This window comes from Okeania sp. KiyG1 (assembly GCF_014132355.1).
Classification (GTDB): Bacteria; Cyanobacteriota; Cyanobacteriia; order Cyanobacteriales; family Microcoleaceae; genus Okeania.
Map to the genome: position 1 here is coordinate 1 of NZ_BLZO01000087.1, position 92,526 is coordinate 92,526.

Sequence of the window (92,526 nt, forward strand, 5' to 3'; positions counted from 1 at the left end):
TACTGCCGACGCAATAATTCGAGCCACATTTCTATTCACACTCCTCTTAAAAATTATGGTGTGAGGCTCAAGGGCGGTCTAGCTAAAATGGTATGATTATTTTTACCGGAAAATTGGGGTAGGTGCCTCCCCCTTTGAGGGGAACTTTTTAATGTATATATTAGTTGCAGATATACTGAACTGTGTGCTATATTTTTATCGTAGCATTAAAAGATAAAACATTTCTATGCTCATCTATGAAATGAAGTTGCAAGGCACACAAGGCCAGTACGATCAGCTAGACTCAGCCATTAGGACTGGTCGATTTGTGCGCAATAGCATTATCCGAGCATGGATAGACAGAGAAGTTAAAAGTCGTAACGATGCCTACAAATACTGCACAAAACTAGCACACAATCCTAAATTTCCCTGGGCCAAGCAACTTAACTCCATGGCAAGACAAGCTCATGCTGAGAGAGCATGGGCAGCAATAGAAAGATTCTATCAAAACTGTAAAGCTAATGTTGCTGGTAAGAAGGGTTTTCCCAAGTTTAAAAAATACCAAATTAGAGACTCAGTAGAATACAAAACTAGCGGATGGAAACTATCAGAAGATAGACGCTATTTAACTTTTACTGATGGCTTCAAAGCAGGTACTTTTAAGCTTTGGGGTAGTCGAAACCTTCATTTCTATCAAATCAATCAAATCAAACGAGTCAGAGTTGTCAGAAGGTATGATGGCTACTATGCTCAATTCTCAATCGACCATACTAGAGAGGAGAAGAAAAATCTTACAGGAACTCAGTTAGGAATAGACTTAGGTTTAAATCATTTCTACACTGACTCAGCTGGTGAAAAAGTAGATAATCCGAGATTTTTGAGACAAGGTGAACGTAAAATCAAGAAACTACAACGTCGCCTTTCTCGTACTCAAAAGGGTAGTCAAAATAGGAGTAAAGCTAGGAATAGGTTAGGTAGAGCGCATCTAAAGGTTTCACGCAGACGTAACGACTGGGCAGTTAAATTAGCGCAGCGCGTCATACAATCTAACGATTTGGTAGCGATAGAAAACCTGAAAGTGCGTAACATGATGAAAAACCATAAGTTAGCGAAGTCCATAGCAGATGCAGCATGGTACAGGTTTAGAGAATGGTTGGAGTATTTTGGCAGAGTCTATGGTGTGCCTGTAGTAACAGTAGAACCTGCATATACTTCTGTAAATTGTTCAAGTTGCGGTGAGAAAGTTGTGAAGACCCTCAGCACTAGGACTCATCAATGTCCACACTGTGGTTATGTTGCCGACAGGGACGAGAATGCAGCTATCAATATACTCCAATCAGCATTAAGAGAATTAGCAACTACCCTGGGGCACAGGGAAAGTCACGCCTCTGGAGAGAACGACCTCTGCTGGCTTGAGGAAACTCAGGCAAGTAAGTTGACTCGACGAAAGAGGAAGGTCTCACAGTGATGTGGGAATCCCCTCGCCTTTAGGCAGGGGAGGATGTCAATGTATATTGGTCATATTTATACCTCAATTATTTAGTCAAATCATGGTTAGTTACACCTTGCCTCAAAATCCAGATACGATTATAACTGTTAGGGGGAAAGAGTCACCCAGGGCCCGTCAGAAAGCTATGGATAAGCTTGTGGAAATGATGGACTCTGGTGAAATACTAACAGAATTAGAAAATGGATTTAGTCCGGAGCAATTTATTGAGGTCAAAGAATCAAAAGAATCAAAGGAAATTGCCTCTGAGGAAGAAGAAGCTGTGGCCCAAGCGGTACAAATACTTAGCGATTTGGCAGCGCTGAAGATTAAAGTTGTAGAATCGAGAGAGGAAGCGCTAAAGATTCGTTCTGCAATTGAGGTACTATTCACAGATGAAGCTGTCACTGTTGAAGAAATTGCTAATCTTAAAGATGGTTTTAAGGTATTGAAAACTTTTGCTGTGGCTAATTTGCGTTATAGGGAAGCAAGAGAGAAAGCACAAGAAGCTCGTATTATCTTAGACCAAGCGCTAAAATCTCCCGAATCAGAAATCAAGCGGTCTCCTAAACCTGGTAAATAAGTTTTCTCGTATCTTAATGGACTTTAATGGGTAAAATGGGCAATTAACTATTGCAAAGAAGTGGTTGGTTAGGGCATATATTGATAATTAGTCTTAGATAAGAAAGGTTTTTCTCGCTATTCTTCATAGACTTCTTGCAAAATTCAGGCAATTGGCAATAGTGAATTAACGAAGTCAGAAGTCAGAAGTCAGAAGCGAGTGTGTAATACCAATTCCCAAAAATAATGCTATACTTCCGATGAACTTCAGTTATTAAGTAATAATAATTATTCAGTAATGTTTGCATGGGATTATCTGCATTAAATCCAAATATCTTATGTCTTTTAACCCTACTCCCTACTCCCTACTCCCTACTCCCTACTCTCAAGGAGGTGTAGCAAGAATGCGTGAGAAATGGTATAATTATCAGGGGACCTCAGAATGTAAGACACACATCTGACAGTCAGAAGTTATTTTTGTAACGGGGATTTGAGCTTCTCTTCAAAAATATTTTGCCTTAAAAGGCGGGGTTGCGCGACCCAATTATTTTGAGAAAATTATTAATTTCATAGTCTTGAATTGATTTAATTAGGGCTTGCTGATTAAATCTAAAAAGCATTGACATATAAAGGCTAAAGCCTTTTTGGGGCCTTTAAAAAGTGCATGGTTTTTAGCTCTTTATGCTCAAAAAGGAGCGTATTTTAGGCGCATAGTTGGGCAGAACAATCTTGGGACACTTCTTACTCCTACCTCCTCGCTCATTCCCATTTATTCTGTCTCCTGTCTCCTGTCTCCTGTCTCCTACCCCAGCAAAAAGACTTTCCATACGCAAACCCTAATTAAGACTTTTGCCAGAGGTCTTATCGATGCATATCTACTACAGTTTCTAGATATAAGTAATTAAAGCTGTTATTGCCTAGATCAGCAATTTTACTGAGGGCGATGTAATTATAGCTTCCTGTAATAAATTTATAAAACCCCCATATAATCCCATAAGTCAGGCAGTATTTTGAAACTTTCAATCAGAGAATATTGCATAGTGAGTATATGCTTATCTTATTAAATATTGACTTTATATATGCTACTTATAAAAAAGCATATTTTTCATCTATGATTGATCGACTGTTAAATTAATAACTATTTATATGCGTTAAAACGTATCAATGTTTCATCAAAAATGCTCAAGGGGAGCTAACTTTTCAAACTAGAGTTTAGTGTTCTAGACAACAAAATTGTGATCTGCATCATGAAAAAAATTGAGAAACGTCACATTATTAAAAGATGTGAGTCATTGAGACTCACCTAATAATAATTGATACTAGGTATCGTGAAGATAAGATAAAGCCAATTAAAAATTTTTTAATATACTACTGGAGAAAACTTTTAATCATGTCTACAAAACAAGCTCAGTTAATCAAATTCTTGAAGTGGGAGTTGTCCATCTCTGATTCAGCGATCGCCATTGCTTTACGACACCAGGAAGAAGACTCAAATCAATTACCGATGATACTTTGGCAGTACGGTCTTGTTACATTGAAGCAGTTAGATCAAATATTTGACTGGTTACAGATGGCCCATATTTAATATACTAAATTTCCTGAATTATCTGGGGCATAGATATATTACCCTGGTAATGCAAGAGAAGCGATATTTAAGGAGGTATGAATTGGGTTTTAAACCAAGGAAAATCATAAAAACCAAATTGAATAAAAAATTTGAATTAAACAAGGGAGTATATCAGTTAGCTTTTTCAGCATGATTACTCCCTTTTTTTTATGGAAGAAGGAAGAAGGAAGAAGGAAGAAGGAAGAAGGAAGAAGGAAGAAGGAAGAAGAAAAATCTGGCGTTGTCTGAGTTTTAAGCTTTTGAGATGTCCGCACCTTTTGCTTCAACTTCTATAAATCTTTTTGATTAAAGGAAGCAGAACTAATGGTTTCAAACTTTTTATCTATTTTGAAACTTTTCACAAATCAATCAAATAGACTAGCTATAAGTGACATCCTCCCGACGCTCACCAATGGCGGGTAGAGCGCGGGCTTCCCTTCCTTGCGGTTGGTTTTTCCTGCTTCATCGGGGTACGCACGCAACCTTCCTCCACAGGCAGTATCACCGACTGTCCATCGGCTACAAGTACAAGACCTCGCTGCATGACTACTTGAGCAGCAGCAACATCTCGGTCAGTAACATATCCGCATTCCTCGCAATGATGCACTCGTTCACTGAGTTCTTTCTTTCCGGTATGCGCTCCACAGTGAGGACAGGTCTGACTTGTCCCATTGGGAGCAACCTTAGCGAAGTAGACTCCACGCTTCCAGCACACCTATTTGAGGATTTCCAAGAAACTACTCCAAGCAGCATCCAAGCAATGCTTTGCCAACATCCTGCGACTGGTCATTTTGAGGTTCAAGTCCTCAGCAAAGATCATCCCAACATTGTCACAAAGTTTGTGAGCTGTCAGGAAATGGAACTCACGCCGAATGTTGTGAATGTGTTCATGCAGTTTACGAACCTTGGCTTGAGTCTTCCGGTAGTTGGCAGAGCCTTTTTTCTTGTTTCTCAATTTGCGTTGCAGCAATCGTTGCTGGCTTTGCAAATCCACGAAAAAGCGAGGGCGCTCTACCAGTCCACCTGTCGATATAGCCAAGAACTTCTCCAATCCCAAATCAATACCAATGGTTGACATCTCCAGGGGTTGAAACACCCTGGATTCCGTGGTTTACCCACCGCAAATGGGATAAATCCACATTTGCTTACAGCCTGTCAACAGACTTCTAAACTCCTCGGCATAGACCAAAATCTAGCTGTGAGCTTACTTTTTTTAGCTTTCACGAGTGGTTTTACTCAAGATGTTGGAGCAATAAATCGCTGCTTTAGCTGCCTGCTTGCTTTTCCTAGGTCATGCTACGCAAACAGCCGTCGTAGGAAATTAATTCCCCGTCTCCTGTCCACCGGAATTTCACCGCACTAGCTAAAGGTCATGGCGACAAACCTTGTTCTTACTTGCTATATCTAGTATAGCATGTATAGCAGATTTTTACTACGGGTTAAAACCCGCGTGTCGTTATTCAACCAGCCGTTAAAACAGGCGCTGCGTACTTCCTCCCGTTATTTTTTTAGGTTTACCGTGCGGCATGGTTTCAGGAACGGATACATCCGTTTGCAGAATCAGTTGGGCATACCATCCCGACGCTTTGAACACCACCCGAACTTGTTTGACCTCAAACCATTCTGGGATGGGTCGATGCAGGTTGATAGACACGGCTCCAATTTTCGGCAGCTTGATTTCAAATCCGTTGACCGAAAAATTGGTTTCAAGCCTCGCCCTTCTAGGGCGACTTTTGGTTGATTTTTGTCTATAAAAATATGTTATCATATTGTTAATTTCTTTCGGTTGGTTATGAAATCTAGATTTAAGTACCGTATATATCCAACATCAGGACAAAAATACCGATTGGCCAAGCTATTTGGTTGTGTTTGCTGTCGCAACACTTCGTGAACGTGTTGTTTGGAATGATAGTCTAGCTTGCTGCCAAGAAAAGTATAGATTAGGAGAAAAGAAACCAACTAACTCCGAGCTACAAAAACTGTTTATTACTCAAGCCAAAAATACTGAAGATAGAGAGTGGTTATCAGAAGTTTCTAATATACCACTACAGCAATCTTTGAATGATTTAAACCGTAGGGCGAACGGCCGTTCGCCCCTACAAAATTTTTTAAATCAACCAAAGGTCAACAGAAAGGCAGACTTATCAAGCCTCCTAAGTTCAAAACTAGAAAGTCAAGGCAAACTGCTAGGTTTAGAAAAGGTGGTTTTCAAGTTGGTCAAAATAAAGTCTATTTAGCTAAAATTGGGAAACTAAAAATAGTTTGGTCAAGAGATTTAACTGCTGCTCCATCATCAGTAACAGTAATCAAAGATTCAGCCAATAGATATTTTCTGAGTTTTGTAGTAGAAAGCATACCTGAAATCTTACCTCAAACAGAGAATTCAGTAGGTATAGATTTAGGCATTTCTACTTTTGCTACATTGAGCGATGGTACAAAGGTCGATGCTCCTAAACCGCTCAAAAACGAATTAAGAAGTATAGAAAGTTAAGTAAGTCATTGTCGAATAAAACTAGAGGGTCAAACCGTTATGAAAAAGCGAGGCTAAGAATAGCTAAATTTCATGCCAAGCTAAAAGATACAAGAAGAGATTTTCTCCATAAATTGTCTACTAAAATAATTTGTGAAAACCAAACAATTGTTTTAGAAGACTTGAATATTTCAGGAATGGTTAAAAACCGTAAATTATCCAGAGCAATATCAGATTTAGGCTGGAGACAATTTAGAACACTCTTAGAGGGAAAAGCAGAAAAATACGGTCGTGATTTTAGAGTAATAAGTCGTTGGGAGCCAACATCTCAAACTTGTTCATGTTGTGGATTTAAAGGTGGAAAGTTAGACCTTTCAGTTAGGGAGTGGGAATGTTTGAATTGTGGTGCAAAGCACGACCGTGATGAAAATGCAGCAATAAATATATTAGTCGCGGGCGGGCAGTCCGAGACAAAAAACGGACGTGGAGACAAGCGTAAGACTAGCGCCAAGGTAGCAGCAGTCAATGAGACGTCAACTCGCCGAGGAGCTACGGCTCGGTAGGAATCCCCGTGCCTTTAGGCCGGGGAGGATGTCAATGGATTCGATTTGAACTGCGGAAATACAAACGAGCGATACTGGCCAAACTTTTTGAACCGGGGGAATCCAAACCCTCTCTCTTGCATAAACTTGAAGGACTTATCGAGTCGTTTCAAAGCCTCTTGCAAGACTTGAGAGTGAACTGCTTTGAGCTTTGGAATCTCCTTTTTGGCTTTGGTCAGTGCGTTCTGTTGTTTGTAGTAGTCGGGATAGGGCCTGTCGGCAGGGATAATGTATTCGGAGCTGATACTGCAAGCATTGACTGGACATTTACGCGAGTTGATCCAGTCTTTGCGCTCTGCCAATGCGTAGTTATAGACGCGACGGCATTGCTCCAACCAGTCCAGCATTTGTGCCTCTTGGTCAAGACTTGGATAGATTCGGTAGCTGTAGGTCAAGTTCAACATAGCTACATTCTAACAGATTTGCATCTCCTTTTAGAACCGATAGATAGTGTGTGGATTTTCGGGGCATCGAAGGCGAGCGCCTGCCGTAGGCATACCCCTCAATCGACGCGGGGAGTCCATGTATCCCGACGCTGACATGCACAGGTACAGCGCGGGACTTATAGCTCCCCGAACCCCTCAAAAGTTAAATTATTAAATATCATAAATTAGACAAAATCCGGTTATTAAAGATATTTTATAGAATGTAAGATTCAACCTTCACCTCATTTCCCCTAAATCCAGTCTCCCCTTTTACATAAAAGGATGCTCTATAAATCGGATTTAGGATTATATTCTTAATTTGTTTATCTGGCCATGAAAAAAAATTTGATTGTAGCGAATTATCTCAACTTGGTATCATAAATATGATTTAGATGACAAAAACCGATTAAAAGAAAACTCGAAAATGACAAAAGAAACTATCGAAACAGTAGTCAATTCTTATTTTACAAATATGGCAGCGATGAATGCCGAAGCATGGGCAGAAAACTTTGCTGAAGACGGTTTTACCTATGACCCTGTAGGTAAACCACCCAGTAATGTGCAGTCAGATTATCAGAAATTCTTTGAGCTATTATCAATGATTTTTGCCCAACTAGAATTGACACCAAATAATATATTTATTGTAGATAATGGAGCAGCAGTTAAATGGACGATGCAGGGAGTGGGAAAAAATGGTAATCAGGGAGTTGCAGAGGGAATTAGTATTTTTGAAATTAATGAAAATGGTAAAATTAAACAAGTATCTTCTTATTGGGATGATGCTGCAATGATGGCTCAAATCAAAGGTGATTCAACAATTAATAATTAATAATTAATAATTAACAATTACTTCTCCTTGAAAATAACGTCAACTTCTGCGAGCTAAAGTCACGCAGCTTGGACGGCCCAAGGTCTGAATAATAGTTGACTAGACCACTGAGTCAAAAGCGATAACACTTCCGGGTATTTCCCTAGCCCGGATTATCTGTTGGCCTTTTTGGGTAAAGGCATCGCATAATTGCGAGACACAACGTTTTTGGTTGGTCTTAGGGACACACAACTTGTTCTACAAGGATTATCTCCATGATTAGAATACCAGTCCAAAATCCTGATGGTTCTCCTGTAATGCCTACAAAAGCATCGCGGGCGCGTCGTTGGGTTAAACAAGGAAAAGCAACTGAGCATTGGAATGATGCGGGCTTGTATTATGTCCGGCTAGTAGCTGAACCGTCGGGTAGTGAAACTCAAAAAATAACAATTGGTTGCGACCCTGGCAAAAACTATACAGGGATTGCAGTCCAGTCGGCCAAATTCACTCTTTATACCGCTCATTTAGTTTTGCCGTTTGAGCGAGTCAAAGAACGACTTGGCTCTACTGTGATTAAGCAAGGAAAAGTTATCAAAAATGTCAGAGGTAGAGCATTGCAACGCCGAATACGACGTGGCAGGAGGATTAATAGAAAAGTACCTTTTAACCAGGGTGCGCATAGACAAAAACGATTCGATAATCGCCGTAAAAAGGGTAAATTGGCTCCATCTATTCGAGCATCTAGGGAAATGGAAATTAGGATAATAATAGAGTTGTCCAAAGTTTTCCCCATTACCACGATTGTTTACGAACTGGTTAAAGCCGATGTAGATTTAACTAGCGGCAGGAAAAAAGCGCGTTCGGGTAAAGGGTTTTCTCCAGTTATGATTGGGCAAAGTTGCTGTGTAGAAAAACTCAAATCTATTGCCTCAGTGAAGACCGTTTATGGCAGGCAGAAAAATAACAATGGAACCAGTCAAATGCCTCTTGCAGAGGAGCTTCGCTTTCGTAAACATTTAGGATTGGAGAAAATCAAAGATAAAAAAGCCCAAGTGCCCGAATCTCATGCAGTTGATGGTATAGCTTTGGCGGCCAGTGAATTTGTCCGACATGGGGTCAGAAACCCCATTCAATTGTTCATTCTGCTTTAGTGGACGGACTAAATATCCTAACTTCAAGAAAAAGCGTATGGGGTGGTAGTCCTGAGTTTACGAAGTCGGCATTCAAGTGGAAAGATCATCAAGTCTATTTAGCCAAATGTGCAGATTAACAAGCTATCAGCTATCAGCTAAAATCGGCGGGTTTAAGTCCCCCACACTTATTTGAAAAATTAGTGGTGTGAGTTGATGGGGGATTCAAACCCCCATTATACACCTTGAGAAGCTGATAGCTGACCCCTGACCGCTGACTGCTATTTCAATAATTAGCCGTATTTGCAGCAGTAGAAGAATTTGTCGATCAAGCATTACGAGGAGAAGAAATAAAAAATGAATGGCCAGTATTTTTAGATGAAGTGCGATCGCAAGTTTGGCCGACTTTTGGATTCAGAAAAATTAGTCGCGATGCTGAATATAATCCTGTGGATAATGACCAACCTTTACGTTACTTATTACGGTTTTTGTTGAAAATGCAGCATGAAGGGCGTACCCCTAAATTTTTACAAGCTGTTGTTACTTGGATTGGCTTAAATGTTCATATTAAAAATGCTCTGACTCAGTTTTCTAAGGGTTCTAAAAAGACCGGAGGTTTTGCTGTACTTCAGGGCAGATATTTCTTGTAATTTCTGACTATTGGTATTTATAAACAGTAAAATTTTTCACAGCAATTCTAAGAATGAATGAAGCAAGCATTCGTTTAATTTCACGCTTTTTGGGAATTGTTATATTGACTATATTAATTTGTTTGCTGTAAAGTTGAAGCCTACTTAAACCTAGTTTAGAAAAAATCCCAGATAGAAATTGGCGATCGCCTGGTAATCTATAAATTGTGGAGCTTATGGATTTAATCATAGTTTGACCAATTTTGCCCTACACAATTATCCAGCAGAAGTAGCTTATAGTGATGGAAAAATGGAACTTATTCGCGAACCGGGAAATATAGAAGATTTTTTCTTGAATCAAAAATTACCTTTTGCGACAAATCTAGAAAAAGAATTACTTACTTCTATTAAACATCTCTAACAATAAAAAATAAAATCAATGACTGTATAAAAATCATCAATTATTTCTCCCCTATTCCCTATTCCCTATTTTTTTTGAAGATGAAACAAGTTAAGTTTACGGCCATGGAAAATGGCGATCGACAAGATTACGATTTATTATGCGAAAGCTTTGAAGAATATACCTCAAACTTGCCAAAACGGATTTTAGATGGCCTCATAGAATTGAAAACAGCTTATGAAGGTTATCAAATTTCTCGTTACGAGCATTCTTTACAAACAGCTACTAGAGCAGATCGCAATAAAGAAAATGAAGAAATGATTGTAGCAGCATTAGTTCATGATATAGGTGGAACTTTATATTAGCGATCGCCCAGAACATCCCCTACCTTTATCAGTAGAATTAAACGAGGAAACTCTAACTATTGACTGGGATGAAACTCCTGCTCATCGCAGTATATTTTCTGTAGAGTGGTTGCTCAAAAATAGTTATGATCCTCAACCAGAATTAGAGTCTGACAGCTACATTTTCTGGGATAAAGCAAAACTAGAATTACGATCGCCCCAAACATACAACGGTCAGACTATTAATAGTGATTCTTGGATGGAGCAATTATTTAGTCTGGGATTTGTTATCCTAGAAAACATCCCACCTGAAAAATTAGAATCTTTTCTTTCATCTGTTGCTCCAATTTATAACGTTGATTACGGGAAAATCTTTGCTCTAGAAACTAAAGCCAAAACTAAAGAATCTATACCTCCCGGTGATGGTTGTCCCTTGCCTCCTAATAACGATCTGAGTTACTGGGGAGGACATCGCCTCGCTCAGTTTCTTTATTAGACTTGTCGCTTTATAACTTCAAAAATCCCCAAAAACCTTGTTCTATAAGGATTGTAGCTATTGGCAACTAAAAAGCCTTGGAATTATTGCTCTGTCTAGGTTGGAGCGATTTTTTCCCTTTATTTAGCGACAACTCTATTGTGTAGAAAATCACAACCGTACGAAAAAAACTGTAGAAAATTGTAACAGCTTTTATCTTGATATTGGATTAACAATACTGGCGCTCTCGGCGCAGCTCACTATTCCCATCCTTCGGAATGCTGCGCAAACGGCAGTAAATGCCTCTGGGAATTTCTTATCTTATATTTGAAGACTGCCATTAACGTCGGCATTAATGACTATACCAGTTCCACTCTTGAATAAACCACGTTTGACTCGTTTACCCCCATAAGTTTCATGTTTAATTGGTTCCTCCAGGTCAAGGGCAGATGTTTTGCTTGTATAGCTTTCCTCTGTTTCAATCACCTTGATTCGGTGCTAGCTGACATTTATAAGTAATTTGCTTGGGCTTTCTTATCATGTGGTATTTGGGTAAAATTTTGATTGTTTTTTTTGCCGATATTTGTACTTTGTTTCCAGTTATCATTTTTTCCTATGACTACAGTACCAATATTATTTGTGGTTAAATACAAGGGCCACTAAGAAACTGGTGTTATGTAGATAATTCTCGACAAAACGATTTCTATGATAACTTAATACTTCAATATATCCGACTGGTTTTTCTGTTGCCTTTGAGGTTACTTTGGTACTTAGCTTTACGCTTGTTATATAGTTGATTGACGCTTTTTAGTGGCTTCCCGTTAATCAACAGTGGTTTGACACCAGGCTGGCTTTGTAGATAGAGCTACCTTACGGTCAATCCCTAAGTCTATTCCGGCTACAGATGTTGAATGTATTTGTGACTGATTCGTTTTTTCATACACTACTTCAATTATATAGCAGCTAGTAGCAGGTACTATTGGGACTTACACAACTTAACTGGCCAAATTAGACTATAATGCTTGGTCTACAATAATTTTACGTCTCCCGCGATCGCTTTTCTATGAAAGAAACGACCCCTACTGCAATGCCCCCTTGTTTTGAAAGGTGGTGTAAACAATTTGATAATTGTTGGAAAAACCCACCACAACAAACAGGATTCCGCCACTATTTGAGTGGATTACTAGGGGAAAGCGAAAGGAAAAACATATCTCACGCTCGCCAATAACTCTATTGGAGTAGTATATAATCGCCTACATCATTTCATTGCAGATTCTCATAATCGAGCCTAATAAAATAAACGAACGTCGTCTAGAAATAATTAATAAACGTTCTCAAACTAAATTCAAGAAAGGATTTAGTTTGATTTTAGATGATTCGGGACACCGAAAAAGCGCACCGCCTGCGCTGAGGTTTCCTCAGCGTAAAGACGGAGCAAGAAGCGGTAATTTTACATCTGGAGTAGGACGACAATACATAGGAGAAATTGGTAAAACAGACAATGGAATAGTAACTGTAACAACTCATCCGATACGATGGTAAAAAAAGTTTCCCTTTAGATATTGAATTATATCAACATTCCAGCTCTTTACCAGAAGGAAAAGATGACAAACTATTTCAGAAAAAGCCAGATATAGGAATAGAGCTAATAGACCGCAGTCTTAGCCGAGGCCATCGTCCAGGAATAGTTTTAATGGATGGTGGTTATGGCAACAATACAACATTTCTGAAAAAACTCGGGAGTTAGGGAATTAAAATACTTAGGAAAAATCGCCAAAAATCGAAAAGTAATAGTTAAACAAAAATCTCAATCAGAAATAGAAATCAGAATAGATGAATGGGCAAAAAGCATCCCAACAGAGGAATTTGAGACAGTTATATTAAGTGTAGAAAAACCAAAAAAACTTTGGGTGACGATATTTAGAGCATCAACTTCACGCCTGAAAGAAGAAAGAACATTTGCTATCGTTATGAATGCTAGTTCTATAGAAGAGGCGACAGAAATTGATTATTTTATTACCAATGTCGAGCCATCAAAAGTAACATCTGAGTGGATAGTAAATAGCTACTCAAACAGAAATTGGATAGAAGTTTTTTACAGAGAAGCTAAAGAATGGTTAGGATTAAAAGAGTATCAAGTCAGAGATAAATGGAGTTTAGAACGTCATTTTATCCTGGTCCGATCGTGCTTACACTTTTATCATTTGTCATAAGTTAACTGGGGGACATGCATTGGCAATGGGGAAATAAACCTTTGAAGACATTTACTGATGCTGATAAAGCTTTTCGTACAGCGATGTATGCACCGTTTTTTAACTGGTTAACTAACAACATTGACGTCTTTGCCTTGCATAAAAAGAGCTTGGGCTATATTTGGGCTTAAAAGCGGATACGTGTAAATTTCGCCAAAAGTCTTATATAATCTCGCTTTTAGCAATTGAAGATTTACTTGATAAATCAGCTCTAAAATGTTGTATAAGTCCCGTAGCGATCGCGGGAGACGTAAAATTGTTGTAGACCAAGCATTATAGTCTAATTTTACCAGTTAAGTTGTGTAAGTCCCACTATCCTAACTTCGATTACAGTATCCACAACTACAGGTATTTTGATATCACTCATGGATAAGTGGCAAATACCATCTTTCAGAGGGGCTTTATAGACTGATTATGCATGAATATATGACTACATTCCTACCTTGAGTTTTATTTTTATACTTTGGTATTTTTGGTTTACCTAAAAACTTCCCTGGATGTGCGCGACCATTCTTTATAGCTTGAAAATAACCACGCCAAGTTGCAACTAGGCATTTTATTATTTGTTTTGATACTTTCGTTGGTAATGCTCTCTCCGACATCGCTATTTTTGGTGGCGTGGTATAGCTTGGTTAAATCTAGACTTTTTCCACACTTGAAAAAATGCTGACGACAATAATAACTAGCCAAGTTGTACAAGTTTTTCGACTTAAAGGCTAAATTATCGCACACCGTTCTTAGAAACCTACGATTATCTATATAAATCTATGATTTTCTCTAAACAATCTGTTCTATTCCTGCTTCAACCTGGCAACGTCGGCGTTATCCAGTCCACAGGCTGTCACAGACGTTCGCGCTAGCGTTGCGGAGCAAACTGCCCGCCATAGCTAAATTTAACGCTCTTATCAAGTCTCGTTCGCGCTAGCGTTGCGGAGCAATCACAGCTAAAATTGCAGTGTTCACAATTGAAAACGCGCTCTGATAACAACAGAGACTCTTTAACAGATCCACACCTACTGCAAGTCTTAGAGCTAGGAAACCATCTATCAATAATGATTAGCTCAGAACCGTATAACTCACATTTGTACTCTAACTGTCTTCTGAACTCGTAAAAACCCATAGACCCAACTGCTGCCGCCAACTTATGATTTGCCATCATTCCTGATACATTGAGGTCTTCTATTACTATTTGGCTGTGGTTTTTAGCCAAATAAGTAGTTAGTTTGTGCAATGTATCTTTTCTAATATTAGCTCTGCATGCTATGTAGTTTAGCTATCTTAAGTTGAGCTTTTTTCCAGTTGGCGCGAGAACTTAGTTTTATGCCTGTTTAGGTATTGCAGTCGAGATAGTTTAGCTTCTAACTTTTTTTTCGGTTTAGCACCATCAAACACTTCCCCTGTTGACAATGTTGCTAAAGTTTTTACTCCTAAATCTACACCAACTACATCTACTGATTTCTCAGTAATTTGGGGTATGGTTTCTACTCTGAAACTAATAAACCATCTATCAGATGCCCTGCTAATAGTTACAGATTTAGGAGTTACATTATCTGGCAAGATTTCAAAGGTTTTAACCCAACCAATCCGAGGTAACTTTATACGATTAAAACCGACTGTAATTGAGCCATCCAAAGTAAAACTATCATCTCTACCTTTTTTCTTGAATTTAGGTTGTCCTGAGACTTTATTAAAGCAACGCTTCCAAGCTTCTGACAAATATCTCAAAGCATATTGAGGCGCTGTTTTAGAAACTTCATAGTACCAGCAGTTTTTCGGTTTTACCATTGCCACTAACAGTTTATGCAGGTCAATTGCGGTAGGAAACTTAAGTTTACTGTCTGGATTATTGAAATTGTGGTTAAGAATGTTCCTAGTCAACCATAGTCCCCAATTATAAGCATGACGGGCTACACCAACGTGTTTAGCCAGTAACGTTTTTTGACGATTATTAGGATGTAACTCAGTTTTGAATCCAAGTAGCATAAACAGATAATCTCAGATTTTTATAGATCATACCAGATTTTAGCCAACAGTTACAAGCCCCCCAATACTGATGTGTTCGGTTAATAATATGTCTGTCAACAAGTCGCATTCACCTGCTATAATTCATCTTAAGTCCTGTACCTGTTTAATATTACAACACTTTTCTTATAATAGCAACTACGCTTTTACAATTTTCATTCAACAGTTAATCACCCCATCATTTTACGGCTGTCGATATTGCTGATGAAATGCAAGTCAAAAACTGGAGTCAAATAATAACTTCAAAATACAATGCTCCAGACTTAATTATTAATAATGCTGGTATTGTCCATGAACTTGCCCCTCTTTGGGAAATAGAAGGACAAATCTTCGACCGCGTAATTGATATTAATATCAAAGGAGTGGCTAATATTCTTCTGAATTTTATACCACAAATGGTCGCTAAAAGTCAAGGAATAATTGTTAATTTTAGTGCAGGGTGGGGACGTTACACCACTGCCAACGCTGCACCTTACTGTGCGAGCAAATGGGCGATCGAAGGATTGACCAAAGCTTTAGCTCAAGAGTTACCTCCTGGTATGGCAGCAGTTTCTTTGTGGCCGGGAACCATCCATACTGATACTCTAGAAACAATTTATGGGGACGAAAAAGCTGCTAAGTATATTCAACCTCCAGATTGGGTGAAAATTGCCGTTCCTTTTCTGTTGCAAATAGGAGCGAGCGATAATGGTAAAGCTTTAACTATTCCGACAGGTTAACGAAGTCAGAAGTTAGAAGTTAGAAGTTGTTTTTGTAACAGATTTTGAGCAACCCTACAGGCGTTGGTAATTGGTGAGATGATTTTCTACTAGGAGTGATACCCATCACTTATTATTTTGATAAATAGAGTTATTATTACTAAACAAAATGTCAACTAACTTTCAAATTCACTTGCCCGATAATATTGAGAATTTACCAATTAATGAAGAATATTTTTCATTACAGAAAATGGGCGATAGCGTCGGTTAAAACTCCATGATTATGCAGAAGTTTATCGGATCCCTGGACTCTATAACTATTTGGCTTTAGAGAAACTCCACTATCGATCGCCTGAAGTTATGGCTACTCTACTAACTGAAAATTTACAAAATAGCGATGAATCTGTCAAAGATTTGAAACTATTAGAGTTAGGATCGGGGAGCGGGTTATTTGGTAAAGCTATTACTAAATTAGGAGTAACATCTATTATTGGTATTGATATTGTTCCGGAAGCTGCTGAAGCTACTCTAAGAGATTCTCTAGGAGTGTATGAAAATTACTTTGTGGAAGACCTTACTCAATTATCGACATCAACTCACAATTTTTTCAGGGAGGAAAAATTTAATGGTTTTGTTTGTTGTTCTGCTTTGAGTGAAGGTCATATTCCTGTAAAAGCTTTTGCAACAGGGGTTAATTTCATTAAAAATCAAGGTTGGGTGTTATTCAATAATTGCGAAAAATAGCTATGAATGTGAGGATAATTGTCCGGAGTTTATTAATTTTTACCGTCAGGCAGTGGAAAAAAATTACTTGAAAATACATTGCACAAAATCCTATCTCCATCGTAGTTTTTTTAATGGTCAACCTCTAGAATATGTGGCAATTTTAGCCAAAAAGCAAACAGATATTCCCGTAATTTAAAACATAAAATCAATGGATGTAGAACTTTTAAAATCAATTTTCTATAATAGATTTGCCATTCCCGATAATTATCAGGTTGCGGAATTAACCCCCTAATATTATTTCTGTTTAATACTGACAGCAGTTTCCAATTTTATGCACTGCATAAAATTATTATTCTCAGGAACAGGGAGTAGCTCTTGAAGAATTTGACTTTTAGTGACATACTTCGTTTTTCTAATTTCTCTATACTTAATTTATTTTGACGCAAGTTTATTATTGTTAACTAGAAGAAACAAGCCCTATTATAGCTATTTTAAAAATAATTTTATACCAAACAAATAAACTGGCTAGTAAATAATTAGGGTTTGCTGAAAAAGTCTTATGAGTGAGGGTAGGAGTCAGTCCTCAGGAGTCAGTCCTCAGGATAAATGGGAATTATAGAGGAGGTAGGAGGAAGAATTTTCCCTTGATTTTTCTGCCATAGTTAGCCCAAAATACTAGCTTTTTGAGCTTTTTAGTGCAAAAAGCTAGAACTTTTTTCAATCAAAAAATGCTTGAGCCAATATCAGTCAATACTTTGAGAATTAATCAGCAAGCCCTAATTAATAATTAATAACTAACAATTAATAATTTACCTAACACCTACCATCTACTACCTAACACATAGAAAGTTATTTATAGTAAATATTTATCAATTTTGTATTACAAATAATTGGGTTAACTAAAATACCGTTAAGTCATATATCTATAGGAGATAATGAAATTGTTTCAAGCTAAAAAATAATAAGAAGCTATTTATATTAACTACTGAAAAGTAGAAAAATGCGTATTTCTAGCAAACATTAATTTATTTTGTCTTATTGAAAATTTTTGTGCCTAAAATTTTCAAATTTCAAACAGGAGATTTCTATAGAAATATATATTGAAAGTAGAGGTTTTTCTCAGGATGATGATTACCGTTGGTTAAAAGTTACTGAAGAGAGTCAAACTAGAATAGATAAACAAGATTTACCTACTATTATTAAATAAGCTACTCAATTAATTGATAGTGAATCTGTTTCAGTAGTTTTGAGCCGAAAAAATCATAGTTTACTGTGTTTATTAACAGGTATCGAACCTACAGAACGAGTTGATTTTGCCGACCGTCAAATTCGGATTTCTATAGCTTGGGTAGCCTCATATTCTCCAGATAATGAAATAATTTTACCGAAAAATTGTGGTATAAAGCCTCCCCTTTTAAGGGGATAAAAAGCGGTCGAGGGATGGCGAGGTCTCCTCGCCATATCCAATCGACTAAGAGAAGAAAAAATTTCATGATTAGTCAATCCTATCCGTTTTAAAGGAGAGGTAATTCTAAATTCGCGCATTCTAAATTCTAAATTATTGAAGAATGTTGGCTGCTGCGGCTTTAAATACAGAATAAAGACAACATTTGAGAGTAGAAATTAGTCAAGCTGTAAGTATCGGAGGTGAACTTTGGTTTCAAGTTAATTTTCAGTATATACAGCAATTAGCTAATACTGAACAAGCTAAAAAATTACTCCAAGATAAGTTGCCAAATACAACTAAAAAAATTGCCGAAACTTCACCCCAACGTCAACAGGAATTAGCTCTGGAATTGAAAGAATATCCCTTGCCAACTCAACAGGATTTAATTATAGTTGTAACAGGAATAAAAAAAGAGCAAACTTTAAATTGATGCTGATATTTGGCGTGGTTTATCTAGTTTAGTCTTATCTTCAGATTGGCAGATTGTTCATCGTACCTTGCTAGACAAAAATCTTACCAATAAATTATCAAAATACTTCAATAACTTGATGATTATTATTGGAGTTATTAGTGCTGTCTCTTTATTAGCGAAGACTTGAAAATTTTTATAATTTAACTATTGGCATCTCCTCCAAAAGAGGAGGTAGGGGGAAAGAATTGATGAATAAGACTGCAATAATTGATTTGATTTTTGATTATTGGAAAAGTCTATTAAAAATACTTCTATACACCCCATCTTCCCATCCCTCATCTCCCCATCTCACCATCTCCCCATCTCCCCCTCTACTTTTAAATAAATCCCAAATGGGATCTATAAATGAGAGTGTCAAATCATATCTGGTGTTCCGTCTTAATGCTAGAAACAGGAGATAAATTACGATCGCTTTGTGATTCACTATCTAATCTATCTAAAATATCCAATATTTCCCGTTCAAAGGCCACACTAGCACGATTAGTTTTACCCCCAATATAAACCCGCTGGCTTTCTTGCCAAGCCCAAATTTGCGAGTGAGAAACATAACTCATCAACACACTCAACATCAATAAACCAAAACCTAAATAAACAATAGGAATTCCAGGGTCAGCCTTTATTTGTAAACCCGTACTACCTATAATCTTGTCAACAAATAGCCTTACCCCATTAACTTCTGTAGACATTCCTTCACGCACACTACCAACTAATTTACCAGTGGCATCATAAATTAATACAGTTCCTTGTAAATCTCTTGCTAGTAAAGATACACCCTCACTCAAATCTGGTTTAGTCGGAATCCAAGTTCCCCAAATTCTGCCCCCGACCGTTGTATCTAATTTAGCCATTGGCAACTCAAAAACAGGGCTTCTATTAATTCTGACTTGAACTGCAGCGATCGCCCAATCTGCCTGATACATTGTCACCCCATGATATCTCATAGGTTGATTGACAAATATAGTTTTCCGATCTACTTCTGAGCCATTTTTATCTAAAATTGATAGGTCTGAATAAAACTGGTCAATTGCCCCTTCTGGAGTATAGTCAATCCAAAAACGATTTACCCGGACTAACCAATCTTGAGGAATTTGTGATTCGGCAAAAATACCAGCATCCACAATATTTTTAATTTGAAAAGTTTCTCCACTAGGCACTATTTCTTGACCGATAAATCCGGTCATTGAACCAACTATTGACCCTGCTAAAATAATCAACATACTAGCGTGAACTATTATAGGGCCAATTTTACCAATAATTCCTTTTCGCCCATAAAGTTTATCTCCTTCTTGAAATACCTGATAACCACGTTGCTGTAATATTTTTTCTAGAGAATCTAGGGAAGCTTTTTCTATTTCTGTGCTTAATGCTAAATTCTCAAATTGTTGTTTCTTATTATAGAATTTCCAGCGATTAGCAGACTTTAGAGCTGGCATTTGTCGCGTAAAAGTACAAGCTGTTAAACTTGCTCCAAACAAAATTAATATTGATAAAAACCACCAAGTACGATAGACATGGTCTAACTCTAATAACAAAATTACTTTCCAAGTCAAAAATCCAAATAATGCTGGTTTTTCAGGATAATTTTCCTGATAAAAATTTATTGATTCACCTTGTTCTATCACTGTGCCAGAAATGCTACTTATAGCAATTACTAATAGTAGAGCGATCGCTAACCGTAAATCAGCCAATAATGGCAATATTTCTCTTCTAAATATTTTGAGAGGATTGAACGTCCAACCTAATTCTGAATCTTTAGCATCCATTAATTTAATTCCTATCAGCTTTAATATTTTTTAATCGCGGTGTACAAGTAGTATAGCGCTAGGCTTCAATAATTGATAATTGATAATGGATAATTGATAATTACTTCTCCCTAAAAGGAAGAGGATTGAATAAAAGGAAAATATTTTCTCTCTTGGTCGATTGGATATGGCGAGGTCTCCTCGCCATCCCTCGACCGCTTGTTTCTACTTTAAAGGAGAGGCTTTAAACCTTAATTATTCGGTAAGTCAGAGTTCAGAAGTCACAACTCAGAAGTCAGAAGTTATATCAAGTCTCATTAATTAGCTATAATAAAAATGTTTTCCCCGATCTATTTCTCCCTATTCCCTGTTCCCAGCTCCGGTGTTCCCTAAAATTTTGATTATGGATGTTTAAAGATAATGGCTTTAAATCCAGTATTAGCAAGGTAAATACCTGAAAAAGCTAAAAATAGCTGTTTGCGTAGCATGACCTAGGAAAACCCAGATATATCTAAAAAGTAGTTTATTCAAACTAAAACCATTTCTGTATAAATTTTTAGAATATTTTTAACCTATTTTGACTACTTTTTGTTTGCCGCTTCAACCATAGATTACTACCATCTATCAAACTACCTTTTTTTCAAGTAACTGGTACTATTCTAAATAACAAAGAAAATACACCAAAACCAACTAATAAAATACCACTAGCAGGTGTAATCCAACTAGACCATTTTCGCAGTTCTAAAAAATTTTTAATATTAGCTATAAAAGCACCTGCTAATATCAAAGGCGTTACATAACCAAAAGCATAAAATAGCAATAAAACCCCTCCTAAAACCAAGTCTCCAGTCGTAGAAACCCAAGCTAATAATGTTGCTAATACGGGAGTGCTACAGGGAGATGCAACTAAACCAAATGTTAAACCTAATAAATATGAACGTATTCCTTTAGGTAAATCTTGAGATATCCATCCCATACTGTCAAAAGAAGGCATAGGTAATGGCAATGCTTCTAGTAAATTAAGACCCATTAAAATAGCAACGATACTAACAAGAATTGGCAATCCTATACCTACTTGACCATATACTTTTCCCAGTAATGATGCTAAAATTCCTAAACCCGCAAGAGTTGTGGCTAATCCTAAAGAAAACCAAGTAGATTGAACAGCAGCTTGGAGACGACTCTTAGCTTCATATCCGCCAATATAACCAATAGTTATTGGTAACATCGAAAGCATACAGGGTGTCAAACTGGTGAGTAAACCAGCTACAAATATAATTATCAAACTGACCCAGGTTAGATGTGTGAGCTGAGTCTTCACTATAGTATTTGCATATTGAGTAGTTTCGTAAAGTAAAGTCAGAAAGGTTTCCATAGTTATGATTGATTACTCTATTTATCTAAGTAAAACTAAAATATTTGCTTCAGTAGCAGAAGCTATAGGGTAGATTTACTATGACTTTGACTGAGACAGCTATACAGTGGTTGGAGAAAAAACAAATGGAACTAGGTGCAAATAGCTTATACCATTTCTCAAAAACTTTTCTACATTTTGTTGAGCAGGGGAGTAGGGGAGAATTCATTAATTGATAATTGATAATGGATAATTGATAATTACCTCGGGTTTTAACCGCTACGGAATTGAATATAAGGAGATATTATTTCTTTTCTCTTGGTCGATTGGAGGACAGCGAGGAGACCTTGCCATCCCTCGACCGCTTTTTCCCCTTCAAAGGGGAGGCTTCAAGGCGCGAATTATTTAATAATTAATAATTAATAATTAATAATTCGGTAAAAAGTAAGAATAATTAACATTAACTGGGCTATTTTTAACAAAAAGGTGATTATAGCTGTTTTGATTAATTAATAACTGAAGTATTACCCAAGTATAGCGTTACTTTTAGGAATTGGTATTAAGCGATGTAATTGAGCGTATGGCCAGAAAAAAACTAGACCAAAGGTGAGATATGTCTAGTTAGGGTTTGCTGATTAATTATAAAAGTATTGATATATAAAGGTTTGAACACTTTGAGGGTCGAAAAAAGTGCCAGATTTTTAGTTGAAAACGCTCAAAAAGCTAGTATTTTGGCCTGACTATGGCAGAAAAATCAAGGGAAAATTCTTACTCCTACCTCCTCGCTCATTCCTATTTCTCCTGACTCCTGACTCCTACCCTCGTTCATAGGACTTTTTCAGCAAACCCTATGTTATGGGTGGATTTTAATTGACTGTTTCTGACCCAAGGAATTTTTCCTTCTGCCCCTGTTCTCTTCAAATTTAGATTTTAGATTTTTCCTGAATTTAAGATTTTCTCTGGAATTATTTGAAACAAATTGACTCCAAATTAAATCTAGAATGTAGAATGATTTTGTCTCTCAGTATAAAGGAGGAGGTAAATGTCTCAATAAATTCCAGAGGTAAGACCTTTGAGAATAAGTATTGACAGCAATATAACCTGTGATTATACTAACATAAAAGTTAAATTATAATTATATGGCCACTGTCAAAACTGCAATTTCATTACAAGAGTATCTGTTTGAACAAGCTGAAACGCTAGCAGCAGAAATGAAAATATCTAGAAGTCGTTTAATAGCGATCGCTCTTGAAGAGTTTATTCGTCGGCATCAAAATCGACTATTGCTAGAAAAAATAAATGCTGCTTATGAGGATGTTTCTGAGACAGAAGCATTGACATCAATAAGTAGTATTAGTGGACATCATAGGAGTATAATAGAGGACGAGTGCTAATTAATCAAGGTGATATATTCTGGATTGAATTAGATGAACCATCGGGTTCTAAAGGTACTTACAGACATCCTCATGTTGTAATTCAGAACAATGTTTTTAATTTTAGTTTGATTAAGACTGTAGTTGTTTGTAGTTTAAGTTCTAATCTCAAGCTTGCTGCTGTTCCTGGTAATATTGTTTTGGCAGTAGGTGAGGCAAATTTACCAGATCAAACAGTTGTGAATATATCCCAGATTTTCACAGTAGAAAAAACAAAATTGACAGATAAAATAGGTACTCTTTCGCCGGAGAGAGTAGAAAAAATATTAGAGGGAGTAGAGTTACTACTTAAACCAACAGAAATGGAATAACGATCAGATTTTTACCTCTTTTGCTCCTCACCTTAAGTTTTGTATAGGCAATTTTTTTGTATCAAAAATTTTAATTTTTACCTAAATAACATGGGAGCATGAAAGCCATTGTCTTTTAAGCGATGGATGAAAGGCTACTCGTCGGATTTTAATCCGATGTATTTTATTTGACCGAAAAGCCACGTTGAAGGTCTCCGTGTTTTAACCGGGAGATGAAAACAACCAAGTCGTTTAGACTAGACAACTAAAGTAGTCCTGTGCTATTATTACTCACAATAAATATTCCCACCCTCGTTTCAAATGTACTCTTGTCAGCAAGTTTTAGTAGGTAAAAATCCCGAATTAATTGCTATCTTAAAATTCTTATGTGAACAGTCTCACAAGCTAACTAACATGGGAATATATTATGGTAGGCAATTATTTTTTAAGTCTCACAAAACTCTCGGCAAGTATGACTTGGAAAAGCTCTACAAAAAGAACTATCATTACAAAGTTTTATATTCACAAGCAGCACAACAAATACTGAGAACTGTAGCGGAATCATTTCGCTCTTATTATAGTCTTATTATTGCCTATAATGAAGGTAAAATCTCAGACAGACCAAGGATTCCTAACTATAGAAAAAAAGGGGGAATGGCTACAGTAAGTTACCCCAAGCAAGCATTAAAACTTAAAGATAATCAAATTAGAGTGCCGCTAGGGAATACCTGTAAACGCTGGTTTGGTCTAGATTGCTTTTTAATTCCCATGCCTAGTAATCTAGAATTTTCATCTCTCAAAGAACTAAGGCTATTACCAAGAAATAGATGTTTTTACTATGAATTTGTCTATGAAAAAGAAGTAGTAGTTAAACCTCAATTAAATCAAGAAAATGTATTAGGAATAGACCATGGTTTACATAATTGGTTGACCTGTGTATCGAATGTAGGTACTAGCGCGGGTTGTAGATGGGAAAAATCTCAAATCAATGAATCGTTGGTACAACAAACAAGTATCAACTATTAAAGAAAATAAACCGACTGGATTTTGGTCAAATAAACTAGCTGCAATTACAGAGAAGCGTAACCGCCAAATTCGTGACGGTATTAATAAAGCAGCCAGAATAGTAATTAATCATTGTTTAAAAAATCAGATCGGTACAATTGTTTTTGGTTGGAATAAAGGTCAGAAAAATCAAATAGAATTAGGAAAAAAAAGTAATTCAGAATTTGTACCAATTCCCACAGCTAGACTCAAAGAAAGAATAGCTCAGTTGTGCGATGAATATGGAATTATATTTATAGAAACCGAAGAAAGTTATACTTGTAGGGGCGAATGGCATTCGCCCCTTCGTTTTTAGATGGTGACTATCTACCTAATTATGGTGAGAAACCCAATGATTGGAAACCATCAGGAAAAAGAATAAAGCGTGGTTTGTATAGAAGTGGTAATAATTGGTTAATTAATGCAGACTGTAATGGAGCTGCAAATATAATCACAAAAGTAAGCCGCAAAGCTAAGTTTAGACTTAAGCCGACTGTGTAGGGGCACTTTGACTTGTCCCCAGAGAGTGTATCTTTGGTCAGCTAAGAAAAAACAAAGCAACATGGATTTATCCTGTTGCGTAGTATCAACTTAGAATCTCCGTGACTTAAGTCTGGGGAGTAGTCAATGTATCTACTATATTTTTTGACCCAATCTCTTGATAAAAAGATTTCAATAATTCTGTATTTTTCTGCCAATTTAGATGAGTTTTAGCAAAATTAATTGCACCTTGACCTAACTTTTCAAATAGAGAGTTATCCTCAAACAACTTACCCACCGATTCAACAATATTAACTCCATCAACCACAGGCAAAACCAAAGCATCTTTCTCATTTTCCATCACCAAACCAATATTAGTCGCAGGCAAAATTACAGGTTTACCCATTGCCAAAAATTCTGGTAATTTACAGGGGAAACGATAATCATTAAATTTATCTGGTCTACCTGGTTGAATTAACACATTTGCCAAAGCCAAAATTTCTGGCATTAAACTCCGGTCTACATATCCTAATTCAATGGCATATTTCCGCGCCCAATTATCATCATCCCCCAAAAAATTACAGAAATCTCTACCTGTTCTAACTAACACTGCAGGTTTACCTTCTCGGTTCAACATTGCTACAGCTAAATACAAACTTCTCACTTCATGAGTATTAGCAGCATGAACATTTCCGGTGTAGGAGAAAACTAAAGTATTTTCAGGAATATTAAACCTTTTTACTATTTCTGGATTGGGATTTCTGGGATAAAAATACTCGGTTTCTACACCAGGCCATAAAACTAAACTCGGTACATTATTCGGCACAAATTCTTTTAACTTTTCAATAATTACTGTTACTCCATCTGCACTTGCTAGAAACTCGCGATATTTCTGGGGATGAGAAACATTATCTGGAATTGCGAGAGACCCATTAGCATTAGCTATTTCTTTAAAAGGTTTGTTTAAATATTTTTCCAGGACATATTCTTCATTATCTTCCAAGTGAATTACTAATTTAAAATCATAAGCTTTCCGGAGTTTATGACAATAATTTCGCGTAACTTCTCTAGGAGTCCAAACATGAACCACATCCGGACCTTGCTGATTTTCAAATAATTTATTCAGCCGATAAAATTCACCATATTCTGTCACATTATATAAATGTGTTAAATCTTCTCCCACTTGAGAAACAGTCTGTTTATTTCTAGGAACAGCCACCACACAATCAAAGCCCAATTTAACTAAATTATTAGCAAAATGATGCACATGAAGGGCACTATTAGAATGAAAATCTTCGTACAGAACAAATAAAATATTTTTCATCAAAACTATATCTTTGAATATCTAATTTTTTAATAATTGTAAGTCAATATAGCAATTAGCTATGAGCCGTCAGCTTTTGTTGTTTGCCCTACTGAAGTAGACATAATATACTACTTATCCTTAAAAAAAAGGAGGGTCATTTCAGTTATCAGTACCGACCACTAAAGCCGGATGTTTGAAAATACTGGATTGAATATTTTTTCATCCCCTTAAAAGGGGAGGGTTTGGACCTCATTTTTTGGTAAGGAGAGAGATCCTTATAAAAAGATCTTAGATGAACGAGAGGCGATCGCTAAACTTGCTTGACTCATCATACTGACAAATTTATTCCATTAGTTGTTGTACTTCATTTAATGGTAAATCTACCGCTTCAGCAACTTGCTCTGCTGTTAAACCGAGTTTGATTAATTTAGAAACAGTATTTAATTTAGTTGCGTATAAAACGTTTTCAACGATGGGTTGGCAAGAGGTTGTCTTTTTATAATTTGATTGAGTATTTGCAGCATTACTATTTTCTAATTCTGCTGTTTCGGAATTAGGACAAAGATTGAGATTACCAATTTGTACCGGATTAAATAACCGAGAGTGATAATTTGCAAATCCTAAACGTTCGACTGTAGCGATAAAATTTGACTTATTTAACTTCTCCCCAAAAATCTCTGATAAAACTTGCCAGAGTTCGTATCCTTCATCCTTAACATGACCATTAGAACATTTATATTTTTCTGCAATTTCTCTATATTTTTCGTTATTCAGAACACCTTTTAAAATTCCCATTTGTAGATTATTGAGGTGTTTTCCCGTTTGCTGAAAGACTAACTCATCAATTGAATTTAAAACTGTTTGCCAGTCCATTGTTTTAGAATTAATTCTTCTGAATAGCTTATCCGCTATTATCCTTCTTTATCCGTCCTTTTTATATTTTCTTAATAAAATCTCCGTTTTTATCCGTCTTTTTCCGGCTTGTAGATATGAAAATGAGGGAATTAGAATTGCATTAGGTGCCTAATTATAGGGTAAAAAGATTCAATAAATAAGGTAATAAAATGTCAAAAGTAGTTACAGAATTTATCAATTCAACAAAAAACAGCTTAGTTCGTTCTCTAACTTTAACTGTTGCTGCTACATCTGCTGTAACTTTCTTATCAGCAATTTCTGCTTATGCTGGAGGTCCTTTGAAAGCAAGAGTAATTTCTATCGATATTTGTACAGAAAACTATGGTGTTTTGAAAGGTCATGACTTAGCGGTTGCTAGAATATTTGATGATAAAACTGGTAAAGCGCCAAGCACTTTTGTTGTTTACTCTACTTATCCTGGTCATGGTCTTAACCGACCAGAATTTTTACAAATGGCTAGAGAGAGCAAAGATACTGGAAGATATCTAGACTTTTACTGGAGTGATAATAAAGGTAGTAATATTTGTGGAGTTACATCACCTTCTCGTTATCATTTCTTGCAAGATATGCGCTATATCCGCTAAAGCATTTGTAGTCCAGTAGGGTGCGTTAATGAAATGTAACGCACCATATTAAAACTCATATTTCTTGGGCCACAGATTTTAAGCTGCGAGTATCTATAACCTATCTGGAAAATCATTTTCTCATTTTTCACACTCCCATATCTCCAGTAAATTTTTTCCCTTGGTTTCCCTGATTTATGTCCATTTTTGTCTGCTTTCAACCATCTATCAAAGGCAAGTTTTACTCGTTTTATGCAATCCTGTAAAACTTGAGAATGAATTAGCTTGTACTCAGGAAACTGGTGTTTGGTATTGACCAAATCTTTTTTTTGAGAGTAATAATCTGGATCATCTAAGAGTTGAGGAATGGGCATCACCAAGGGACAAGCATTAACCGGACAGCGATTTTCTTCCCACCACGAGAACCGCTCGCCTAACCGATAGTTGTACTGCCGACGCAACAATTCCAACCACATTTCTATTGTGGCTAACTGTTCTTTGTTTGGCCTTAATTTATATTGGTAGGCAGTGCGCATGGTGGAAAATTTCCGGGGTTATTGCAAGATAATCATACAAGTTTTTCAACTAGGGCGAAAGCTTCTGGTAGGAGATTTGCAAATTTAATGGGCATCGAACTCATTCAATTTGCTGCCGATTCATCTCACACCAAATCAAATATTATGGCGTGAGGCTTCTCGGCAATTCAGCTAAAAAAGTAATTTTTGGGCGTAGTCCTAACCCTTAAGCCTTTAGGAATCCTAGCTCCGGCTGCTTTACCCTCCTCATCAAACAACGCGCGATACGCGCTCCGCGATCGCCGGATTTAGTAGCTGGATTTAATATCAGAGGAATTTTGAATTTCTTTTCAAACTACTCTCTTTCTATCATCTGTCTTGGGCCACAAATTTTAAGCTGCGAGTATCTATATCTATTTCTAAAATATTTTTTTAATTTTTAAAACTTTCCTATACCTCCAATAAATTTCTTCATCCCACTAATTACAATTTCAGCTATCTAATGTACTATTGCTATAGTCGCAATAGAAGAAATGATGTTTGTAAGCACCACAGAAGCAGCAAGTCTTTTAAGTATATCTACTCAAAGAGTTAGAATATTGCTTAAGGAAGGCCGCATACAAGGAGCCAGAAAAATCAATAATCGAGTTTGGGTAATTCCGTTACATCAAGGAATGCCTAGAATACATCGCAGAAGAAAAGGTCCTAAACCACGTTGGAGTTCTCATAAGCGTTGTGGCAAGAACACTGTTCACTTTAATCGCAACCATATAGATAGAAATAAAAACAAGCAAAATAGCGATTTGACGATTCTTTCTGTTAAAGAAGGCAGCAGCAATTTAGCAACTGGCCATGAAGCTGAAATTCACGGCCCCTGTAGGATTGTCTACCAACCAGAGAAACCTCATAGTTGTGGTGCCACTGTGTGGATTGAAACTCTGGCAGCAGTTACCATGGTTGATTATCAAGAGGGAGTTTTAAAAATAGATAACAAATGGGCTTTAACTGATGAGTAAAAAGTAGGTTTATCAGCTACAAAGCAACAGTATAATCGCTAAGTTGAATATCAAAATTCAGATTATAGTATGGGTCTCCCAAATCCATATAAATTTGCCGTTGGTCTAATAGCAACATATAGTCAACCACATCATAATTTCTTTGTCTGTGTTTTTCTGATTGATGATTAATTAAAACACTACGGGGGGTAAAGACTATTCGCTTGCCATTTTTCCTCAACTTCAAACACAAATCAACATCTTGATAATCGGAGAAAAAGTGTTCATTAAAACCTCCAACTATTTCAAAATTTTGCCTACTCACCATCAAACAATCTCTACTTACAGCAGATACTTCTCTTGCACAAACTAAAGAACCTGCATAACCATCATGGTTAGAGGGAAAACCTCGCATTAGATAATCAACTTTTCCAGACTTTCCTAATACAATGCCTGCGTGTTCAACAATTCCATCTGGGAAAATTAATAATCCTCCCACAGCCCCAATATCAGATTGTTCGGCGTAATATAAAATATGTCGTTGCCAATCTTCAGTAACAACTTCCAAATTAGTATTGAGGAAAATAAAATATTCTCCTTGGGCTGTTTTGGCAGCCAGATTATAAGCACGAGAATAATTAAATTGCCCTGATAGATTTAAAACTTTCACCGCAGAATTTTTGATAATATTTTCTGTTTTTTCCCCACCCACTAAAATCAATTCATTTTTGGGATAAGTTGAAACAGACAAAAGATTTTTCGACCATTTATCAATATTTTCTGAAAGATTAGGAGCAGCAATAATTAGACTAATCAAAGGATGATTATTTTTAGGTAAAGGATTAATATTTATCCGATGTTTACCTACCCCTGGTTCTGCTTTTGCTGCTAAACCAATCCTTTGTAAATGAGAATTAACAGCAGCTTGTTGTACTACTTCTATACCTGCTTTAGCATCGGCATCTCCCGAAATACTTCCTTTAACTTGTCGCCAATGATAAAGGTGTCGAGAAAGATGAGCAATTTTATTAGTTTGCTCGGAAACTCGTAACATAAACTCATAGTCTTGTACCCCATCAAATTCGCTATTAAAACCACCAGCAGTTAAAGCTAATTCTCGGCGGACACATAATAAATGACCGACATACATAACACCACGAAAATATTCAGGAGACCAGTCAGGTTTAAAGAATGGAACGATATAATTTAACCCAGAAAAATCAATTTTATCTTCATCGGAATAAACCACATCGAATCCTTCTGCCAGTTTATTGAGACTATCTTCTAATGCTGTGGGAGCCAGAGTATCATCATGGTCTAATAAACAAATATATTCTCCTGTAGCCATATTTAGAGCTTTATTTGTAGCAGCACTAATTCCACCATTATCTTCTGAAAAGAGAACTTTAATTCTGGGTTCTTTTTCTGCTAAACCTGCAAGAACATTTCTAATTTCTGCTTGTTTCGAGCCATCATCAACAATACACCATTCCCAGTTAGGGATAGATTGGTTAAGAACACTTAAAACTGTTTCCACAAACCAATCTAAAGATGAGTTCCAGGTTGGAGTAAGAATACTAATAGAAGGTTTAGAGTAATCTCCTCTTCCTTCTATCAAAGATTCAGAAAAATCTCCTCTTCCTTCTTCCTCCTTCCTTCTTCCTTCTATAGAAGATTCAGAAAAATCCCTTCTTCCTTCTTCCTTCTTCCTCCTTCCTTCTACTAAAATAATTTCCCAGAATTTATCAACTGTTACTCCGGATAAACCCAATAATTCTTGTTTTTGTTTGGGCGGGGGAGTAGGAAATTTTGACTTTTGAGTAAATTTTTCTAAAGGTTTAGTCAGAAGTTTTTTTTTAGCCGTAGTTGAAATATCTCGTTCTACAGGAAATAGACTCTTGGCAGGAATATTTTCTTTTTGAGATTTAAATCTTTCTAAATCAGCTTTAATTTCTTGAATTTCTGTTTGCGAAAGTTCTAAATCTGCCTGAATTGTTTCCAGCACAGAAGAAGATAATTTTACTTGTTCTACTTTTTGATGTGTTGATGATTCTGGAGATAGTAACTCTGGCGATGTAGCAGTAATTGTTTTAGGTTCTAACTCCTGTTTTAGTGATTCTGGAGAAGTTGGTAATTGAACAGTAGAATTAGGTGGTTGTATTGTTTGAATTTGTTTGTCTGAGTGGGATTCATTTTTTTGTTTTGGTAAAGACAAAACTAACTGTTTTAAAATCACAGTACCTTCACCTTTTTGGAAAAAGGGAGTCAAACTAACATCAGAATCTTGGCACTGCTCTAACTGTTGTGAATTTAAAGGTATCGAAAGTTCAAACCTAGCATTTTCCGCATCCAAATCAGAATTAGACTTTTTCACATCCGGACTAGGAATCCCTTTTTTAAGTTGAAAATTCTCTATTTCCACCCCACCGAGAATCACCTTCATATTTTCTAGAAAACCTGAGTTAACTCCAGCCACCCAACCTTTAATAGAAAGTTGATTTTCCTGAGAAATTTCCACCTGTTCCACATATCCAGTTGTAGGTAGTAAAGGTATAGTTTTTGATATTTGCTCTGGTTCTATTTCCTGTTGAATTTGTGGTTTTGGTAAAGACAAAACTAACTGTTTTAAAATCACAGTACCTTCACCTTTTTGGAAAAAGGGAGTCAAACTAACATCAGAATCTTGGCACTGCTCTAACTGTTGTGAATTTAAAGGTATCGAAAGTTCAAACCTAGCATTTTCCGCATCCAAATCAGAATTAGACTTTTTCACATCCGGACTAGGAATCCCTTTTTAAGTTGAAAATTCTGTATTTCCACCCCACCGAGAATCACCTTCATATTTTCTAGAAAACCTGAATTAACCGCAGCCACCCAACCTTTAATAGAAAGTTGATTTTCCTGAGAAATTTTCACCTGTTCCACATATCCAGTTGTAGGTAGTAAAGGTATAGTTTTTGATATTTGCTCTGGTTCTATTTCCTGTTGAATTTGTGGTTTTGGTAAAGACAAAACTAACTGTTTTAAAATCACAGTACCTTCACCTTTTTGGAAAAAGGGAGTCAAACTAACATCAGAATCTTGGCACTGCTCTAACTGTTGTGAATTTAAAGGTATCGAAAGTTCAAACCTAGCATTTTCCGCATCCAAATCAGAATTAGACTTTTTCACATCCGGACTAGGAATCCCTTTTTTAAGTTGAAAATTCTGTATTTCCACCCCACCGAGAATCACCTTCATATTTTCTAGAAAACCTGAGTTAACTCCAGCCACCCAACCTTTAATAGAAAGTTGATTTTCCTGAGAAATTTCCACCTGTTCCACATATCCAGTTGTAGGTAGTAAAGGTATAGTTTTTGATATTTGCTCTGGTTCTATTTCCTGTTGAATTTGTGGTTTTGGTAAAGACAAAACTAACTGTTTTAAAATCACAGTACCTTCACCTTTTTGGAAAAAGGGAGTCAAACTAACATCAGAATCTTGGCACTGCTCTAACTGTTGTGAATTTAAAGGTATCGAAAGTTCAAACCTAGCATTTTCCGCATCCAAATCAGAATTAGACTTTTTCACATCCGGACTAGGAATCCCTTTTTTAAGTTGAAAATTCTGTATTTCCACCCCACCCAGAATCACCTTCATATTTTCTAGAAAACCTGAGTTAACTCCAGCCACCCAACCTTTAATAGAAAGTTGATTTTCCTGAGAAATTTCCACCTGTTCCACATATCCAGTTGTAGGTAGTAAAGGTATAGTTTTTGATATTTGCTCTGGTTCTATTTCCTGTTGAATTTGTGGTTTTGGTAAAGACAAAACTAACTGTTTTAAAATCACAGTACCTTCACCTTTTTGGAAAAAGGGAGTCAAACTAACATCAGAATCTTGGCACTGCTCTAACTGTTGTAAATTTAAAGGTATCGAAAGTTCAAACCTAGCATTTTCCGCATCCAAATCAGAATTAGACTTTTTCACATCCGGACTAGGAATCCCTTTTTAAGTTGAAAATTCTGTATTTCCACCCCACCCAGAATCACCTTCATATTTTCTAGAAAACCTGAATTAACCGCAGCCACCCAACCTTTAATAGAAAGTTGATTTTCCTGAGAAATTTCCACCTGTTCCACATATCCAGTTGTAGGTAGTAAAGGTATAGTTTTTGATATTTGCTCTGGTTCTATTTCCTGTTGAATTTGTGGTTTTGGTAAAGACAAAACTAACTGTTTTAAAATCACAGTACCTTCACCTTTTTGGAAAAAGGGAGTCAAACTAACATCAGAATCTTGGCACTGCTCTAACTGTTGTAAATTTAAAGGTATCGAAAGTTCAAACCTAGCATTTTCCGCATCCAAATCAGAATTAGACTTTTTCACATCCGGACTAGGAATCCCTTTTTTAAGTTGAAAATTCTGTATTTCCACCCCACCCAGAATCACCTTCATATTTTCTAGAAAACCTGAATTAACCGCAGCCACCCAACCTTTAATAGAAAGTTGATTTTCCTGAGAAATTTTCACCTGTTCCACATATCCAGTTGTAGGTAGTAAAGGTGTAGTTTCTGATATTTGCTCTTCCCCTATTCCTTCTTCCCTGTTCTGATTATTTCGCAGAATAACTATATCTTGATTACCGCGAATCCCACCAGGAAGATAATCAATTATTTCAAATTCCGATGCCCACCTATTTCTGACATAATCTTCGGTTTGATAAGTAGTTTTGTACCAGTCAGGAAAAATCTTCTTTTCTGCAACAGAGGGCACAAATACTAATCCATCTGTTTCCAACTTAGTTGCCAATTCATAAGCTTCTTTTGGAGTATTGGGGCGACGAGTGGTAATCAAAACAATGCCTTCCGGCTTAGTAATTCTGCGTAACTCTTGCAGCCATTGCAACTGCATTTCTTCATTAATATGAGTGAATACTGAGATGAGATAAACCAAGTCAAATTGATTATCTTCGTATTCTATAGGTGGTAAAGCTTGGTTGACTCTAAACTTGGCAAATTTTAGATTTTCCTGACACCAAGATATTGCCTCTGCATCAATATCTGTACCGTATAAGGAAGTAGAGTTACTTAACAGAGAATTCCAGATAATTACCCGCCCACAACCGCAGCCAAAATCTAAGACTGAATCAAATTCACTAAACTCTTTGCCAATTTTCTTCAGAACTGCTTTTAAGTCTCTACTTATTTCCCAACCTGCTTGTAAAAATCCACTAATTTTTGAATCTCCATGCACTCTAACTACCAGAGGTGTTGGTGGCACAGGTATCGATTTTCCATCAGACAGAATTACATGGGAATCAACAATTTTGTGGTTAACAGGTTTATTCCCCCCACCCACAACAGAAATTACTTTAACCATAACAACACCTTTACCATCATTAAATAAAGGAGTTAAGGCAACAACAGAATCATCAAACTGTTCGATTTGAGGTTGAGAAATAGGAATTATTACCTGGAAACGAGCAACTTCAGCATTATCAAGTTTGGGAAAAGCCTTCTTGACATCTGGACTCGGAAGACCAAGAGAATATTCAAATTCTGTGATGGCTTGACCTGCGATAGAAATTTCAAACCCTTCTACAGGGCCAGAGTTGAGAGAAGCTACCCAACCAGAAAGGCGTAACTGTTGATTTTGAATAATTGCTTGGTCAAAATTGCCAACACTCCGTAAAGTATTAGTTGTTTGAGAAATTTTATCTGGCAATAGACTTAGCGATCGCTGTTGTTGACTTTCATCAGATTGGGATTTGTTTGCTGGAGTTGTTGTGCCTAGATGATGAAGTATAACTTTCCCCTTACCCTCAGAGAAAATAGGAGTAAGGGCAATTCCCGACTTTTGATATTGCTCAATTTGTTGGGAGTTGAGAGGGATAACCAGACGAAAGCGAGCTTTAGCACTATTACCCAGGTGAGGATGAATTTGATTAACATCTGGACTAGGGATACCCAAGGTCTGTTCAAAATCCTCTATTTGTTGGGTATCGATAGTTACATTAAAATTTTGCACTGGATTAGGATTAACTGAGGCTATCCAACCATATACCTCTAGTTTTTGATTTTCTAGCCTTACTAATTCGAGATTTCCCTTAGTTTCTATTGGTTTATTCATAGTTTGTTGTTATATCAAGAGCGATAAATGTTTGTTATAAATGAGCGCCTGCAAGTCTCTCTCTGAAAGCGTTGGTCCTTGGTCCTTGCAGGAATTCTTCAAAATGGTATTAATCAATAGACTCGTCGTTAAATAAACTGAAAAATTATACCAATCTTTGTCTATGCTAGGAATATAGACAAGAGACTCGTCAAGGTAACTGCTTCGGCTAATTGTTTTGAAACAGTCGAAAAAATTCCCAATATCATTTTTCTATCCTTAAATATACCTCTGGTAGAAATTAAGATTTAATCTTAAAGTCTTTTGAATTATTTTAATCATAAATACAAACCCAAGAAAAGCTCCCTTGTCTCTCTTTTCATCAAAAAAAATGGGTCTGATGTCAAAAGAGCTTAAACTGAATTATCACCAGATGTCTAATAGACATCTCCAAAAATCAAATATCAAATAAGTTCTTATCCATAAATTATCAATTATTTCCCCCAGATGAGCTGTTGCCTTCCGGAGCTGTTGCCTCTTTTGGAGGAGATGTCTAATATTCAACAACACTAGATTTCCCATAACCAAATTCCTGTAAAGCTTCAGCAAAAACCTGCTGACATAATTCTTGAAGTTCAGGGTTTAGGTCAGATTTCCATCTACCGATGGAAGCTTCAGCACTGGTAGTAGTTCGATGTTTTTCCATTTTATTGGTATCTCCCGATGCAGTTTCGAGCATAGTACCAATAGTTGTCTGGGAATTTTCCAAACCCAAATATTCCAAAAGCTGACTCAGAGTCTCTACTGGGGATAAAATCAAATCTTCGTAGCGCAGTAAGAAAGCTGTTTGCGAACATTCTTTCCATCTTTGTACCAACATTCTTGCTTGAAAATTTCCGGTTTTGCGAATAATCTCTTCATCAGTTTTAATCTGTTGTTGACCTGCCATATCGTATCCGCGTTTAGCATTAAAAGCAATGACCGAGCAGACTACATCTCGGAAATCTCGCACTAAAATTATTTCTCGTCCTTCGGGATAAAGTTCTAGGAAGAGTGTTTTAATCGGGTTGAGCATATACTTCTCTGCAAAATATATAGGTTGCCCATCATTGGAAAAATTTTTACCTTGGCTACTTCCGAGAGCTTGGTAAAGTCCATCAATACTTTGCTGGCAAAAGGCTGCTAGTTTTTCTGGGTAATCATTTCCATACCAATCAAGGGTTTCGGGTGAATTGACGTTTTTATGATAAAAAGGATTATGCCCAATCAAATTTAGATTGTTCTCGAAACCAACTATAGGAGTAGAATGTTGAGGATTTGCTGGTTGTGAAAGCACTTGCAACATTTGCATCCAATACTGTGCAGCTCTAACTTCATAGGGGTAATGTTGAGACACAATCAACCGTGGATGTTGGGATAGGAGTTGCATTAACCAAGTTGTGCCTGTGCGTCCGACACAAGTTACTATTAATGGCTGTAATTTTGGTTGGTAGCCAGAACGCAAAGGCTGATGTCTAAATCGTATTTTTGCGATGGGAATATGAGTTTGGTCTTTGAGAACTGCTTGTAAATTTAATTCATCTTCTGTTGATAATCCAATGATGCTAATAGAGGTGGCAAAACCACAGTTTTTCGCTTTTGGATTTTGTGGATAAATTGTAGCTAATTCTGGTCGCTGATTTCCAATCGGAATTTTCCGTAACATTCTCTTGTTGTTAATTATTTTGATAGCTACGGCTGGATATTTCTTGCCTAATACCCAACCTGAAATATCAATTGTGTATGTATTTTTGTGTTCTCCTGTTTCAGGAATGTCTATTGCACAGCCTAATAATTCTGCCAAATTAGAATATTTTTCTACTTCTAATATTTCTACTTTTGCTATTGCGACCATTACGAATAATTTTTTAATTTACTTGTGGTTTATCTTTTCCCTTATGGGTTTAATACCCCACCGTCAACGGGGGTGTTTAAAATTGTTTGGGGTGAGAATCCCCATACAATTTTCCCTTCTGCCTTCTGTCTTCTGCCTTTTGCCTTCTTCAATTTCTGAGTCTTAAGGCTTGTTGATATAATTCTATATCTAACCTATTCAGAGATGCTAACTTATCCAGTATTTTTTGGTCAGACAATATTTCTGGCAATTTTTCTTGATAACCAGGATACTTATTTGTTTGTTTACTACTTATCTGAAAGTCTTGCCAATTCAATTTTTCTTTAAGTTTTTTCAAATCCTCAGAAAAATATTCTTTGATGCCAATAAAATAAAAATTTGTGATTGGTTTTTCACTGGTAGCTTTATACATTAAATTCCGCATTTCTGGCATTTCGGCAAATTCGACAATACTTAAATTTTGTTCGATTACTAATTTATGATGGGGGTCATTAAATGGATTATTTCCCAAGGGTAAACCTTTCCAATAGAAGTATTGAGAAATTAAACGTTCTACAGGATTTCTCAGCCAAATTATCCTTTTAGCACCAGGATATTTTCCTTCATATTTAATAGTCCGAAAATGACCGTGAATTACCCTCACTTTGGCTCCGACTTCTGGATATCCTGGTTGATTATCAACACAAACTCCCTCGGGACCATACACTTGTAATAATATATCTTTAAAAGTTGTACCTGCTGTTTTAGGTACATGAATTGAAATAATATCTACCATGAATTTATAATAATCCCATCTTGAATTTAGATGTTGAATCAACTTTATATTGCCTATTTTTGGCAAGTTGATCTTGTTTTCTTGAATGCAGTCTTGCTTGATTTGAGGATAAGTAAAACTACGATAACGACCTTTTCCCTTAAACCTTGGTTTCCCTAATTTCTGTCCATTTTTGTCTGCTTTCAACCATCTATCAAAGGCAAGTTTTACCCGTTTTATGCAGTCGTGGCATACCTGAGAATGAATTAGCTTATATTCTGGAAATTTGTCTTTGGTATTGACTAAATCTTTTTTTTGAGAGTAATAATCTGGATGATCTCTTAGTTGAGGAATTGGCATCTACCTTGGGGCAAGCATTAACCGGACAGCGATTTTCTGACCACCATGAGAATCTTTCACCTAACCGATAGTTGTACTGCCGACGCAACAATTCCAACCACATTTCTATTGTGGCTAACTGTTTTTTATTGGGCCTTAATTTATATTGGTAGGCAGTCCGCATGGTGGAAAATTTCCGGGGTTATTGCAATATAATCATACAAGTTTTTCAACTAGGGCGAAAGCTTCTGCTGGGATAGCGTGCAAATTGAATGGGCATCGAACCTATTCAATTGGTCGCCGATTCATCTGACACTCCTCTTTCAAATTATGGTGTGAGGCTCAAGGGCGGTTTAGCTAAATGCCATTTGACATCCTCCCCGGCTGTTAGGCACGGGGATTCCTACCGAGCCGTAACTCCTCGGTGGGTTGACGTCTTACAGGCTGCTGCACCCACCCCTCTTGCTCTCCTCCCGGGAGGGGATGGGGGTGGGTTACCCTTGCCTCCACGTCCGTTTTTTGTCTCCGTTAGCGTAGCTCCTCCGGAGGAGGCATGCCCAAGGAGCGACTAATATATTTATCGCTGCGTTTTCGTCTAAGAACGTGTTTGCTGCCACAGTTTAGACACTCCCATTCTCGCACCTTAAGGTCTAACTTGCCACCTTTGAATCCACAGCTAGAGCAAGTTTGAGATGTTGGTTCCCAACGATTAATTACTCTGAAATAGCGACCATATTTTTCAGCAATTCCATCTAGGAATGTTCTGAAAGTTCTCCAACCTAAATCTGATACCCACCCCTCTTGCTCCTCCCGGGAGGGGATGGGGGTGGGTTACGGTTTTTTACCATACCAGAAACGTTGTTATACTTCTAAAACAACTGTTTGGTTTTCACGAATTATTTTAGTAGATAATTTATGCAGAAAATCTGTTAAGCGTATCTTTCAGTTTGCCATGGAACTTAGCAATTCTAACCCGTGCTTTTTCATATCTTTTAGACCCCTTAGTTTTATGAGATAATGATTTACTTAACTTTCTTAACTTCTTAATTCGTTTTTTGAGTGGTTTTGGTGCATCAATCTTTGTACCGTCGCTAAATGTAGCAAAGGTTTTGAACCCTAAATCTATACCTACTGAATTATCAGTTTGAGGTAAGATTTATGGTTGTATTTCTACTACAAAACTTAAGAAATATCTATGTAGGGGCGTTAACGATAGTTATGCGCAAGCTTTCGGCCGTTCGCCCCTACGTCTTTGATTACTGTTACTGATGATGGAGCAGCAGGTAACTGTCTTGACCAAACTATTTTCAGCTTTCCAATTTTGGCGCTTCTAAACTTTATGTTGACCAACTTTAAATCCTCACGAGTGTAAACCTAGCAGTTTGTTTTGATTTCCTGCTTTTGAATTTAGGAGGTTTAATGGGTCTACCTTTTCTCTCACCTTTTGTCGATTTAAAAAAGTTAGAGCAACGCCTGGTTTAAATCATTTAAAGATTGCTGCAATGGTATAGCAGAAACTTCTGATAACCACTCTCTGTCTTCAGTTTTTTTAGCTTGAGTAATAAAAAGCTTTTGTAGTTCAGAATTAATTGTTTTTTTTCTCCTGAAGTATACTTTTCTTGGCAGCAAGCTAGACTATCATTCCAAACCACACGGACCGAACCAAATAGCTTTGCTAATCGGTCTTTTTGTCCCGGTGTTGGATAAATACGATACTTAAATCTAGCTTTCATAATTTGACTCTTAAACTAACAATATGATAACATATTTATTCACATAATATATACTAAAAAGTCGCCCTTGTAGGGCGACTTTTTATTTTATTTGCAAGTGAATTGAATATATGCTACACTATTATTAGTTGCCGAGGGGCACTCGGAAACTCTAAACGGACGTGGAGGGAAGCGTCAGACTACCGCCAAGGAAGCAGCACCCTGTGTTAGCGACAGCTATGCGAAGCAAAGCGTCAACCCGCCGAAGAGCTACGGCTCAGTAGGAATCCCCGTGCCTTTAGGCCGGGGAGGATGTCAAAAGATAATGAGTTAATAACTCATAGCTGATAAGGTAGTTCCGACCATAGGAGGATAGCTGACCGCTTACCGCTGAATGCTTACAATGCCATGATCTACCACCTCAAACCTCAGACCTAATTTTAGCCTAGTGCAAGATGGCGGAAATAACTGACCAGTTACAAAATCGCGGGAACAATTACAAATCAATACTTTAATCAATACTTTTGATTTTTAACTTTTGACTGTCTTGAGTGCGTCTTACATTCTGAGGGGACCTCAGAATTACGCACTCGCTTTTAACTTCCGCGTAGCGGCACTAGATATTCTACCTTAATTTAACTCATTTTTTTCTATAACTAAGAAATCTTCGCAGACAAAAGCTCGACGTCCACACCAAAAACCGAATGTTTTATTTACCACAATAAACCCTTGCTGCTCAATCCAATTTAACAATAAAGATTCTTGAAACCCTATAGCTTCTTCTGGCAGATCGGGATTTTTAGTAAAACTTTCCCCAAGTTGATAAATAATATTTTGGGAACTCTTACCTTTAGCAATTAAATGTTGTGATTCTGAATTGAGCAAAAAGCAAGTCAAAAAACATCTAGCACCCCTCCTTAAAACTCGATAAATTTCATCAAGATAATGTCTAACTTCAGCAGCTTGTAGATGAGTAAATAGAGAAATTACACAGACAAAATCAAAACTTTCATTCTGATATGGAAAACAGAAATCTGTAGCCAATATCTTGCCAGTAGGATTATAAATAGAGTTATAAATATCTAAATATTTAAAATTGAAGTTAGGTCTAGCAGGAGTAATATTTTTTGTAGCCCAAGAAACTAACTTATCTGAAACATCAAAACCTTCATAGCAAGTTGTTTGGTTAAGATAATAAGTCAAAGAATAAGCAATCCGACCTACTCCACATCCCACATCAAAAATTTGGTCTGTAGGTTTGAGACCTGCGGTTTGGATAAAAAAGCCCAGAAATTTCAAAGCTGTACGAATAAATACTCCTTTATCTCCACTACCAACCCACTGAATTAACTCTTGATCGGGAATTGGTAGACCAGGATTAAACAATTTGAATAAGATAGTCCCTTCACGACCTTTAAATATAGGAATTAAAACTATTAAACAATCCCGACATCTTTGGATTTGTTGTGGAAATAGAGGAATTTTTAGAGAAAATCTAGCAGCTTCAGCTTTGTCTAGATGAGAGCATATCTTCTTTATATCTGGGCTGGGTAAACCACAAATTATTTCAAAGTTATCTATTTTTATGCCTCCAACTATCACTTGAAAATTTTCAACAACACCAGAATAAAGGGATGCTACCCATCCTTGAATTTTTAATTCTTCACTATTAATTATGACTTTATCAATATTGCCTTTTGAGACTAACTGCCCAGAGTCATTCGCTATGTTTGTTATCTTTAAAGGCGAGCCCTCGGGGTTAAGTTTTAGTTGCTGTATTTTTTTTAATTCTAGTTGTTTTTGTTTTTGGTCATCACCATACAATAAACCAGATTTTTTAGTCTTTTTTCTCTTAAATTTAAGGCTTCTTGATATATTTCTATATCCTCCTGATTTAGCTTTGCTAACTGAGAAATTATTGGTTTATTTTTGAGTAATTCTTGCAGACTATCTTGATATTCTGCTGATATATTTTTATTTTTATAGCTAACAGCAATTTCCGGCCATTCTAACATTTCTTTTAATTCTTTGATATCGGTTTCAAAGAATTCTTGAATGCCGACAAAGTAAAAGTCTGTTAATTTAGTTTCTTTGAGATACTTACGTTTAATCTGATTCTGATTTTCTGGTATTTCTGCAAATTCAATCAAATCTATTTTTTTTTCTTGTTGCAAATACTCCTGCATCTTAGTGACATAATGTGTCTGACTAGCATTCTTTAAAAAATAGTACCGAGAAAATAATGCAATTATGGGATTTCTTAACCAGATAATTTGGCGAGCCTCTGGATAATATTCATCGTATTTATTTGCTGGAAAATGACCGTGAATTACTTTCGTTTGAGAATGAAGAGTTTTTAGGGCTTGATAACGTCTTTTATTAGGTATTGGATAATCTAGAATAACATTTTTATGACCATAAACTTGTAATAAAATCTTTTTAAATGTTGACCCTGCTGTTTTGGGTACATGAATAGAAATTATTTCTATTTTTGAATCTACCCCATTTATATGTGTCATTTCAGTTAGCCTCTAGAGAGAGGAGCTAGGCTATCAATTATCAATGACTACCCCTATCTTTCGGTAGCTTTACTTCAGGAATATTTTAATTTTCATCCCCTTGTAAGGAAACAGTCCGTGGGGCAGTCAAGGCGAGGCTTGTTACCTCTTTTTCTAGGTCATAATACCGTACAGTAATTAGGGCTTACCAATCTAATCTAAAAGTATTGATAGATAAAGGTAAGTGCCTTTTTGGGGCTTTTAAAAAGTGCCTAGTATAACGTCTAAAACGCTCAAAAAGTTAGTATTTTAGGCGCATAGTTGGGGAGAAAAATCTAGGAATAATTCTTACTCTTACCTCCTCGCTCATTCCCATTTATCCCCTCCTGGGAGGGGGAGGGGCGAGGTTTGGGTTGTCTCCTGTATCCTGTATCCTACCCTAACCCATAATACTCTTTCAGCAAACCCTAATTAATGGGAATTATTTGACTATATTTATACATATATACATATACTTTTTCTATTTTTTTCATCAGTTTTTCTGTGTCGCTTCGGTCACTTGCCTCTTAATTTTTTGCAGTTTGTTTTGATAATGGTTTAGTGATTTTTTCATTTGATCTAATTGATATTTATATTCTTCTATTGACTCCCGTTCTGGATTTTCTAGAGGGTCGGAAGTAGAGTTTTTTTGTAAGATTAGTAAATCAGGTTTTGTAAAGGAAATTCTACCACACCAAGAACCATAATATTTTGAGATGACATTCAAATCTTGCTCTATAATCAACTTCTGTAGATAAGATTCTTGATAACCAATAGTTACTTCTGGTTTCTTAGGATTACTGGTAAAACAATCTTTTAATTGATGTACAAATTTTTAGAACTTTTTCCTTCAGCAGTCAAATTTTCTGATTCCAAATTAAGCAAAAAACAACTAAATAAACATTTACCACCTGGTTTAAGCACCCGACTAATTTCTCTCAAATATTGCTTTACCCCATCAGCTTGCAGATTAGTAAAAATATTCCTCAGACAAACAACATCAAAACTTTCATTAGGATAGGGAAAAATAAATTCTGCTACTGGTACATTTCCTTTGGGATAATAAATAGGATGATATAGGTCAACGAAACGGAATTTAAAGTTAGGTTTGCCAGTAGAAATTTCTTGCTGAAGCCACTTTAGAGGTTTGTCTACCATGTCAAAACCTTCATAACGTCCAGGAGATTTGAGGTAGGAGGTCAAAGCATAAGCAATGTTACCTAATCCACAACCAATATCCAGGATATGGTCTGTGGGTTTGAGGTTTACTCTTTGAATTAAGTAACTTAGCCATTTAAACCCAGTGGCAATAAATTCCTGACTACTTATCCCACCAAAATTCTTGGTGTATTTTGTGCTAGGAATGGGTATTGAAGGGTTTTTAACTGCTAGTATTAAACCACCTTCACGATGATTGAACAAAGGAGTTAAAGCTATTAGTGAATCTTGATATTCTTGCTGTTTTTGCTCTATAGGTAATTTTAAGCGGAATTTAGCCAGGGAGGCATTGTCTAGGTCTGGATATGATTTTTTCACCCCAGGACTTGGTAAACCTAGGGTGAGGTCGAATTTGGTAATTTCTTGCCCGGCGATCGCGACTTTGAAGCCATCTACGGGGCCATAGTTAATTGAGGCCACCCAACCAACTAGAAGTAAGTTTTGGTTTTGAATTAGAGATTTATCTAGATTTCCTTGGGTTGGTATAACTTCTTTTGATGGGGGTGAAGTTGGAATTAGTGGGTTTAATAAATTTGCAGTTTGAGAAGTTTTTTGTAGCTGCGGTAGCGAAGCATTTACTTTTTCTATTGCTTTTTTCAGCTTGGGAATAAACCGTTGAATAGTTAAATCTTTTACTTCGTTAAAAATATGTTCTTTAGATTCAAAATTCGACCAATCTTTCTTGTTATTCTTGTTTGCTTTCCCACCCATCATTTTGGGTTTGCTTTCTTCTTTTGAGCGAGTATGGTAATGATTAATTCTTAATTTTTGTACTGAATGTTTTGGGGTAATTGCTCTATTTACTGGTTGTTTATTTTCTGTTACTGCTAAACCATTTAGGTAAATGAAGCGGTGAGGATTGACAGGTTTAACAGTTTGTTCTGGATGAACAATACATTTTACAGTTTTGTTGGGGCTATAATTATTTTTACTACGTTTAATAAAGTTTTCTATTTGCAAGCCTTCGGGTTTTGTTTCATGGTTGGAATTTCCAAAAATCAACCAGTTTACTGCTAATGCAGGAACGTCAATAAATTCATCTAATATTTCTTTTATATCGTCTGCTTTTGTGGGAAATAAAAATTCATCTAAGTCTATAAATGCTATCCATTCAGATTCTTGTTTGTGATTTTCTAGACAATGAGAATAAGCAGAAAGTTGTCCTGGTCTTTGAGGCCAATAACAATAAATTACTTCACCTGAATTAATATAAGAACTGATAATCTCTTTTGTATTATCTGTACTCTCATTATCGTATAAATAAAATCTTTCTACACCCACTAACTTGTGAAATTCTAACCATTCCACTAGATAAGGGCTTTCATTTTTGATTATTGCACAGATACTTAATTTACATTTTTCTGTAATCTGAGGATTATCTGAAGTTTTTGTTAGTGCTGATTTTAGCTGAGGAAGAAAGCGTTGAATAGTTAAATCTTCCACATCATTACGATCGTGCAGTAAAACAAATGATAATTTTCTCTTACTTTTTACAGTTGCTCTTCCACGTTGAACTTTCTTTTTGGTTTCTTCTTTTGAGCGAGTAAAATAATGATTAATCCTCAATTTACTAACTGAATGTTTCTCGGAAATTTTACCCAATAAAGGTTCTAGATTTTCTGTTACGGCTACCCCATTATTAATGTATGTAAAATGATGTGGACTAAGACAACTAATAGTTTGGTCACTGCGAACAATTGACTTGAAATTTAAATTAGCTTTAAAATCATTTTTGCCTCTATAAGTATAATTTTCCATTTGTAAACCTTCTGGTTTAGTTTCATGTCCGGAAGAACCAAAAATTAGCCAATTTACACCTACTGCTGGAGCATCAACAAATTCTTTTAATACCTCTTTTAAATCATTGTCTAGTGTGGGAAATAAAAACTCATCTAAATCGATAAAAGCAATCCATTCCGATTCATGTTTATAGTTTTCCAAAAAATCTGTATAAGCTGCCATTTGTTGTCCTACTTTTCCCGGCCAATGTTTGAGAATAACTTCTCCTGTATCTAGATAAGGACGAATAATATCTCTGGTATTGTCGGTACTATTATTGTCATATAAGTAAAACCTTTCTACTCCTACTAACTTGTGAAATTCCAACCATTCTCTGAGATATGAGCCCTCATTTTTCATAATTGCACAGATACTTAGGGTACATTTTTGCCTCATTTTTTTTAATAACTCCTCTTATTCTATGTTTGGTTACTTATTTTTTGAAAAATCGGGTGAAGATGGGTATAATTCATCTTTTATTTTTGCCAATTTGCAGGCAAAGTCCTGTAATTTTTTTTCAGCTTGATCGAGTTTAATTATATTTTCTTGTTGAACTTGGTTGTTAGACTTAGGCGTTTCTATTTCTTCTTTAATTGAGTAACCATACCGTTCAGCCATTTCAATAATTTGTTTAAGCAAATCTGGTTCTTCTATTTCTTCCATAAAATTAATTTCTCTACGATTTTCAGGATTTCTAGTATTAGTTTTAATGTCATTAAAAATTTCATACTTATGATAATCTAAGTTCAGTCTATCGAACAGTATTTCCAGAGAATCTTCCACTCTATAATGTATTAACTTTCTGCCACTTTGTTCAATTTTCTGATGCCAGTATAAATACCATTTACAACATTTAGTTAATTCTGAGTCTGATGATTTAATTTCAGGTGTATTTAAAAGAGCATAGTTAGTATAAAAACAGTGATTTCGTCGAAAAAAACCTATTGCTATTAGGGATTCAATTACTTTTTTGGGATGACGAGTTAGATGAATAATCGAAACATCTTTTGGTACGCATTCGGTATTTAAAAAAGGAACTGCTAACCAACTAGAATCAGCTTCTAGGTTTGAGTGATTCAACATTCTCTGCTTAACTACTTGCTTGGTTAGGTGTCGTTGTTTTCTTGAAGGTGCGCCAAAAAATGTTTCATGTCCGCATTTTATTCCCACACTTTTAAAAGCATGAGCCATAAATTTAGTTCCACTTCTAGCTGTTGCTACAACTAAGTATTTGAATTCTATTTCTCTTGAGGCTTTTTGATTTTTCTTTTGACTGGGGAAGACCTGACCTGGCTGAGTTTTAGTTACTGATAATTTATCTTGATTTTTATGTGTTCTTTGCTGAATTATAGAGGTGGCGTTTAAAGATTTCTTTTCCTGATTTTCTAATTTTTTAGTAGCAGTATTATCCCAATTAAATTTCTGACCTAAGTATTCCTCTAACTTTTGGTTATAGGGCTGAAAATATTCGGTTAGCATCATTCGTGTAGCTTCACTTATATCATTATTGTGCTTTCTATAATTGTATTTTTATAAATTTCTTGTGGTCTGTTAGGTACTCCTAAAAAATTCCATACTTGTTTCATTTTTTGTCTGGGATTTTCCCAAAGTTCTTCACTTTTTAAGATTAACAAATTTTTCCGAGGAAAAAATTTCAGCCATCGGAGCAATTGCTCGATATAAATACCTCTAGATAAGTAACTGTAGTATCGATGTGGCAAACTTTTATAATTTTCATCTGCCATAATTTTATCTATTTCTGGTTCAATTCGAGATGGCTCTTGTTGAATTGCTTGTTCAAAAGATAGAGGTTCGCGAGACTTGCCAAACTGACGATTATGATAGTAATGAGATACTGCTCTGTCTACAGGATTTCTTAGTAATAAAATCAGTTTTATATCTGGTAGAGATTGAGATATTCTCTGGGGAGCGTGGGGATGAAATATATAGTATGGACTAGCTTCTCCTGTAATGGTTTGATTTGGAATTTCTTTTTGAGGAAAATGAGAATAATACCAATTCATTCCTTTGTCAAAGTTTAAGTCGAAGAAATGTACTTCTTTTTTAGTGGCTGGTAAAATTTGAGGATGTTTAGTCAAATATCTATATAGAGAGGTAGTTCCACATTTCTGAGCGCCGATAATAATAAAGTTTGGTAAAGTCATTTTGATACTCTTGAACCTTTTAAAAATATTTATTATATATTATAGATAGTGTTTACTAACCTAGTGAGGTATAGCTTCTAAATTACTAACTTTGGTCTGACAAAATTTAATGTACCTCAGTAGACTGAGAAATGCTATAACTACTGTAAAATTATTATGTAATTTAGACTTTATTCTACAGTAAACAACCTCAACTATCTAGAAGATGTGGCAAAAAATCAGAGGAGTTATTTATGAGTTGCAAAAGGTATATAAATTAAATGAATAATAAAAATATGTGTTCCCAAGTGAATCAAGAAACAACAGCAGTGGAAAACCACCAACAGGCAGAGAATTATTTGGCCCAAGGGAAATTGGATAAAGCCCAGGCAGCTTGTCAAAAAGTCTTAGCTACAGTGCCAGATTTTGCCCCTGCGTACAAGACACTAGGAAACATTAGTCTGGATATGGGCCAAATCGCAGAAGCTATGGATTGGTACACAAAAGCCCTTGCTACTCAACCTGATTGGGCAGAAGTTTATGCTGATATTGGCAGTCTATATGGGATGCAAAAGCAGTGGCAGTCAGCTATAGACTATTATCAAAAAGCGATTGAACTAACACCAGATAAGTGGGAATATTACAAATTTTTAGGGAAATGTCTTGAGAAACTACAGAAATGGAATAGGGCGATCGCTTGTTATTCAAAGGCGATTGAATTAAATCCTCATCATCCTAATAATTACTATTTATTGGGGAAAATTTTAGAAAAACAAAAGAACTCCTCGGAGGCGATCGCTATTTATCAACAAGGATTAAAAACTACCAGAAAATAGTCAATTAGTTAGAAGAATAGAGCGGTTGTTAAATCAGCAAAAACAAAATTTGGTAGAAAATTATCGCACTTATGGAGAAACCCAAAAACAAATTGAAAACTTAGAATCTGCTATTAGTGTTTATCGTGAAATTATCAAGATAGAGCCACAAAGTTCTGACTATTATGAACTAGGGATGCTTTTGGTAAAACAAGAAGATTTTGAAGGAGCATTATTATGCTATGAAGAAATCTTAAAAATGCAGTCTTGGTCAGAGGATAAAGCTCAAAAAAATGTGACATTAGGAATAGCTTTAATTAAGGCAGGAAAACTTAGGGAAATTATCAATTGTTACCACAAAATTTTCGATAAAAATATTCAAAATTTAGAGTTTTATTATCAATTTAGTATCAGTATTTCCACAGCAGGATTAATCTCTGAAGCAGTTACTTTTTTTAAGGAGTTACCTAAAGCACAGTTTCCTAAACAAGTTAAGCAGTCAACAAATGTAAGTAGTAATTCAATATATGACTTGCTCTGGGATGCTTTGAATCAAACTAATTCAGATAATTTAGATCTGAATCAAGACCTAGAGGGTTTAGAATTAAAATCTCAAGAAATTCAAAAACATTTTTCTAGAAAAGAATTAAAAGTTTTTCAAATAGATAAATTACATCCAAAACATATAAAATATATTAAAAATAGTGGCATTGTTTTAGAATATGTCAAATTAATAATAATTGAAAATCCTCATTTAGAAAATATTTACATCAATTACTTTGAGAGTACTAATGGAGTTGTACAAACAAGAACAAATAATGTCAAAAAAAAGGAACTTAAAAAAGACACAGGAGAGTATAAATATCAAGCCATTGAGTTTACTCAAAGTCTAGTAGAATTTGGGTATATATATGCCGTTTGCCCTCTAAGTGGTCGAGTAGTTAGGTCTAATACTTCTTTTTATCTGGAAAGATTAACTCTTATATATAGATTTGAAGGAGAAGAAGTGTTTTACATTATACTCAATAATTTTATTGGTTCTAAAGCGGCTTTATATATTCCTAAACTTAACATCTGCATTGCTTTTAGCGGAACAAAAAAAACTGTTACAAACATACCTCAACATATTGCCAATAAAATTTCTAAATTTCAAAGCTATGCAGTTAGTAATTGGAGAGATGTCGAGAATTATCTGGGAAATGTTAATAAGTCATTAGTAGAAGTATATGGTACGATGAAAAACTTAGGGCATTTTTTCTGGCAAGATGTCACAGGTATATACTATTTGTACGAACAGAATTTATTAGAAAAAATAGATTATTTTTGTGGTGGTTGGAATCAATATCTAAACTTATTATCTATTTTTCCCGAAATTCCGGAAAATAAAATTTTAGATATGTCTGAAATGTCTGGTGAAGAGCAATTCAGATTTATGTTAAAAAATAACTTTTTCTGCGTGAGAATAACAGATGCTTTTATTAAACAAACTGTTGGGAATAGAATTGCTCAAGCTGCATATAATTTATGTTCTCAAGAGTTTATAGCAGAAGTAAGAAAAGCTAAAGAAAATAATAATTTACTGCTTTGGATAAATGTCAGAACTCATAATAAGGTTTGGGTCGATCAGGATGAAAATTATCCAAAAATTATTAATAGTTTGATAGATGATTTTTCTGATTTAAGGATAGGAATTGTTTTTGACGGAACTCCAGATGCTAGTGATAGTGTAAAAAAATTATCGAAAAAACCAAATCAAAGGTGAATTTTTACAATACGAATTTAAAGATAAAATTATACGAAAGTATAGTTTGGGCTAATAATATTGATGCTTATATTGCAGTAGTAGGTTCTGGATTAGTAATAACATCATGGTTAACAGATAAACCAGGTGTAGCTCATGGCGATCTGGCTCATTTGGCACAAAAAAGTTTTTGGTATGGAGTGAAAGAAGCTGGTATCCGGCCAACATTTTTGAAAGCTCAAGACATTCAACAACTAAACACAAAAGCTTATGGTAATTATAAAGTTAATTGGAAAATTATCTACAAAAAAATCTTGAATATTCTTAAAAAAGTGGAACAGCAAAAACGAATGTCTAAAGACTAAACTAAAAAGTAAATAGAATGTAAGCATTCAGCTATCAGCAGTCAGCTATTCCTTCGGAATGCGGAGCAAACAGCAATTAGTAATAAATAATTACTTCTGAGGTTTTGTCCAGGAACTTTGGTAGTAACTTTTTATTCTTTTTGAATTTCAAAGGTTGCTTTTACCTTCCCTAAAATTAATAGCTGATAGCTAATAGCTGACGGCTGTTTGCGCAGCATTCCGGAGGAAATGCTTACAATAGAATATATTGTGGCAGTTGATGGGGAATTTTAATTGAAGAAAGCAGAAGGGAAAATTGTATGGGGATAGTCAAGGACTTGCTGCTCCGCGTCTACTCACCCTAAACAATTTTAAGCACTCCAGTTGACGGTGGGGTATTAAACCCATAAGGGAAAAGATAAATGTAGTGAAATAATCCCCATTAATTACTGTTTAATCAAAGTTTTTAGGCGATAAAAAAATCATAAATTAATAAATTATAGATATATGGAATCTCAAACAATATTAGTTGTAACCACAATTTCAGCACCCAATAAAGTTTTACGAGAATTGGCAGCAGGGTGTCAGTTATCCCACTGGAATTTCATAATTATAGGTGATACAAAAACACCAAGTGACTTTCTCTTAGAAGGTTCTCAATATTATGATATAAAAGCTCAAATAGCTACAGGACTAAATTATGCTAAAGTCTGCCCAACTAAACATTATGCTAGAAAAAATATAGGGTATTTACTAGCAATGGAACAAGGAGCAGAAAATATAGTAGAGACTGATGATGATAACTTACCTTTAGATAGTTTTTGGCAGAAAAATATTTAGAAATTCAATGTAAAATTATCGACAAAGCAGGTTGGATAAATATTTATAAATATTTTTCAGAAGCACCAATATGGCCGAGAGGATTACCGTTAGACAAAATTAATCACCCAATACCACCTTATGAAGAATTATCAGAATATTTGGCAAAATGCCCTATTCAGCAAGGATTAGCTAACCAAAACCCTGATGTTGATGCAATTTATAGATTAGTTTTACCTTGACCTCAAAACTTTAGAGATAATATTAACTTAGCATTAGGTAAAGAGAGTTGGTGCCCTTTCAACAGTCAAAATACATATTGGTTTCCCAATGCTTATCCACTTATGTATTTGCCTGCATACTGTTCATTTAGAATGACAGATATATGGCGAATTTTTATCGCTCAAAGAATTTGTTGGGAAAATGGTTGGCGGATTTTATTTCATAGTCCAACTGTTTATCAAGAGCGTAATATTCATAATCTAATGCAAGATTTTGAACAAGAGATTCCCGGTTATCTCAATAATGAAAAAATTGCCAAATTATTATCCGAAGTTAAACTGAAGACCGGAAAAAATGCAATATCAGATAACCTAAGAAAATGCTACGAAACTCTAATTAAAAGTGATATATTCCCACCACAAGAAATTGATTTAGTAGAAGCTTGGCTAAAAGATATAGATACAGTATTGACATCCTCCTGACGTGGCCTTTGAGCCATATCTAGAGGATTCCCAAACTTCACGATGGGGAGTTTGTGTATCAAAAACAACTAAATCTATACATTTAGAATTGGTATTAAACCCACTTATACTGCTGTACAGAACCAAGCTAAATCTATTCATCTACAGAATTTTATTCTGACTCCTAAATTCTTTCTTAACCATCTTTACCAACGATAAAAATGAAATCCGTGCCTCAAGTAACTCCAGAAACTTCAGCCCAATACTTTCAAAAAGCCAACGACGCTATAGAAGCAGGCAAACTAGAAGAAGCCATCCCTCTCTATCGCCAAGCTATAAAACTAAACCCTAACTTCTCTTTGTATTACCAAAGTCTGGGAGATGTAGAAGCCCAACTAGGTCATTGGGAACAAGCGACTACTGCCTATAGTCAGGCCATAAAACTTAAACCAAACTCGGCTATCTCTCATCATCACCTGGGGGACATTCTGGCTCAACAAGGGAAATTAGAGAAAGCGATCGCCTCCTACTCCCAGGCCATTAATATCAATCCCAACTTTTCAGAATTTTATAACAGTCTCGGAAAAGCTGTATTCAACAAAGGTGAATTTGACAAAGCCATAACCTACTACCAAAAAGCTATATCCCTGGACTCAGAATCTGCTATTGCCCACCATAACTTGGGAGAAACTTTTGATAAACAAGGTCAAACTCAGGAAGCTACTAATTACTATCGGAAAGCTATAGAAATAGACCCCAGTTTCTGGGAATCATACCAAAAATTAGGAATAGCCCTGAGTAAACTAGGAGACCTACATCAAGCTGCCCAAGTTTATTTAAAAGCTAGTCAACTTGTCCCGAATTCCGCTAAAATCCATCATCATTGTGGAGAAACTTTATCCAAACTCCAAAGGTGGGATGAGGCCATTGTTGCCTATGGTAAAGCAACCGAACTAAAACCAAACTCTGCACCCATTTATCATCAGTTCGGATATGCTCTGGCTCAACTACAAAAATGGCCGGAAGCTATAGCTGCCTACCGCAAAGCGATCGAACTTCAGCCCAACTCCCCAGAAGTACATCACCATCTGGGATATGCTTTAGCTCAACAGAAAAATTGGTCTGACGCTGTAGTTGCTTACCGCAAAGTCACAGAACTTCAGCCTAACTCCCCAGAGGTTTATTATCATTTGGGATATGCTCTGGGTAAACTTCAAAAGTGGGAACAAGCGGTGGTCGCTTACCAGAAAGCTGCACAATTACAACCCAATTCCCCACAGGTACATTACCAGTTAGGTTGCGCCCTGATAGAATTCAAACAAAATCAAGAGGCAGTGGCCTCTCTCCGTAAAGCTTTAGAACTTAATCCTAACTTGGCCGAAGCTTATGGGGAATTGGGAATAGCTCTCGGTAATTTGAAGCAGTGGGATGAGGCGATCGCTACTTATCATCGGGCCTTGGAACTTAATCCAAATTTAGGGGAAGTTCATGGTTATTTGGGAAAGATATTGGCTTCACAAAAACAGTGGGATGATGCTATTGCTAGTTATCGCCGTGGTCTGGAAGTTAATCCTAAGTTGCCGGAGGTTTACCAAAATCTGGCTTTAGCTTTGGTGCAGCAACAAAAGTTTGATGATGCTATTACCAATTATCAGCAAGCTATTCAAATAGGTATCAATACTGCGGAAATTCACCATCAGTTGGGTCATACTCTCAGCAAACTCAAACGTTGGGATGAGGCTGTGGTTAGTTATGGTCGGGCAGTTGAGATTAATCCTAAGTCTGCAGCAGTGCATCATATGTTAGGAGAAGCTCTTGCCCAATTAAAACGGTGGGATGAGGCCCTCGCTTCTTTATCTCAAGCTGCTGAACTGAATCCTAAATCTGCGGATGTTATATACCACAAAGCCGAATTATTGTCAAAATTAGAAAGGTGGGATGAAGCTGTGGCGGCTTATTCAAAAGCTGTAGAGTTAAGGCCAAACTCGGCAAAGTTTCATTTGCGGTTGGGGGAAGCTTTGGCCCAGAAAACTCCTATGGATGAGGCGATCGCTTGTTACCGTCGTGCTTTGGAAATAGACCCTCATTTTTCTAAGGCTAAGAAAAAATTAGAAGCTGCTCAAGGAAGAAAAAATTTACTGGAAACGGGCAATTTTACGAACATTAATATATTAGGAGAAACTGATTTTGAGGGTTGTTTGGATTATGCGACTCTTGATTATGTTTCTGGTTGGGCGAGACATAAAAATGATTCTGATAAGGTTGTATTTGTTGATGTTTTTGTTGGTAATAATTTAGTTGGAACGTTAGTAGCGAATAAATATCGTCAAGATTTAGCGGAAGCTTTTGATACTCACGGATATCATGCTTTTGCTCAAAAAATTCCTCCTTCTTTACATAGTAATGGGTTAGTTGAAGTTAGTGTCAAGATAACAGAAACAGGTGAACAATTGAAAAATTCTCCTAAACCATTAGTAGTCGGACCGAAGGGGAAAAAGCATGAGGTTAATCTGAGTTTTGGTCAGGGAGAAATTAATAAACTTATCTATCATTTTCAAGAAGGAAGAAGGAAGAAGGAAGAAGGAAGTAGTGAAGAATTCAAAAGTCAAAAGTCAAAAGTCAAAAGTGAAGAAGTAAATTTGGAATTCAAAAGTCAAAAGTCAAAATTCCAAGAAGAATTCAAAAGTCAAAAGTCAAAAGTCAAAAGTGAAGAAGAAGTCAGAAGTAAAGAAGTAAAAAATGGAGAAGGAGTCGGAAGTAGAGAGTTAGAAGAATTCAGGAGTGAAGAGGAAGTTAGAAGTCAGATATCTCTGGCAAAAGTTCGGACGGAAAAACCAGCAGTAGCAGTAATTATTTTGAGTTTGAATGGAGCGAAATTATTAAGTGAGTTATTTGCTTCCTTTGAGCTTTATAACAGTTATGAAAATTTGGAATTAGTAGTGGTTGACCACGGATCGACAGATAATAGTATTGATGTCTGTATGGAGTGGTTTAAAAAGTTGCCCATAACGGTTATTGCCAGGGGAGAAAATTATTCTTTTTCCAACTCAAATAATGTGGGAGTGAATGAAACAAAAGCTCCTTTACTGTTATTTATGAATAATGATATTACCCTCTGCCAAGACATAATTCCTCAAATGGTTGAGTTAATTCAACAAGATGAAAATCTAGGAATGGTAGGAGTAAAATTATTAGATATTGTTAGTGACAAGTCTTTGGCTTTTCCTCCTACTCAACATTTAGGAGTGCAGATATATTTTCATAGTCAAAATGAACCTTTTTATCCTTTTGAAGTTCGTTATGCTCCGCAGTTATTAAAAGTACAATCTGCTCCTTGGAAAGTACCTGTTGTAACTGGAGCATTAATGATGTGTCGGCGGGAAGATTTTCAGAAAGTGGGAGGTTTTAATGAAGATTATTTCTACGGTTATGAGGATGTAGATTTATGTTTGAGTATCCGGCAAAAATTAGGCAAAGAAATTATTAGTGCTAATCATTTAACTGCTTTTCATAATCGTGGTTTTTCTCGGTTTAATAAAGGTAAAGAATTTATCCAGAAAATATTGAAAAATCGTCCGATAATAGAAGAAAGATTTGCTTATTATCTCCGTCGGAAACATTTACAAGATTATTTTGAAAAAGGAATTTATTGGACTGGTCATCCTTTAACTATTGGTTTTGCTGTAACCGAAGCAGATATGACAGCTGCGGCAGGTGATTATTTTACAGCAGTAGAATTAGGAGAACAATTAGTTAAACAATTTGGGTGGGATGTTTATTATCTTTCTGAAGGAGAAGATTGGTATGATATGACCCGTTTAGATGTAATTGTGGTGATGCGCCATGATTATGAATTAGAAAGAATAGAAAATGCTAAACCAAGTTTAGTAAAAGTTGCTTGGGCGAGAAATTGGTTTGAGGTTTGGGCGTCTCAAAAAACGGCAGGAGATTATGATTGTTTTTGGTGTTCTTCTCAAAAATCTGCCGATTATATTCAGCAAAAATTATCTAAGTCTACAACAGTAGTTAGGATAGCTACTAATGATGAAAGATTTAAAGAATTTAGAATTAAGAATTTAGAATTTAGAATTCATAATTCAGAATCTAGAAGTGGAGCAGAAGTCAATTTAGAAGTCAAAAGTCAAAAGTCAGAAGTCAACTTAGAATTCAAAAGTCAAAAGTCAAAAGTCAACTTAGAATTCAAAAGTCAAAAGTCAAAAGTCAAAAGTGAAGAAGAAATTAATTCTGAAGTTATAAGTCAAAAGTCAAAAGTCAAAAGTGAAGAAGAAGTTAATTCTGAAGTTATAAGTCAAAAGTCAGAAGTCACAAGTGAAGAAGAAGTCAGAAGTGAACTAGGTAATAAAATTCCAGAAACAGGCAAAAGTGAAGTAGGGAAAAATTTGGAAGTAGGAGTTTCAGAAGAGTCAGAAAAAATTCCTTCTGAACTAGGTAATAAAATTCCAGAAACAGGCAAAAGTGAAGTAGGGAATAATTCGGAAGTAGCAATTTTAGAACAACAGGAAAAAGTCAATTCAGAACTAGAGAATAAATATAAATCTGACTATTGCTTTACAGGAAGTTTCTGGAAATATCCACGAGATATTATGAGTTTTTTGGAACCAGATAATTTACCCTTTGAATTTGCTTTGTATGGCTATAACTGGGAAAAATTTGAGAAGTTTAAAAAATATAATCGTGGACTCTTGCCTTATACAGATATGCCCAAAGTTTATGCTTCGACAAAAATAGTAATTGATGATGCTAACTCAGTGACAAAACAATGGGGTTCTACAAATTCACGAGTATTTGATGCGATTATTTCTGGGGCGTTAGTTGTGACAAATGGAGAATTAGGAAATCAAGAATCTTTCGATGGTTTATTGCCTACTTATAATTGTCGCGAATCTCTAGAAAATTTATTACGGGAGTATCTAACAAATGAGGAACTAAGATTAGCAAAAGTGGCAGAATTACAGAAAATAGTTGAGGAACAACACACATACAAACATCGTGCCCAAACAGTATTTACTGCCTTACGGGAAAAAATGAGTAATAGTTTCCGCATCGGTATAAAAATTGGAGTTCCTGACTGGAAACAAGCGCAAGAATGGGGAGATTATCATTATGCTTTAGCTATGAAACGACAGTTTGAAATATTAGGTCATTCTGTCAGAATTGATATTTTGTCAGAGTGGGAAACGCCGAAAAGTTTTGGAGATGATGTAGCAATTGTGATTCGTGGTTTGAGTCGTTATCAACCTAAGTATTATCACATTAATTTGATGTGGAATATTAGTCATCCAGATAAAGTTGAGTTGGCAGAATATGAAGAATATGACCATATATTTGTAGCCTCCTATTCTTATGCTGAGGAGTTACAAAAACAGGTAAAAGTTCCAGTACAAACTTTACTGCAATGTACCGATAAAAATTTGTTTTATCCAGATAAAGAAGGTTATGAAGAAGTAGGAGAAATATTGTTTGTCGGTAACTCTCGCAAAGTTTATCGTCAGATAGTAAAAGATGCTGTCGAAGCAGGTTTAAAAATAGATGTTTATGGTACAAACTGGGAAAAATTATTGCCCAGTGGTTATTTAAAAGGAGAATATATTCCCAATGAAATTTTACGACGTTATTACAGTAAATGTGGCGTACTATTAAACGACCATTGGGATACCATGCGAGAAAAAGGATTTATTTCCAATCGTTTATTCGATGCTGCTGCTTGTGGAGCAACAATTATTTCTGACAAAATTTCTGGTTTAGAAAAAGTGTTTGGAGATAAAATTTTCACTTATAACTCTCAGGAAGATTTGCCAAAAGTAGTAGAAAATTGTTTACAGCAAAAAAGTCAGAATATTGGGGAAAAATTAGAATTAGCAAAATATATCCGAGAGAATCATAGCTTTGAGAAAAGAGTCAGAGAAATATTAGGAACTATTGAGAAGTTGAATGAGGAAAAAATGTTGGGGAAGTTCATAAAATAACAAACAGAAATCTAGAATTTCTGCTGATTAGTGAAACAGAAATAACAACAATTTAGAATTTAGAATTTAGAATTTAGAATTTAGAATTACCTCTCCTTTAAAAGAAGAGGATTGACTCAAAAGAAATTTTTTCCTTTTATCCCCTTAAAGGGGGAGGCTTTATACCACAATTTTTTGGTAATTATGCGAAAAAATTAGGCTCCGAAGCTATTTTACGAACACCTGAATCTGCCAGCTTATTTGTTATTTATAATGTTTTGATGGAATTATGTTTAGCCTATAAGTTGGTAGAAGATAAAGAAGCTGTTCCACAATTAATAATTAATAATTAATAATTAATAATTAATAATTAACAATTACCTCTCCTTGAAAAGAAGAGGATTGACGTGGTAGGGAAAATTTTTTCTTGTTTATCCTTTAAAGGAGAAGTTTTAAACCTTAATTATTCGGTAAATTAGCAAAAATATAGTCAACAAAATTAGCCAAAATTATTCTAGATATCCTAACTTGTTTAGTGAGGAAATTCACAGAGCATTTGTGCTAACTGCAATTATCTTATTTAGAGATATAGCTCCTGAATTATTTACCGTAGAAGAACATCTTTGTCTAGTAGAATTTATCGAGAAAAAAACCAGAGAAACTTGGCAAGAATCTCACAGTAAACTTTGGGGTAGAAAAGAAAAACAACTTAATAGCTGGAATCATCGAATAATCGCTTTTTCCGGTTTAGCGATCGCTACTATTAGTCTGCATAATTATCTCCCTGAAGCACAAGAATGGCTAAATGTGGCAATGAGTCGTGTGGAAGACTTTTTTATTGATGGTATAACCGACCAAGGAATGACGAGGGAAGGTCTTTGGTATTGTGGATTTGTTTCTAAAATATTAGGAATTTTACTTCGCATTTGTCGCCAGAAAAATATTAAAGTTAATGGAGAATTTTTAGATGATAAATATAGTTATAAATTAGACCGTTTAGTTGAATGGTATTTGTATGAATCATTCCCCCGTGGAAAATATCTAAATAACTGGAATGATTCATAGTGAAGTTCTCTCCCGTTAAATCGGAGATTATAACGGGAGCTTCTAAAACAAAGATAATTGAACCCAAGTTTCAGAAGTTTCTTGTCTCACAGGCTGACTAATGTCTAAGCCTCCACAAGCAGACAAGATGATACCCACCTCGTTTAACCCTTTATTTAATATGTTAATTGCTGCATTCTCATCTCTATCTAAAACTGTTCCACATTTAGGACAAGAATGAGTTCTAACTGATAAAGTTTTAGGTACTTTTTGACCACAATTACTACAATTTTGTGATGTATTATGAGGGTGTACGGGCGAATGGCCATTCGCCCCTACTTACATGAACACCGCGTTTTACCGCCACTGCACTCAATTTTTCAATAAAAGCACCCCAGGCTACATCATAGATTGATTTTGATAGTTTAGTATTTCTAGCTAAACCTTTAATATTAAGGTCTTCTACAGCAATTAAATCATACTCTTTAACTAACTTATGAGCAGTTTTATAATGAAAATCTTCTCTTTGTCTAGCAATATGTTGATGCAATCTAGCTATTTTATTCTGTGCTTTTTGCCAGTTATTAGACCCAATTTCTTTTCTAGCTGCTTTACTTTGCTTTCTAGCTAAATTAGATTGTGCTTTTCTATAGAAATTTGGAACAGAAACAGTCTCACTAGTATTAGTAGTTAAAAACTCTTTTAAACCTACATCAACACCTACAGCAGTTTTGATATTATCAGTAGGAATTACACTGGGAACTGACTTATCTTCTAAACTAAAACTGACATAATAGCCGTCAGCTTTTTTGGTTATGGTTGCAGTTTTAATTGTAAATCCATTTGGAATTGGTCTATGAACTATAACTGGGATAATACCCAACCTACTAATAATAATTTGTTTACCATCAAACTTAACTGCTGCTTTAGAATGATTTACTCTACTAAAACATAATGACCTTAGTTTCCCAGACTTTTTAAACCTTGGTCTACCAAATCTTTTACCTGTTTTGTCAGGAACTAACCAGCGTTTCCAAGCTTTATCTAGTTTTTGTAAATTAATTTGTTGAACTTCAGAGTAAATTTCTTTGTAATCAGGAAATAACTGTTTTGTTTCTTTAAGCGCTGATTGCTGAAAATAATAATCTGGTCTACAAGAAATCTCCCCAATAGGACATGAAATTATTGAGCATCGGTCTATTTGACACCTGGTTCTGTTTAACCAGTATAACCTTTGACCAAGGGCATAATTCCAATGTCTCCTCAAGAGTTCTAACCAATTATCTATCTTAGTTATTTGTTCTTGATTTGGTTTAATTTTGTAACAATGACTTAGGATCATTTTATTTCCTTTTCGACCAGAGCTTTATTATAATAGTTTGTGTAGAGTTTGTCTATACATAATGAAAAAAACAGGATTAAATATACGAATAAGTCATAACAGATTAAAGTAGGGGCGAACGGCCGTTCGCCCCTACGATTATATGCAGCAGAAAATGAAAAAACGATGACCCAAGTAATAAGTGATTTCATAGATTCACTAAGACTTAAAGACAAGAAATCAGAAGAAAAACATCAATCGACACCTATATAAGTAAGCTTGCAGCTCGGCAATTCCCCTCCCGTTAAATGGCTCGATTATAACGGGAGACCCCGAGACCGTATCTAGTTGGAATCCTCATCCTGGTTTATGGGGATATTTAACTATAGTGGGTAACAGAAATCCTAGTCTTGTTAATTATGTTTGGGAATTATTAGTAGGTAGCAAAGGATTAAAAACCTATGGCAGAGACCCTAATTTAAACTTCTCTTCCCTATTTGATGCCTACTTATTTTTACCTCAACCACCAGTAGCAGAATTTAAACTAGAAAATACTAACTTATCAATACGTCGTTTTTGCTCCGATATTGGTTATTTGAACGTTAGAAATTCTTGGTCATCAGCAGCAACAATTGTTAGTTTCAATTGTGGTAAATATATAGAAGGTATTCACGACCAATCAGATAATAATTCTTTTACATTAATATTTGAAGGTCAACCTCTAGTTATTGACTCTGGTGCTGCTAATGATACAAGGGAAAATTCTCCATCATCCTCCCTCGGTCATAACTTAGTTTTAATTGATGGTAAAGGTCAAAGATTTTCAGGAAGGGGGAATGGTGTATCAGGGAAAATAATAAAATATGATTATTCTGAGGTGTTTGATTATATTCTAGGAGATGCAACACCATCATATAATTTACAGAATTATAATCCTGTTAATTTTGCCATTAGACATTTATGTTTTGTGAGAGAACCTTTTCCTTATGTAGTCACATTTGATGATATTGAGCCATCTGATTTTTCAGATATAAAATTTCATCTATATGAGTATTTATTGCATATCCCTAACAGCTTCAGTGTAGAAAAAATTAATCACAATCAATTTAGACTAAAGCTCCTAGAAACAGGAAATACTTACTCATTTATTTTGCAATTTTTTAACCAAGAAAAACTAGAGATTAAAATCGAACAATTTCAATCAAAACATCACCATAGCTTTGCCAATCATAATTTATTGCGATTTAGCACCAGAGCAATAAATGCTCATTTTTTAGCTGTATTTATATCTGAAAAAAATTAGAAAATCTCAGTATGAAAAGTCATATAAATATTGATAATAGTAGAATTGTACTGGAAATTTTATCGTCAGAATGGTCAGATAATCTAGAATTAAAATTCTATAGAGGAAAAGACACTTCTTTAAAAGATAAATTGTTTAAATTTCAACGAACTGACTCCTCATTAATTGATAATGGATAGTTGACCCAGAAAGTTTTCAGGTGACAAATTTCACTCGTTCTGCTCATTCAATGCACTACTACGATAGTGTTCTGGTAATAGAAAAACGCCAAATGGAAAAGTCTATTGTCAGGGAGACGGGTAAAAAGTCGTTTGGGAAGTAAATATTAGTATTAGGGTGGGAAGGTATATGATAACGGCGGGAGTAATTCTCAAAAATACTTCCTTTCCGCTAGAGGATTACCTAGCAAAATTTGGCTATAAACTATATGCTCAAATGATCTACTAATTATAATCTTGCGCCGGGAAGGGAGTAATACAAGAATAAACCTGATTTCTCAATGAATAAAAAAATCCCAATAGACTTCTCCAATAATAAAAAATAGAATCAATTATGGCACAGAAATTATTAATTATTTCCCCCTACTCCCTACTCCCTCTTTTCCGGAGATGTCTAATAAATTATCTGAGCAAATTGATTCGAGTGTAAGAGCAGCGATACTGCTGAGGCAGCGCTACGCGAAGGCTTCTGCAATTGAAAGACATAGAAAATTGGGAGAATCAATTAGTATTCTCAAAGATGGTAAAATGGTGACATTAACTGCCGATCAAATCCCGCCGTTAGAGAGTAGTTGTTAATTAAAGTATTTTTGAATTAAGAATCAAGAAAAAATTATGAAGATATCTCATAACAACCCAAATAATCAAATAGTTTCTGGTTTTTCTCCAGGAAAAAGAACTGATAGTTTCAATTGTTTCATTTTCCCAAGTTACTAATCTATTTATTGATCTTTTTGATGTTAAAATATCCTAGATTTAATCAAAATTTAATCAAGAATGAAATTTTTAAAACCAACTGACCCTTTACCTACTTTGGGTAGATTAGAAAAAACAGCCATTACAAATGGAGTAGTACATTTAGAAGGCTGGGTAGTATCTTTTGATAAGAAGCCATTGGATAGAATCCAAGTTACTATTGGAGGCCAAGAATTTAGTAATTTGGAAATATCACACAGTCTGCCCTCTCCCGATATCAATAAGGGTTATCCCAACATTCCAGGAACAGACAAAGCAAGATACATAATTAAAATATCCCTGACTGGGCAGCAACAACAACTGAAAAATTCTTTAGTAGTATTAACTCCCATATACCAAGGGCGACCAGGTGGAATAATGCCCAATGTATTAGACCCCTCTATACCTCTTCCCAGTCAAGAATACATCAAATTTGTCGGGGATCATTTCACAGATGTAGCCTTCGACTTTCTCGGTTATTTTATTCAGAGGGTAGGTTTAGAACCTAACGACAAAGTATTGGACGTTGGTTGTGGTGTGGGCCGTCTTGCTTATTCTTTAGCCTATTATTTAACTCCCCAAGGTGGATATGCAGGTTTTGATATTGCTGAAAAGTTAATTAAATGGGCAAATTCAGAGATTACTTCCAGATTTCCCAACTTCAACTTTCAGGTAGTCAACATCTACAATCAAATGTACAACCCAGAGGGAAATGTCAAAACTTTGGATTTTATCTTTCCCCACGAGGATAAAAGTTTCGAGTTGGTGTTTTTGATTTCTGTTTTTACTCATTTGCGGGCTAAGGAAGTACGCCATTATCTAGATGAAATTTCCAGAGTATTAAAACCAGGAAGTCGATGTCTGTGTAGTTGTTTTTTATTGAATCCAGAGTCAGAGTCGGCGATCGCTAAAGGTAGAGGCGCTCATAAGATAGTACATCAACTCGAAGAGTGTTTTACCAGTAATCCTAAAATGCCAGAAGCAGTTATTGGTTACAAGGAACCCCTACTTTTAGGTTGGATGCGAGAGCGGGGGCTAACTGTGGTGGGTAAATATTACGGTCAGTGGTGTGGACGAAATAGATTTACCAGTTATCAGGATATATTAGTGTTGCAGAAAAATTAGGATACAAATATTTCTATAGATGTCAGTAAAACAGTTACGCTTAAGTCCTCAGAATCCTAACGGCATCAAAAAAGTCCAAGTAGGTTGTGGCCCCCATAATATCATGGCCGACTGGTGGAATGTAGATATTCGACCTTTTCCTGGTATTGACCAACCGATGGATGTAACTAAACCTTGGCCTTTTAATGGTTTGGAATATGTGTATGGGGAACATTTTCTCGAACATCTAAGTCTCGAAGGAGCGATCGCTTTCCTGGATAACACTTGGAAAAGTCTAAAACCTGGTGGAGTAATTCGACTTTCTACTCCTTCCTTAGAGTGGGTAGTTTCTACTCATTTTAATTTGTCAGAAACTAATCCACAAAAACGTATTGATTCTACATTTTCTATGAATCGTGCTTTTCATGGATGGGGTCATCAATTCATTTATTCAAAGGATTTTTTGCAATCTTTACTTGATAATTTAGGATGGCAAAAAGTAATATTTTGTGAATATGGAAAGAGCGAACATTCAAGTTTGATAGGTATCGAACGTCATGGTAAATATCGAGTTGATAATGGATATCCTAATGTTTGGATTGTGGAAGGTACCCGGGGCGATGGTCGTTCAGAGTCTAGTGTTTTGTCTTATCAAAAATTACTAGATAAATCTTACATAAGTTATGTAAGGTCTGGTCATTAAAGTAAGCAGTCAGCGGTCAGCTATTTTTAAGTTTTAGAAGGATCTTTTGACTCCTCAGTTTCTGTTAGATTGAAAAAATTTATGGAAAAAGCAGCAAATTATTTAATTAAAGGTAATCAACTAAAACGGGAGAAAAAATGGGAAGAGGCAATAGTATCTTATCGTCGAGCAATAGAAATTAATCCTAACTCAGCATGGTCTCATCATAATTTAGGGGAAGCTTTAGTAAAAATAGGTGTTTTGGATGAAGGAATAACCTCTTATCGTCGGGCAATAGAAATTAATCCTAACTCAGCATGGTCTTATTATGAATTAGCAGAAATTTTTGCCACTAAAGGAGAATTTGATGCTGCTATACCTAACTATCGTCGCGCTTGTGAATTAGAGTCAAATTTCCAGGTATTTTCTGATGGTTTAGAAAAAGCTATAGAGAAGTCAGGCGACAAAGGTAAAACTTTTTTTGAGCAAGCAAAAACTCATTTTGCCAACCGTTTATGGCAAGAAACTATAAAAAGTTGTCGTCAAGCAATAGAAATGGGAGTTGAAGATTACGAGTGTTATAGAATATTAGCTTGGTCTTTCAAAAAACGACGGCAGTGGAAAGAGGCGATCGCTGCTTATAATAAGTTAATAGAATTAAATCCTACCGACAGCGATGGTTATTATTGGTTGGGGGATATTTTGAGAATACAAGGTAAGTTAGAAGAGGCGATCGCTGTTTCTCAACAAGGATTAGAAAAACTCCCAGAAAATGAAGTTTTAGCAGCTAGGTTAAAGCAGTTTATTGAAGAACAAAAAACACATCCAAAAGAAACTGCGAAACATTGCTTTAACTTAGGAATGCAGCTAGTAGAAAACAAAAAATTTGAAGAAGCTATTTTGTATTATGAAAAGCTTTTGAGATGGCAGCCATTGATAGGTCCTCAGTTCAAACAATGTATGAGATTTGGAATAGCTCTAGTTCAGGCAGGAAAAGTTGCACGAGTTATAGAAACATATCACAAAGTTTTCCAGAAAAAATCGCAAATTTAGATATTTATTATCAGTTGATAATTAGACTTGCAAATAATGACTTAATTGTAGAAGCAGTTCGTTTTTTTCGGGAGCTACCAAAACCTCAAATTCCGACAATAGAACCAGTAATTGATAATAGTAATTTTTCAAAATACGATGCTATTTGGAATTTGTTTAATCAAACTAAACCCTCTGAGTTTAACTTAGAAATTGATTTAGATAAACTGGAATTTGAAGCAGAGGAAATTAAACAGCATTTTCAGAATCAAACTTTAAAAATATTAACTTTACCTCAGCTAACTCCAGAAGACAAAACCTGGTTAGAAAAATGGGGAATATCTTTAGAATATATAAGATTGATTAGACAGGAAAATAATGGCTTAGAAAATATTTATATTAACTGCTTTAATGATGATTTATCATTTCCCCAAAGGAGAACCCAATTACATCCTCACAAAAAATTTAATTGTTGGCACGTCATTAATAACCCAATAGAATTTCCTCAAACTATTGCTGAATTTAATTATATGTATGCCCTCGACCCAATGATCGGTGAAATCTTGAGGTCTAATCAATCATTTTTGATGGGGGGCTCTTTAATTTTTATAGATTTGTGGGTAAAGAAGTATTTTACATAGCAGTTGGTAGGTTTACAGGAGAAAAAGTTTCTCTTTACTTTCCCAAATTAAAATTAGTAATTTGCTATGATGAAGGTCATGCAAATCCTAAAATTTACCACAATCTAGCTACTTACATCGTGACTTATTTTGATGATGTAAGTGAATATCTGAACAAGAGCGATAAACGCAAATTAACATCTCTTATTGGTTTTGTGAAAAATCTAGGACATTATTTCTGGCAAGACCTGAATGGGATATATTACTTAAGCAAAAATAGTCTTTTAGAGAAGATCGATTACTTTACTGTCGGACCTTACGAATATCTAGAATTTGCTTCAGTATTTCCAGAAATTCCTGCTAACAAAATATTAAAACTAGAGGAAACATCAGAGGCAGAAATGTTTCGATTTTTTCTCAAAAAGAATAGCTTTTGCTTCAGAATAACAGACAATTTTATTACCAATAATTACACAGAAAATATCCGCCGAGTTGCTTGGGAGAAATGCTCGCCAGAATTGACCAAAAACTTAACTGATATTAAAGAGAATCAGAAAATATATCCTTTAATTTGGGTGAATCTGAGAAACCACAATAAAAGTTGGATATCCCAAGTTAAAGGATATGCAAATATCGTCAATAAATTGAGAGAAGATTATCCAAATATTTGCATAGTTTTCGATGGCTGGATAGATTGCCAAAATATTTTTAACAAAATTATTAATCAGTTAAATCCCGAAATTAAAGTTTATAATACCCTAGGATGTCCTTTGCATGAAAGTATTGTTTGGGGAAATTATATTGATACCTATATTGCCATTGTTGGTTCTGGATTAGTAATTACATCATGGCTTAACGATAAACCAGGTGTAGCTTATGCTAATCGCGGTCATCTCAAACAAAAAAACTTCTGGTCAAAAGTCAAAGAAAAAGCAATAGAACCAGATTTTTTGGATTTTGATGATGTTAGCAATGCTGGCGGTGGCGGTTGGTGTGATTTTCAATTAGATTGGCAAGTAATCTATCAAAAAATGTTTAATATTTTGGCTTCCAAAAAATAGTTTTAGGAATAAATAATGAAAAAAACTACCTTAGTTGTCACCACAATTTCATCTCCTAATAAAGTTTTACAAGAGTTGGCAACAGGTTGTCAGTCTCATAACTGGAATTTCATCATAGTTGGGGATACTAAAAGTCCTAAATATTTTAACCTAGCAGGTTGCGAATATTACGACGTTGATGCTCAAATAGCTACTGGTTTAGAATACGCGAAAAATTGTCCGACAAAACATTATGCTAGGAAAAATATTGGTTATTTACTAGCAATAAAAGAAGGAGCAGAAGCGATCGCTGAAACAGACGACGACAACTTTCCTTTAGATAGCTTTTGGCAAGAAAGTACCCTCAAAGTTGAGTCGAAAATTATTGATAAAGCAGGTTGGGTAAATGTTTATAAATACTTTTCAGATGCAATAATCTGGCCGAGAGGGTTGCCATTGGATAAAATTAACGACCCAATACCATCTTATGAAAGCTTAAATGAGTCTATTTCCGAATGCCCAATTCAGCAAGGGTTAGCAAATGATAACCCAGATGTCGATGCTATTTATCGACTGGTTTTGCCTTTACCTATAAAATTTCAAGAGGATATTAAACTGGCATTAGGTAGTCAAACTTGGTGTCCTTTTAACAGTCAAAATACAGTATGGTTTCCAGCAGCATATCCCCTACTTTATTTGCCTGCTTATTGTTCATTTAGGATGACAGATATCTGGCGAAGTTTTGTCGCTCAGAGAATATGTTGGGAAAATGGTTGGAAAGTTTTATTCTACAGTCCGACTGTTTATCAAGAAAGAAACGAACATAATCTAATGAAAGATTTTGAAGATGAAGTTTCAGGATATTTGAACAACGATAAAATTGCTCAGTCATTGTCTGAAGCTAATCTAAAATCTGGTGAAGTTTTTATTCTTGATAATTTAAAAAAATGTTATGATGTCTTGATAGATTTGGAAGTCATTAAATCGGAAGAAGCAAATTTAGTTGCAGCTTGGACTAGAGACATGAATAAAATTTTGAAAAATACCTAACCATCTTTTTACAGTTAAGAATCATAGTTTATCTAAGTATCACCCAGGAGATTCTAGACCAGGTAGTGACAGAGATGAAAACTTTGGCAATATTTATGTCGAGCTATTAAAAGATAATTGTTAAGCAATAGGTAACCATTCAGAAATCAGCCATCAGCTAGTGATCAAACAAAAATTGTTTGTAGTTTTGCTCTAGCAATATGAAATATGCATCTCATATGATGTCCACACTTTATCGTTTGTGTAAACCCAAGGGTGAATATCTACAGGAAATTTAGGTTTTTTCAAGCTTTTAAGCCTTCTTCCTTCTTCCTTACCTTCGCGCTTACAATACTGATGCTACCGGACATGATATAACCAAATAAATATCAAATATTCTATGAATCAAGAACCTATAGCAACTTTAATCAGAAAAGGTAAGAAACTTCAACGAGACGGCGATCGAGAAACAGCAATAGCAACCTACCGACGTTGTATAGAAATTAACCCTAATTCAGCCTGGTCTTATCATTGCTTGGGAGAAACATGGTTTGAATTAAGTAACTGGCAGGAAGCTGTTAGTGCATTCTCTAAAGCTGTTGAATTAAATCAATCTTCTGGTTGGTCTTATCATAAGTTAGGAGAAGCTTTATTTAAGTTAGGCGATTTGAATAGAGCAGAAACTAATTTACGTCAAGCTTGCGAACTCGAACCCGATAATTATCAATTTTACAAAGTATTGGCATGGTTGTATAAAAAAGGGAAGAAATGGAATGAGGCTATTAGCTGTTACTCAAAAGTTATTGAATTAAATCCTACGGACAATATTGCTTACTATTGGTTAGCAGATATTTGGAAAGTAAAACGAGAGTTAAATAAGGCGATCGCTGTTTGTAGGCAAGGTTTGGAAAAGTATCCTCAAGAACCTAAATTAACTTCACAATTAGAGAGTTTAACAGGAGAAAAAAGAGCCGATACTAAGAAAGATAAAATTATTATCTGTGCCATGTTCAAGAATGAAGCTCCCTATCTTCTGGAGTGGATAGCATACTACCAAGCAATTAAAGTAGATGGCTTTATAATATACGATAATATCAGTACAGATGGCACTACAGAAATATTAAAAGGTTTGGACAAAGCTGGTATTATTACACATATTAAATGGCCAGATATGCTTGATAAAAACCATCAAGTAGCTGCATACGAAGATGCCATTAGAAGGTTGAGAGATAAATGCGAGTGGGTTGGTTTTATAGATGGAGATGAATTTATTGTTTTAAACCAACATAATGACATTCACAGTTTTTTAGATGATTATCAAGATGTGGATGGAATAGCTATTAATTGGAAGTTATTTGGTTCTTCTGGACATAGTTTTGTTACGGATGGGCTAGTAATAGAAAGATTCACTAAATGTACGAAGTCGGATGCTTCAGGTAACGAGCATATCAAGACTATTGCCAAAATAAATTCTATCCGAGAAGTAGATGGAGTAGGAGTACATATCTGTAAGTTTAAAGGTGATAATCCTATTTATATCCATGCAGATCGGAATCCATTACCAGCTAATACAAATGGTAAAAGTACACATATAGATCATAGTATTGTACAAGTTAATCATTATGTGACTAAATCTAAGCATGAATGGAATTTAAAAGTAGCTAGAGGTAGGCCTAAACCTCCAGGAGCTCGCGATAAGAAACGACCAATGCATTCGTTTTATAAGAATGAGCAGAAGGCAAATTTAGAAGAAGATTTGAAAATTCAGCGTTGGCTAGAAAATACGAAAAAACAACTTAAAATTTTAAGAAGTTTTGTAGAGTTAGAAGACCTCAAAGCTCAAGTTCAATTTGCTAAGGCAATTTTGAGAGAATCTCAGTTAGAAATGGGTCCTGGTCAGGAAAAGCTACTCAAGCTCGAACAGGAACTTTATCAAACTAGAAGGGAATTAAATGCTAGTCAAGCTGCTCTTTCTCAATGTCAAGAGGAGTTGAAAAAGACTAAATAATGAAGATATAGGGAAATACAGATTTGACGATCAACCTAAATTAAATTTACCAATTAATAATTGATAAATTTAACAAAGAAATAGTAGAGTATTCTCATATTAACTAACCAAATAAATATCCAATATTCTATGAATCAAGAATCTTTAGCAATTTTCATTATAAAAGGTAACAAACTTAAACGACAAGGTAAGCAAGAAGCAGCAATAGAAACTTACAAACGCTGCATCGAACTTAACCCTAATTCAGCCTGGTCTTATCATTGCTTGGGAGAAACATGGTTTGAATTAAGTAACTGGCATGAAGCTGTTAGTGCATTCTCTAAAGCTGTTGAATTAAATCAATCTTCTGGTTGGTCTTATCATAAGTTAGGAGAAGCGTTATTTAAGTTAGGCGATTTGAATAGAGCAGAAACTAATTTACGTCAAGCTTGCGAACTCGAACCTGATAATTATCAATTTTATAAAGTATTGGCATGGTTGTATAAAAAAGGGAAGAAATGGAATGAGGCTATTAGCTGTTACTCAAAAGTTATTGAATTAAATCCACTCGATCAAACCTCTTACTTTTGGTTAGCAAATATATTCAAAATCAAAGGAGAATTAAAGGAAGCGATTACTATTTGTAGGCAAGGTCTAGAAAAGCATCCTCAAGAAACTCAATTAACTGCACAATTAGAGAGTTTAGTAGGAGAAAAAAAAACAGAACATAAGAAAGAAAAAATTATTATTTGCGCAATTGTTAAGAATGAAGCTCCCTATATTTTGGAGTGGATAGCATACCACCAAGTAATTAAAGTAGATAAATTTCTGATATACGATAATATGAGTACAGATGGAACTACAGAAATATTAAAAAAATTAGACGAAGCAGAAATTATTAAACATATTAAATGGCCTGATATACCAAATAAAAATCATCAAGTAGCAGCATATACAGATGCCATTGGCAGGTTGAAAGGTAAATGCGAATGGATTGGTTTTATAGATGCAGATGAATTTATTGTTTTGAACCAACATAATGACATTCATAGTTTTTTAGATGATTATCAAGATGTAGATGGAATAGCTATTAATTGGAAATTATTTGGTTCTTCTGGACACGCTTCTGTAACGGATGGGTTAGTAATAGAAAGGTTTACTAAATGTACAAAATCTGATGCTGTAGGTAACGATTACTTCAAGACAATCGCTAAAATAGATTCTATTAAAGCTTCTGACGGAGTGGGAGTACATTTCTGTAGATTTAAAGGGAATAATCCTATTTACCTTCATCCAGATCGAACTCCCCTACCTCATAGGTTGAAGGGAATAAGTTCTCATATAGATCATCAAATAGCCCAAATTAATCATTATTTTACAAAATCTAAGCATGAATGGAATTTAAAAATAGCTAGAGGTAGAGGAGATAGACCTGTAGGATCTCCTGATAAGAAACGACCAATGCATATATTTTATAAAAATGAGCAAAAGGCAAATACTGAAGAAGATTTAAAAATCCAGTGTTGTCTGGAAAACACGAAAAAACAAATCAAATTTTTAAGAAGTTTTGTGGAATTAGAAGACCTAAAAGCTCAAGTTCAATTTGCTAAGGCAATATTAAGAGAATCTCAGTTAGAAATGGGTCCAGGTCAAGAAAAACTACTCAAGACCGAACAGAAACTTCATCAAACTAGAAAAGAATTAAACGCTAGTCAAGCTGCTCTTTCCCAATGTCAAGAGGAATTGAAAAAGACTAAATAAAAAGTAAATTATCCTGGAAATAACCTCATGAATGTTAGTGAATACCAAAAAGCAAAAAAACTGAAAAAAGAAGGTAAAGTTTAGATGTCAGAATATTTGAATAACGATAAAATAGCTAATTCATTGACTGAAGCTATACTTGAATCAGGAGAAAATTACATATTTGAAAATTTACAGAAATTTAAGGCTAGTATAGCCACGTTACTCAAACAAGGAAATACTTTAAAAAGACAAGGCAAATTAGAGGAAGCCGCAGCAGTTTATCGTCGCTGTATTGAACTCAATCCTACCTCTGCTTGGTCTTATAATAATTTGGGGGAAGTTTTGGGGAAATTGGGACAATTAGATGAAGCAGTTGTAGCTTACCGTAAAGCAATAAATCTGAGTCCAAATTCAGCTTTGTTTTACAATAACTTAGGAGAGAGCTTATTTAAGCAAGGTAACTGGGATAAAGCAATCAAGTGTTACCAAAATGCTATTAATAGTAAGCCCGATTTTTATATTTTGTACAAAAATTTAGGAGATGCTTTTACAAAAAAGGACGGTTAGAAAAAGCATTGAGAAATTATAAAAAAGCTATAGAGTTAAACAAAAATTCCCACGATATCTTGGAGAAAATAGGTGACTTATTGGCTCTAAAAAATCAGTGGGATGAAGCAGTGGATTATTACAAAATTGCACGGCTTAATCCTGAATTTTCTCTTGAAGAACGGCTGATAGGTTTGGGAAAACTTAAGCAAGAACAGGGTCATTTGCTCCAAGCTGTAAAACTTTATAGTCGAGCTATTCAGTTAAAGGAAAGTGAAAGTGAACCAGAAAACTTGCCTATCTCTATTGTGAATAAAGGAGAATTATGCCAGATAGATTTAGAGTCAAATAAACAGATAATTTATACAGAAATTCATCCAGAAATAACCAGTTCTCTGGAACCACCGAAAACTGTTCATCCCCTCGTTCATCCCCTTTTATCAGAACAAGAAAAGAAATCAGGAAATTCATCTGTGGTTGTAATTCCTGGTGGTAGCGTCTGGATAAATAATCGTGTACCCATTGCGATCGCTTCTGAAGAAGGTAAAATCTTAATTAAAGATGTTGTACGAAGTCCAGATATTACAGCTTTGCCTGTCAACAATTTACCGCCAGTTTTAGAGCTAGATGAACCGACAGCTTTTTTATCAGTACGCAAAGAGTATAACTATTGCCATTGGGTACTAGATTTACTGCCAAAAATTGGTTTGCTACAAAAAAGTGGTTTAGACTTGAAAAATATCAGTAAGTTTGTAGTTAGTTCCCAAAGCGAACGACCGTTTCAAAGAGAAACTTTAGAAATTTTAGGTATTCCTTCAGAAAAGATTGTTGAAAGTATAAAACATCCTTACATTAAGGCAAAAACCTTAATAATTCCGTCATTGGTTCCTCAGCTTGGCCGCTTAGTAACTATGCAAGGATGGGCTTGTCAATTTATCAAAACAGAATTTACAAACTCAGAAGTACGGCAAAAGTTAGATGTTTCAGATAGGATATATATAAGCAGAAAAGATGCTCCTAGTCGCCAAGTTATTAATGAATCAGATGTAGCCGAATTTTTAAGTAAATTTGGCATTAAAAGTGTAACTCTAACATCTATGTCAGTAGCAGAACAAGCCCTATTACTGGCAAGTGCTCAAGTAGTAATAGCTCCTCATGGAGCAGGTTTAACTAATTTGTTGTTTTGTAATTCAGGAACTAAAGTAATCGAATTAATGTCGCCAGATGCAGTACGTCCTTGTTACTATCACTTGAGCAATCATTGTAGTTTAGATTATTATTATTTGTTGGGAGAATCTGTTGATGCAGCTAAACAAGATATGATAATTAACATAGATTTATTGTCAGACCTAATGAAACTTGCTGGTATATCTTAAAACAAAAAATATTTGAAAAACAATTAGTTAGGAAAAAATATGACTACAAGCAAATATAAAGAAGCAAAAAAACTGAAACAAGAAGGGAAATTAGAAGAAGCAATAACAGCTTACCAAAAAGCAATAGAAATTAATCCTAATTTTTATTCCTATCATCACGAACTGGGGGAAATATTAACAGAAAAAGGAGACTGGGAAGGAGCGATCACCTCCTACTCAAAAGCAATAGAACTTAACCCAAAATATGCTTGGTCTCACCATAATTTGGGAGCAGCATTCAGCAAAATAGGGAAATATGGTAAAGCTATAGAAAAATATCGTCAGGCTATCAAACTCAAGCCCAAATATGCTGGTTTTTGTCATAGTTTAGGAGAAGCATTCCGCCAACAAGAGAAACTAGGTAAAGCAGTTAATTGGTACTTAAAAACTGTTAAAATTAATCCTAATTTTAGTCAGGCTTATCTGAATTTAGCAGAAATTTTTATCAAGGAAGGAAAATTAGAAGAAGCGGCTACTAATTTAGAGAAAGCAATAGAAATAAATCCAAATTGTGCTGAATATTATCAAAAATTAGGGGATGTTTATTCTGCACAAGAAAATCTAGAACCTGCTTTAGCATCTTATCAAAAAATGATGGAAATTAATCCTGTAACAGCAGATGAAAGGCAACAATTTCAGGCTCAATTAGAGCAAACTCAATCTCAACTAGCTCAAACCCAAATAGAATTAGAACAAGCAAAATTTCAGCCTAGTCAAACTACAACTGAATTAGAAGCAGCTCAGTCTGAACAAACTGAAACAGAAAACCTATTAAATCAATCTCTTGAATTACTAGGTCAAAGTGACAAGGTATTGAGTGAATCTCTGGAGAAATATCGCCAGAGTCAAGAAGCTTTAAATAACTGTCAAACAGAATTAGAAAAAACTAGCGCTGATCGCGATCGCTATCAGCAAGAATTAACTCAAACCCAACAAGTTTTAAATCAGTCTTTAGCTCAACTAGAGGAAACGGAAGCAGTTTTACATCAAGCTGTGGAAAAACTCCAGGAAAAAGAAGCACTTATTTCTAGTGGGACTCAGTTACAACCCACCCAAACTGTTAAGGAACTAGAAAATACCAAAACCAAACTTGTAGAAACTGAGGCATCATTGGAGCGCTCCTTAAAATTGCAAAGTCAAACCCAACAAGCTTTAGATCGTTCCTTAGAACAACTTAGACAGTACGAACAAGTATTAAATCAATTAGATGGAACCGAAACAATACCAGAAACATCACCAATTTTAGTATCTTACAGTAGAGCTAATCCTAGTCCTCGTTATCGTCAACTTTTAGCGATGTACCAGAATATGCACGCTAGCAATGATAAAATTTTCTATGGTCAAAGTCTTCTCCCCCATGCAGAAAAAATTAAAGAGTTGGTAGAAAAATATCAAGCTAAATCTTTACTAGATTATGGTGCGGGGAAAGGTTCTGCTTATCGTTCCCCTTTTACATCACCTACCGAGGAAGTTTTTCCTAATATTCAGACTTTCTGGGGAATCAATAATGTGGCCTGTTACGAACCCGCTTATGTTGAATTTAATACCTTACCTACAGGTAAATTTGATGCTGTAGTTTGTACAGATGTACTAGAACATTGCCCAGAAGAAGATATGCGTTGGATTGTAGAAGAGATATTTTCTTTCGCTACCAAATTTGTCTATGCTAATGTAGCTTGCAGACCAGCTCGAAAGACTTTACCGAATGGAGAAAACGCTCACTCTACTATTAAACCTGTAGAATGGTGGCGATCGCTCTTGCAGGAGATTAATAAACGTCATCCTCAAGTCAGTTATTATTTTTGGTTTGAAGTAGTAAAACCAAATAGCAAAAAACTTGATTTAGTATTAGTAGAAAGTGAAAATTTAATGGTTTGTAGTTAAAGAAGCACCTCAGCAATCAGCGGTCAGCACCTCAGCAAGATTATTTTTTTTAAGTTAACCCAGAGCTGCTAAAAGCTGATAGCTGATAGCTAGTTAATACTATCTCATCTTTTTAATCAAAATCAGCAAAAAAAATAAGGAGAAAACAAATGTCATTTACACCGTTGATGGGATTAATGGTTGCCAGACTTACCGACAGTCTGCCACTAAATCCTACTGTTATTGAACTTGGCAATCAAACTTTTAAAATGAACGATGAAATTTTGGAGAAAGTAATTTTTTCTCCACCCAGAAATGCCAATGTTCCTACTTTACAAAATCTACTGAAGATTAATATTAAAAAACGGGGTGATAAAACAGCAGATTATTACAAAGCATTGGGATTTTCAGAATATGTTGCTATTGATGTAAATGACAAATATGATAGTTTGATGATGGATTTGAATCTCGATATCAAGCAACATTATGGCTACACAAAACAATATGATTTGGTGACAAATAATGGTACTGGAGAACATTTATTTAACCAATATGCTGTCTTTAAAAATAGCCACGATTTAGCTAAGGTAAATGGAATAATTCTGTTTATTCTTCCTTTTGCTAATTGGGTTAACCACGGTTTTTTTAATTTTCATCCGGTTTTATTTAGAGATTTAGCTGGAGCCAACAATTACAAAATTGAATATATTGCTTTAGGAAATAGGTGGGGTTATACTCAAACTCTAACTAAAAATCATGTATGGTGGAAAAATTCTGAACCAATGAAAAAAGAAGTTAGTAAAATAATGGAATTAAGTAAAAACCCAGGTTCAGATCCATTTGTGATTGCAGCTATGCGCAAGCAGGAAGAAAAAGATTTTAGAATGCCTATACAAGGAATATATGCTGGAGATGTAACCAGTGGAGAAATTAACCAAAGATATACTTCTGAAGTTAAAAAAGCAAATTTACAAACATCAGAAAATCTAACTAAAAATCTAACTAAAACTACCAGTAATTCGACTTTTGTTGGAGGAGATTTTACAAGAAATTATAGCCTTTTACAACGGGCAACCAAAGCTGATATCATGCTTGAACCTTACCCTTATATGGTAATAGAAAATGCTCTTCCAGAAGATTTATATCAGGCTTTAGCTAAGGAATATCCCAATTATGATACTATCGTCAGAGGTCGCCCTTTAAAAAATTTGCTTCAGTACGAAGCGAGAGAAATTTTGAATGTAGCAGAACATACGATTTCTTCTCTGTGGTTAGAATTTTTTAAGTATCATACTTCCCAGAATTTCTTTATGGAAGTTATGAATTTATTTGGGGATGTTATCAGACAAGAATATCCCAATTTGGAATCCCGCATCGGTAGAAAATTGGAACAGATGACTACTGGGGTAAGACATCGAGATTCAACAGATATTGGACTTGATTCTATTTTTGGTATTAACCCTCAACCAACAACATCTTATATTCGCGGCCATCATGTCGATCAACCAACAGAATTGTATGCAATGTTATTATATATGCGTCCCGAACATGACAAAAGTGATGGCGGTAGCTTGGAGATATATAGTTTTAAAGGCGATCGCCCAGTGTTGAGAGGAGTTAGTGTTTCTCCCCAGGATGTTGATTTGGTAAGAAGTGTAAAATATCAAGAAAATACCTTGTTTTTCTTCATTAATACTACTCGCTCGGTACACGCTGTAACGGGACACCCAATGATTGATAATACTTTTAGACGTTATGTAAATGTTTGTGGTGAATTGCAGATTCCTTTATGGGATAAAAATAATCCTAATGCTAATGATAGCAATAGGGCGAAATCGGTTGTTTTGTCTGGGGAAAAAACATTGAAACAGTTGCAACCAATACAGGAGAGAATAGAGCAGTCAGAAAATCATCTCCAGCAAACCCAACAAGAATTAGAAAAATTCCAAATTACACTACAAAAAATTCAACAAAAATTTGGCAATAAGTAATGAATAATGAATAATGAATAATGAATAATGAAAACTATCTTTAGATTATCAATAAACCCTAATTAGGGCTTGCTGATTAAATCTAAAAGTCTTTACATATAAAGGTTATAGCTTTTTTTGGTATCAAAAAGTGCGAGGTTTTAGGTGGTTTCGGTTCAAAAACTTCCTATTTTGGGGTAACTATGGCATAAAAATCAAGGAACAATTATTCCTCCTACTTTCTCTATCTTCCCACCCTCCCCATACTTCCCACACTCTGCTTTTTTCAGCAAACCCTAATTATCAATTATCCATGATCAATTATTAATTATCAATAAGGCTGTGAATAACCTTAAATCAATTGTAGTAATACCTGCTCGTCTCGCTTCAACTCGTCTACCTCGAAAAATACTGGCAGATATTGGCGGACATCCCATGCTGTGGCACGTCTATCAAAGATGTCTCCAAGCTACCAAACCATCAGAGATTCATATTGCTACTGACTCGGAAGAAATTGCTGATGCTGTCCGCAGTTGGGGCGGCAACGTCTGGATGACTTCCCCAGATTGTGCTTCTGGTACTGAACGTATAGTATCTATCATAGACCGCCTCGAAGCAGATTTTATTGTTAATGTTCAAGGAGACCAACCTCTGTTGGAACCAAAAGTAATAGACCAAACTATTGAAACTTTTGAGAATACTCATCCTTTGCCAGATATTGTTACTCCTGCTTGCCTACTTTCTGAAAAGGGTATATTTGACCCCAATGTGGTGAAAATGGTGAAAAATCATGCTGGATATGCTATGTATTTTTCCCGGAACCCTATTCCTTATGTCCGGGATGTGGAATCAGAAAAGTGGTTTGAGTCAACTAAATTTTGGGGTCATGTGGGAATTTATGGCTATAAGCGACAGGTACTTGAGGATTATCATACATTACCTGCTAGTGATTTAGAGTCGGCAGAAAAGTTAGAGCAGTTACGTTTTTTAGAGGCAGGGAAAAGGATTATGACTTTTGTTACTGACCATCATGGCATATCGGTAGATACTCAGTGGCAGTTGGATTTGGTTAGAGAGCGCTATGGGGAAGTCAAAAGTTAAAAGTCAAAAGTCAAAAGTAAGATTTTATAGGCTTAAAACTTTGACGCTACAGTAATTTCAGGAAATTATTTCACATATTTATTATAGTTTTAAACTATTTGTGACATCTTTATCTACAGCGGTTTTCATTTGGGTAAACCACAGTAGGGGCGAATGGCCATTCGCCCCTACAGGATTTTTGCTTATGAAGATGTGGTTCATCAATTTGAAAAGCGCTGTAGGGTTTGCTAAATAAAGTATGAGTGGTAGGGGTAGGAGTCAGAATTCTGAATTTTCTACGGAATGCTCCGCAAACAGAATTCAGGAGGAGCAGGGAATTATAGAGGAGGTAGTCGGAAAAATTGGATATAGTGATTTTTCTGCCATAATCGTCCTAAAATACTAGCTTTATGCAGTTCTTTCCACCGAAAAGCTGACACTTTTTTAGACCAAAAAATGCTACAACCAATATCAGTCAATGCTTTGATATTTAATCAGCAAGCCCTATTTATAGTGAATTGGTATGAATACTAGAAACTATAATTAACAAAAAAAGTCAAATAAATAACGATCAAAAAATTATAAATTTTTCTAATTTTCGACTTTTTACTTAAAATAATGATTCAAACCTTAACTAAAAATTCAATTTTAGAAGTAGCAAAGGCTACAATAGCAAAAGAAGCTCATGCTGTGGCTGCCCAAGCGGAAGCTTTAGACCAAAATTTCCTGGACTTAGCCCAACACTTAATCGAAAACCAATACAAAACTTTTGTTGCTGGTATTGGTAAATCAGGGTTGGTAGGGAGACAATTAGCTAGTAAATTAGCTTGTATTGGTGTAAAAGCTGTCTATATTGACCCTAATGATGCTCTACATGGAGAATTAGGTTTAGTAGAAGCTGGAGATTTAGTAATTTGTTTGAGCAAAAGTGGCGCTACAGGAGAATTAGTATTTCTGGCCAAAGTAGCTCGACTACGAGGGGCAAAAATAGCAGCGATGGTCTGTCGAGTACCATCCCCACTCTCTAAATTAGCAGATTGGACAATAAAATTGGACGTTGCAGCAGAAGCGACAGAAATAGAGATTCCGACAAGTAGCGCGATCGCTCAGACTGCTGTGGGTGATGCTTTAGTGGTTGCTGTAGCGAATGCTCGTGGGTTTACGGCGGACCAGTTCTCAGAAAATCATCCGGCTGGTAATCTAGGAGTATTGTTGGGGTCTCAAGTTAATGATTTAATGCACAAAGCACCGGAAGAAGTCCCGGTTTTATCTCCAGAAAGTTTTCTGCATGAAGCTTTGATAGAAATGACGAGACAACCTTTGGGTGCTGCTTTAGTTGCTGACTCTGAGAACCATTTAATTGGTATTATTACTGATGGGGATATTCGGCGTATTGTCAAGGATAATCCAGAACATTTTCTCAGTTCTACTGTTGGAAATTGTATGACTAAAAGTCCTCTGTTTTGTCAACCAGATATTTCAGCTATTGAAGTTTTGAAAATGATGGAAGAGAATAAGAAGAAACCTGTTTATGTTTTGCCAGTTGTGGATATTAATCATCAGGTTTTAGGATTGGTGAGGATGCATGATTTGACTCAATTCCAGCTTAAAGAAGTAAAATAATTAGAAGTCAGGGCAAGACACGGATTTGGCCACGGATGCACGGATGGATATTTCAGTTATCAGTTATCAGTTTTTAGTTGTCAGTTTTCAGGGTTCAGTAGTGGACCGATACAGCTAATTTAGTGCAAATTTGTAGGCTCAGTTAGACGGCTGAAATTTAGACGATAAAAGGGATTTAGCAATCCGTCGTAACGCACAATTGAATATGTGTCAGTCCAGTAGGGTGCGTGAATGGAATGTAACGCTCCTCCGAACCCAAATATTTCGGTGCGTTACTTTATCAGGACTTACGCAAAGGCACTATGGATAGTAGATAAAAACTATAGCACTATGGTATATATAGTGTTTTTGTCGGAAAAGTGCGTAAGTCCTGTTTATTTTTCAATGCTTTGATAATTGATCGGTAAACCCTAATTATCCATTATTCATTATCCATTATCAATTAATGAACTGCCCACTCCTTAGCTAAAACTCGCAACAGAGCCTTCAGACCAATAATAAAGGGTGGTTCCTCAGTTTCTCCCTTAAAATTAAACACAGCGCTTATCAATTCCCTCTCCGTATTTTGCCAGAGAGTCTTATTATAAGCAGATTCTGGTTCATCTCCTAGTTTATAACCCTTTAGAGGGAGAATTTCCTCAATATTTAACTTCTTCAAAGATACATGAAAATCATCTAGAAATGTTCTTAACTGTACTAAATCAGGAATTTTTAACTGCTGAATATTTCCCGCAAACTCCAAGCGCTCTCTCCATTCAATGAGATTGCCATTAATTTCACAATCTTCTCCCGCAATCAACGGGTCTTTAGTCTTTCTATCCCATCCTGTCAGTTTTGTACGGTTCAACACTAAACCGCAAGCTACCTCGTCTTCTGGTTTTTGACTCAATCGCGTTTTTTCCAATATATAATCGTCAAATCCTGACCCTTTGTTCAACATCTGACTCAGCAGATTGTTAACTTTTGAAGAGGGAAGAAACCTACCCCTTTCAGGTAACCAATTTAACAGTCGAGAACCTCTTCCACCGATATAAACAGGAGTAATTTCGCGACTCTGGTACATTCCTTCTTGTTCGAGAACTCCCAAGATTATCCCCACATAGTAATATAATCCCCCTATACCAATTGCCATCAGTCGGAGCAAACCTTGGAACTTCGGATCGTCTTCTATGAAATTTCTTTTATTTTTCAGCCAATTTTCACTTTCCAAACGCAGAAATAGATCCAGCTTTTCCCTGAATTTGTCTTCGGTTAATCTATCCCATTCTCTCTGTTCTAGATTGAATAGCTGCACCAAAAAATTTCGATTCAATTCTAGGAAATCGGATAACAAATGGCGATCGCCTAATAAAACCGAACATTGATGAATAAGTTCGTTGTGGTACCAAATCGAAATATCCGAAGTCTCTCTTCCCATATAAATACAAGTCGTTCGGACTAGATCGAAGTCTTCCTTGTCTGCAAAATATTGGGCAAAAGCGGCGTTCTTGCTGCGAAAAGATTCTAAATTATCTACTTTTGGACAAATGTATTTAATTCCAGTTTGAACTTTAAGTTCCTCAGTGATATCTTGCCAGGTTCTTGCATACTTATTTTTATCGCTGCGAGAAAAAGTTGATGGATAGGAAATACACCACTGAATCTTCTGGATACCGTTTTTGGCAGCGATCGCGCTCGTATACAATGCCAAGTTTTTTAGGAATAGTTTGTTGGCGGCGTAATTCTTCCAGTTAAGGTCTGTTTCTATCCAACCTCTGAGCGGTTCAAACCTTGTTTGATCGGGAACGTATATCCTGCCATCAATAATTGGGCGTTCTAGGTTTTTATTGCTGTCTGGTTTACCCCTGGTTGTCAGCACACTCGCCAAGGGTAAAGGTTTGCTACGTGGAATAAAAACTTCTGGGATAAAGTATTCAAACAGCACTGGATTTCGCGTGTCTACCCGTACTTGTGTCACCTTCAGGTGCAAGCTTTCCATTGACAAAGGTTCGACTGTACGGCTGCTTTTGACATAGACATTAGTGAAAGAAGTCCCGAAGTCTACTCCTACTTTCCACTTATCTGCCAGCTTAATTTTCTCTGGACTCTTCAGCAGAATCAAACCAATGAAGTTTCTCAAAATATCCTGACACCCAATAAAACTGGGAAATTTTTCTAAGTGAGTTATTTGATAAGTACCCCCCTTATCCTCAAAAATATGAGGCTCTTTCGCTTTTGGTATATAGACTTGGAAAGTATCGTCTCCAAATTCAGCATCGTAATAAAAAGCATAATAAGAGCGCCATCCTTCCGCTCTGAAATTAGGCCAGATTTCCAAGACTGGTATTTCGGGCAAAGCGTTTTCCTCTTTTATGGGATAATCTTTAGAAATCTTATAGTTCTGAGGTTGCCGAGGGTCATCTTTCATCCCTGAAAGAGGCAAATCTAGAGTAACTCGCACTTGGAGTCCATCACTGCTATTTATTTGAGCTAGCTTGACCTTGGCGATTAACTCTTCTGGGGTAAAATAGTCGAGGAGTATGGGATTAAGCGGTATCAGAGGCGTAATCCTTTGACCCTGGAAAGTTAACTTTGTCCCTGGGGGTAGGAAAGCTCCTGGTAGAGCTTCATCTTGGTCTATAAACCGAAATTCATCCAAAAATAAGTCCTTGGACTCCCTCCATTCAACATCTGGCCAAATAATTCTACCATTATGCAAATCTTGTATTTGTAACGAAGCCAAAGTTTGCTTTTGGTGTATCCAAATATCTTGAGGAGGCTTTCCCCAAGCTAAAGAAATTTCCTGGTCAATTATCAGTAGAGGTTTTGTCGGTGTTTTATCCTGACTGGGAACTAAACGAACCCAAGAAGACTGGGCCTTAACTCTCATAAGATACCTTTGCTTAATGTCTATAATTGTTAAAAATATCCCTGAACTTTACTTAATATAGGATCGTCGAATAAAAATGTTAGCCATATTGTAGTGGACTGACACATCTAAAATGGTGCAATAGGCGTAGGTTGGGTTGAGGGACGAAACCCAACAAAAATCTTTCTCCCTTACTCCCTAATACAAAAGTTTTAGCTGTGTCAGTCTAGTAGTAAGGTTTTGTTGGGTTTCACTATCGTTCAACCCAACCTACTAGAGTGATAATTGATAAATGAAAATGAAAATACCTAATAATTTTATCCTAATTACAGGCCCCTGTTCCATCGAAAGTTATGACATCTGTGCCACCGTGGCAGAAAAATTAGCCCTTCTACAACAACAGCATCCAGAAGTAACTATTGTTTTCAAATCCTCATTTGATAAAGCTAACCGTAGTTCTATTAATTCTTTTCGCGGTGTAGGATTAGAAAAAGGATTGGAAGTTTTATCAACCATTAAAAAAGAATTTAACTTGTTAGCAGTAACCGATATCCATGAACCTTCCCAAGCAAAACCAGTTGCAGAAGTAGTTGATATTTTGCAAATACCAGCTTTTTTATGTCGTCAAACTGACCTGTTAGTAGCTGCTGCGGAAACAGGATGTACGGTTAATGTGAAAAAAGGTCAGTTTATTTCCCCCTGGCAAACTCAAAATATTGTAGACAAATTACAAGCTTCTGGTTGTCAAGACATCTTCCTAACTGAGCGAGGCAGTAGTTTTGGTTATCATAACATGGTAGTAGACTTCCGTTCCCTACCAGTAATGGCTGCCACAGGAGCTAGAGTTATTTATGATGCTGGTCATTCTGTACAGTTACCTGGGGCGATGGGTACTCAGTCTGGTGGACAAGCAGAATTTATTCAACCTTTGGCCAGAGCTGCTGTTGCTGTGGGTTGTAATGGGGTGTTTATTGAAGCTCATCCTAACCCCGCAGAGGCTAAGTCTGATGGCGCTAATTCTTTGCCTTTGGCTGAGTTATCTGGTTTTTTGGAGACTTTATTACGAATTCGAGAGGTGACAAATAGTTGTGTGGAGACTCAGAAAAATGTGGTGGTTGAGGAAAAACCATTGGCAAAGTCTAGCTACTAACCTCCAGATGTTGGTTTTGGATGTGGATGGGGTGATGACAGATGGGGGTATTATTCTGTTGGGAAATACTGAGCAGATGAAAAGGTTTAATTCTCAAGATGGTTTGGGAATTAAGATGGCTCGAACATCTGGGTTGAAGGTTGCTATTATTACTGGCAGAAAGTCTGAGGTGGTGGAACGTCGCGCGAGGGAGTTAAAAATTGATGATGTCTATCAAGGTTATGACGATAAGACATTAGCTTTTACTGCTCTGCTTCAGGAGCATAATATTCAGGCAAGTCAGGTAGCTTATATTGGTGATGATTTGCCTGATGTTCCGGTGATGAAGCGGGTGGGGATACCTGTGGCAGTAAAAAATGCTCGTCTGGAGGTGAAGCGTTATGCTGCTTATGTAACTAAGGCATCTGGAGGAAATGGTGCTATTAGGGAGGCGGTGGAATGGTTGTTGGAGTTGCAAGGAAAAAAGGGTTCTATTATTAATGGTTTGATACAGCAATCCTAAATTGATTGTGACAATTTCTATAATAGTAATAGTGAAATTGAGCTGAAAACTATTAAAATTCTGACTCCTGACTCCTGATATAAAATCCGGTTAATACTACTTATTATATAGTTTGGGCAGTAGGGGAGTGGGGGAGTAGGGGAGATTGAAGGCTTGAAGTCTAGATAGAATTATGAACATATATCATATCACCAGATTCTATATCATCCAAAAATTTCAATAACTATAACGTTGCAGTTAAGAGTCAGACCTCTCATAATCAGGACTTACGCAAATTAACTTTTAAAGCACCATTTGTAGGGGCGAATGGTATTCGCCCTCGCTATATTTAGAGTCTCTGCGTAAGTCCTGATAATAACTATAACGTTGCAGTTAAGGGTCAGACCCCTCATTTAGTCTCCAAACCCTCATATAAAATCACGTTAAACACTTAATTGTATATTTGAGGGGGATGAGAAGATAGGGAGATGGGGAGATTGGATATTGAAGTCTCCCTTGAGAATTATGAACATATATTATATAGCGCTACTTGAATCGGGAATAGGTATGGAGGAAATGGGGAATAGTAAACTGTCAAAGGGTTTTTCCTGCGGAAAAGCTCCGCTAACAGGGTTTATAAATATCCTAACCTTAATGCGTAGCGCTATATCACCAGATTCTATATTATCCAAAAATTTCAATAACTATAACGTTGCAGTTCAGGGTTAGACCCCTCATAATAACTATAACGTTGCAGTTCAGGGTTAGACCCCTCATTTGGTCTCCAAACCCTCATATAAAATCAGGTTAAACACTTGATTATATAAGGATTTACGCAAAGACACTATATATAGCGTATGGCAAATAGGGCGATCGCTTAAAATTTTATAGCGATCGCCCAACCTTGTTAGTTCTAAACAATCTATAAAAACTTAAATAACTGTCATTTTAATTGTAGGATATTTAAGTTCAGATACTAGATATTCAGATCAGGACTTACGCACGGACACTAAATCAAGTGAGGGCAAATGCTATTTGCTACGCACAACTACGTTAACGCCCCTACATATGTTGTTTTCAAGGTGAATTTGCCTAAGTCCTGATTATATAACCGGATTCTATATGACTCCTGACTCCTAGCTACCACGAACAATATTACAACTTAAATAAGATTGCTATAGGTGAAAATTAATGATTAATGTTTACATCGGTTATGACTATCGTGAGGCAGTGGCTTTTAGTGTATTAGCTCATAGCATTAATGTTAGGGCGTCGCAACCTGTTAGTATTGCGCCATTGATGTTGTCTCAACTTCAAGGGTTGTTGACTAGGGAACGTCATCCTTTACAGTCTACGGATTTTTCTTTTTCCCGGTTTCTGACTCCTTATTTGTCGGAATACAAGGGTTGGTCTGTGTTTATGGATTCTGATATGATTGTGTTGGATGATATTACTAAGTTATGGGATTTACGGGATGAGCGTTATGCGGTAATGGTGGTTAAGCATGATTATGAGGTGAAGGATAAGGAGAAGTTTTTAGGAGAACCTCAAACTCCTTATCCGAAAAAGAATTGGTCAAGTATGATTTTGTTTAATAATGAAAAATGTAGAGCGTTAACTCCTGAATATGTGAATACTGCTTCTGGGTTGGAGTTACATCAGTTTAAGTGGTTGGAAAGTGAGGAGTTAATTGGGGAGTTGCCCCCTATTTGGAATCATTTGGTGGGAGAATATGAGCCTAACCCAGATGCTAGTTTAGTTCATCATACTCTGGGTGGACCTTATTTTAAAGAGTTACAAGATTGTGAGTTTGGTGATGAGTGGAGGGCTGAGTTGGAAGGTATGTTATATTGTGAGCAGAGAAATTGAAAGTCATAAAACCTTTGCAGTGCGGGCATTTTGCCCGCGACAAACCCACCAGCTATCGCTTCTGTTATATCTATAAAAGATTTTGATTGAGAATCTTTTTCCTTAAGCGAAAATTCCGAATTTATCGAAATTATTGATAAAGCAAAGCAAGAATTTAGGGTGCATCTCAATGCGTGAATAAAGCCAAAAATTTATCGCTCTTAGGCAACAGGCAACAGCTCATCTGGCAACAGGGAATAGGGAATAGGGAATAGGGAATATATAGGAAAAAAGTATTTTTGCAAATATGAGATGCACCCAGAATTTAAAATCGTAAGCGAGTCTCTGTAGCTGAGATGAAACAGGAAATATGGAGGTAATTAACTGTTAAATTTAAGTCGTTGGAAACCGGGTTTGTGGGAGATAAATATTAGTATGGTAAGACATTTAATACAAGCCCGGTTTTTCTACTTTTTTACTTTACAGAAAATTTAAGTTTTTTCTTGCTTTTAATCCTTCTTCCTTCTTCCTTCTTCCTTCTTCCTTCTTCCTTCTTCCTTCTTCCTTAAACTTGTATTTTTTGCTTAATTTCTTGAAGTCGAAAATCTGCTCTTTTTAACCTTTCTTCAACCTTAGTTAACACTATTCCATTACTACCAGACACATTAGACTGATGTCGAATTGATATATATCCTATTGAAGCACGTTTTTCATTTGCCAAGACTGCTTCTAAACCTATATCTACTACCTGTGGCAACTCACTTATAGACAAATTAGTCTCAAAACCACAATTTTTTGCTACTGATGCTTCAGGATAACTTTTTATTACATCAGGTCTAGGAACATTCATTTCTAACTTTTGCAGAACTTTTCCTTCACTAATTATCTCAATAGCAACTACTGGAGAATTTTTACCAAATACCCAACCTGCAATATTAAGTTTGCCCTGATTAGAAGATTTTCCTCTTTTTGGTCTATCTAGACTATTTGCTAATAATAAATCTGACTCTTTTAGAGATTTAATAACATTTAAAACTTCTATTTCTACCACTTTGGGTTGCTCCTCAATTCCTGTTGTTTCTAAATCTTGTTTTAACCTAGAAATTTCAGCCTTTGCTTTTTCCAATTCTGTTTGTTGTTCATACTGTCGCTGCACATATTTTCGTGAATTAAAAAGCCTTTCTAAGAAATATCGCAACTCTTTTTTACCCTGTTTATATTGAACACCTAATTTTTCCTGTGCTAGCTCTCGTTGCATCTCTGAATTAATAGCTTGCTCTAAGTTTTCCATACTAAAAAAACTTTTGATTTTCCGATATTCTTCGTTTTCTTCTGGGGTAAAATTCTGCTCCTGTCGTAATAAATGACCAGGTTGATTTCCATGATAGATAAAAAACCTTAATCCCAGGTAAGCTGAGTAATAACTAGCTGCTGCAATTTTGTTTGAAGTAGCATATTTTTTACCTTTACATAATTTAAGAAAGTGGTCTAAAAAATAAGGACCGCCATGGTTATAATATTTCCAGAAAACTCCAGGATTTTTCTTGATTTCTTGATAATTTTCTAATACTAAAGGCGAGCAAGTTACTGTTGTAAAACCATATTTTTGAAACACCTGATGGAGTCCTTTTGATATATCGTAAGGATGCAAAGATACAGTAATAGGTTGAAATTCTTCTGGTAAATCTTTAAGCAATTGAGCATATTCATCATACCATTCATCCACTGGGCGGCCAGGGTTTAAATGGGAAGGAAAAGCTATTGTACCTTGAGGTTCAGTATTATCAAAATCTGATAAATATTCATCTGCCAGATAGATAAAAGGTGCGCCAAAGTTGTAAATATTTTCTGGACTAATTTTATAGAGGTTAATATTAAATTGTCTGACTTCTTCATTCCAGACCCAATAGTCAAATAGAAACTCATTAAAGTGTTCGTCGTCTAGTTTGTACAGGTTATTTAAACCATGTGCTATTAGTATGGGTAGGGGTTTCTTCAAAGGATAACCACAGTAATCTTTAATAATTTTTGAATGACCATAAAATATATTCAGTTTAGATATTTCTTTAATTTTCATTATTTGCTGACTTCCGATAATTAACTTAGAAAAAATTGTTAAGTAACTAGGCTATTTCTGTTATCAATAATATTAATTACTTAACTTAATTTGACCAAAAAAGAGGGTCTCAAGCCTCCCCTTTCAAGGGGATGAAAAAAGATAAACTTCAGTATTTCAAGCATCTTGCTTCAGTAGGAGGTACTGATAACTGGTAACTGTTAACGCAGTTACGACCTTATGGGGCTAACTGATAACTGAAATTACCGCAATAGTTAGGTCTAAAACCCCAAATTTTAAGGCGAAATGTTTTGGGATTGAAGAATTAAATACCTGTCACCAAAAAACTTATAACTTCTGACTTCTGAGTTCGTTAAAGCGTGAAATACACTTTGATTTTTCTTGTTATTCTTAACTATTTATCAATTATTTATGCTTGACTTCACAACTACATTTATTTGATATTGAGCATATTTTTTCATAATTCTCTAATACCTAATAAATACTGGACTGACACAGCTAATAAATGTACATATTTGTTATTGGGGTGGGGACGGGTTAATCTGAGAATTTGCAACACCATTAATTTAACGCGGAACCCACCCCTACTATTACACTATCTTGACTGTGTCAGTATACTAAAATTTTGATATTAATTATTATCAGGTATTTATTCACTATTAACAAGAAGGTACTAAATAACCTTCTCTACAGAGAGGAAAATTTAATTTACTCCTTTGAATTATCTCAGCACCTTTTTGAAATGCACGTTCCACATCAGCACACCATAACAAATCATCAACAGCAATAATACCTTGACAGTGGGCAACAGTTTCTATATCTTTGAGGCAAGCATCATAGGTATGCAAACCATCCACAAATGCAAAACATAACTCTCTATTTTTAACCAGAGCGATCGCCTTTTCATCTAGGGAAGATAGCCGAATAATATCCACAACATCTTTGTATGGTTCGATATTCTTTAAGAAAGTCTCGTACTCCCCTCCTTTACAATTTTGTGTTCCTAACTCCCAAGGGTCTAAAGCAATAAGTCTCCTATCATATTTCTGAGCAACTTCAGCTAATAGTTTGCTAGTTTCTCCTCGAAAACAACCTATTTCTATTAAATCTCCAGACCATCCTTTGATACAATATTCTGCTACTTGAGCTATTCTTTTTCTCTGATTTATGCTTCCTTTTAAATGAGGTTTGGCATCTAGACTTTCGGACTGAATAGTTGGTAATAATATATGGATTAAATGTTTAGTTACATGAGCAGTATAAACAGCTTTTATTTTTTCTAAATCTGAACCAATTCCTTCTAATTGTCCTCTAGCATTTGCTAGTTTCATTGTCAGTCTATCGACAGTAGCATTACTCTTTTTGAGTTGCTCTTGAGTCTGATGAAGTTGCTTTTTTGTTTCTTCAAATTCTGTACTAACTTTTGGGTCTATTTCTGAGTGCTTTACCTCTCCTTTTTCTTTAATTTGATATAGTTGAAACTGAGATTCTTCTAGCTCTCCCATCACCTGATCTAACTGAGAATATGTTCGATCTAATTCCTCTTTAGTCTCGTACAACTGAGATTTAGTTTCCTGCAACTCCTTCTTGAGTTCCAACTCTGACCCCGACTGTTTCTGTGCTAATTCTGCCTTAACTTGCTCCAACTCTTCCTGCTTCTGCTGCAACTTCTCCTGTGACTCCTCCAAAGTCCCCGTCGTCTTTTCCATCTGAGATTGATACTCTTCCAAAACCCCCATAGTTTCACCTAACTGCGACTGGGACTGCTCCAATAACTGCTCAGTTTCCTGCAACTTGGACTTAGTTTCCTCTAACTCCTGCTCAACTTCCCCATTAGACTCCGACTGCTGTTGCTCCCCCTTTTCCTTCAGTTGATGTAACTCAAAGTGGGTTTGCTCCAACTCCCCCAATACCTCATCTAACTGAGATTGCGATCGCTCCAACTCTTCTCTAACATCATGCAACTCGGATTTAGTTTTGTCCAACTCTTGCTGAGTTTGTTGCCATTTAGTCTTAGCTTCTTCTAGTTCTTTTTCTATTGTTGCTGCCATTAATTTATTTTCCCCTTAATTTCTTCAGTAATATTACCAAGGCTTCGATAAAATCAAATTCTAAAAATTATTTAACTATACTTAGTAAGTAACTTTATCCTACCTCTATTTGTTCCAAATATTCCTAATTTTTCACAAAAATTATGACTTTAATTTCTTCTATTGAATATTTATGTAGTATTTTTGCTCATTTTTTATTTGTCTAATTTTATTTGATTAAATCTGTCTTCTACCAATTTATTTCGTAAGCATTCAGCAGTCATAATTCAGCTATCAGCTATCAGTTATCAGTTATCAGTTATCAGTTATCAGTTATTAACTTATTATCAGTTATTAACTTATTATCAGTTATCAGTTATTAACTTATTATCTGAGAAGGAGAATTCAAAATTATGTTTATGCAGCATTCCGCACCTAAAGAAAAAGGTAACAAGCTAAACTTAGTAAGTCCTGTATGTTCATGCATCTGTTTGGGGACCATTCCGTAGGAAATGCTAATAGCTGTTTGCGCAGCAGTCCGCAGGAAATGCTTACTTTATTTCTCATTACCTACTAAAACTTTATTCTGCATTTTCATTGTTCGCTTCATCAATTTTTGCCATTCTGCGGAACTTGTTAGTTTTTCGCTATCCAACTCTAAACCTTTTTGCTGAGAGAAATTAGCAAAACTATCTAACCATTCCATTACTATTTCTGTCCGAGAATTTTCAGTATATTTCAAAGATTTCTGAAGGCGCTCTTGCATCTCAACTAAATCACCTTTTTGATAAGCATACCAAGCTTCCCAAACTAATAGTTTATATTCTGTTTGACTCTCTGATTTAGAATTTCTCAGAATGGCTTGTTGATACTGCAATTTTTCTAATTCTGACTGAGTTTGTGTTAATTGAGACTTTGTTTTAACTAATTCTTTCTGTGAGTTTTGTTGTTGAGATTGAGATTGTTGTAATAATATTTCTGTCTGTCTCCATTGAGTCTGAACTTGTTGCAATACTGTCTGAGTTTCTTGTAATTGTAGTTGTCGTTCTTTTCGTTCTTCATCTGTTTGATGTAACTGAGTTTGAAAATCTTTTAATAAAGTTTTTGTCTGTTTAATTTGAGAGTGAGATTGTTCCAATAGTGTTTCTGTCTGTTGAAGTTGTGAATTAGATTCTACTAATTCTGTTTGCAGTTCTTGCATTTGTAGATTAGTGCGTTGCCATAGTGTTTCTGTCTGTTGAAGTTGTGAATTAGATTCTACTAATTCTGTTTGCAGTTCTTGCATTTGTAGATTAGTGCGCTTCAATTCTTGCTTTGTTTGATGTAATTGAGATTTAGATATTTGCCATTCCTGCTGATTTTTTTGAAGTTCTTTTAGTTGTGTTTCTGATTGTTGCCATATTGTTTCTTTTTGTTTGAGTTGAGAGTTAGATTCTGTTAATTCGGCTTGAGTTTGATTGAGTTGAGATTTAGTTTTTTGTAATTCTTGGCTAGTTTTTTGCAGCTCAGATTCAGATTTTTCTAATTCCTGTTGATGCTTTTGTAGTTGAGAGTTAGATTCTGTTAATTCGGCTTGAGTTTGATTGAGTTGAGATTTAGTTTTTTGTAATTCTTGGCTAGTTTTTTGCAGCTCAGATTCAGATTTTTCTAATTCCTGTTGATGCTTTTGCAGTTGAGAGTTAGATTCTGTTAACTCGGCTTGTTTTGCCTGCAACTGTGACTGATATTCTTGTA

General features: G+C 35.7%; 83 protein-coding genes and 7 pseudogenes. 55 read left to right on the forward strand and 35 right to left on the reverse strand.

Features of this window, described 5'->3' with window-relative positions; genetic code table 11:
* Positions 1-226 precede the first annotated feature (226 nt).
* The 3 genes from SAGCYANO_RS19410 to SAGCYANO_RS19420 all read left to right on the forward strand — a co-directional run bounded on the left by SAGCYANO_RS19410 (position 227) and on the right by SAGCYANO_RS19420 (position 3,611).
* Complete coding sequence (locus tag SAGCYANO_RS19410; RefSeq protein ID WP_202221572.1) at positions 227-1,447, forward strand: RNA-guided endonuclease TnpB family protein; 1,221 nt, start codon at positions 227-229, stop codon at positions 1,445-1,447.
* Between the two features lie 82 nt (positions 1,448-1,529).
* A complete protein-coding gene (locus SAGCYANO_RS19415; protein ID WP_202221573.1) occupies positions 1,530-2,048 on the forward strand; it encodes a hypothetical protein in 519 nt (172 codons plus the stop codon).
* A gap of 1,368 nt (positions 2,049-3,416) precedes the next feature.
* On the forward strand, positions 3,417-3,611 hold the full coding sequence (locus tag SAGCYANO_RS19420) for a DUF2949 domain-containing protein (protein WP_202221574.1): 195 nt from the start codon (positions 3,417-3,419) through the stop codon (positions 3,609-3,611).
* A 427-nt stretch (positions 3,612-4,038) separates the two neighbouring features.
* Here the strand turns inward: SAGCYANO_RS19420 and SAGCYANO_RS19425 are convergent.
* Positions 4,039-4,701, reverse strand: a pseudogene (locus tag SAGCYANO_RS19425) (RNA-guided endonuclease InsQ/TnpB family protein); the annotation flags it as partial.
* Between the two features lie 402 nt (positions 4,702-5,103).
* Complete coding sequence (locus SAGCYANO_RS50495; RefSeq protein ID WP_202221575.1) at positions 5,104-5,400, reverse strand: hypothetical protein; 297 nt, start codon at positions 5,398-5,400, stop codon at positions 5,104-5,106.
* 24 nt (positions 5,401-5,424) lie between these two features.
* Between SAGCYANO_RS50495 and SAGCYANO_RS49345 the strand changes: the two genes are divergently transcribed.
* Both SAGCYANO_RS49345 and SAGCYANO_RS49350 read left to right on the forward strand, forming a co-directional pair.
* Entirely contained in the window at positions 5,425-5,523 is a 99-nt protein-coding gene (locus SAGCYANO_RS49345) for a helix-turn-helix domain-containing protein (protein WP_307785931.1), read from the forward strand.
* Positions 5,498-5,869, forward strand: coding sequence for a hypothetical protein (locus tag SAGCYANO_RS49350; protein WP_307785932.1), 372 nt, complete (start codon positions 5,498-5,500; stop codon positions 5,867-5,869). The genes SAGCYANO_RS49345 and SAGCYANO_RS49350 overlap by 26 nt, the downstream gene beginning before the upstream one ends.
* Here the strand turns inward: SAGCYANO_RS49350 and SAGCYANO_RS49355 are convergent.
* A complete protein-coding gene (locus SAGCYANO_RS49355; protein ID WP_307785933.1) occupies positions 5,862-5,987 on the reverse strand; it encodes a hypothetical protein in 126 nt (41 codons plus the stop codon). The two genes, SAGCYANO_RS49350 and SAGCYANO_RS49355, sit on opposite strands and share 8 nt — an antisense overlap.
* 49 nt (positions 5,988-6,036) lie before the next feature.
* Between SAGCYANO_RS49355 and SAGCYANO_RS49360 the strand changes: the two are divergent.
* Positions 6,037-6,665 (forward strand): annotated as a pseudogene (locus SAGCYANO_RS49360) (RNA-guided endonuclease InsQ/TnpB family protein).
* Between the two features lie 14 nt (positions 6,666-6,679).
* Here the strand turns inward: SAGCYANO_RS49360 and SAGCYANO_RS19440 are convergent.
* Complete coding sequence (locus tag SAGCYANO_RS19440; protein WP_307785935.1) at positions 6,680-7,108, reverse strand: transposase; 429 nt, start codon at positions 7,106-7,108, stop codon at positions 6,680-6,682.
* A 445-nt stretch (positions 7,109-7,553) separates the two neighbouring features.
* On the opposite strand from SAGCYANO_RS19440, the gene SAGCYANO_RS19445 reads away from it, so the two are divergent.
* The 4 genes and pseudogenes from SAGCYANO_RS19445 (at position 7,554) to SAGCYANO_RS19455 (ending at position 9,717) form a co-directional block, all read left to right on the forward strand.
* Positions 7,554-7,958 carry a nuclear transport factor 2 family protein gene (locus SAGCYANO_RS19445; RefSeq protein WP_202221576.1) on the forward strand — a complete coding sequence of 135 codons (405 nt, stop codon included), beginning with the start codon at positions 7,554-7,556 and terminating at the stop codon, positions 7,956-7,958.
* 254 nt (positions 7,959-8,212) lie between these two features.
* Entirely contained in the window at positions 8,213-9,088 is an 876-nt protein-coding gene (locus SAGCYANO_RS19450; protein ID WP_202221577.1) for an RRXRR domain-containing protein, read from the forward strand.
* Positions 9,084-9,204 (forward strand): annotated as a pseudogene (locus SAGCYANO_RS44985) (RNA-guided endonuclease TnpB family protein); the annotation flags it as partial. The gene SAGCYANO_RS19450 and the pseudogene SAGCYANO_RS44985, both read left to right, overlap by 5 nt.
* A 246-nt stretch (positions 9,205-9,450) precedes the next feature.
* A complete protein-coding gene (locus SAGCYANO_RS19455) occupies positions 9,451-9,717 on the forward strand; it encodes a hypothetical protein (protein ID WP_202221578.1) in 267 nt (88 codons plus the stop codon).
* Positions 9,718-9,724: 7 nt separating this feature from the next.
* Here SAGCYANO_RS19455 and SAGCYANO_RS19460 read toward each other — a convergent pair whose 3' ends face one another.
* The gene (locus tag SAGCYANO_RS19460; protein WP_202221579.1) at positions 9,725-9,946 is read right to left on the reverse strand and encodes a hypothetical protein; all 222 of its coding nucleotides are present in this window, start codon (positions 9,944-9,946) and stop codon (positions 9,725-9,727) included.
* Positions 9,947-9,949: 3 nt separating this feature from the next.
* Here SAGCYANO_RS19460 and SAGCYANO_RS19465 point away from each other — a divergent pair, with 3 nt between their 5' ends.
* The 3 genes from SAGCYANO_RS19465 (at position 9,950) to SAGCYANO_RS19475 (ending at position 10,936) form a co-directional block, all read left to right on the forward strand.
* Complete coding sequence (locus SAGCYANO_RS19465; RefSeq protein WP_202221580.1) at positions 9,950-10,117, forward strand: hypothetical protein; 168 nt, start codon at positions 9,950-9,952, stop codon at positions 10,115-10,117.
* 80 nt (positions 10,118-10,197) lie between these two features.
* Positions 10,198-10,461, forward strand: a complete 264-nt coding sequence (locus SAGCYANO_RS19470; protein ID WP_202221581.1) for a hypothetical protein — start codon at positions 10,198-10,200, stop codon at positions 10,459-10,461.
* Positions 10,445-10,936 (forward strand): hypothetical protein, encoded by a 492-nt coding sequence (locus SAGCYANO_RS19475; RefSeq protein ID WP_202221582.1) that lies wholly within the window; start codon positions 10,445-10,447, stop codon positions 10,934-10,936. Before SAGCYANO_RS19470 ends, SAGCYANO_RS19475 begins: the two co-directional genes overlap by 17 nt.
* Positions 10,937-11,236: 300 nt before the next feature.
* Here SAGCYANO_RS19475 and SAGCYANO_RS19480 read toward each other — a convergent pair whose 3' ends face one another.
* Positions 11,237-11,401 carry a transposase gene (locus SAGCYANO_RS19480; protein ID WP_202221583.1) on the reverse strand — a complete coding sequence of 55 codons (165 nt, stop codon included), beginning with the start codon at positions 11,399-11,401 and terminating at the stop codon, positions 11,237-11,239.
* 577 nt (positions 11,402-11,978) lie between these two features.
* On the opposite strand from SAGCYANO_RS19480, the pseudogene SAGCYANO_RS19485 reads away from it, so the two are divergent.
* Positions 11,979-13,298 (forward strand): annotated as a pseudogene (locus SAGCYANO_RS19485) (IS701 family transposase).
* Between the two features lie 725 nt (positions 13,299-14,023).
* Here SAGCYANO_RS19485 and SAGCYANO_RS47795 read toward each other — a convergent pair.
* Both SAGCYANO_RS47795 and SAGCYANO_RS47800 read right to left on the reverse strand, forming a co-directional pair.
* The gene (locus SAGCYANO_RS47795) at positions 14,024-14,398 is read right to left on the reverse strand and encodes an RNA-guided endonuclease TnpB family protein (protein ID WP_307785936.1); all 375 of its coding nucleotides are present in this window, start codon (positions 14,396-14,398) and stop codon (positions 14,024-14,026) included.
* 47 nt (positions 14,399-14,445) lie between these two features.
* Positions 14,446-15,150: an RNA-guided endonuclease TnpB family protein gene (locus tag SAGCYANO_RS47800; protein ID WP_255502613.1), complete on the reverse strand. Its 705-nt coding sequence runs from the start codon at positions 15,148-15,150 to the stop codon at positions 14,446-14,448.
* 230 nt (positions 15,151-15,380) lie between these two features.
* Between SAGCYANO_RS47800 and SAGCYANO_RS19495 the strand changes: the two are divergent.
* The 5 genes and pseudogenes from SAGCYANO_RS19495 to SAGCYANO_RS19515 all read left to right on the forward strand — a co-directional run.
* Positions 15,381-15,908, forward strand: a pseudogene (locus SAGCYANO_RS19495) (SDR family oxidoreductase); the annotation flags it as partial.
* Between the two features lie 300 nt (positions 15,909-16,208).
* A complete protein-coding gene (locus SAGCYANO_RS19500) occupies positions 16,209-16,631 on the forward strand; it encodes a methyltransferase domain-containing protein (RefSeq protein WP_202221584.1) in 423 nt (140 codons plus the stop codon).
* 1,030 nt (positions 16,632-17,661) lie between these two features.
* Positions 17,662-17,820 (forward strand): hypothetical protein, encoded by a 159-nt coding sequence (locus tag SAGCYANO_RS19505; protein WP_202221585.1) that lies wholly within the window; start codon positions 17,662-17,664, stop codon positions 17,818-17,820.
* A gap of 39 nt (positions 17,821-17,859) precedes the next feature.
* Complete coding sequence (locus SAGCYANO_RS19510) at positions 17,860-18,039, forward strand: hypothetical protein (protein ID WP_202221586.1); 180 nt, start codon at positions 17,860-17,862, stop codon at positions 18,037-18,039.
* Positions 18,040-18,223: 184 nt separating this feature from the next.
* Entirely contained in the window at positions 18,224-18,490 is a 267-nt protein-coding gene (locus SAGCYANO_RS19515) for a hypothetical protein (protein WP_202221587.1), read from the forward strand.
* 265 nt (positions 18,491-18,755) lie between these two features.
* Here the strand turns inward: SAGCYANO_RS19515 and SAGCYANO_RS47805 are convergent, their stop codons facing one another.
* From SAGCYANO_RS47805 to SAGCYANO_RS19525, 3 genes are all read right to left on the reverse strand, one after another.
* Positions 18,756-18,890: a hypothetical protein gene (locus SAGCYANO_RS47805; RefSeq protein WP_255502614.1), complete on the reverse strand. Its 135-nt coding sequence runs from the start codon at positions 18,888-18,890 to the stop codon at positions 18,756-18,758.
* Between the two features lies 1 nt (position 18,891).
* Positions 18,892-20,295 (reverse strand): cytochrome c biogenesis protein, encoded by a 1,404-nt coding sequence (locus tag SAGCYANO_RS19520; RefSeq protein WP_202221588.1) that lies wholly within the window; start codon positions 20,293-20,295, stop codon positions 18,892-18,894.
* Between the two features lie 619 nt (positions 20,296-20,914).
* Positions 20,915-21,649: a cytochrome c biogenesis protein CcdA gene (locus SAGCYANO_RS19525; protein WP_202221589.1), complete on the reverse strand. Its 735-nt coding sequence runs from the start codon at positions 21,647-21,649 to the stop codon at positions 20,915-20,917.
* A 1,118-nt stretch (positions 21,650-22,767) separates the two neighbouring features.
* Here SAGCYANO_RS19525 and SAGCYANO_RS19530 point away from each other — a divergent pair.
* The 5 genes from SAGCYANO_RS19530 (at position 22,768) to SAGCYANO_RS45000 (ending at position 24,896) form a co-directional block, all read left to right on the forward strand.
* The gene (locus SAGCYANO_RS19530; RefSeq protein WP_202221590.1) at positions 22,768-23,022 is read left to right on the forward strand and encodes a hypothetical protein; all 255 of its coding nucleotides are present in this window, start codon (positions 22,768-22,770) and stop codon (positions 23,020-23,022) included.
* On the forward strand, positions 23,016-23,372 hold the full coding sequence (locus tag SAGCYANO_RS19535; RefSeq protein ID WP_202221591.1) for a type II toxin-antitoxin system PemK/MazF family toxin: 357 nt from the start codon (positions 23,016-23,018) through the stop codon (positions 23,370-23,372). Before SAGCYANO_RS19530 ends, SAGCYANO_RS19535 begins: the two co-directional genes overlap by 7 nt.
* A gap of 300 nt (positions 23,373-23,672) precedes the next feature.
* Positions 23,673-24,377 carry a hypothetical protein gene (locus SAGCYANO_RS44990; protein WP_237396371.1) on the forward strand — a complete coding sequence of 235 codons (705 nt, stop codon included), beginning with the start codon at positions 23,673-23,675 and terminating at the stop codon, positions 24,375-24,377.
* Positions 24,340-24,711 (forward strand): IS200/IS605 family accessory protein TnpB-related protein, encoded by a 372-nt coding sequence (locus tag SAGCYANO_RS44995; protein ID WP_237396372.1) that lies wholly within the window; start codon positions 24,340-24,342, stop codon positions 24,709-24,711. Before SAGCYANO_RS44990 ends, SAGCYANO_RS44995 begins: the two co-directional genes overlap by 38 nt.
* Positions 24,687-24,896 (forward strand): hypothetical protein, encoded by a 210-nt coding sequence (locus SAGCYANO_RS45000; protein WP_237396373.1) that lies wholly within the window; start codon positions 24,687-24,689, stop codon positions 24,894-24,896. The genes SAGCYANO_RS44995 and SAGCYANO_RS45000 overlap by 25 nt, the downstream gene beginning before the upstream one ends.
* A gap of 106 nt (positions 24,897-25,002) precedes the next feature.
* On the opposite strand, the gene SAGCYANO_RS19545 is transcribed toward SAGCYANO_RS45000, so the two are convergent.
* Together SAGCYANO_RS19545 and SAGCYANO_RS19550 are read right to left on the reverse strand one after the other, a co-directional pair.
* Positions 25,003-26,199, reverse strand: coding sequence for a glycosyltransferase family 4 protein (locus tag SAGCYANO_RS19545; RefSeq protein ID WP_202221592.1), 1,197 nt, complete (start codon positions 26,197-26,199; stop codon positions 25,003-25,005).
* 324 nt (positions 26,200-26,523) lie between these two features.
* Positions 26,524-27,054 carry a hypothetical protein gene (locus tag SAGCYANO_RS19550; protein ID WP_202221593.1) on the reverse strand — a complete coding sequence of 177 codons (531 nt, stop codon included), beginning with the start codon at positions 27,052-27,054 and terminating at the stop codon, positions 26,524-26,526.
* Between the two features lie 191 nt (positions 27,055-27,245).
* Between SAGCYANO_RS19550 and SAGCYANO_RS19555 the strand changes: the two genes are divergently transcribed.
* On the forward strand, positions 27,246-27,680 hold the full coding sequence (locus SAGCYANO_RS19555; protein WP_202221594.1) for a hypothetical protein: 435 nt from the start codon (positions 27,246-27,248) through the stop codon (positions 27,678-27,680).
* Here SAGCYANO_RS19555 and SAGCYANO_RS19560 read toward each other — a convergent pair.
* Positions 27,677-28,195 carry a helix-turn-helix domain-containing protein gene (locus SAGCYANO_RS19560; protein ID WP_202221595.1) on the reverse strand — a complete coding sequence of 173 codons (519 nt, stop codon included), beginning with the start codon at positions 28,193-28,195 and terminating at the stop codon, positions 27,677-27,679. The genes SAGCYANO_RS19555 and SAGCYANO_RS19560 overlap by 4 nt on opposite strands.
* A gap of 512 nt (positions 28,196-28,707) precedes the next feature.
* On the opposite strand from SAGCYANO_RS19560, the gene SAGCYANO_RS19565 reads away from it, so the two are divergent.
* The gene (locus SAGCYANO_RS19565; RefSeq protein WP_202221596.1) at positions 28,708-29,190 is read left to right on the forward strand and encodes a DNA-binding protein; all 483 of its coding nucleotides are present in this window, start codon (positions 28,708-28,710) and stop codon (positions 29,188-29,190) included.
* 16 nt (positions 29,191-29,206) lie between these two features.
* On the opposite strand, the gene SAGCYANO_RS19570 is transcribed toward SAGCYANO_RS19565, so the two are convergent.
* The 15 genes from SAGCYANO_RS19570 to SAGCYANO_RS45025 form a co-directional block, all read right to left on the reverse strand.
* A complete protein-coding gene (locus SAGCYANO_RS19570) occupies positions 29,207-31,942 on the reverse strand; it encodes a glycosyltransferase (RefSeq protein WP_202221597.1) in 2,736 nt (911 codons plus the stop codon).
* On the reverse strand, positions 31,939-33,138 hold the full coding sequence (locus SAGCYANO_RS19575) for a hypothetical protein (protein ID WP_202221598.1): 1,200 nt from the start codon (positions 33,136-33,138) through the stop codon (positions 31,939-31,941). Before SAGCYANO_RS19575 ends, SAGCYANO_RS19570 begins: the two co-directional genes overlap by 4 nt.
* A complete protein-coding gene (locus SAGCYANO_RS19580; protein WP_202221599.1) occupies positions 33,135-35,279 on the reverse strand; it encodes a class I SAM-dependent methyltransferase in 2,145 nt (714 codons plus the stop codon). Before SAGCYANO_RS19580 ends, SAGCYANO_RS19575 begins: the two co-directional genes overlap by 4 nt.
* A 532-nt stretch (positions 35,280-35,811) precedes the next feature.
* Positions 35,812-37,152 carry a sulfotransferase gene (locus SAGCYANO_RS19585; protein WP_202221600.1) on the reverse strand — a complete coding sequence of 447 codons (1,341 nt, stop codon included), beginning with the start codon at positions 37,150-37,152 and terminating at the stop codon, positions 35,812-35,814.
* A gap of 148 nt (positions 37,153-37,300) precedes the next feature.
* Positions 37,301-38,266, reverse strand: coding sequence for a sulfotransferase family 2 domain-containing protein (locus SAGCYANO_RS45005; RefSeq protein ID WP_237396374.1), 966 nt, complete (start codon positions 38,264-38,266; stop codon positions 37,301-37,303).
* On the reverse strand, positions 38,178-38,429 hold the full coding sequence (locus SAGCYANO_RS19595; protein ID WP_237396376.1) for a helix-turn-helix domain-containing protein: 252 nt from the start codon (positions 38,427-38,429) through the stop codon (positions 38,178-38,180). Before SAGCYANO_RS19595 ends, SAGCYANO_RS45005 begins: the two co-directional genes overlap by 89 nt.
* A 344-nt stretch (positions 38,430-38,773) precedes the next feature.
* Positions 38,774-39,067 (reverse strand): zinc ribbon domain-containing protein, encoded by a 294-nt coding sequence (locus tag SAGCYANO_RS19600; RefSeq protein WP_202221633.1) that lies wholly within the window; start codon positions 39,065-39,067, stop codon positions 38,774-38,776.
* 91 nt (positions 39,068-39,158) lie between these two features.
* Positions 39,159-39,401: a transposase gene (locus SAGCYANO_RS45010; protein WP_307785937.1), complete on the reverse strand. Its 243-nt coding sequence runs from the start codon at positions 39,399-39,401 to the stop codon at positions 39,159-39,161.
* Between the two features lie 331 nt (positions 39,402-39,732).
* Complete coding sequence (locus tag SAGCYANO_RS45015; RefSeq protein WP_237396378.1) at positions 39,733-39,978, reverse strand: helix-turn-helix domain-containing protein; 246 nt, start codon at positions 39,976-39,978, stop codon at positions 39,733-39,735.
* 609 nt (positions 39,979-40,587) lie between these two features.
* On the reverse strand, positions 40,588-41,781 hold the full coding sequence (locus SAGCYANO_RS19610; protein ID WP_202221601.1) for a class I SAM-dependent methyltransferase: 1,194 nt from the start codon (positions 41,779-41,781) through the stop codon (positions 40,588-40,590).
* Positions 41,748-42,476 carry a sulfotransferase family 2 domain-containing protein gene (locus tag SAGCYANO_RS19615; RefSeq protein WP_202221602.1) on the reverse strand — a complete coding sequence of 243 codons (729 nt, stop codon included), beginning with the start codon at positions 42,474-42,476 and terminating at the stop codon, positions 41,748-41,750. Before SAGCYANO_RS19615 ends, SAGCYANO_RS19610 begins: the two co-directional genes overlap by 34 nt.
* A gap of 511 nt (positions 42,477-42,987) precedes the next feature.
* Entirely contained in the window at positions 42,988-43,239 is a 252-nt protein-coding gene (locus SAGCYANO_RS19620; protein WP_202221603.1) for a hypothetical protein, read from the reverse strand.
* A 71-nt stretch (positions 43,240-43,310) separates the two neighbouring features.
* Complete coding sequence (locus tag SAGCYANO_RS19625) at positions 43,311-45,887, reverse strand: glycosyltransferase family 92 protein (protein WP_255502615.1); 2,577 nt, start codon at positions 45,885-45,887, stop codon at positions 43,311-43,313.
* Positions 45,888-45,920: 33 nt separating this feature from the next.
* Positions 45,921-46,973, reverse strand: coding sequence for a hypothetical protein (locus SAGCYANO_RS45020; RefSeq protein WP_237396380.1), 1,053 nt, complete (start codon positions 46,971-46,973; stop codon positions 45,921-45,923).
* Between the two features lie 14 nt (positions 46,974-46,987).
* Positions 46,988-47,656 carry a sulfotransferase domain-containing protein gene (locus tag SAGCYANO_RS45025; protein ID WP_237396381.1) on the reverse strand — a complete coding sequence of 223 codons (669 nt, stop codon included), beginning with the start codon at positions 47,654-47,656 and terminating at the stop codon, positions 46,988-46,990.
* Between the two features lie 260 nt (positions 47,657-47,916).
* Between SAGCYANO_RS45025 and SAGCYANO_RS19635 the strand changes: the two genes are divergently transcribed.
* The 8 genes from SAGCYANO_RS19635 (at position 47,917) to SAGCYANO_RS19660 (ending at position 59,068) form a co-directional block, all read left to right on the forward strand.
* Positions 47,917-48,471 (forward strand): tetratricopeptide repeat protein, encoded by a 555-nt coding sequence (locus SAGCYANO_RS19635; protein ID WP_202221605.1) that lies wholly within the window; start codon positions 47,917-47,919, stop codon positions 48,469-48,471.
* A gap of 25 nt (positions 48,472-48,496) precedes the next feature.
* Positions 48,497-50,212: a M48 family metallopeptidase gene (locus tag SAGCYANO_RS19640; protein WP_202221606.1), complete on the forward strand. Its 1,716-nt coding sequence runs from the start codon at positions 48,497-48,499 to the stop codon at positions 50,210-50,212.
* Positions 50,209-50,556 carry a hypothetical protein gene (locus tag SAGCYANO_RS19645; RefSeq protein WP_202221607.1) on the forward strand — a complete coding sequence of 116 codons (348 nt, stop codon included), beginning with the start codon at positions 50,209-50,211 and terminating at the stop codon, positions 50,554-50,556. Before SAGCYANO_RS19640 ends, SAGCYANO_RS19645 begins: the two co-directional genes overlap by 4 nt.
* A 486-nt stretch (positions 50,557-51,042) precedes the next feature.
* The gene (locus tag SAGCYANO_RS45030; protein ID WP_237396383.1) at positions 51,043-51,375 is read left to right on the forward strand and encodes a hypothetical protein; all 333 of its coding nucleotides are present in this window, start codon (positions 51,043-51,045) and stop codon (positions 51,373-51,375) included.
* Positions 51,357-51,596, forward strand: coding sequence for a hypothetical protein (locus tag SAGCYANO_RS45035; protein WP_237396385.1), 240 nt, complete (start codon positions 51,357-51,359; stop codon positions 51,594-51,596). The genes SAGCYANO_RS45030 and SAGCYANO_RS45035 overlap by 19 nt, the downstream gene beginning before the upstream one ends.
* 132 nt (positions 51,597-51,728) lie before the next feature.
* Complete coding sequence (locus SAGCYANO_RS45040; RefSeq protein ID WP_237396387.1) at positions 51,729-52,058, forward strand: STELLO glycosyltransferase family protein; 330 nt, start codon at positions 51,729-51,731, stop codon at positions 52,056-52,058.
* Between the two features lie 200 nt (positions 52,059-52,258).
* Positions 52,259-58,024 (forward strand): tetratricopeptide repeat protein, encoded by a 5,766-nt coding sequence (locus SAGCYANO_RS19655; RefSeq protein WP_202221608.1) that lies wholly within the window; start codon positions 52,259-52,261, stop codon positions 58,022-58,024.
* 537 nt (positions 58,025-58,561) lie between these two features.
* Positions 58,562-59,068 (forward strand): hypothetical protein, encoded by a 507-nt coding sequence (locus SAGCYANO_RS19660; protein WP_202221609.1) that lies wholly within the window; start codon positions 58,562-58,564, stop codon positions 59,066-59,068.
* A 42-nt stretch (positions 59,069-59,110) separates the two neighbouring features.
* Here SAGCYANO_RS19660 and SAGCYANO_RS45045 read toward each other — a convergent pair.
* Together SAGCYANO_RS45045 and SAGCYANO_RS19665 are read right to left on the reverse strand one after the other, a co-directional pair.
* A pseudogene (locus SAGCYANO_RS45045) lies at positions 59,111-59,302 on the reverse strand (zinc ribbon domain-containing protein); the annotation flags it as partial.
* A 46-nt stretch (positions 59,303-59,348) separates the two neighbouring features.
* Entirely contained in the window at positions 59,349-60,389 is a 1,041-nt protein-coding gene (locus tag SAGCYANO_RS19665; protein ID WP_237396389.1) for a transposase, read from the reverse strand.
* Positions 60,390-60,756: 367 nt separating this feature from the next.
* Here SAGCYANO_RS19665 and SAGCYANO_RS19670 point away from each other — a divergent pair, with 367 nt between their 5' ends.
* The 18 genes from SAGCYANO_RS19670 to SAGCYANO_RS19755 all read left to right on the forward strand — a co-directional run bounded on the left by SAGCYANO_RS19670 (position 60,757) and on the right by SAGCYANO_RS19755 (position 80,358).
* On the forward strand, positions 60,757-61,671 hold the full coding sequence (locus tag SAGCYANO_RS19670) for a heparinase II/III family protein (RefSeq protein WP_202221610.1): 915 nt from the start codon (positions 60,757-60,759) through the stop codon (positions 61,669-61,671).
* Positions 61,672-61,682: 11 nt separating this feature from the next.
* Positions 61,683-61,850 (forward strand): hypothetical protein, encoded by a 168-nt coding sequence (locus tag SAGCYANO_RS19675; RefSeq protein WP_202221611.1) that lies wholly within the window; start codon positions 61,683-61,685, stop codon positions 61,848-61,850.
* A 20-nt stretch (positions 61,851-61,870) separates the two neighbouring features.
* Positions 61,871-61,993 carry a hypothetical protein gene (locus tag SAGCYANO_RS47810; protein ID WP_255502617.1) on the forward strand — a complete coding sequence of 41 codons (123 nt, stop codon included), beginning with the start codon at positions 61,871-61,873 and terminating at the stop codon, positions 61,991-61,993.
* 286 nt (positions 61,994-62,279) lie between these two features.
* Positions 62,280-62,468, forward strand: a complete 189-nt coding sequence (locus SAGCYANO_RS19680) for a hypothetical protein (RefSeq protein ID WP_202221612.1) — start codon at positions 62,280-62,282, stop codon at positions 62,466-62,468.
* 198 nt (positions 62,469-62,666) lie between these two features.
* Positions 62,667-63,749 carry a class I SAM-dependent methyltransferase gene (locus SAGCYANO_RS19685; protein WP_202221613.1) on the forward strand — a complete coding sequence of 361 codons (1,083 nt, stop codon included), beginning with the start codon at positions 62,667-62,669 and terminating at the stop codon, positions 63,747-63,749.
* Between the two features lie 19 nt (positions 63,750-63,768).
* On the forward strand, positions 63,769-64,431 hold the full coding sequence (locus SAGCYANO_RS19690) for a hypothetical protein (RefSeq protein WP_202221614.1): 663 nt from the start codon (positions 63,769-63,771) through the stop codon (positions 64,429-64,431).
* Positions 64,432-64,512: 81 nt separating this feature from the next.
* Positions 64,513-65,463 (forward strand): lipopolysaccharide assembly protein LapB, encoded by a 951-nt coding sequence (locus SAGCYANO_RS19695; protein ID WP_202221615.1) that lies wholly within the window; start codon positions 64,513-64,515, stop codon positions 65,461-65,463.
* Positions 65,464-65,477: 14 nt separating this feature from the next.
* Entirely contained in the window at positions 65,478-66,083 is a 606-nt protein-coding gene (locus SAGCYANO_RS19700; RefSeq protein ID WP_202221616.1) for a hypothetical protein, read from the forward strand.
* Complete coding sequence (locus tag SAGCYANO_RS19705; protein WP_202221617.1) at positions 66,059-67,123, forward strand: hypothetical protein; 1,065 nt, start codon at positions 66,059-66,061, stop codon at positions 67,121-67,123. Before SAGCYANO_RS19700 ends, SAGCYANO_RS19705 begins: the two co-directional genes overlap by 25 nt.
* A 15-nt stretch (positions 67,124-67,138) precedes the next feature.
* Positions 67,139-68,152 (forward strand): STELLO glycosyltransferase family protein, encoded by a 1,014-nt coding sequence (locus SAGCYANO_RS19710; RefSeq protein ID WP_202221618.1) that lies wholly within the window; start codon positions 67,139-67,141, stop codon positions 68,150-68,152.
* 379 nt (positions 68,153-68,531) lie between these two features.
* Positions 68,532-70,139 (forward strand): tetratricopeptide repeat protein, encoded by a 1,608-nt coding sequence (locus SAGCYANO_RS19715; RefSeq protein ID WP_202221619.1) that lies wholly within the window; start codon positions 68,532-68,534, stop codon positions 70,137-70,139.
* 129 nt (positions 70,140-70,268) lie between these two features.
* The gene (locus SAGCYANO_RS19720; RefSeq protein WP_202221620.1) at positions 70,269-71,879 is read left to right on the forward strand and encodes a tetratricopeptide repeat protein; all 1,611 of its coding nucleotides are present in this window, start codon (positions 70,269-70,271) and stop codon (positions 71,877-71,879) included.
* Positions 71,880-71,963: 84 nt separating this feature from the next.
* Complete coding sequence (locus tag SAGCYANO_RS19725) at positions 71,964-72,428, forward strand: tetratricopeptide repeat protein (RefSeq protein ID WP_202221621.1); 465 nt, start codon at positions 71,964-71,966, stop codon at positions 72,426-72,428.
* 8 nt (positions 72,429-72,436) lie between these two features.
* Complete coding sequence (locus SAGCYANO_RS19730; RefSeq protein WP_202221634.1) at positions 72,437-73,783, forward strand: glycosyltransferase 61 family protein; 1,347 nt, start codon at positions 72,437-72,439, stop codon at positions 73,781-73,783.
* Between the two features lie 39 nt (positions 73,784-73,822).
* Entirely contained in the window at positions 73,823-75,706 is a 1,884-nt protein-coding gene (locus SAGCYANO_RS19735) for a tetratricopeptide repeat protein (protein WP_202221622.1), read from the forward strand.
* Positions 75,707-75,855: 149 nt separating this feature from the next.
* Positions 75,856-77,676 (forward strand): hypothetical protein, encoded by a 1,821-nt coding sequence (locus SAGCYANO_RS19740; RefSeq protein ID WP_202221623.1) that lies wholly within the window; start codon positions 75,856-75,858, stop codon positions 77,674-77,676.
* Between the two features lie 321 nt (positions 77,677-77,997).
* Positions 77,998-78,756, forward strand: a complete 759-nt coding sequence (gene kdsB / locus SAGCYANO_RS19745; protein ID WP_202221624.1) for a 3-deoxy-manno-octulosonate cytidylyltransferase — start codon at positions 77,998-78,000, stop codon at positions 78,754-78,756.
* A gap of 597 nt (positions 78,757-79,353) precedes the next feature.
* A complete protein-coding gene (locus SAGCYANO_RS19755; RefSeq protein ID WP_202221626.1) occupies positions 79,354-80,358 on the forward strand; it encodes an SIS domain-containing protein in 1,005 nt (334 codons plus the stop codon).
* A gap of 442 nt (positions 80,359-80,800) precedes the next feature.
* Here the strand turns inward: SAGCYANO_RS19755 and SAGCYANO_RS45050 are convergent, their stop codons facing one another.
* Positions 80,801-83,227, reverse strand: a complete 2,427-nt coding sequence (locus tag SAGCYANO_RS45050) for a hypothetical protein (protein ID WP_237396391.1) — start codon at positions 83,225-83,227, stop codon at positions 80,801-80,803.
* A gap of 271 nt (positions 83,228-83,498) precedes the next feature.
* Between SAGCYANO_RS45050 and kdsA the strand changes: the two genes are divergently transcribed.
* The 3 genes from kdsA (at position 83,499) to SAGCYANO_RS19775 (ending at position 86,706) form a co-directional block, all read left to right on the forward strand.
* Positions 83,499-84,356: a 3-deoxy-8-phosphooctulonate synthase gene (gene kdsA, locus SAGCYANO_RS19765; protein WP_202221627.1), complete on the forward strand. Its 858-nt coding sequence runs from the start codon at positions 83,499-83,501 to the stop codon at positions 84,354-84,356.
* On the forward strand, positions 84,313-84,858 hold the full coding sequence (locus SAGCYANO_RS19770; RefSeq protein WP_202221628.1) for an HAD family hydrolase: 546 nt from the start codon (positions 84,313-84,315) through the stop codon (positions 84,856-84,858). Before kdsA ends, SAGCYANO_RS19770 begins: the two co-directional genes overlap by 44 nt.
* A gap of 1,170 nt (positions 84,859-86,028) precedes the next feature.
* Complete coding sequence (locus tag SAGCYANO_RS19775; RefSeq protein ID WP_202221629.1) at positions 86,029-86,706, forward strand: glycosyltransferase; 678 nt, start codon at positions 86,029-86,031, stop codon at positions 86,704-86,706.
* Positions 86,707-87,250: 544 nt separating this feature from the next.
* Here the strand turns inward: SAGCYANO_RS19775 and SAGCYANO_RS19780 are convergent.
* The 3 genes and pseudogenes from SAGCYANO_RS19780 to SAGCYANO_RS19790 form a co-directional block, all read right to left on the reverse strand.
* Positions 87,251-88,762, reverse strand: coding sequence for a hypothetical protein (locus SAGCYANO_RS19780; protein WP_202221630.1), 1,512 nt, complete (start codon positions 88,760-88,762; stop codon positions 87,251-87,253).
* 659 nt (positions 88,763-89,421) lie between these two features.
* Positions 89,422-90,813: a class I SAM-dependent methyltransferase gene (locus tag SAGCYANO_RS19785; RefSeq protein WP_202221631.1), complete on the reverse strand. Its 1,392-nt coding sequence runs from the start codon at positions 90,811-90,813 to the stop codon at positions 89,422-89,424.
* A gap of 535 nt (positions 90,814-91,348) precedes the next feature.
* Positions 91,349-92,526: pseudogene (locus SAGCYANO_RS19790) on the reverse strand (hypothetical protein); the annotation flags it as partial.

Bases quoted from the DNA above. Each gene is read 5' to 3' on its own strand.
- SAGCYANO_RS19740 (WP_202221623.1), top strand. From the start codon at position 75,856: ATGTCATTTACACCGTTGATGGGATTAATGGTTGCCAGACTTACCGAC.
- SAGCYANO_RS19770 (WP_202221628.1), top strand. From the start codon at position 84,313: ATGTGGTGGTTGAGGAAAAACCATTGGCAAAGTCTAGCTACTAACCTC.
- SAGCYANO_RS45015 (WP_237396378.1), bottom strand. From the start codon at position 39,978: ATGAAAGCTAGATTTAAGTATCGTATTTATCCAACACCGGGACAAAAA.
- SAGCYANO_RS45030 (WP_237396383.1), top strand. From the start codon at position 51,043: ATGGAATCTCAAACAATATTAGTTGTAACCACAATTTCAGCACCCAAT.
- kdsA (WP_202221627.1), top strand. From the start codon at position 83,499: ATGAAAATGAAAATACCTAATAATTTTATCCTAATTACAGGCCCCTGT.
- SAGCYANO_RS19555 (WP_202221594.1), top strand. From the start codon at position 27,246: ATGTCAAAAGTAGTTACAGAATTTATCAATTCAACAAAAAACAGCTTA.
- SAGCYANO_RS19445 (WP_202221576.1), top strand. From the start codon at position 7,554: ATGACAAAAGAAACTATCGAAACAGTAGTCAATTCTTATTTTACAAAT.
- SAGCYANO_RS19615 (WP_202221602.1), bottom strand. From the start codon at position 42,476: ATGACACATATAAATGGGGTAGATTCAAAAATAGAAATAATTTCTATT.
- SAGCYANO_RS19525 (WP_202221589.1), bottom strand. From the start codon at position 21,649: ATGGAAACCTTTCTGACTTTACTTTACGAAACTACTCAATATGCAAAT.
- SAGCYANO_RS19565 (WP_202221596.1), top strand. From the start codon at position 28,708: ATGATGTTTGTAAGCACCACAGAAGCAGCAAGTCTTTTAAGTATATCT.
- SAGCYANO_RS19655 (WP_202221608.1), top strand. From the start codon at position 52,259: ATGAAATCCGTGCCTCAAGTAACTCCAGAAACTTCAGCCCAATACTTT.
- SAGCYANO_RS19685 (WP_202221613.1), top strand. From the start codon at position 62,667: ATGAAATTTTTAAAACCAACTGACCCTTTACCTACTTTGGGTAGATTA.
- SAGCYANO_RS19735 (WP_202221622.1), top strand. From the start codon at position 73,823: ATGACTACAAGCAAATATAAAGAAGCAAAAAAACTGAAACAAGAAGGG.
- SAGCYANO_RS19415 (WP_202221573.1), top strand. From the start codon at position 1,530: ATGGTTAGTTACACCTTGCCTCAAAATCCAGATACGATTATAACTGTT.
- SAGCYANO_RS19545 (WP_202221592.1), bottom strand. From the start codon at position 26,199: ATGAAAAATATTTTATTTGTTCTGTACGAAGATTTTCATTCTAATAGT.
- SAGCYANO_RS19715 (WP_202221619.1), top strand. From the start codon at position 68,532: ATGAATCAAGAACCTATAGCAACTTTAATCAGAAAAGGTAAGAAACTT.
- SAGCYANO_RS19755 (WP_202221626.1), top strand. From the start codon at position 79,354: ATGATTCAAACCTTAACTAAAAATTCAATTTTAGAAGTAGCAAAGGCT.
- SAGCYANO_RS19420 (WP_202221574.1), top strand. From the start codon at position 3,417: ATGTCTACAAAACAAGCTCAGTTAATCAAATTCTTGAAGTGGGAGTTG.
- SAGCYANO_RS19780 (WP_202221630.1), bottom strand. From the start codon at position 88,762: ATGAAAATTAAAGAAATATCTAAACTGAATATATTTTATGGTCATTCA.
- SAGCYANO_RS19585 (WP_202221600.1), bottom strand. From the start codon at position 37,152: ATGGTCGCAATAGCAAAAGTAGAAATATTAGAAGTAGAAAAATATTCT.
- SAGCYANO_RS49345 (WP_307785931.1), top strand. From the start codon at position 5,425: ATGAAATCTAGATTTAAGTACCGTATATATCCAACATCAGGACAAAAA.
- SAGCYANO_RS45040 (WP_237396387.1), top strand. From the start codon at position 51,729: ATGACAGATATATGGCGAATTTTTATCGCTCAAAGAATTTGTTGGGAA.
- SAGCYANO_RS19785 (WP_202221631.1), bottom strand. From the start codon at position 90,813: ATGGCAGCAACAATAGAAAAAGAACTAGAAGAAGCTAAGACTAAATGG.
- SAGCYANO_RS45020 (WP_237396380.1), bottom strand. From the start codon at position 46,973: ATGATGCTAACCGAATATTTTCAGCCCTATAACCAAAAGTTAGAGGAA.
- SAGCYANO_RS44990 (WP_237396371.1), top strand. From the start codon at position 23,673: ATGTACTCTTGTCAGCAAGTTTTAGTAGGTAAAAATCCCGAATTAATT.
- SAGCYANO_RS19725 (WP_202221621.1), top strand. From the start codon at position 71,964: ATGTCAGAATATTTGAATAACGATAAAATAGCTAATTCATTGACTGAA.
- SAGCYANO_RS19450 (WP_202221577.1), top strand. From the start codon at position 8,213: ATGATTAGAATACCAGTCCAAAATCCTGATGGTTCTCCTGTAATGCCT.
- SAGCYANO_RS19530 (WP_202221590.1), top strand. From the start codon at position 22,768: ATGGCCACTGTCAAAACTGCAATTTCATTACAAGAGTATCTGTTTGAA.
- SAGCYANO_RS19775 (WP_202221629.1), top strand. From the start codon at position 86,029: ATGATTAATGTTTACATCGGTTATGACTATCGTGAGGCAGTGGCTTTT.
- SAGCYANO_RS47800 (WP_255502613.1), bottom strand. From the start codon at position 15,150: ATGCTACTTGGATTCAAAACTGAGTTACATCCTAATAATCGTCAAAAA.
- SAGCYANO_RS19675 (WP_202221611.1), top strand. From the start codon at position 61,683: ATGAAAAGTCATATAAATATTGATAATAGTAGAATTGTACTGGAAATT.
- SAGCYANO_RS45050 (WP_237396391.1), bottom strand. From the start codon at position 83,227: ATGAGAGTTAAGGCCCAGTCTTCTTGGGTTCGTTTAGTTCCCAGTCAG.
- SAGCYANO_RS19560 (WP_202221595.1), bottom strand. From the start codon at position 28,195: ATGCGCACTGCCTACCAATATAAATTAAGGCCAAACAAAGAACAGTTA.
- SAGCYANO_RS19460 (WP_202221579.1), bottom strand. From the start codon at position 9,946: ATGATTAAATCCATAAGCTCCACAATTTATAGATTACCAGGCGATCGC.
- SAGCYANO_RS19520 (WP_202221588.1), bottom strand. From the start codon at position 20,295: ATGGATGCTAAAGATTCAGAATTAGGTTGGACGTTCAATCCTCTCAAA.
- SAGCYANO_RS19580 (WP_202221599.1), bottom strand. From the start codon at position 35,279: ATGAATAAACCAATAGAAACTAAGGGAAATCTCGAATTAGTAAGGCTA.
- SAGCYANO_RS45025 (WP_237396381.1), bottom strand. From the start codon at position 47,656: ATGACTTTACCAAACTTTATTATTATCGGCGCTCAGAAATGTGGAACT.
- SAGCYANO_RS45005 (WP_237396374.1), bottom strand. From the start codon at position 38,266: ATGCCAATTCCTCAACTAAGAGATCATCCAGATTATTACTCTCAAAAA.
- SAGCYANO_RS19680 (WP_202221612.1), top strand. From the start codon at position 62,280: ATGTCTAATAAATTATCTGAGCAAATTGATTCGAGTGTAAGAGCAGCG.
- SAGCYANO_RS49355 (WP_307785933.1), bottom strand. From the start codon at position 5,987: ATGCTTTCTACTACAAAACTCAGAAAATATCTATTGGCTGAATCTTTG.
- SAGCYANO_RS19690 (WP_202221614.1), top strand. From the start codon at position 63,769: ATGTCAGTAAAACAGTTACGCTTAAGTCCTCAGAATCCTAACGGCATC.
- SAGCYANO_RS19550 (WP_202221593.1), bottom strand. From the start codon at position 27,054: ATGGACTGGCAAACAGTTTTAAATTCAATTGATGAGTTAGTCTTTCAG.
- SAGCYANO_RS19410 (WP_202221572.1), top strand. From the start codon at position 227: ATGCTCATCTATGAAATGAAGTTGCAAGGCACACAAGGCCAGTACGAT.
- SAGCYANO_RS19665 (WP_237396389.1), bottom strand. From the start codon at position 60,389: ATGATCCTAAGTCATTGTTACAAAATTAAACCAAATCAAGAACAAATA.
- SAGCYANO_RS50495 (WP_202221575.1), bottom strand. From the start codon at position 5,400: ATGATAACATATTTTTATAGACAAAAATCAACCAAAAGTCGCCCTAGA.
- SAGCYANO_RS19710 (WP_202221618.1), top strand. From the start codon at position 67,139: ATGAAAAAAACTACCTTAGTTGTCACCACAATTTCATCTCCTAATAAA.
- SAGCYANO_RS19440 (WP_307785935.1), bottom strand. From the start codon at position 7,108: ATGTTGAACTTGACCTACAGCTACCGAATCTATCCAAGTCTTGACCAA.
- SAGCYANO_RS19625 (WP_255502615.1), bottom strand. From the start codon at position 45,887: ATGAGGCAAAAATGTACCCTAAGTATCTGTGCAATTATGAAAAATGAG.
- SAGCYANO_RS19695 (WP_202221615.1), top strand. From the start codon at position 64,513: ATGGAAAAAGCAGCAAATTATTTAATTAAAGGTAATCAACTAAAACGG.
- SAGCYANO_RS44995 (WP_237396372.1), top strand. From the start codon at position 24,340: ATGAATCGTTGGTACAACAAACAAGTATCAACTATTAAAGAAAATAAA.
- SAGCYANO_RS19595 (WP_237396376.1), bottom strand. From the start codon at position 38,429: ATGCGGACTGCCTACCAATATAAATTAAGGCCCAATAAAAAACAGTTA.
- SAGCYANO_RS45000 (WP_237396373.1), top strand. From the start codon at position 24,687: ATGGCATTCGCCCCTTCGTTTTTAGATGGTGACTATCTACCTAATTAT.
- SAGCYANO_RS19635 (WP_202221605.1), top strand. From the start codon at position 47,917: ATGAATAATAAAAATATGTGTTCCCAAGTGAATCAAGAAACAACAGCA.
- SAGCYANO_RS19720 (WP_202221620.1), top strand. From the start codon at position 70,269: ATGAATCAAGAATCTTTAGCAATTTTCATTATAAAAGGTAACAAACTT.
- SAGCYANO_RS19470 (WP_202221581.1), top strand. From the start codon at position 10,198: ATGAAACAAGTTAAGTTTACGGCCATGGAAAATGGCGATCGACAAGAT.